The 115,343-nt window shown below is 39.6% G+C and carries 113 protein-coding genes and 2 pseudogenes (2 of these 115 cut by a window edge); 27 read left to right on the top strand and 88 right to left on the bottom strand.

The window, feature by feature from the left end; all coding sequences use genetic code 11:
- Nucleotides 1–1,218 carry the 5' portion of an ATP-dependent RNA helicase DbpA gene (gene dbpA / locus ACQY3F_RS22890; RefSeq protein ID WP_428357464.1) on the bottom strand. 171 nt of this gene lie to the left of the window's left edge, so only the first 1,218 of its 1,389 coding nucleotides appear in the window; the start codon lies at nucleotides 1,216–1,218; its stop codon lies off the left edge, out of view.
- Between the two features lie 486 nt (nucleotides 1,219–1,704).
- Complete coding sequence (locus tag ACQY3F_RS22885; RefSeq protein ID WP_428357462.1) at nucleotides 1,705–4,065, bottom strand: DUF255 domain-containing protein; 2,361 nt, start codon at nucleotides 4,063–4,065, stop codon at nucleotides 1,705–1,707.
- Between the two features lie 319 nt (nucleotides 4,066–4,384).
- Here ACQY3F_RS22885 and ACQY3F_RS22880 point away from each other — a divergent pair, with 319 nt between their 5' ends.
- Complete coding sequence (locus ACQY3F_RS22880; RefSeq protein WP_428357460.1) at nucleotides 4,385–5,401, top strand: RHS repeat protein; 1,017 nt, start codon at nucleotides 4,385–4,387, stop codon at nucleotides 5,399–5,401.
- The gene (locus ACQY3F_RS22875; protein ID WP_428357459.1) at nucleotides 5,388–6,278 is read left to right on the top strand and encodes a transporter; all 891 of its coding nucleotides are present in this window, start codon (nucleotides 5,388–5,390) and stop codon (nucleotides 6,276–6,278) included. Before ACQY3F_RS22880 ends, ACQY3F_RS22875 begins: the two co-directional genes overlap by 14 nt.
- A gap of 242 nt (nucleotides 6,279–6,520) precedes the next feature.
- On the opposite strand, the gene ACQY3F_RS22870 is transcribed toward ACQY3F_RS22875, so the two are convergent.
- Entirely contained in the window at nucleotides 6,521–6,949 is a 429-nt protein-coding gene (locus tag ACQY3F_RS22870; protein WP_428357458.1) for a hypothetical protein, read from the bottom strand.
- Nucleotides 6,950–7,346: 397 nt separating this feature from the next.
- Here ACQY3F_RS22870 and ACQY3F_RS22865 point away from each other — a divergent pair, with 397 nt between their 5' ends.
- Nucleotides 7,347–8,003, top strand: a complete 657-nt coding sequence (locus ACQY3F_RS22865; protein WP_428357456.1) for a ceramidase domain-containing protein — start codon at nucleotides 7,347–7,349, stop codon at nucleotides 8,001–8,003.
- A 274-nt stretch (nucleotides 8,004–8,277) separates the two neighbouring features.
- Here the strand turns inward: ACQY3F_RS22865 and ACQY3F_RS22860 are convergent, their stop codons facing one another.
- Nucleotides 8,278–9,180, bottom strand: a complete 903-nt coding sequence (locus ACQY3F_RS22860) for an AraC family transcriptional regulator (protein ID WP_428357455.1) — start codon at nucleotides 9,178–9,180, stop codon at nucleotides 8,278–8,280.
- Nucleotides 9,181–9,275: 95 nt separating this feature from the next.
- Here ACQY3F_RS22860 and ACQY3F_RS22855 point away from each other — a divergent pair, with 95 nt between their 5' ends.
- Nucleotides 9,276–9,923, top strand: a complete 648-nt coding sequence (locus tag ACQY3F_RS22855) for a cytochrome P460 family protein (protein WP_428357454.1) — start codon at nucleotides 9,276–9,278, stop codon at nucleotides 9,921–9,923.
- A 2-nt stretch (nucleotides 9,924–9,925) separates the two neighbouring features.
- On the top strand, nucleotides 9,926–10,492 hold the full coding sequence (locus tag ACQY3F_RS22850; protein ID WP_428357452.1) for a cytochrome P460 family protein: 567 nt from the start codon (nucleotides 9,926–9,928) through the stop codon (nucleotides 10,490–10,492).
- A 281-nt stretch (nucleotides 10,493–10,773) separates the two neighbouring features.
- Here the strand turns inward: ACQY3F_RS22850 and rhuM are convergent, their stop codons facing one another.
- Complete coding sequence (rhuM, locus tag ACQY3F_RS22845; protein WP_428357451.1) at nucleotides 10,774–11,790, bottom strand: RhuM family protein; 1,017 nt, start codon at nucleotides 11,788–11,790, stop codon at nucleotides 10,774–10,776.
- 123 nt (nucleotides 11,791–11,913) lie between these two features.
- Between rhuM and ACQY3F_RS22840 the strand changes: the two genes are divergently transcribed.
- Nucleotides 11,914–12,696, top strand: a complete 783-nt coding sequence (locus ACQY3F_RS22840) for a ceramidase domain-containing protein (RefSeq protein WP_428357450.1) — start codon at nucleotides 11,914–11,916, stop codon at nucleotides 12,694–12,696.
- Between the two features lie 80 nt (nucleotides 12,697–12,776).
- Here the strand turns inward: ACQY3F_RS22840 and ACQY3F_RS22835 are convergent, their stop codons facing one another.
- From ACQY3F_RS22835 to ACQY3F_RS22825, 3 genes are all read right to left on the bottom strand, one after another.
- Nucleotides 12,777–13,346, bottom strand: coding sequence for a heme-binding beta-barrel domain-containing protein (locus ACQY3F_RS22835; RefSeq protein WP_428357449.1), 570 nt, complete (start codon nucleotides 13,344–13,346; stop codon nucleotides 12,777–12,779).
- Between the two features lie 260 nt (nucleotides 13,347–13,606).
- Nucleotides 13,607–14,968 carry an IS1380 family transposase gene (locus ACQY3F_RS22830; protein ID WP_428352972.1) on the bottom strand — a complete coding sequence of 454 codons (1,362 nt, stop codon included), beginning with the start codon at nucleotides 14,966–14,968 and terminating at the stop codon, nucleotides 13,607–13,609.
- A gap of 301 nt (nucleotides 14,969–15,269) precedes the next feature.
- Nucleotides 15,270–17,018: an ABC transporter ATP-binding protein gene (locus ACQY3F_RS22825; protein WP_428357447.1), complete on the bottom strand. Its 1,749-nt coding sequence runs from the start codon at nucleotides 17,016–17,018 to the stop codon at nucleotides 15,270–15,272.
- A 1,151-nt stretch (nucleotides 17,019–18,169) separates the two neighbouring features.
- Here ACQY3F_RS22825 and ACQY3F_RS22820 point away from each other — a divergent pair.
- The 4 genes from ACQY3F_RS22820 to tnpC (ACQY3F_RS22805) are packed head-to-tail and all read left to right on the top strand — an operon-like array spanning nucleotide 18,170 to nucleotide 20,758.
- Nucleotides 18,170–18,355, top strand: coding sequence for a hypothetical protein (locus tag ACQY3F_RS22820; RefSeq protein WP_428357445.1), 186 nt, complete (start codon nucleotides 18,170–18,172; stop codon nucleotides 18,353–18,355).
- A gap of 42 nt (nucleotides 18,356–18,397) precedes the next feature.
- Nucleotides 18,398–18,715 carry an IS66 family insertion sequence element accessory protein TnpA gene (gene tnpA / locus ACQY3F_RS22815; RefSeq protein WP_428353774.1) on the top strand — a complete coding sequence of 106 codons (318 nt, stop codon included), beginning with the start codon at nucleotides 18,398–18,400 and terminating at the stop codon, nucleotides 18,713–18,715.
- Between the two features lie 8 nt (nucleotides 18,716–18,723).
- Entirely contained in the window at nucleotides 18,724–19,077 is a 354-nt protein-coding gene (gene tnpB, locus ACQY3F_RS22810; RefSeq protein WP_428353775.1) for an IS66 family insertion sequence element accessory protein TnpB, read from the top strand.
- Between the two features lie 46 nt (nucleotides 19,078–19,123).
- Nucleotides 19,124–20,758, top strand: coding sequence for an IS66 family transposase (gene tnpC, locus ACQY3F_RS22805; RefSeq protein ID WP_428357443.1), 1,635 nt, complete (start codon nucleotides 19,124–19,126; stop codon nucleotides 20,756–20,758).
- A gap of 25 nt (nucleotides 20,759–20,783) precedes the next feature.
- On the opposite strand, the gene ACQY3F_RS22800 is transcribed toward tnpC (ACQY3F_RS22805), so the two are convergent.
- From ACQY3F_RS22800 to ACQY3F_RS22775, 6 genes are all read right to left on the bottom strand, one after another.
- Nucleotides 20,784–21,098, bottom strand: a complete 315-nt coding sequence (locus ACQY3F_RS22800; RefSeq protein ID WP_428356111.1) for a dTDP-4-dehydrorhamnose 3,5-epimerase family protein — start codon at nucleotides 21,096–21,098, stop codon at nucleotides 20,784–20,786.
- Complete coding sequence (gene rfbA / locus ACQY3F_RS22795; protein ID WP_428356109.1) at nucleotides 21,095–21,982, bottom strand: glucose-1-phosphate thymidylyltransferase RfbA; 888 nt, start codon at nucleotides 21,980–21,982, stop codon at nucleotides 21,095–21,097. Before rfbA ends, ACQY3F_RS22800 begins: the two co-directional genes overlap by 4 nt.
- A 396-nt stretch (nucleotides 21,983–22,378) precedes the next feature.
- Nucleotides 22,379–22,558 (bottom strand): hypothetical protein, encoded by a 180-nt coding sequence (locus ACQY3F_RS22790; protein WP_428356107.1) that lies wholly within the window; start codon nucleotides 22,556–22,558, stop codon nucleotides 22,379–22,381.
- Between the two features lie 43 nt (nucleotides 22,559–22,601).
- A complete protein-coding gene (locus ACQY3F_RS22785) occupies nucleotides 22,602–22,955 on the bottom strand; it encodes a PIN domain-containing protein (RefSeq protein ID WP_428357727.1) in 354 nt (117 codons plus the stop codon).
- A 475-nt stretch (nucleotides 22,956–23,430) separates the two neighbouring features.
- Nucleotides 23,431–23,592: a hypothetical protein gene (locus ACQY3F_RS22780; protein ID WP_428356105.1), complete on the bottom strand. Its 162-nt coding sequence runs from the start codon at nucleotides 23,590–23,592 to the stop codon at nucleotides 23,431–23,433.
- Nucleotides 23,576–23,737, bottom strand: a complete 162-nt coding sequence (locus tag ACQY3F_RS22775) for a hypothetical protein (protein ID WP_428356103.1) — start codon at nucleotides 23,735–23,737, stop codon at nucleotides 23,576–23,578. The genes ACQY3F_RS22780 and ACQY3F_RS22775 overlap by 17 nt, the downstream gene beginning before the upstream one ends.
- A 616-nt stretch (nucleotides 23,738–24,353) precedes the next feature.
- Between ACQY3F_RS22775 and ACQY3F_RS22770 the strand changes: the two genes are divergently transcribed.
- The gene (locus ACQY3F_RS22770; RefSeq protein ID WP_428356101.1) at nucleotides 24,354–25,100 is read left to right on the top strand and encodes a reverse transcriptase domain-containing protein; all 747 of its coding nucleotides are present in this window, start codon (nucleotides 24,354–24,356) and stop codon (nucleotides 25,098–25,100) included.
- On the opposite strand, the gene tnpC (ACQY3F_RS22765) is transcribed toward ACQY3F_RS22770, so the two are convergent.
- From tnpC (ACQY3F_RS22765) to tnpA (ACQY3F_RS22755), 3 genes are read right to left on the bottom strand one after another with little or no spacing between them, the layout of a single operon-like run.
- Entirely contained in the window at nucleotides 25,083–26,717 is a 1,635-nt protein-coding gene (tnpC, locus tag ACQY3F_RS22765) for an IS66 family transposase (protein WP_428352934.1), read from the bottom strand. The genes ACQY3F_RS22770 and tnpC (ACQY3F_RS22765) overlap by 18 nt on opposite strands.
- 46 nt (nucleotides 26,718–26,763) lie before the next feature.
- On the bottom strand, nucleotides 26,764–27,129 hold the full coding sequence (tnpB, locus tag ACQY3F_RS22760) for an IS66 family insertion sequence element accessory protein TnpB (RefSeq protein ID WP_428353150.1): 366 nt from the start codon (nucleotides 27,127–27,129) through the stop codon (nucleotides 26,764–26,766).
- Nucleotides 27,126–27,443, bottom strand: a complete 318-nt coding sequence (gene tnpA, locus ACQY3F_RS22755; protein ID WP_428352923.1) for an IS66 family insertion sequence element accessory protein TnpA — start codon at nucleotides 27,441–27,443, stop codon at nucleotides 27,126–27,128. Before tnpA (ACQY3F_RS22755) ends, tnpB (ACQY3F_RS22760) begins: the two co-directional genes overlap by 4 nt.
- A gap of 99 nt (nucleotides 27,444–27,542) precedes the next feature.
- Between tnpA (ACQY3F_RS22755) and ACQY3F_RS22750 the strand changes: the two are divergent.
- Nucleotides 27,543–28,397 (top strand): annotated as a pseudogene (locus tag ACQY3F_RS22750) (IS110 family transposase); the annotation flags it as partial.
- A 148-nt stretch (nucleotides 28,398–28,545) separates the two neighbouring features.
- Here ACQY3F_RS22750 and ACQY3F_RS22745 read toward each other — a convergent pair.
- The 10 genes from ACQY3F_RS22745 to ACQY3F_RS22700 all read right to left on the bottom strand — a co-directional run bounded on the left by ACQY3F_RS22745 (nucleotide 28,546) and on the right by ACQY3F_RS22700 (nucleotide 36,382).
- On the bottom strand, nucleotides 28,546–28,899 hold the full coding sequence (locus tag ACQY3F_RS22745; protein WP_428357442.1) for a type II toxin-antitoxin system PemK/MazF family toxin: 354 nt from the start codon (nucleotides 28,897–28,899) through the stop codon (nucleotides 28,546–28,548).
- The gene (locus ACQY3F_RS22740; RefSeq protein ID WP_428357441.1) at nucleotides 28,899–29,162 is read right to left on the bottom strand and encodes an AbrB/MazE/SpoVT family DNA-binding domain-containing protein; all 264 of its coding nucleotides are present in this window, start codon (nucleotides 29,160–29,162) and stop codon (nucleotides 28,899–28,901) included. The genes ACQY3F_RS22745 and ACQY3F_RS22740 overlap by 1 nt, the downstream gene beginning before the upstream one ends.
- Before the next feature lie 355 nt (nucleotides 29,163–29,517).
- Nucleotides 29,518–30,165 (bottom strand): nucleotidyl transferase AbiEii/AbiGii toxin family protein, encoded by a 648-nt coding sequence (locus ACQY3F_RS22735; protein ID WP_428357439.1) that lies wholly within the window; start codon nucleotides 30,163–30,165, stop codon nucleotides 29,518–29,520.
- Nucleotides 30,128–31,225: a transposase gene (locus tag ACQY3F_RS22730; protein WP_428357438.1), complete on the bottom strand. Its 1,098-nt coding sequence runs from the start codon at nucleotides 31,223–31,225 to the stop codon at nucleotides 30,128–30,130. Before ACQY3F_RS22730 ends, ACQY3F_RS22735 begins: the two co-directional genes overlap by 38 nt.
- Before the next feature lie 91 nt (nucleotides 31,226–31,316).
- Nucleotides 31,317–32,276 carry an EpsG family protein gene (locus tag ACQY3F_RS22725; protein ID WP_428357797.1) on the bottom strand — a complete coding sequence of 320 codons (960 nt, stop codon included), beginning with the start codon at nucleotides 32,274–32,276 and terminating at the stop codon, nucleotides 31,317–31,319.
- An 82-nt stretch (nucleotides 32,277–32,358) separates the two neighbouring features.
- Complete coding sequence (locus ACQY3F_RS22720) at nucleotides 32,359–32,565, bottom strand: hypothetical protein (protein WP_428357437.1); 207 nt, start codon at nucleotides 32,563–32,565, stop codon at nucleotides 32,359–32,361.
- Between the two features lie 130 nt (nucleotides 32,566–32,695).
- Nucleotides 32,696–33,802, bottom strand: a complete 1,107-nt coding sequence (locus tag ACQY3F_RS22715; protein WP_428357436.1) for a glycosyltransferase family 4 protein — start codon at nucleotides 33,800–33,802, stop codon at nucleotides 32,696–32,698.
- Nucleotides 33,803–33,810: 8 nt separating this feature from the next.
- Nucleotides 33,811–34,935 carry a glycosyltransferase gene (locus ACQY3F_RS22710; RefSeq protein WP_428357434.1) on the bottom strand — a complete coding sequence of 375 codons (1,125 nt, stop codon included), beginning with the start codon at nucleotides 34,933–34,935 and terminating at the stop codon, nucleotides 33,811–33,813.
- Nucleotides 34,936–35,017: 82 nt separating this feature from the next.
- Complete coding sequence (locus ACQY3F_RS22705; protein ID WP_428357432.1) at nucleotides 35,018–36,112, bottom strand: glycosyltransferase; 1,095 nt, start codon at nucleotides 36,110–36,112, stop codon at nucleotides 35,018–35,020.
- Between the two features lie 36 nt (nucleotides 36,113–36,148).
- Nucleotides 36,149–36,382, bottom strand: a complete 234-nt coding sequence (locus tag ACQY3F_RS22700; protein WP_428357430.1) for a hypothetical protein — start codon at nucleotides 36,380–36,382, stop codon at nucleotides 36,149–36,151.
- Nucleotides 36,383–36,482: 100 nt separating this feature from the next.
- On the opposite strand from ACQY3F_RS22700, the gene ACQY3F_RS22695 reads away from it, so the two are divergent.
- Nucleotides 36,483–38,056 (top strand): IS3 family transposase gene (locus ACQY3F_RS22695; protein ID WP_428357428.1). Its coding sequence is split into 2 segments (ribosomal slippage): nucleotides 36,483–36,957 and nucleotides 36,957–38,056, totalling 1,575 coding nucleotides; the frame shifts between segments, so codons are not numbered across the junction.
- Between the two features lie 153 nt (nucleotides 38,057–38,209).
- On the opposite strand, the gene ACQY3F_RS22690 is transcribed toward ACQY3F_RS22695, so the two are convergent.
- The 12 genes from ACQY3F_RS22690 to ACQY3F_RS22635 all read right to left on the bottom strand — a co-directional run bounded on the left by ACQY3F_RS22690 (nucleotide 38,210) and on the right by ACQY3F_RS22635 (nucleotide 49,809).
- The gene (locus ACQY3F_RS22690; RefSeq protein WP_428357426.1) at nucleotides 38,210–38,944 is read right to left on the bottom strand and encodes a hypothetical protein; all 735 of its coding nucleotides are present in this window, start codon (nucleotides 38,942–38,944) and stop codon (nucleotides 38,210–38,212) included.
- On the bottom strand, nucleotides 38,916–40,415 hold the full coding sequence (locus ACQY3F_RS22685; protein WP_428357424.1) for an MBOAT family O-acyltransferase: 1,500 nt from the start codon (nucleotides 40,413–40,415) through the stop codon (nucleotides 38,916–38,918). Before ACQY3F_RS22685 ends, ACQY3F_RS22690 begins: the two co-directional genes overlap by 29 nt.
- Before the next feature lie 462 nt (nucleotides 40,416–40,877).
- The gene (locus ACQY3F_RS22680) at nucleotides 40,878–43,109 is read right to left on the bottom strand and encodes an IS4 family transposase (protein ID WP_428354849.1); all 2,232 of its coding nucleotides are present in this window, start codon (nucleotides 43,107–43,109) and stop codon (nucleotides 40,878–40,880) included.
- Nucleotides 43,110–43,158: 49 nt separating this feature from the next.
- Entirely contained in the window at nucleotides 43,159–43,950 is a 792-nt protein-coding gene (locus ACQY3F_RS22675) for a glycosyltransferase (protein ID WP_428357423.1), read from the bottom strand.
- Nucleotides 43,950–44,390 (bottom strand): hypothetical protein, encoded by a 441-nt coding sequence (locus ACQY3F_RS22670; protein WP_428357421.1) that lies wholly within the window; start codon nucleotides 44,388–44,390, stop codon nucleotides 43,950–43,952. The genes ACQY3F_RS22675 and ACQY3F_RS22670 overlap by 1 nt, the downstream gene beginning before the upstream one ends.
- A gap of 28 nt (nucleotides 44,391–44,418) precedes the next feature.
- Complete coding sequence (locus tag ACQY3F_RS22665) at nucleotides 44,419–44,982, bottom strand: glycosyltransferase (protein ID WP_428357420.1); 564 nt, start codon at nucleotides 44,980–44,982, stop codon at nucleotides 44,419–44,421.
- A gap of 27 nt (nucleotides 44,983–45,009) precedes the next feature.
- Nucleotides 45,010–46,473, bottom strand: a complete 1,464-nt coding sequence (locus tag ACQY3F_RS22660; RefSeq protein ID WP_428357418.1) for a lipopolysaccharide biosynthesis protein — start codon at nucleotides 46,471–46,473, stop codon at nucleotides 45,010–45,012.
- Nucleotides 46,474–46,483: 10 nt separating this feature from the next.
- Nucleotides 46,484–47,431 (bottom strand): hypothetical protein, encoded by a 948-nt coding sequence (locus tag ACQY3F_RS22655; RefSeq protein WP_428357416.1) that lies wholly within the window; start codon nucleotides 47,429–47,431, stop codon nucleotides 46,484–46,486.
- An 11-nt stretch (nucleotides 47,432–47,442) separates the two neighbouring features.
- Complete coding sequence (locus tag ACQY3F_RS22650) at nucleotides 47,443–47,676, bottom strand: phosphopantetheine-binding protein (RefSeq protein WP_428357415.1); 234 nt, start codon at nucleotides 47,674–47,676, stop codon at nucleotides 47,443–47,445.
- Between the two features lie 8 nt (nucleotides 47,677–47,684).
- Nucleotides 47,685–48,605 carry a ketoacyl-ACP synthase III gene (locus ACQY3F_RS22645; RefSeq protein ID WP_428357413.1) on the bottom strand — a complete coding sequence of 307 codons (921 nt, stop codon included), beginning with the start codon at nucleotides 48,603–48,605 and terminating at the stop codon, nucleotides 47,685–47,687.
- A complete protein-coding gene (locus ACQY3F_RS22640; RefSeq protein WP_428357411.1) occupies nucleotides 48,605–49,219 on the bottom strand; it encodes a hypothetical protein in 615 nt (204 codons plus the stop codon). Before ACQY3F_RS22640 ends, ACQY3F_RS22645 begins: the two co-directional genes overlap by 1 nt.
- Nucleotides 49,216–49,809, bottom strand: coding sequence for a DegT/DnrJ/EryC1/StrS family aminotransferase (locus tag ACQY3F_RS22635; protein WP_428357410.1), 594 nt, complete (start codon nucleotides 49,807–49,809; stop codon nucleotides 49,216–49,218). Before ACQY3F_RS22635 ends, ACQY3F_RS22640 begins: the two co-directional genes overlap by 4 nt.
- A gap of 111 nt (nucleotides 49,810–49,920) precedes the next feature.
- Here ACQY3F_RS22635 and ACQY3F_RS22630 point away from each other — a divergent pair, with 111 nt between their 5' ends.
- Both ACQY3F_RS22630 and ACQY3F_RS22625 read left to right on the top strand, forming a co-directional pair.
- Nucleotides 49,921–50,973 carry a Druantia anti-phage system protein DruA gene (locus ACQY3F_RS22630; protein WP_428353913.1) on the top strand — a complete coding sequence of 351 codons (1,053 nt, stop codon included), beginning with the start codon at nucleotides 49,921–49,923 and terminating at the stop codon, nucleotides 50,971–50,973.
- Complete coding sequence (locus tag ACQY3F_RS22625; RefSeq protein WP_428353157.1) at nucleotides 50,952–51,701, top strand: ISAs1 family transposase; 750 nt, start codon at nucleotides 50,952–50,954, stop codon at nucleotides 51,699–51,701. Before ACQY3F_RS22630 ends, ACQY3F_RS22625 begins: the two co-directional genes overlap by 22 nt.
- Here the strand turns inward: ACQY3F_RS22625 and ACQY3F_RS22620 are convergent.
- The 26 genes from ACQY3F_RS22620 to ACQY3F_RS22495 all read right to left on the bottom strand — a co-directional run bounded on the left by ACQY3F_RS22620 (nucleotide 51,656) and on the right by ACQY3F_RS22495 (nucleotide 71,946).
- Nucleotides 51,656–52,222 carry a DegT/DnrJ/EryC1/StrS family aminotransferase gene (locus tag ACQY3F_RS22620; protein WP_428357408.1) on the bottom strand — a complete coding sequence of 189 codons (567 nt, stop codon included), beginning with the start codon at nucleotides 52,220–52,222 and terminating at the stop codon, nucleotides 51,656–51,658. The genes ACQY3F_RS22625 and ACQY3F_RS22620 overlap by 46 nt on opposite strands.
- A 15-nt stretch (nucleotides 52,223–52,237) precedes the next feature.
- On the bottom strand, nucleotides 52,238–53,242 hold the full coding sequence (locus tag ACQY3F_RS22615; protein ID WP_428353111.1) for an IS630 family transposase: 1,005 nt from the start codon (nucleotides 53,240–53,242) through the stop codon (nucleotides 52,238–52,240).
- 235 nt (nucleotides 53,243–53,477) lie between these two features.
- Nucleotides 53,478–55,016 (bottom strand): aminotransferase class V-fold PLP-dependent enzyme, encoded by a 1,539-nt coding sequence (locus ACQY3F_RS22610; RefSeq protein ID WP_428357406.1) that lies wholly within the window; start codon nucleotides 55,014–55,016, stop codon nucleotides 53,478–53,480.
- Nucleotides 55,016–55,249, bottom strand: coding sequence for a hypothetical protein (locus tag ACQY3F_RS22605; RefSeq protein WP_428357404.1), 234 nt, complete (start codon nucleotides 55,247–55,249; stop codon nucleotides 55,016–55,018). The genes ACQY3F_RS22610 and ACQY3F_RS22605 overlap by 1 nt, the downstream gene beginning before the upstream one ends.
- Before the next feature lie 114 nt (nucleotides 55,250–55,363).
- Nucleotides 55,364–55,564, bottom strand: a complete 201-nt coding sequence (locus ACQY3F_RS22600; protein WP_428357402.1) for a hypothetical protein — start codon at nucleotides 55,562–55,564, stop codon at nucleotides 55,364–55,366.
- Nucleotides 55,565–55,590: 26 nt separating this feature from the next.
- Nucleotides 55,591–55,917: a hypothetical protein gene (locus ACQY3F_RS22595; RefSeq protein ID WP_428357795.1), complete on the bottom strand. Its 327-nt coding sequence runs from the start codon at nucleotides 55,915–55,917 to the stop codon at nucleotides 55,591–55,593.
- An 847-nt stretch (nucleotides 55,918–56,764) separates the two neighbouring features.
- Nucleotides 56,765–57,316, bottom strand: coding sequence for an acyltransferase (locus ACQY3F_RS22590; RefSeq protein WP_428357401.1), 552 nt, complete (start codon nucleotides 57,314–57,316; stop codon nucleotides 56,765–56,767).
- Nucleotides 57,313–57,708: a sugar 3,4-ketoisomerase gene (locus ACQY3F_RS22585; protein ID WP_428357400.1), complete on the bottom strand. Its 396-nt coding sequence runs from the start codon at nucleotides 57,706–57,708 to the stop codon at nucleotides 57,313–57,315. The genes ACQY3F_RS22590 and ACQY3F_RS22585 overlap by 4 nt, the downstream gene beginning before the upstream one ends.
- 357 nt (nucleotides 57,709–58,065) lie before the next feature.
- Complete coding sequence (locus ACQY3F_RS22580; RefSeq protein ID WP_428357398.1) at nucleotides 58,066–58,281, bottom strand: hypothetical protein; 216 nt, start codon at nucleotides 58,279–58,281, stop codon at nucleotides 58,066–58,068.
- Nucleotides 58,274–59,602, bottom strand: coding sequence for an RNA-binding domain-containing protein (locus ACQY3F_RS22575; RefSeq protein ID WP_428357397.1), 1,329 nt, complete (start codon nucleotides 59,600–59,602; stop codon nucleotides 58,274–58,276). Before ACQY3F_RS22575 ends, ACQY3F_RS22580 begins: the two co-directional genes overlap by 8 nt.
- Nucleotides 59,603–59,728: 126 nt before the next feature.
- Nucleotides 59,729–60,145, bottom strand: a complete 417-nt coding sequence (hepT, locus tag ACQY3F_RS22570) for a type VII toxin-antitoxin system HepT family RNase toxin (RefSeq protein WP_428357395.1) — start codon at nucleotides 60,143–60,145, stop codon at nucleotides 59,729–59,731.
- Entirely contained in the window at nucleotides 60,138–60,566 is a 429-nt protein-coding gene (mntA, locus tag ACQY3F_RS22565; protein ID WP_428357393.1) for a type VII toxin-antitoxin system MntA family adenylyltransferase antitoxin, read from the bottom strand. The genes hepT and mntA overlap by 8 nt, the downstream gene beginning before the upstream one ends.
- Nucleotides 60,556–60,792: a hypothetical protein gene (locus tag ACQY3F_RS22560; protein WP_428357392.1), complete on the bottom strand. Its 237-nt coding sequence runs from the start codon at nucleotides 60,790–60,792 to the stop codon at nucleotides 60,556–60,558. Before ACQY3F_RS22560 ends, mntA begins: the two co-directional genes overlap by 11 nt.
- Nucleotides 60,793–61,259: 467 nt before the next feature.
- Nucleotides 61,260–61,760: a hypothetical protein gene (locus ACQY3F_RS22555; protein ID WP_428357391.1), complete on the bottom strand. Its 501-nt coding sequence runs from the start codon at nucleotides 61,758–61,760 to the stop codon at nucleotides 61,260–61,262.
- Complete coding sequence (locus ACQY3F_RS22550; protein ID WP_428357389.1) at nucleotides 61,757–62,056, bottom strand: nucleotidyltransferase domain-containing protein; 300 nt, start codon at nucleotides 62,054–62,056, stop codon at nucleotides 61,757–61,759. The genes ACQY3F_RS22555 and ACQY3F_RS22550 overlap by 4 nt, the downstream gene beginning before the upstream one ends.
- 18 nt (nucleotides 62,057–62,074) lie before the next feature.
- On the bottom strand, nucleotides 62,075–62,350 hold the full coding sequence (locus tag ACQY3F_RS22545; RefSeq protein ID WP_428357387.1) for a hypothetical protein: 276 nt from the start codon (nucleotides 62,348–62,350) through the stop codon (nucleotides 62,075–62,077).
- 169 nt (nucleotides 62,351–62,519) lie between these two features.
- Nucleotides 62,520–62,768, bottom strand: a complete 249-nt coding sequence (locus tag ACQY3F_RS22540; protein WP_428357385.1) for a nucleotidyltransferase domain-containing protein — start codon at nucleotides 62,766–62,768, stop codon at nucleotides 62,520–62,522.
- Nucleotides 62,758–62,994 carry a hypothetical protein gene (locus ACQY3F_RS22535; protein ID WP_428357383.1) on the bottom strand — a complete coding sequence of 79 codons (237 nt, stop codon included), beginning with the start codon at nucleotides 62,992–62,994 and terminating at the stop codon, nucleotides 62,758–62,760. The genes ACQY3F_RS22540 and ACQY3F_RS22535 overlap by 11 nt, the downstream gene beginning before the upstream one ends.
- Nucleotides 62,995–64,251: 1,257 nt before the next feature.
- On the bottom strand, nucleotides 64,252–64,596 hold the full coding sequence (locus ACQY3F_RS22530) for a type II toxin-antitoxin system PemK/MazF family toxin (RefSeq protein ID WP_428357381.1): 345 nt from the start codon (nucleotides 64,594–64,596) through the stop codon (nucleotides 64,252–64,254).
- Nucleotides 64,589–64,831 (bottom strand): hypothetical protein, encoded by a 243-nt coding sequence (locus tag ACQY3F_RS22525; protein ID WP_428357380.1) that lies wholly within the window; start codon nucleotides 64,829–64,831, stop codon nucleotides 64,589–64,591. The genes ACQY3F_RS22530 and ACQY3F_RS22525 overlap by 8 nt, the downstream gene beginning before the upstream one ends.
- 597 nt (nucleotides 64,832–65,428) lie before the next feature.
- The gene (locus ACQY3F_RS22520) at nucleotides 65,429–65,734 is read right to left on the bottom strand and encodes a hypothetical protein (protein WP_428357379.1); all 306 of its coding nucleotides are present in this window, start codon (nucleotides 65,732–65,734) and stop codon (nucleotides 65,429–65,431) included.
- Nucleotides 65,735–65,814: 80 nt separating this feature from the next.
- Nucleotides 65,815–67,575 (bottom strand): Hsp70 family protein, encoded by a 1,761-nt coding sequence (locus ACQY3F_RS22515; RefSeq protein ID WP_428357377.1) that lies wholly within the window; start codon nucleotides 67,573–67,575, stop codon nucleotides 65,815–65,817.
- A 3-nt stretch (nucleotides 67,576–67,578) separates the two neighbouring features.
- Nucleotides 67,579–68,238 carry a nucleotide exchange factor GrpE gene (locus ACQY3F_RS22510; protein WP_428357375.1) on the bottom strand — a complete coding sequence of 220 codons (660 nt, stop codon included), beginning with the start codon at nucleotides 68,236–68,238 and terminating at the stop codon, nucleotides 67,579–67,581.
- Nucleotides 68,235–68,573, bottom strand: a complete 339-nt coding sequence (locus ACQY3F_RS22505) for a J domain-containing protein (RefSeq protein WP_428357373.1) — start codon at nucleotides 68,571–68,573, stop codon at nucleotides 68,235–68,237. The genes ACQY3F_RS22510 and ACQY3F_RS22505 overlap by 4 nt, the downstream gene beginning before the upstream one ends.
- Before the next feature lie 12 nt (nucleotides 68,574–68,585).
- A complete protein-coding gene (locus ACQY3F_RS22500; protein WP_428357372.1) occupies nucleotides 68,586–71,087 on the bottom strand; it encodes a hypothetical protein in 2,502 nt (833 codons plus the stop codon).
- Between the two features lie 433 nt (nucleotides 71,088–71,520).
- On the bottom strand, nucleotides 71,521–71,946 hold the full coding sequence (locus tag ACQY3F_RS22495; RefSeq protein ID WP_428357370.1) for a DUF6524 family protein: 426 nt from the start codon (nucleotides 71,944–71,946) through the stop codon (nucleotides 71,521–71,523).
- A gap of 469 nt (nucleotides 71,947–72,415) precedes the next feature.
- Between ACQY3F_RS22495 and glk the strand changes: the two genes are divergently transcribed.
- Nucleotides 72,416–73,390 carry a glucokinase gene (gene glk / locus ACQY3F_RS22490; RefSeq protein WP_428357368.1) on the top strand — a complete coding sequence of 325 codons (975 nt, stop codon included), beginning with the start codon at nucleotides 72,416–72,418 and terminating at the stop codon, nucleotides 73,388–73,390.
- A gap of 520 nt (nucleotides 73,391–73,910) precedes the next feature.
- Here glk and ACQY3F_RS22485 read toward each other — a convergent pair.
- From ACQY3F_RS22485 to ACQY3F_RS22425, 13 genes are all read right to left on the bottom strand, one after another.
- Nucleotides 73,911–75,344 carry an MFS transporter gene (locus ACQY3F_RS22485; RefSeq protein WP_428357367.1) on the bottom strand — a complete coding sequence of 478 codons (1,434 nt, stop codon included), beginning with the start codon at nucleotides 75,342–75,344 and terminating at the stop codon, nucleotides 73,911–73,913.
- A 389-nt stretch (nucleotides 75,345–75,733) separates the two neighbouring features.
- On the bottom strand, nucleotides 75,734–77,095 hold the full coding sequence (locus ACQY3F_RS22480) for an IS1380 family transposase (protein ID WP_428352972.1): 1,362 nt from the start codon (nucleotides 77,093–77,095) through the stop codon (nucleotides 75,734–75,736).
- A gap of 542 nt (nucleotides 77,096–77,637) precedes the next feature.
- On the bottom strand, nucleotides 77,638–78,834 hold the full coding sequence (locus tag ACQY3F_RS22475; protein ID WP_428352931.1) for an ISAzo13 family transposase: 1,197 nt from the start codon (nucleotides 78,832–78,834) through the stop codon (nucleotides 77,638–77,640).
- A 250-nt stretch (nucleotides 78,835–79,084) separates the two neighbouring features.
- Nucleotides 79,085–82,075 (bottom strand): type III restriction-modification system endonuclease, encoded by a 2,991-nt coding sequence (locus ACQY3F_RS22470; RefSeq protein ID WP_428357366.1) that lies wholly within the window; start codon nucleotides 82,073–82,075, stop codon nucleotides 79,085–79,087.
- 242 nt (nucleotides 82,076–82,317) lie between these two features.
- Nucleotides 82,318–83,891 (bottom strand): IS3 family transposase gene (locus ACQY3F_RS22465; protein ID WP_428354389.1). Its coding sequence is split into 2 segments (ribosomal slippage): nucleotides 82,318–83,417 and nucleotides 83,417–83,891, totalling 1,575 coding nucleotides; the frame shifts between segments, so codons are not numbered across the junction.
- A gap of 1,039 nt (nucleotides 83,892–84,930) precedes the next feature.
- Nucleotides 84,931–85,488 (bottom strand): REP-associated tyrosine transposase, encoded by a 558-nt coding sequence (locus ACQY3F_RS22460; RefSeq protein ID WP_428357793.1) that lies wholly within the window; start codon nucleotides 85,486–85,488, stop codon nucleotides 84,931–84,933.
- Between the two features lie 68 nt (nucleotides 85,489–85,556).
- Nucleotides 85,557–85,712: a type II toxin-antitoxin system VapC family toxin gene (locus ACQY3F_RS22455; protein ID WP_428352970.1), complete on the bottom strand. Its 156-nt coding sequence runs from the start codon at nucleotides 85,710–85,712 to the stop codon at nucleotides 85,557–85,559.
- On the bottom strand, nucleotides 85,709–85,981 hold the full coding sequence (locus ACQY3F_RS22450) for a DUF2281 domain-containing protein (protein ID WP_428357364.1): 273 nt from the start codon (nucleotides 85,979–85,981) through the stop codon (nucleotides 85,709–85,711). Before ACQY3F_RS22450 ends, ACQY3F_RS22455 begins: the two co-directional genes overlap by 4 nt.
- A gap of 90 nt (nucleotides 85,982–86,071) precedes the next feature.
- Nucleotides 86,072–86,833 (bottom strand): Fic family protein, encoded by a 762-nt coding sequence (locus ACQY3F_RS22445; RefSeq protein WP_428357363.1) that lies wholly within the window; start codon nucleotides 86,831–86,833, stop codon nucleotides 86,072–86,074.
- 84 nt (nucleotides 86,834–86,917) lie between these two features.
- Entirely contained in the window at nucleotides 86,918–87,931 is a 1,014-nt protein-coding gene (locus ACQY3F_RS22440) for a DNA methyltransferase (RefSeq protein ID WP_428357361.1), read from the bottom strand.
- Nucleotides 87,898–88,764: a site-specific DNA-methyltransferase gene (locus ACQY3F_RS22435; RefSeq protein ID WP_428357359.1), complete on the bottom strand. Its 867-nt coding sequence runs from the start codon at nucleotides 88,762–88,764 to the stop codon at nucleotides 87,898–87,900. The genes ACQY3F_RS22440 and ACQY3F_RS22435 overlap by 34 nt, the downstream gene beginning before the upstream one ends.
- Before the next feature lies 1 nt (nucleotide 88,765).
- Complete coding sequence (locus tag ACQY3F_RS22430; RefSeq protein ID WP_428357358.1) at nucleotides 88,766–89,521, bottom strand: DUF4391 domain-containing protein; 756 nt, start codon at nucleotides 89,519–89,521, stop codon at nucleotides 88,766–88,768.
- The gene (locus ACQY3F_RS22425) at nucleotides 89,518–92,739 is read right to left on the bottom strand and encodes a helicase-related protein (protein WP_428357356.1); all 3,222 of its coding nucleotides are present in this window, start codon (nucleotides 92,737–92,739) and stop codon (nucleotides 89,518–89,520) included. Before ACQY3F_RS22425 ends, ACQY3F_RS22430 begins: the two co-directional genes overlap by 4 nt.
- A gap of 576 nt (nucleotides 92,740–93,315) precedes the next feature.
- On the opposite strand from ACQY3F_RS22425, the gene grxC reads away from it, so the two are divergent.
- Both grxC and ACQY3F_RS22415 read left to right on the top strand, forming a co-directional pair.
- Entirely contained in the window at nucleotides 93,316–93,573 is a 258-nt protein-coding gene (grxC, locus tag ACQY3F_RS22420) for a glutaredoxin 3 (protein WP_428357354.1), read from the top strand.
- Nucleotides 93,574–93,801: 228 nt separating this feature from the next.
- Nucleotides 93,802–95,208: a hypothetical protein gene (locus tag ACQY3F_RS22415; RefSeq protein ID WP_428357353.1), complete on the top strand. Its 1,407-nt coding sequence runs from the start codon at nucleotides 93,802–93,804 to the stop codon at nucleotides 95,206–95,208.
- 126 nt (nucleotides 95,209–95,334) lie between these two features.
- Here ACQY3F_RS22415 and lysM read toward each other — a convergent pair whose 3' ends face one another.
- From lysM to ACQY3F_RS22400, 3 genes are all read right to left on the bottom strand, one after another.
- Entirely contained in the window at nucleotides 95,335–95,790 is a 456-nt protein-coding gene (gene lysM, locus ACQY3F_RS22410) for a peptidoglycan-binding protein LysM (protein ID WP_428357352.1), read from the bottom strand.
- Nucleotides 95,791–95,916: 126 nt separating this feature from the next.
- Nucleotides 95,917–96,921 (bottom strand): IS630 family transposase, encoded by a 1,005-nt coding sequence (locus ACQY3F_RS22405; protein WP_428353111.1) that lies wholly within the window; start codon nucleotides 96,919–96,921, stop codon nucleotides 95,917–95,919.
- Nucleotides 96,903–97,481 (bottom strand): DUF937 domain-containing protein, encoded by a 579-nt coding sequence (locus tag ACQY3F_RS22400; protein ID WP_428357350.1) that lies wholly within the window; start codon nucleotides 97,479–97,481, stop codon nucleotides 96,903–96,905. Before ACQY3F_RS22400 ends, ACQY3F_RS22405 begins: the two co-directional genes overlap by 19 nt.
- Before the next feature lie 473 nt (nucleotides 97,482–97,954).
- Here ACQY3F_RS22400 and ACQY3F_RS22395 point away from each other — a divergent pair, with 473 nt between their 5' ends.
- Nucleotides 97,955–99,136: an LBF_2804 family protein gene (locus tag ACQY3F_RS22395; RefSeq protein WP_428357348.1), complete on the top strand. Its 1,182-nt coding sequence runs from the start codon at nucleotides 97,955–97,957 to the stop codon at nucleotides 99,134–99,136.
- A 718-nt stretch (nucleotides 99,137–99,854) separates the two neighbouring features.
- Here the strand turns inward: ACQY3F_RS22395 and ACQY3F_RS22390 are convergent.
- From ACQY3F_RS22390 to gshB, 5 genes and pseudogenes are all read right to left on the bottom strand, one after another.
- Nucleotides 99,855–100,784 carry a VOC family protein gene (locus tag ACQY3F_RS22390; RefSeq protein WP_428357347.1) on the bottom strand — a complete coding sequence of 310 codons (930 nt, stop codon included), beginning with the start codon at nucleotides 100,782–100,784 and terminating at the stop codon, nucleotides 99,855–99,857.
- A 584-nt stretch (nucleotides 100,785–101,368) separates the two neighbouring features.
- Nucleotides 101,369–102,730 (bottom strand): IS1380 family transposase, encoded by a 1,362-nt coding sequence (locus ACQY3F_RS22385; RefSeq protein ID WP_428352972.1) that lies wholly within the window; start codon nucleotides 102,728–102,730, stop codon nucleotides 101,369–101,371.
- A 359-nt stretch (nucleotides 102,731–103,089) separates the two neighbouring features.
- Nucleotides 103,090–103,197, bottom strand: a pseudogene (locus ACQY3F_RS22380) (multicopper oxidase domain-containing protein); the annotation flags it as partial.
- A 106-nt stretch (nucleotides 103,198–103,303) separates the two neighbouring features.
- A complete protein-coding gene (locus ACQY3F_RS22375) occupies nucleotides 103,304–104,170 on the bottom strand; it encodes an energy transducer TonB (protein WP_428357346.1) in 867 nt (288 codons plus the stop codon).
- A gap of 4 nt (nucleotides 104,171–104,174) precedes the next feature.
- Nucleotides 104,175–105,128, bottom strand: a complete 954-nt coding sequence (gene gshB, locus ACQY3F_RS22370; RefSeq protein ID WP_428357345.1) for a glutathione synthase — start codon at nucleotides 105,126–105,128, stop codon at nucleotides 104,175–104,177.
- 402 nt (nucleotides 105,129–105,530) lie between these two features.
- Between gshB and rpmB the strand changes: the two genes are divergently transcribed.
- Together rpmB and rpmG are read left to right on the top strand one after the other, a co-directional pair.
- A complete protein-coding gene (gene rpmB, locus ACQY3F_RS22365; protein WP_428357343.1) occupies nucleotides 105,531–105,767 on the top strand; it encodes a 50S ribosomal protein L28 in 237 nt (78 codons plus the stop codon).
- An 11-nt stretch (nucleotides 105,768–105,778) separates the two neighbouring features.
- Nucleotides 105,779–105,934, top strand: coding sequence for a 50S ribosomal protein L33 (rpmG, locus tag ACQY3F_RS22360; protein ID WP_428357342.1), 156 nt, complete (start codon nucleotides 105,779–105,781; stop codon nucleotides 105,932–105,934).
- Nucleotides 105,935–106,021: 87 nt separating this feature from the next.
- Here the strand turns inward: rpmG and ACQY3F_RS22355 are convergent, their stop codons facing one another.
- A complete protein-coding gene (locus ACQY3F_RS22355; protein WP_428357341.1) occupies nucleotides 106,022–107,305 on the bottom strand; it encodes a cyclic nucleotide-binding domain-containing protein in 1,284 nt (427 codons plus the stop codon).
- Nucleotides 107,306–107,538: 233 nt separating this feature from the next.
- On the opposite strand from ACQY3F_RS22355, the gene moaB reads away from it, so the two are divergent.
- The 4 genes from moaB (at nucleotide 107,539) to ACQY3F_RS22335 (ending at nucleotide 111,705) form a co-directional block, all read left to right on the top strand.
- Entirely contained in the window at nucleotides 107,539–108,063 is a 525-nt protein-coding gene (moaB, locus tag ACQY3F_RS22350) for a molybdenum cofactor biosynthesis protein B (RefSeq protein ID WP_428357339.1), read from the top strand.
- Nucleotides 108,063–108,443 (top strand): DUF423 domain-containing protein, encoded by a 381-nt coding sequence (locus ACQY3F_RS22345; RefSeq protein ID WP_428357338.1) that lies wholly within the window; start codon nucleotides 108,063–108,065, stop codon nucleotides 108,441–108,443. Before moaB ends, ACQY3F_RS22345 begins: the two co-directional genes overlap by 1 nt.
- A gap of 89 nt (nucleotides 108,444–108,532) precedes the next feature.
- Nucleotides 108,533–111,190 carry an aminopeptidase N gene (gene pepN / locus ACQY3F_RS22340; protein ID WP_428357337.1) on the top strand — a complete coding sequence of 886 codons (2,658 nt, stop codon included), beginning with the start codon at nucleotides 108,533–108,535 and terminating at the stop codon, nucleotides 111,188–111,190.
- 23 nt (nucleotides 111,191–111,213) lie between these two features.
- Nucleotides 111,214–111,705 carry a PaaI family thioesterase gene (locus ACQY3F_RS22335; protein WP_428357335.1) on the top strand — a complete coding sequence of 164 codons (492 nt, stop codon included), beginning with the start codon at nucleotides 111,214–111,216 and terminating at the stop codon, nucleotides 111,703–111,705.
- Between the two features lie 25 nt (nucleotides 111,706–111,730).
- On the opposite strand, the gene ACQY3F_RS22330 is transcribed toward ACQY3F_RS22335, so the two are convergent.
- On the bottom strand, nucleotides 111,731–112,444 hold the full coding sequence (locus ACQY3F_RS22330) for a YdcF family protein (protein ID WP_428357333.1): 714 nt from the start codon (nucleotides 112,442–112,444) through the stop codon (nucleotides 111,731–111,733).
- 255 nt (nucleotides 112,445–112,699) lie between these two features.
- Between ACQY3F_RS22330 and ACQY3F_RS22325 the strand changes: the two genes are divergently transcribed.
- Complete coding sequence (locus tag ACQY3F_RS22325) at nucleotides 112,700–114,163, top strand: sensor histidine kinase (RefSeq protein WP_428357331.1); 1,464 nt, start codon at nucleotides 112,700–112,702, stop codon at nucleotides 114,161–114,163.
- Nucleotides 114,160–115,343, top strand: the 5' portion of a protein-coding gene (locus ACQY3F_RS22320) for a sigma-54-dependent transcriptional regulator (protein WP_428357330.1). The gene runs 157 nt beyond the window's last position; 1,184 of the gene's 1,341 nt are visible here — the first part of the coding sequence; its start codon is at nucleotides 114,160–114,162; its stop codon lies off the right edge, out of view. The genes ACQY3F_RS22325 and ACQY3F_RS22320 overlap by 4 nt, the downstream gene beginning before the upstream one ends.

Raw genomic sequence — 115,343 nt, 5'->3', positions numbered from 1 at the left:
CGCCCCTAAAATATCACCCGGACGAACTTTGTTTTTTCGCCCGGAATCCAGTTGTATGGTAACCATGGGCGCTTGTAAGGTAAAGCCCCGCGTTGCTTTTAAAGTTTCCAGCGGTACAACGACACAAGGCTTGTGCTGATTTTCTTCAATTCCCTTAACTCGCAAATGCTCCTGTGGAGTAAACAAACTCAATGCAATGCCCGTTTCCCCCGCACGTCCGGTACGACCGATTCGATGTACATAAATATCCGGATCATGCGGCAGTTCAAAGTTAATCACAGCCTGCAAGGATTTAATATCCAGACCACGCGCGGCAACATCAGTGGCAACCAGGACAGCACAACTGCGATTAGCAAAGCGCACTAGTACCTGATCACGCTCGCGTTGCTCAAGATCACCGTGAATGGCCAACGCGTCGATCTGGTGATTATGTAGAAACCGGGCGACTTCATCGCATTGTATTTTGGTATGACAAAACACCACACTGGTCTCGGGTTGATAATGTTCAAATAAACTCAGCAATGCACTCTTACGTTGCGGCTCTTTAACCTGAAAAAAACTTTGCTCTATCACGCTGTCTGCATGCTCAGACTCCACAGAGACAGTGACCGGGTCATTCAGGATAGCCGCACACATCTTTTTAATGGCTGCCGGATAAGTTGCCGAAAACAAGAGTGTCTGACGTTGCTCAGGTGTTTGCTCAATGATTTCATTGATCACATCAATAAAGCCCATGTCCATCATTCTATCGGCCTCATCCAGCACCAAAGCTTGCACTCCTGTTAGCGTTAAAGTCCCGCGACTTAAATGATCCTGAATACGCCCTGGCGTACCCACCACTATATGTGCACCATGTTCTAGCGAAGCTTTTTGAGCTGCAAAGGGCTTACCACCACAGAGTAAAACCAGTTTAATATTCGGCGTGCTTCGCGCCAGCTTACGCAACTCCTTACCTACTTGATCAGCCAGTTCTCGCGTAGGACATAAAACCAGTGCCTGTACACCAAAAAACCGGGGATTAATCTGCGTTAATAAACCAATACCAAAAGTTGCTGTTTTGCCACTGCCGGTTTTTGCCTTGGCTATAAGGTCTCTGCCCTGCAACACATAAGGCAAGCCTTGTGCTTGAATAGCGGTCATTTGTGTATAACCGAGCGAATTCAGATTAGCCACTTGCGCGCTAGAAATGGGAAGAGAAGAAAAGCTGTCGCTGGTCATAGTGGTTACCGTCAATAAATCTTACAATTATACCAGAGCTAAAAAACACTCATTTAAATAGCACACTAATGCTTATTTTCACCATGAAGCGCATGAAGATAATGAAGAAAACAAACCTTGGCTCTTCTACGGTCTTGATACCCCATAATCCTAGAAAATCGGGAAGGTTTTTTTAAGTTTTAATCGCTGCATAAGTTCTAGCACTCCTGTTGGGGCATTAATGCTGTTGACTTAAGAATAGACTCCTTCTCCAGAGGGAGAAGGTTGGGATGAGGGGATTATAAATGCTTGATTTTACCCTCCTCACCCAACCCTCCAGCAAGAGAGGGCTTAAGTGTTGGGGAGTAGGCTTTAGCCTACACGGAGTAATATCAGCGTAGGCTAAAGCCTACTCCCCACATACTGAACTTCATACTGCGAATACTTATGCAACTTTCAATAACTCTTCAAGCCCTTCATTACCTTCATGGTAAAAAAATGATTGCGTCAACTAAGAGGTCTGGGAACGCCTAGCGTTAATGTTTCAGGTGGTAGACAATGCTGATCATTACAAGCCTGCAATTGAACTTGAATATGCACATAAGGCTTATCTATAAATATCTCGGGTAACCCCGCTTGAATTGTTAGCTGGTCTTCATACAGAGCTAATTTTTGCTGTCCAAAGCTTAGTTTTTTCAATATAGCAGGCGGGTAAATCACTTTGCTAAGTTGATTATTGGGTAAACTAATTTTAGTGGGAATAAGATAGTCTTGCAGAGGGTTCTGCGCATTAATATGCCAGCCAGGTTTAAGCTGCATAGTCACTAGCAATTGATTGTCACCGGTACGTTTAGCGCGAACCGTTACCGCACCTTTCGCCGCATATTGTACGCTACCCACCTGGGCATTATTCAATTCAGCCGCCGCACTGAGTAAACGGGTATAACTGGTCGGCTGTTTTTTTATATTCGCAGAAAAAGCAGCAAGCGCTGTCGCTGCCTTATCGGGATACTCAGGCTTTACGGTACGCATAGATAGTTGCGCCAGAACGTGTACTGCCACTGCATTTGCAGAGGGTGAAGCGTTATCCTGAACATCTTTAGGACGTAGCATCATCGCCTGAGTTTCTGCTTCACTATTCATAAAAAAGCCATAGTTCTTATTATCCCAAAACTGCTTGATCATGAGATGAGTTAGGTTTTCAGCCTTATCTAGCCATTGCTGATCGCCCGTCAGGTCATATAATTTAATTAACGCGCTGGCAAAATAGGCATAGTCTTGCTGGTTAGCACTGACAGAAGAGCTACCTTGCCAATGGATACGCCAAAGCTCACCGGAAGCTTGACGATTACTTTGCCATAACCAGTTAGCGGCTTTTTCTGCCGCAATAAGATACTTAGGTTGCTGTAATACTTCAGCAGCCAGAGTCAGGCTTTCGATCATCATGGCATTCCAGGCAGTGACAATTTTATCATCACGTAAAGGCGCAATACGTTGTTGGCGTTTGTGCTTTAATTCCTGCCTGATTTGATCCACTTCTAGAAGTAATATAGGTAAGGAAAGCTTGTTTTTCTCTGCATAACTTTCCAGACTAAGAGGTAAATGTAAAATATTATGCCCCTCAAAATTTCCTTGCTCTGTCACCGCATATAAGTCAATTGCTCTTTGCGCTAGCGCAGGATTCAATGCATTTTTAATTTGTGCCGGTGTCCAGACAAAAAACTCTCCTTCTACACCATTGCTATCTGCATCTGTAGCAGAATAAAAACCACCCTCTTGTGCGCGCATATCCTCGAGAACATAATCTAAAGTTTGCTGAGCTATACGTGCGTATTGCGCTTTGCCAGTGAGCTGAAAAGCAAGCAAATAGGCTTGCGCTAATTGCGCCTGGTTGTATAACATTTTCTCAAAATGCGGAACCTGCCACTGCCGGTCGGTGGCATAACGATGAAATCCGCCACCCACCTGATCATAAATCCCACCCTGCGCCATCGCCTGTAAACTTGCCTCAACAGTTGCCAGGGATTGTTTATTGGCATTGCGCTGATAATCATCCAGCAAATACATTAACAGCGGCTCATTAGGAAATTTCATATTCTGACCGAAACCACCATATTCCCGGTCTTGTACCCTGATTAAATTTTCTGCTGTTTGCTTAAATAAAGCGCTATCCAGGCTCTGACTTTGTTGGTTATTTTCCTGAGTACTGGCAACCGCTTTTGCAACCTCATCAGCACGTTGTAAAACTAAAGTTTGCTGCTTTTGCCAGGCCTCATTAACCTGCAATAATAATTTTTTAAACGCTTCCGGCGGAAAATAACTATCGCCTACAAAAGTTTTACCTTGCGGCGTTAAAAAACTCGACATAGGCCAGCCACCCCGCCCGGTTAATAAAGTCACTGCCTGCATATAGACTGCATCAATATCGGGTCTGCGCTCTCTATCCACTTTAATCGCTATGAAATATTTATTTAATACCGCTGCAATCGCGGGGTTATCAAAGCTTTCTTCCTCCATCACATGGCACCAGTGGCAAGTTGAGTAGCCTATGGATAAAAACACGGGTTTATTTTCGCGCTTGGCTAGAGCAAATGCCTCTTCTCCCCAAGGGTGCCAATGCACCGGATTATGCGCATGCTGAATTAAATAAGGCGAATCCTGAAGAATTAACTGATTAATATAAGCAGGTTGACCATTCTCTAAAAGATTGATTGTACGCGCGTGATAGTCTTTACCTTTGGCAATATAAGCCGCATGTAATTCTGCCTGCATTTGGGGTGGATAGTATTGCATTTCGGCTGCTACTCCTATGCTACACATGATATAAAGTACGCTAACAACAGTGAATTTATGCTTAATGGAAAACATGACTTAACTCCTTTGAATCTCTTATAGCCCGGCATGGAATTCCGGTACGTGTTCCTTCGTATCACCGATTCTTAGGTTTTGAATCAGTTCATCTTAACAGCAATTTACGCTATAATAGTAGGTTGACGTTACCTTTTGTATAGGCATTATTTCAGTACAACCCAACTAGTTATACCCTAAAGCATCACCCTCTACCCAGTGATTTTTTTTGTATTCTAGTTGTAAAAATTGAACTGCTTACACTCTGACAGATACCTTAATTCACCTTTTTTACTCGATTAGTCAAGTAAACATTTCAGATATTCGGAGAATCCTTTTTATGCGTTTTTTAATTTCCTACCCACAAACAAATTGGGATTATGCCAAATTTCGTTTAAATCGCATTATTAAAGGTAAGGATAAATCTAATGATGTGTTTACAGGTTCTCCTGGTGGGAAAATTCAATTACTGGAACAGCTTGAACCCATGGGAAAATTTCGTTTACTCGATGAAATTTACCCGGTTAAACCTTTTGGCATGGAGTACGTAGCGGGAGAAGGCTTATATTTTTTGACCGGTCTACCTTGCTGTATTGATGGCACTCCTGGGGATGAGCATATAATCAGACTTAATGATCAGGGTGAAATAGATCTGGAAATAAAGCACCCTTTGTTTTCCCAACTGCGTTCTCTACGACGTACTAAAGATGGCTTGTTAATTACCTCCAGTGGTATCGATGCCATTCTGGAAGTTGATTTACAGGGTGAAATCATTTGGTCATGGTTTGGCACCGAACAAGGTTATTCAACCAAATATGGCGGTGGCGAGCGAACCATTGATCATGACATTGATCATCGTAACTTATGCTATCCAGGGCGCTTGCAAACAACCCATTTGAATTCAGCCATCGTAGACCCTTACGATGCCAGCAAAATCCTGACTATCCTGTTTTATCAAGGCAAAGTTGCGCGTATCGACCGTGAGACACTAGAACTGGAACTGGTGATTGAAAACCTGAATGGTGCGCATCATATCCGCCCACATTCCAAAGGTTATATTCTGGCAAACTCGCGTAAAGGCGAAGCCCGTGTCTATGACCGTGATTTTCAATTGCTGGAAACAATTGCCGGCACCAATCCACTTTTTCCAGTGAAATGGGTACAGGATACTATTGAACTTCCATCTGGCTCGCATTTAATTGCCGATTGCAATTCATTTAATTTACGTGAACGCGATCAATCTGGCCACGAGAGAAAATTTAACACGCAAATGCCCAACCGTATTTTTCAGATTGAACCGGTCGGTGATGAATTTACTTTTAATACACTGGCGCACAGTCACTATGCACAAGATTAATTCTCCCATGCGTTATATCTTGTTTTTTTGCACGTCCCTAATATCATTTGCTGCTCTGGCGTACGATGCCATTCCCCCCACTTTGGCTCAGTGGCAAAGAGCGGCACAAAATCCGTTAAGCCCCAATTTTAGCTTACCGCTTGAATACAAATTTCATGGTGGTGCGACAGCTGGTGATGTACATGTAGGAAGCTTTGCCCCCATCATGCCAGTTAAATTCGATGGCTGGAATATTATTAACCAGCTGACCTTAAATTTCATGGGAACACCGGGTGACATTACTGGAATTAGAGGAATACCACAACCTTATACAGGTGATGGTCATGGTGGAAGTGATGGATATGCAGCGGGTTTAGCCGACACCTTCTTTACCAGTTATATTTCACCAGCCATTAACGATGAAATTTCCTTAGGTTTAGGCGCAACATTCGTTTTTCCGACCGATGAACCATCGCGTGAACTCGGTAGCGGTAAATTCAGCATGGGACCGGCAGTAATGTTTGTTTACCAGACCCCTGAAAGCTGGACACTCAGCCTGCAGGCCCAACAGATATGGTCAGTTATTGGTAGCGATGGTCGAGATACCGTGAGTCAAATGATTGTCAATCCGACTATTAACTATAACTTACCAGATGGCTGGTATTTGTTATCCGATATGGAAGTTATTGCCAATTGGGAGTTACCCTCCAACCAACGCTGGACTGTGCCAATCGGAGCCGGAATAGGCAAAGTATTTGCTCTGGGCGAAAATGCTATCGATACCCGCATAGAAGGTTATTATAATGTAGCCACTCCAGACTATAATTCATCGAATGGATTCTCAGGGCCCACCTGGTCTATCGGCGCCTCTGTCAGCTTTATTTTTGGTGAACTTTAGTAGCGTTTTTCCAGGCGCTGGTTTTCTGCCAGCGCTTTTTTAATCGCAGACTTAAAACTCCCAATGGTTGATCTATACTGAATCATATTCGATCTGACAAGTTTAAATCTAATCGCAATCAAGTCAAACTTTCAAAGGCAGTCATCAACCCAGTGCAGACATTGAAACATTCAGCTTTTCAATCAGTACTCTGCCCCCTGTGGTTTTTAGGGCTCGCTGGAGATAAAACAGCCCTTATCTTATTATTCGAGCCTTCCCGAAATTTTTTTTTCAATTGATTCAATGGTCTTATCTTCTACTTCAATAGCCTTTTCTAGTTTTTCGGACCCTTTACTACCTTTTCTAAGTTTTGATTCCAAATGAATGAGGAGTTTCTTTTCTTTTTTTGCCAGCCTGACTTGATCAGTAGCAAGAATTTTACACTGCCCTAATATCGCTCGTTGTATTGACTCAGGATTAACACCAGAGGTTTTATCGCACTCTCGACATTTAATTAATTCGAATTGCAGTTTTTTTAGAAAATCGCTTCCATTTCTCACTAATTGAAGGTCACTACAGAAATCATTGTATATATATGCATTCTCTGAATCTAACTTTGACAGGGTCTTGGATAGGTCTGAAATAACTATTGGGATATCAATAGCAGCAAACCTTAGCTTTCCATTTTTCATAGAGTCAACTACTCGTTCACAATGGCTTGTTAGTTCTGTAAGACTAAATTCCGAGTTATAAGTCAATATTTCCCAAAGACTCCGTCTATTAGATTTGATCTTTCTTGAAAACCAAAAGAAACCAAAAGAAAACCAAAAGGGTCAGACTCGATTGAAAGTGAAATTCATTTCTGCCTGCTCCTAACCAAGTCGAGTTTGAGCTACTACACTTTATCTAAATTCGCCTTCACTCGTTCCTTTATCGCTTTAATCGTTTAAGATACAGGCTATGAAAATGTATCCTCTGACTCTAAAAACGCTAGCAAATTTAGCAAATCACCCCAGGCATCAGTGGCTTATCCGCATTTCTCTAGGCTTTATTGTTCTGGTTAGCATTGCTTTACTCATCACCGAACCGGTGCTGCAAAAATCCAGTTATCACCTGCTGGCTGATAAGCTGTCATGGTTATTTATCCCAAACTTTGCAGATGTTATCAGTAATTTACCCTTTGCGATTATCGGCCTGGCTGGACTATTTTATTGCCTAAGAAGGCCTGGAGAAACATCCCTAGCATGGCAAGTTTACTTTATCGGGCTTGTTCTGGTCGCGGCAGGTTCTAGCTATTATCACTGGAATCCCAATAATCAGACCCTGGTCTGGGATCGCCTGCCGATGACCCTTTGTTTTATGAGCCTGTTTGTCGCGCTGCTAATCGAGCATATTTCCTTTCGCTTTGAAAAAATCATATTACTCGCCAGTCTATTACTCGGCATTTCCAGTGTTGTCTATTGGCACTACACGGGAGACCTGCGTTTTTACGGTCTGGTTCAATTCGGAACTTTGGCTGCCATACCGCTTATTCTACTACTTTATAAAAGTCAGTACACACACCGCTATTACCTGATCTATGGCCTGGCTTTTTATGCTCTTGCCAAAATTTTTGAGCTAAATGATAGCCGCATTTTTGCACTGAGCGATGGGCTGATTAGTGGCCACACGGTGAAGCATCTGCTTGCTGCCGCTGCGACTTATTGTGTTTATCTGATGCTAAAAAAACGTAGAGCGGTGCTTTAGTCCGCTGCTTGGTTATGCTGGCGGGCTAAAGCACCGCCCTACAGATATATATTATGTAAAAATCATTGTAACTACTCAGACATGCTGAGTAGTTACAGCAAAATAAACACTGTAGGATGAGCAAAGGGCTCCATCCGTGCCCATCTACAAAACGCTTGTTCTATCATGATATTTTTTATCAAATACCTGCTTCTCTGGTGCCTGGCTAGAAATATACAATCTATTTTTCCACCTCAACGTAAAAAATTACGATATTCTTATATTTTTTCTTAGCTCATTGGGCGTAAAACCGTAGTGGTGTTGAGAACCCTACTTTATCCGCAATTTGATCTACCGTGTCGCTAGAATGTTTAAGCAAATGAAACGCCTTTGCCATACGCCAGTTAGCAATGTAGGTCATAGGAGGAGTACCTACCGTGCTATTAAATTGTCTTGTTAGTGTCGCTCGTGACATTCCTAGGCTCTCTCCAAGCAATTTTAATGACCACTGTTTCTCAGGAAATTGATGAATGAGCTTAAGCGCCTGGTAGACTCTGTGATTATGAAAAGCAGAGAAAAACCCCGTCGCTTCTGTTCCATCTAGTGCATGTTGTCCTAATAGCTTTAAGAAAAGCACTTCCGTTAAGCGATCAACAATAGACGGTTGTCCAATAGATTGTTCACTCATTTCCTTATCAATCAGTGTTATTACCTTCCAGATAGGATCATCCGCTTGAATATTAGAGAAATGTAAAATTGCAGGCAATGCGTCTAAAATAGGATGAAATATTTGATCATCATAATTGACGACACCGCACACTAATTCATGGGTAAATTCTCCCTGTTGAAAAAGTGGAGTACCTAGTTCACAAGCTTCACCAGCCATGCTGGTAGGCGTTAGTTGACGATTAGTTTTATCTGCAATCCAATGCGGACCTCCTTGAGGAAGCATGATCACTTCCATGTGATTAATATGGGTGGCTTCACTGTCTTTGGTGTTGTGGCCAACAAAAAAATCACCTGCTAATGCAATATGAAATCGTGGGTTTTTTGTATTGTCAAAGGACATTCCCCAAGGCGCTGCAAGATTAGAACGAAAAAAGATACTTCCACGAAACCTTAATGTCTCTAAAACATCGCCTAATACATCAAACTTGGTGTTTTCATGTTTGATACGATTGGATACATCTTTGATCATTTCAAATACCCTCTTTAAAGCGTGAGTGACTTATAATATGAGTTAGAGAGTAATGATACTTTCTAACTCTGTTATACAAACAAGGTAGGTTAATCATGATAACCAAGAAAAACAAACTATTTTCTATAAGCACCTCTATGTTAGCAGGTGCAATATTACAGTTTTCACCTTTATCAGTGGTGCATGCAGAAGATGCCTATACTATTAATGAAGGTAAGTTGCAACGACCAACTGGCTACCGTGAATGGGTTTATGTCGGAACGCCGGTCACACCAAATGATATGAATGGTGGAAAAGCGGCATTTCCTGATCATCACAATGTATATATTGACCCTGTAAGCTGGGCACACTGGAAAGAAAAAGGTGAATTTCGTGATGGCACTATTTTAATAAAGGAATTGGTTAGTGTGGGTTCAAAAGCTGCCGTCAGTGGTAACGGCTATTTTCAAGGTCAATTCATTGGTTTAGAAGCAACCATCAAAAGTAAATCAAATTTTCCTGATGAACCGGGTAACTGGGCTTACTTTAGTTTTTCCAGTAAAGATCATAAGACTCTAGCTGAAACAGCAAAGGCTTTCCCTACAGCATCTTGTAACAGTTGTCATAAGGGAGCGGCGGCTGATGATTTTGTCTTTACGCAATATTATCCTGTATTGAACTCGGGCAAAGCAAAGGGTAAAAATGCCACTGGCGGTTATGAATCTAAGTTAAATAATAGCTATATCGAACCAAAAGGTAAATAATTATGGTTTCTACAAAATCTGGCAACATGGGACTAAGTGTTAGTGTTGCACTTGTTATTGCTCTTGGTATTAGCTCTTTTCCGGTCATGGCAGGTGAAACGTTTTCTGCAAATGTTGACGATAAAGGTAACATCAGTCTTCCAAAAGACTTTCGTGCAATAATGGTTCATTTAGGGTCATGGTTTGTTCCTGAAGGCGATGCAAGTGGCTTTCATGATGTTTACACCGAACAAAAAACAGTAGAGGTTTATCGCAAGACGGGTAAATTTCCTGATGGTGCAACGTTGATAAAGGAGTTACGAGCGTCAAAGGCAGGTGATTATACAACGGGGAAAGATGTTCATTATGCGACCAAAGACATCAAGCAATGGTTTGTCATGGTAAAAGATACTGAAAATCGTTTCGCTGACAATAAGTCCTGGGGTGATGGTTGGGGTTGGGCATTGTTTAAGCCTGGCAATATGCACAAAAATGTTTCCTCAGACTATAAAACAGACTGTTTAGGCTGTCATGTGCCAGCCAGGGAAAAGGATTGGATTTACTATCCTACATTGATGTCTAATAAGTAGAGCTATCGAATATTTAGGAAATTTTGAGAAATTATTGAGCGTAGACTATCGCCAGATTTTTTGAGGTTTCCTTTCTAATATTGTTAGACTTGCATAGACATAATCAGCGATATTAAGCAATGCGGCTTTTTGCATCTGACTTGAACATCAAAATAACCAGCTCGTCTGTTGATTTTTGGGTTATAAACACTAGGAAAATCACCATATCCGACTTCCACATAAGAATTGAGCTTCACTCTACCCGCAATTATTAAAACACCACAAACGTTCTACAGTATTACTCATTTATTAGTCGTCTTACCCGTTACAATTCCCTTAATACTCAGCTCAAAATCTCCATCTTGTTTATCTTTTTGTTTTATTCTTATTTGATTAAACTTGTCATATGCTTGTTCAGCAATTTGCTTTGCTATTTGATGAGAAACTTTCCCGGCGTGATGTAAAATTTCGCGGTCATTTAAAGTCAAAAAACTATCAAGTTTCTTTATCCAGTCTATCATTGTCATAGGAATATGCCTCATTGCCTGACCTTCCGCAAATACTAAGTATTGCTCCACCAAGTTGTTCAATGAGGCTAATTCCTTTTCGTTTAAATAGTTTTTAGCAATTGTTACATCATGTTTTCTAGGCGTTGTTCCCCTGAAATTAGTTAACCCCATATTGGGTAAGTTAGAATCCGCTCTATCTTTAATAATTTCTGCTGCTGTTTGGCCTGTAATCGCCCAATGCAATTTATTTTGGACAGTTTTGAAGAAAGTAATACTGGTTTCTAAAGTTGGATCGTAATCAATGCTAGTTGCGTATATTTCAGTTATTTTTTGATAAAAACGTTTTTCAGAAGTACGAATATCTTGAATACGCCTAAGTAGCTCATCAAAATAGTCAAAGGGGGTATCGGGATTTTTCAGACGCTCATCATCTAGCACAAAACCTTTTACAATATATTCACGGATATGTTGAGTCGCCCATTGTCGGAAACGGGTTGCGACATGAGACTGCACTCGATAACCCACTGAAATAATCATATCCAAATTGTAGTACTCAATTCCCCTATTAACATTACGAGTTCCTTCAGTTTGAACTGTTCGGAATTTCCGAACAGTTGCCTCTTTTTCAAGCTCACCTTCTTGGAAAATATGCTTTATATGCTCGCTGATAGTTGATTTTGCTACCTGAAAAAGTTCTGACATCAACTTTTGGGTTAACCAGACTGTTTCGTTTTCTAATCGAACGTCTATTTTTATTTGTCCAGATTCAGTTTGATAAATAAGGATTTGGGAGTTACTTTCTTGTGCCATAATATCTCTTATTTGGTTGTGTCCTGTTTTGCAAATTATCATATAGGGTTTGAGGCTACTACACTTTACCTAAATTCGCCTTCACTCGTTCCTTTACTGCTTTAATCGTTTAAGATACAGGGTATGAAAATGTATCCTCTGACTCTAAAAACGCTAGCAGCTTTAATAAACCACCCCAGACATCAGTGGCTTATCCGCATTTCTCTAAGCTTTATTGCCCTGGTTAGCGTGGCTTTACTAGTCACCGAACCGATGCTGCAAAAATCCAGTTATCACCTGCTGGCCGATAAGCGGTCATGGTTATTTATCCCTAACTTTGCAGATGTAATCAGTAATTTACCCTTTGCGATTATCGGTTGGGTCGGACTGCTATATTGCTTAAGCAACCGCAACGACACATCGCTATCATGGCGTGTATACTTTTTTGGTCTTATTCTAGTGGCGACAGGTTCTAGCTATTATCACTGGAATCCCAATAATCAGACCCTGGTCTGGGATCGCCTGCCGATGACCCTTTGTTTTATGAGCCTTTTTGTGGCGCTGCTAATCGAGCATATTTCCTTTCGCTTTGAAAAAACCATATTACTCGCCAGTCTATTACTTGGCATTTCCAGTGTTGTCTATTGGCACTACACGGGAGATTTGCGTTTTTACGGTCTGGTTCAATTCGGAACCTTGGCTGCCATACCGCTTATTCTACTACTTTATAAAAGTCAGTACACACACCGCCATTACCTGATCTATGGACTGGCTTTTTATGTTCTTGCCAAAATTTTTGAGCTAAATGATAGCCGCATTTTTGCACTGAGCGATGGGCTGATTAGTGGCCACACGGTGAAGCATCTGCTTGCTGCCGCTGCGACTTATTGTGTATATCTGATGTTAAAAGAACGGCGAGCTTGTTAATAACAAAACTAACGTAGGGCGGTGCTTTAGCCCGCCAGCATTGCCCGGATAGCGGGCTAAAGCACCGCCCTACGGCTATGTCATAAAGAGAGCACTAATTCATTCTTGTCGGTGTGCTCGAAGGTTTTTCCATAAATATCAACCATGGTTGTTTGCATATAGGATAATTTACCATTGCCCACTGTAATGCTTTGATTAAACGCTGTGGCACGCGCATTTCCAGCCATAAACGGTGATTGCACAATTCCCCAATCAGCATCATCAGCCTGAGCTGACACCTCTATAACAAGCTCCCCGGCTGGCATTTTACTCCCGGTATATCGCCCCCCTGCTAGCACACATACGCCTCGTGGAATTGATAGCGAGTGCATCATAAGTTGCCTTGCCGCATCCCACATCCAGTACCCCGTTTGATCATGAAATACGCCATCATTCGATTTTCGCTTAACGATCTGACGGTAATAGATTGCTGCTAATACCTGAGATTCAGCATTAGTGACATTGCCACATGCTGAATATTCAATCGTTTCATAATAAGGGTTATTTTCTGTCCCCTCTGGATCAGGTGCTACATCAAGCCCTTTATCACCTTGCCAGATGCCAATTAATCCAGCCAATGGCCCATAATCTGCTTCTGTTGATTCACTCATAGCATCTCCTAATGTTTATGTGCTACCTAAATCCTGCAAGCCCATATTTTGACTCTCATTAACCTGTCTAGCTAAGTGGTTATTAGGTTTTTACTGCCGCTTTGCCAGCCCTCTTTGTCCAACCGATCAAAATATCCAGATTTAAATCATAAATAGAGGAAATTTTTTGTATCGTATGGATATCCCCCGAGCCCAAGGCAATAAACACCCTGCCAACGTGCCATGACCTTTTAATCAAAGTGACTTAACTTCGGTTAATGTTAAGCGAGTAACCCCACCTTAACCCAATCATCCCATTCCTGTGGATAGAGCGGATCTGCAGGTGTTCTGACTCTCAGCTGATTATTGCCTGTGAGTAATTTTCCAGCCACCCGAATCAGATAAGTACGAAGTGTATCCGGCTCCCATTGGCACAACGTTTTGTTGCCACTCAATTGAGCCATCCAGCGCACGGTATTGTAGGCAAGAACGGCGCAATGAAATAATGCGGCATTAGCCAGAAATTGATTCGTTCTGATTTTACCTAAACCCATTTGTGATTTTGCTTCTTCAATCCATGTTTCGCACGTCGCTCGTTCACCATACTTCTTATGTGTTTGCCAAGGCGATAGAGGTTCAGTTGTTACATAACAAAAATAGTCATATTCTGCCGTATCCCAAAGCTCGGACTGAGGTCCTGTCACTTGTTTAGGTTGCTTTATCCTGACCGCGACAAACTGACGAGAGCGAGACCAGCCACCACAACGATATTGAAACTCGCTCTGCTCCCAACCGGGTCGGCCTTGTATGGCTGTCCAGGCCTGTTTGGCCAGCAATGCGTTCAAATTCTTAAGTTTAACCTTTATTAGATACCCATGCCCTCTGGTATCGAGAAATTCAAGCAAATCACCGACAAAATAACCACTGTCACCGCGAAAAATAATGCGCATCCGATTGGGCAAGTGTGCAAGTAACTGTTTGGTAAATTCTACAACACCATTGCTTGTAAAGGCATTGCCTGTCCGGAACCAGGCTTGTAAAATTTCTTTTGTTTCCGCTAGAAAAGCGAGTTGTGGATGGTATGAACGGGCACCTTTCTTTTTGGGGTTGAAGCCTTTGGCACTTCCTTCTTGTCGACCACAAACGGTGTCCACAGTTGAATCGACATCGACCCACTGGACGGATTGTATGCCAGTTTTCGATTTTCCGGAACGAAGCAATCGCCGCCAGTGTTGACCACGCAAAGTATGCGTGAGCGTTTCAAACTGGCTTATCTGCCTATCACTTACTTCTTTAAAGATCCGTAAAATTGTGGTTTCAACAGGAATCTTTATCCAGCCAGCTACTTTGCGCAGTACGCTATCTGCCCATACGGTCGTCACCTTTGCCATTGATGTTGCTCCCCCCATCATGCCAACCAACGTCAATAGAACCACATCAGATAAGTGATGGTCTGCATTTTCACCCCGCCGATGTGGAACGCTTTGTTTTACGGTTTTTTCAAAACCTATCCTGTCTAAATATTTCACGACGGGAATCAGTCCCGCCTGGCTTGTCAATCCATGTGCTGTAGATGTCATTTTTACCGTTCGGGTACGGTTTCTTACGTGAGATGAGGATTTTGATACTTTAGAGGGCTTCATTAAAACAATGAGATAGTGAAATCAGGAAAATGATATTATATCATTGTTTAATAAGGAGTTTTGTGGATTATTATGTATAATGCTTGCAGGATTTAGGTGCTACTAAATAATACAGCGTTCATCCGTACTTTAGTAAGGCACCTAGAAACAAATAATCATCCATCCTTGCTGGTCTTTTTGTCCGTCATCAGCACTGTAGAAATAGTTACGTAGCCAGCTATGCGGCTATTGCTACAGCACCGATGACAAACAAAAATCATGCCCAAATATTGAACGATTATTTTTTTCCAGTTACCTAAGTCTAGCTCAACTCACCCAGAAATTCACCTTGCTGATGTTGCCACATCTGATGATACCGACCTTGCTGGGCCAATAATTGCTGATGAGTCCCCTGTTCTATAATTCGGCCCTGCTCCAGCACAATGATTCGATCCATACGTAAAATTGTAGACAAACGATGCGCAATAATCAGGGCGGTTTTATTTTTCAATAGCTCAAAAATAGCCACCTGAACTTGCTGCTCGGTTAGGGAGTCCAGCGCACTTGTTGCTTCATCCAGCACGACTATCGGCGCATCTTCCAGAAATGCACGAGCAATCGCTACGCGTTGCTTTTCGCCCCCCGATAACTTGACTCCCCGCTCACCTACTTTAGTGTCAAATTGCTGCGGTAATTGCTGAATAAATTCCAGACTTTGTGCCTGTTGCGCAATTTTGTGCAGTTCCGTATCGGCTACTTTAGCTCCCATAGTGATATTATCCCGCACCGAGCGGTGGAATAATTCAGGTTGTTGCGGAATCAGGGAAATTTGCTGACGCAACGAGGCTAAAGTAAAGTCCCGGCTATCAATACCATCAAATAGAATTTGCCCACTTTGCGCCTCAATAAACCTAAACAGCAATCGTGTTAATGAGGTTTTACCGGAACCGGATTGCCCAACCAGCGCTACTTTTTCCCCTGCTTTGATATGCAGCGAAAAGTTCTCAAACAAAGGCCGATGCCCCTGATATGCGAAATCTATATGCTCGAAGTCAATCTGTCCTCTGCAAATTTGTTGTGCTTTTGCCTGCGGACTATCCACCTCCAGTTCAGTATTTTTAAAGACCTCACTCATTTCCATCGCATCAGCCAGAGCAGTAAAGAAATTGCGTAAATTGCGCCCGAATTCCCATAACCTCTGAATCAACATTAACAGGATAGATTGAAATAAAACAAATTCACCTATCTGAAAAGTCTCGGTATGCCATTTATCGATCATTAAATACATCAATAATAATTCAATTGAAAACACCAGCAAGCCTTGTACCGCAAAGGAAATAAACATAAGAATCCAGGCTATTTTCTTACGTTTGTAGACTTCATTGGAAGCTTGATCAACACGTCGCTGCTCGGTATCTTCCAGTACAAAACTTTTGACTATAAAGATATTGCTGATAGCATCTGAATACACAGCCCCGACTTTAGAATCCGCTTTAGCCACGACCTCGTCAAATCTTAATTTCCACCAGGAAAAACCTATATTCCATATTAGATACACCACAACCCAGGCTAGAAAATACAGGGCAAACTGTGGTTGTTGCTGGTAGAAAATCACAAAGGCTATGGAAATAGCCAGAATATTTTGAAATAGTTGAAACAGGCTCCAGTCCATGATAATTTCAAAAGACCGCGAAAATCGATTCGCCTGCTTAATCAAACTACCCGAAAAACTGTTTTCAAAGAAAATATATTGCTGCTTTTTTAGCACATCAAAGCAGCGCTTTTCCAGCAGACTCACCCCACCACCATCTACCGGAATAATACCGATCTCCAGAACCCGCCAGGAAAGCCAGACGCCTGCATAAAATACTGCGATCATCACTAGGTTATCCAGCATCATACTATGGGTTGCTGCAGAATAGTCAGATGCCAGTCCATTGGCTATATTTTTGTACAAAACCGGCACATAAAAATCCAGTATCGTTGCGCTACTGAGCCCCAGAATACACAGTAGGAAATACCATTTTTTCTGCCACACTACCTTGCTGTATTCTCTAAAAATAATATGCATATTTCTTCCTGACTTCTTCCACCTAAAAACATTCCTGATTACCCATTACTATCAGTTATGCTTAGTCATCCTGCATATTTTTAACAGGAATCTAGAGGGTTAATTATACTTCGCACAATCACGATTGCGAATTTCTAGCGGCTGAGTTTTTGCCGATAGCGACGTTACTGAAAACGTTACGTAGCCAGCCATGTGCCAGTTTCAACGCCTTGCTATCGAAAAAAATAAGCTCACTATACAACCGCATCCGTGACCGCGCGAAATATAGCTTACCGATACTTAAAGTTACCTAATTACGCACAACTCTCAGCCATAAGAGAATAAAACATTAAAAACAGTTTATTAAAAAACTCATCATTACCGAAGTCTACCCAGTCAAGCGTGGGCACAAGCTTTATCGGGAATCTATGCTTAACCTACGAGATCCCTGCTAAAAGCATGCAGGAATCACGGCTACGCACTTAAGGCGGGACACCGTAGGCTGGGTTAGATTTTTTTAACGAAGTAAAAAAACGTAACCCAGCAAAGCCCCGGATACGTAAAGTTCTGGGTTACGTTATCTGCGCTTCGCTAGATAAGCTAACCCAGCCTACATTGCTTTGTCCCGTTTTAAAATGGTAGCTGGAATGACGGAGTCTAGCTGAGAGTTATGGATAATCAAGTAAAGTTATATTCAAAATGGCTGAGTGTTATCCGTAATCAGGAAAACATTTATTTATCAAAAACATGCCAGCGTTGATACGTACCTAATACAAATTAAGTTAACATTTCCAAGGATGGGTAGAATGGAGTGCCTGCTTTTTAGGCACGCAATAACTCGTAAGAGCGCGTAGCGAAACCCATCAATATCACGCAAAATGATGGGTTTCGCAATAAATCGCTCTACCCATCCTTGTATATTAAACATATCTCTTAAACACAGGATTATTTAACACAAAACAATTATAGTAATAACTGATTTTCTGGGGAAGCCGGCCCATCCTGAAGCTTCGAGCTTGTATGTAGATTGGCTCCCCACCCTCGTCATCCATGCCGTGGAGTATCTGAGACCTGTAAGCGATGCTTCTGAGTCTGCATTCACAAGGACGGTAGGTGAAGTGTCAGGGCCTCGAAACCAGTGATCATTATAATACTTAAATATGAGAGAAAAAATGAATACTATCGGAATTGATGTGAGTTGTAAGGAATTAGTTGTTGTCGTCATGGTTAATGGCAAGGCACGTAAAGCTAAATCCTTTGATAATACTCCCTTAGGTCATCAATCAATTATTCGGTCTTTAACAAAACTTAAAGGTAAGCGCTCAATAGTCAGCGTACTTCACGGCAACTCAGATTAATGCCAAACTATCCCCATTGTTAAATACCACGGGGAATTTTAAATGGCAGCGTTAGAAAAAATACAGGAAAAGACTTTCTGGCCTATTCACATAGAGCACTGGCAGGCATCAGGCCAATCACAGGCAGCTTATTGTCGGCAACATGATTTATGCCCGCAAAAGTTCGGCTACTGGAAACGTAAATCGACTGTAAAGCCTACTACTTCCCCTACAGGATTTACGCGCATTCGGGTTGACGAGGGTATCTCACCGGATCTAGCTATTGGATTATCCTTACGATTTAATGATGGCACACGTCTGGAAGGTATTACGCAGGACACTATGTCGTGTATTCAACCACTGCTTGAGCTGTTGCGGTGACGGTTGTTATGCGTCCATCCCTGTCTTTAACGGAGGTGTATCTGTATCGGCGTCCCATTGATTTTCGTAAGTCACACCGAGGGCTATCGGCGATTGTTGAATGTGAGTTAGGGCATAATCCTTTTGAGGGGGCTCTCTATGCCTTTACGAATAAACAGCGGAATAAGATTAAATGTCTGTTCTGGGAAGATAATGGTTTTGTCCTTTATTACAAGTCATTGGTAGAAGACAAATTTAAGTGGCCTAAAGGTGATGAAGAGACATTAACCTTAACAGGACAGCCGTTAAACTGGTTGCTGGATGGCTTTGATATTAGCGCGATGAAGGGTCATAAAAAACTTCAATATGAGTCTGTTTTTTAGCTGTTTTTGTGTTCATTATTGCCACTATAAAGGCTATAATAAAGCCATGATTTTAGCCGATATTTCAAATATAAAACAACAAGATAAAGCCGGTTCTTTGCTGTCGGAGAGTGTTGCTTTGTTGCTTGAAAAAGAAGAGGCTATTGATGAACTGACGCGTGTGATTGAAGTTAAGTCTGGGGTGATTTCCGAACAGAAAAAACGCATCCTTATTCTGGAAGAGGTACTACGCTTATCTAAAATAAAACGCTTTGGGTCATCGAGTGAACAATCTCATCAATCCTCTTTGTTTGATGAAGCAGAGAATGAAGCAGATAGCAGCGAGGAATTAGACCAGGAAGCTGATGAAGCACCTGAGGGCGATAAGCAGACAAGTTCTACTGGCACGAAGAAAAAGCCGGGACGCAAACCCTTTTCGGATAAGTTACCCCGCGAGCAAATTTTTATTCATTTAACGGATGAAGAAAAAGAAGGCGCTATTGATACTTTCTTCACGAAAGTGAAAGAAGAGCTGGATATTATTCCTGCTAAAGTACGTGTTCTTGAATACATGCAGGAAAAAGCGGTCTTTGTCGAACAGATTGAAGGCGAAAAGCAACGCCAGGTTAAAGCCGCACAAATGCCCAGACACCCTATTGCCAGAGCAATGGGAAGCATCAGTTTAATGTGCTTTGTTATTATCGCCAAGTATGCTGACGGCTTACCTTTATATCGGCAAGAAGGCATCTTGTCTCGTTATGGGGGTGACATCTCCAGAGCGACATTAGCAAACTGGATGATCGCACTGGCTAAACAACTTCAGCCCCTGATTAATCTGATGCGAGAGCATCAACACACAGGGGCAGTCATACTCGCTGATGAAACGCGGGTTCAGGTATTAAAAGAACCGGGGCGGCCAGCGACCTCAGATAAATATATGTGGGTGACGCTTGGCGGGCCACCGGGTGAAAAAAGCATCCTGTTTGAATACGATCCCTCTCGTAGTGGAGACGTCCCCATGCGCCTGCTTGACGGCTTTAGTGGCTATCTGCAAACCGATGGCTATGCGGGGTACAATGCCGTGTGCCAAAAAAACAGCATCACCCATCTGGGGTGCTGGGATCATGCGCGTCGTTATTTTAAAGATGCCCAGAATGCACAGCCTAAACGCAAAAAGGGACAAAATAACAAACCCTCAAAAGCAGGTAAAGCGCTGAGCCTGATCAATAAACTGTATGTCATTGAGCGAGAAATTAAAGACCTGTCAGTGGATGAAAAATATCAGCAGCGCCAGGAGAAGAGCATTCCTGTATTGAACCAGCTCAAAGCCTATCTGGAAGAAAACCAGCATAAAGTACCTAAAGATAGCCTGACAGGAAAGGCAATGACTTACCTGAGTAACCAGTGGGAAAAACTCAATGTGTATTGCACCCATGGTGAACTCAATATTAGCAACATCCTGGCAGAAAATGCGATTCGCCCGTTTGTGATAGGGCGCAAAGCCTGGTTATTTTCTGATACCCCTGCAGGTGCTCGTGCCAGTGCAATACATTACAGCCTGATAGAAACAGCTAAAGCAAATGGGCTGGAGCCTTATGCATATCTTAAGCAGGTTCTCACTGCTTTACCTTATGCTGATACGGTTGATAAAGTGGAGGCTTTGTTGCCCTGGAATATTAAAAAATCAGATACGCCTGAATAGGGCAAGTACGTGCTTCGTTGAGCGCTTACCTAAGTTCTATACTCACATGCTGACCAAAGGTCGGGCTGCCTGTGCGTATATCCACTGCAATATCCAATACACTACCTTCAATCACTCTGACGAGTTTGCTTTGAGCGTAGGGTGGGCGCTGAAAGTGCAGGCCACGTAATACGCCTTGTACTGATTTAGATTCATTATCTTGAATGAAGTTAACCGGATAGCCTGTGGCTTGTTCAAACAAGTCTTGACGGAAGGTTTCGACAAAATACCCACGATTATTGCCATGTACTTTCGGCTCAATTAAGATGACTTCAGGAATCGCTTGTGGTGTGTACTTCATGCGCTCATCCCTTCTTCTGCACGTTTAAGTAAATATTGTCCGTATTGGTTTTTTAGTAACGGTTGTGCTAACGCTATTAATTGTTCTTTGCTAATATAGCCTTCTTCAAAAGCAATCTCTTCTATACAAGCGACTTTTAAACCTTGCCGTTTTTCGATGGTTTCTATAAATTGTGATGCTTCTAATAAGCTGTCATGTGTGCCGGTATCTAACCAGGCGTAGCCTCTGCCTAATAACTCAACCTTTAATCTACTTTCGTCTAAATATAATTGATTAACGGTGGTGATTTCTAGTTCGCCTCTGTGGGAAGGCTTTATGACTGTTGCTTTATTGATGACATCATTAGGATAAAAATAAAGCCCCGTGACTGCGTAATTACTTTTTGGCTCATTTGGTTTTTCTTCTATGCTGACAACATTGCCGAAATCGTCAAATTCGGTAACACCATAGCGTTCAGGGTCAGCAACGCGATAACCAAAGACAGTGGCTTTATTGTCAATTCGAGCGGTGTCAACGCCTGTAGAAAGTACTTTTTTTAGATCATGGCCGTAAAAAATATTGTCTCCTAAAACAAGACAGACATCGTCATCACCAATAAAGTCTTTGCCCAAAATAAAGGCCTGTGCAAGTCCATCAGGGGAGGGCTGAATGATAAAACTTAGTTTGATGCCTATATCAGTTCCATCGCCTAATAGACGTTGAAAACTGGCTTGGTCATCGGGCGTGGTAATGACTAATATTTCTGTTATCCCCGCCAGCATTAATACGGATAAGGGATAATAAATCATTGGTTTATCATAAACAGGAAGCAATTGTTTAGATACACCTTTGGTTATGGGGTAAAGTCTGGTGCCTGAGCCGCCAGCTAATATAATTCCTTTCACTAGTTATTTCTCCAAAAGTTTTTCCATTCTGTGACTATACAGTAAGCGTTTATTTTCCATTCGTAAGGTTAAAACCTTCGCCTTTCAGGCGAACAGATTTATCTCAAATGTTATCCTTAGGAATCAACAATAATTATACCCGAAACTTTGTGTAGTCCGTATGGAGCATGCGGAATACGGGAAAGTTAGTGCACTGCTATTCCTGTATTACGCAAGCTTCATACAGGCTACATTCTGATAATTTTAAAACAGAATAGGGTGAGCCTAATAACAGGGCTATTCGCCCTGTATCCCGACTTTCAGTCGCCAAGCTTTCAAACCCACCCGTCTTTCAGCGGGTGGTTGTTTAGTGTTGTAATTCAACAGTTTAATGCGTCACAGGTAGCGGAATTAGGGTCAGACTCGATTGTGATTTGCCCCCTCTAACTCAATAGCAACATTCATTTCGCCTAAATTAATGACTACATTAGGCTTAGGTGCAATCCCTTTTAATCGCTTAATTGAGTGTTTTTTTAATGGATCTTCCTCAACACATCCTATATCATTGGAATATGTACTTGTTGCAAATATTTTCATGAGGAAAAATACCTTGCAGTAGGTAGTTGGCAGCATATAGGCATCAATTTATTAACCTCAAACCATCTATATATTTGAAATCTTTTTTATTATATGTCCAAAGTTCAATATCATAAATTAAACATGTTGCTGCAATGATAGAGTCATAAATGGTCATATTATGTGAAAGTGCATAATGATTAATCAATATAACTGACAAATCTAAAATATCTTGTTCGCTATCAATAAGCTTAAACTCAGAAATTATTCTATTAATTTTTTGCAACTCTCTTTTATTTAAAGCACCCACTAAAAACTCTAATTGAACAATTGAGCTAAAGCAATATTCAATTTCATCAGATCTTAAAATAGTATTATTTTTAGAGTAATCAATTAAAATACACGTATCTAAAAAAATAATAAAGTCTTTTTTTCTCTTCTAAGATTGTGAATATATAATGCACTATCCTCTATATGACTATATGGTATAACATCATCAAGATTATCAGATAAATCATCGTCGGCGTAATTTATTTTGTGCAAATGCTTTAATGGGTCTTTTACTTGATAAGCTAATTTTTTTTTACTTGAGTTTATTGCTTTATTAATGGCATTTAGCGCAACCTCTTCTATAGTTTGCTTCTTGGTCTTTACATATTCTAAAAATTTAGCTTAAAATTCTTTATCTTCAATTTTAAAAGTTAACATGGTTAATCCTTTATGATATAGAGCTAGTTAGAAATAAATGGAATGGGGTCAAACTCGATTGAAAACTTAACTTTTCTTTATTCATAATGCCCTCTATATGAAGATATATCAATCTCTTTCTTTCCTTCGTATATCGTGTAGATAAGTCTATCTTTATGATTAATTCTTCTTGAGTATACTTCATACTAAAAATATTTTAACCGTTCTGGCTTTCCTGCCCCTTCTCTGGGAGCAATCATTATTTCTCTAGTTAAATCAAAGGCTTTGACATACGATGTCTTATCATTTTTTCTAAACCAATTTAAATCTTTATTAGCATTATTTAGGATATTAATTTTGTAGGTCACAAAATATATCCTTTATTGAGTGAGATTGGGGTATTTTCCCTTTTTTTCGTGTTTCATGCGAGTCTAATAATGCTTTAAATGATTGCTTATCCGACAGTAACTTCAATGTTTCTTGCATCGCTTCATAATCTTCTTGTGGAATCATTATTACTGCTCCTTGATCTGATACGATATTAACTTCATCATGCGTGCTTAATGAATATTGAATGATGTCTTGTATATTGGTTTGTGCTTGTTTTCATTTTTAATTCAAAAAGATAAGGAAAAAGAAAATTAGTGGGGTGTGCGGCCGAGCAAGGTCGATAATTCCAGCAGGTGAAAGTCCCGCTCTGGCAAGGTAGGTCAACCACCAGATAGTCAACATCGGGCAGGCGGAGGTAACTCCAAACGTCAAGCACGATGGGCGCAAGCCAGCAGGCCGTAAGCGCAAGTTGAAGTGATTTAGCCTCGAAATGGTTTTACGTAAGCAGGACGACAGAGTACCCTTTCTGGAAGTCCCTATTCTATGACGCGCATGACAAGTATCATAGGGCTGCTTCGGGGTTGTAAAGCATGGCATGTTGGACATTGGGAATAATCGGCAACTCGGGAGATCCTGAATCGTCTTTCAAGAAGAGAGTAGGTTGAACAAGTGATAATAAAACAAGAACAGCCGAAGCGGTTCAGGAAGTCGGATGGTGGCATAGTACCGATGAAAGTGTGTAATGCATCTGGAGGGAAGGCCATCACGACAACAACAGCGGAGCAGGGACACATGTATCATGCACAGTAATGTAGAAAGCGTGCCAACAAAACTGCAACGCATAGCCAAGAAAGCCAGCACAGACAAGGACTGTCAATTCACCAGCTTATATCACCTGATGAATAAAGAGTTACTGCTGGAATGTTTTACGGGGCTCAAAGGAAAAGCCGCGTCAGGCATAGATAATATCACCAAAGAGAAATACGCCATTAATCTGGAAGCAAACCTAGATAATCTAGTCGAGCGACTGCATAAAATGGCGTATAAGCCACAGCCTGTCTTAAGGATTTACATTCCCAAAGCAGGCAGTCAACGGAAACGACCACTGGGTATCCCGACGCTAGAAGATAAATTGGTACAGGCTGGCTTAGTCAAAATCCTGCAAGCAATCTATGAGCAAGATTTTCTTAACGATTCTTATGGATTCAGACCGCTACGAAGTTGTCATGATGCGCTACGCGCATTAAGCGAAACAGTAGAAAACCAGCCTGTTCATTATATAGTAGAAGCCGATATAAAAGGTTTCTTCGATAATGTAAACCAAGATCAATTGATACAATTTATCAGTCATCGTATAGCGGACAAACGGATCCTCAGACTCATCCAACGGTTTCTCAAAGCAGGGATACAAGAAGATGGACAACACAAAGCCAGTGAAACAGGCACACCGCAAGGTGGAGTTATTTCGCCACTGCTAGCCAACATTTACCTACACTACAGTAAGCGCTCAACGAAGCACGTACTTGCCCTATTCAGGCGTATCTGATTTTTTAATATTCCAGGGCAACAAAGCCTCCACTTTATCAACCGTATCAGCATAAGGTAAAGCAGTGAGAACCTGCTTAAGATATGCATAAGGCTCCAGCCCATTTGCTTTAGCTGTTTCTATCAGGCTGTAATGTATTGCACTGGCACGAGCACCCGCAGGGGTATCAGAAAATAACCAGGCTTTGCGCCCTATCACAAACGGGCGAATCGCATTTTCTGCCAGGATGTTGCTAATATTGAGTTCACCATGGGTGCAATACACATTGAGTTTTTCCCACTGGTTACTCAGGTAAGTCATTGCCTTTCCTGTCAGGCTATCTTTAGGTACTTTATGCTGGTTTTCTTCCAGATAGGCTTTGAGCTGGTTCAATACAGGAATGCTCTTCTCCTGGCGCTGCTGATATTTTTCATCCACTGACAGGTCTTTAATTTCTCGCTCAATGACATACAGTTTATTGATCAGGCTCAGCGCTTTACCTGCTTTTGAGGGTTTGTTATTTTGTCCCTTTTTGCGTTTAGGCTGTGCATTCTGGGCATCTTTAAAATAACGACGCGCATGATCCCAGCACCCCAGCTGGGTGATGCTGTTTTTTTGGCACACGGCATTGTACCCCGCATAGCCATCGGTTTGCAGATAGCCACTAAAGCCGTCAAGCAGGCGCATGGGGACGTCTCCACTACGAGAGGGATCGTATTCAAACAGGATGCTTTTTTCACCCGGTGGCCCGCCAAGCGTCACCCACATATATTTATCTGAGGTCGCTGGCCGCCCCGGTTCTTTTAATACCTGAACCCGCGTTTCATCAGCGAGTATGACTGCCCCTGTGTGTTGATGCTCTCGCATCAGGTTAATCAGGGGCTGAAGTTGTTTAGCCAGTGCGATCATCCAGTTTGCTAATGTCGCTCTGGAGATGTCACCCCCATAACGAGACAAGATGCCTTCTTGCCGATATAAAGGTAAGCCGTCAGCATACTTGGCGATAATAACAAAGCACATTAAACTGATGCTTCCCATTGCTCTGGCAATAGGGTGTCTGGGCATTTGTGCGGCTTTAACCTGGCGTTGTTTTTCGCCTTCAATCTGTTTGATAAAGACCGCTTTTTCCTGCATGTATTCAAGAACACGTACTTTAGCAGGAATAATATCCAGCTCTTCTTTCACTTTAGTAAAGAAAGTATCAATAGCACCTTCTTTTTCTTCATCGGTTAAATAAATAAAAATTTGCTCGCGAGGTAACTTATCTGAGAAGGGTTTGCGTCCCGGCTTTTTCTTGGTGCCAGTAGAACTTGTTTGTTTTTCGTCCTCAGGTGCTTCATCAGCCTCCAGGTCTAGCTCCTCATCGCTATCCGCTTCATTCTCTGCTTCATCAAACAAAGAGGATTGATGAGATTGTTCACTGGATGATCCAAAGCGTTTTATTTTAGATAAGCGTAGTACCTCTTCCAGAATAAGGATGCGTTTTTTCTGTTCGGAAATCACCCCAGACTTAACTTCAATCACACGCGTCAGTTCATCAATAGCCTGTTTTTTTTCAAGCAACAAAGCAACACTCTCCGACAGCAAAGAACCGGCTTTATCTTGTTGTTTTATATTTGAAATATCGGCTAAAATCATGGCTTTATTATAGCATTTATAGTGGCAATAATGAACACAAAAACAGCTAAAAAACAGACTCATATTGAAGTTTTTTATGACCTTTCATCGCGCTAATATCAAAGCCATCCAGCAGCCAGTTTAACGGCTGGCCTGTTAAGGTTAATGTCTCTTCCTCACCCTTAGGCCACTTAAATGTTTCTTCTACCAATGACTTGTAATAAAGGACAAAACCATTATCTTCCCAAAACAGGCATTTAATCTTATTCCGCCGTTTATTCGTAAAGGCATAGAGAGCCCCCTCAAAAGGATTATGCCCTAACTCACATTCAACAATCGCCGATAAGCCCCGATGTGACTTACGAAAATCAATGGGCTGCCGATACAGATACACTTCTGTCAAAGACAGAGAGGGACGCATAACAACCGTCATCGCAACAGCTCAAGCAGTGGTTGAATACACGGCATAGTATCCTGCGTAATACCTTCCAACCGAATACCATCATTAAATTGCAAAGATAATCCTGGGACTGGCGCAGATGAACGATCCCCGTCAACCCGAATACGTGTAAACCCTGTAGGGGAAGTAGTCGGCTTTACAGTCGATTTACGTTTCCAGTAGCCTAACTTTTGCGGACATAAATCATGCTGTCGACAATAAGCTACCTGTGATTGGCCTGATGCCTGCCAGTGCTCTATGTGAATAGGCCAGAAAGTCTTTGCCTGTATTTTTTCTAACGCTGCCATTTAAAATTCCCCGTGGTATTTAACAATGGGGATAGTTTGGCATTAATCTGAGTTGCCGTGAAGTACGCTGACTATTGAGCGCTTACACTTAAAGGAGAAACAAAGGTTTGCATTGAGGCAACAGGGGTCTATCATTTTGATTTAGCTGTCGCCCTTAGCAGGGCTGATAATATTGAGGTGATGGTTATTAACCCTAAGGCTGCACACAATTTTTTTAAAGTATTAATGACACGCAGCAAAACCGATACGATTGATGCAGGGAATTTAGCTATTTATGCTGAAAGAATGCCTTTTGACGCCTGGGAACGTCCAGCCGATGAATGTATCAGCTTAAAAGCCACTGCGCGCCGTATTGCAGCTCTAAATAAGCAAAAAACACAAACTAAAAACCAGCTTCATGCTTTAGTATCAACCGTGGAAACACCTGCACTGGTCATTGAACAGACGGAAAAGTTGATTGATATATTAGATGCACAAATTAAAACCCTTCGCGACAGTGCTCTTAATATCATTCATCAAAATGAAGAGCTGGAGCAGGCTTATACATTAATCACTGGAATCAAAGGGATTGCACAAGCCTCAGCCGTACAAATACTAAGTGAGCTTATGATCTTACCTAAGGATATGACTGCTCGGCAATGGGTTGCTCATGCGGGGCTGGACCCAAGGATCTTTGATTCAGGGAGTAGCGTGTCTAAGAAGCCACGTATCAGTAAGGTAGGGAATAAATATATTCGCCAGGCCTTGTATATGCCTGCACTGGTTTCGAGCCGCTTCGAGCCAAATATTAAAGGCTATTATCATCACTTAATTGATGATAACGGCTTAAAAAAAGTACAAGCCGTCTGTGCTGTAATGCGTAAATTATTGCACGCCATCCATGGCATGTTACGGACGAATAAAGAATTTGATGGAGCGCGTTTTTATACGCTGCCCATCACTACAGATTCATAAAAAATATGAGTATTTGTAAATTTACGCTTGCGTTTTAATAGAGTATCTACAGTGTTTATTTTGCTGTAACTATTCAGCTTGTCTAAGTAGTTACAAAAACTTTTCATTAAAGGCAATACCTCGGCAGCAATAACCAGACCTATTTCCTTTAATTTTCAATCAGTAAGTCGGCACCAATAAGAGGGATAATTCTAACTAAAACCTGTTCCATTACTGACTCTTCAGCAGAAGTAACCAGTTTGGCTTTTCTATCTTTCCATGATAATGTTTGGATTAAATTAGCTGCTACAACAGAAGGCTTATCTAAATTATTAATTTTAACCTCAGTAATCCCGCCTCGAATACTTGTGCTAATAGGGCAACAAATTAATAGGCCCGTTTTCTGATTATAGCCTTGAGAAGATAAAACTAATACAGGGTGATACTTTCCAGTCTCATTGCCTTTAGTGGGTTCAAAATCTAACCAAACAATATCATTTCGTTGTGGAATAAATCTTGACATTATTCACCAAGCTCAATATTCAAAGCTGATGCGAGATTGTCAGCATGCGCCAAAGAGGGTGTTAGCTCTTTCAAAAGCTCTTGTTCGGTAAAAGGAAGGTTAAATACTTTACGCTTTGGCTTAGCGATTTCTTCAATAATGATCTTTCGATCTTTGACCTCAATTGAAATGGAGCTACCCGTACTGATGTGTGCAGCAGCAAGAATTTTACTTGGTAATCTAACAGCTGCACTATTACCCCATTTCTTAACCATTGTTTCCATGATAGATACTCGCTAATAAATGAAAAACAACTTTATTCTAAATTAAATAGGGTGTCAACTTATGTATATACTTTAAAAATAAAGCGCCGATAGCTCAGATAAAAAAATAATGCTGAAACAATCACTGCGCAATATCTGCCATTAAGAAAACAGGATGTGCTGAGGAACGAAGCACATCATTTACAGTTGATGCGCTTCCTTGCCGTCAGCACATCCTACATCAAATTGCTTAACTTGATCCTAGTTGATACATCTAACGTTAATGTAATATTTGAGATAAACCTGTTTGCCTGAAAGGCGAAGGTTTTAAGCTTACGAATGGAAAATAAAAAATCACATGAATACCTTGTTTAGATTAAAAGTAAATACCTGACCCTTTTTTCTTCAGCTCTTCTTCAAAATAAGCCCTGATTTCATTTTTACTAATATCAACTGCCGGGTCAAGATGCAAAATATTATCATCGTCTATATCATCAATATAAACCAAAGCAACAGCAAATAATTTAAAACTAATCCCTTCTACAATCCCCTGTGAACTCTCAAAAATCTCTTTAAGAGTGAGCGCAGACTTAGCTATAAAATATAAGTCATAATAATCTCTATACTGTGCTCTCAAAAATAGAGTATTTACTTTCATTGCTGCAATCGCCTTAATAGGGGATAAATTAAAGGCTTCAATTTTTTCAGGTTTCAAAAAAGTCCACTTTGCATTAAAAAAGGTCACTTTAACGCCATTGATAAGTACATCAATCTGAACATTAGATTGGTTGATAATTTCTTTATGCTCAAATGCTTTCAAATAAGCAAAAATCTCCTCTTTATTAAAAGAATCGCTATAAGTAAAAAAATCTAAATCTTCACTTTTCCGGTGACACAAATGCAAAGCCAATGCAGAACCACCGACTAAAACATAATTTCTCAAAAAAACCGCACTTTCAATTAATGTAAGCAATAAGTTTTTCGTATCAACCAGCAAGTAATCTAAGTTTTTCAGCCCTGGCACTTTTCATATCCTCGAAATAGTTACTTTCAATATCCATAGATAAAAAAAATCTGCCAATAAACAAATTTAATCGAATAAATCGTTTATCATCAACCATTTTTTCCATCCAGACCTGCTTCATATTTTTTAGGCCAAACAACTTAAAAGAAATAACAAGATCATCAAACTCAGCATATTTCAACAGAGCCTCACACAATGCTTTTTCCCCTAGTTGTTCATAGCTAATCTCTTTAGAATAACTCCAAAATAAACCTTTATCTTGTAATTTTTTGAATAATGAGATTTTAACCCGCTCCTGTTTAACCACCTTAGAAATCAAGACATTCGAAACGCCTAAGTAATTAGCGAGTTCACTCTGCATATAACCATCAGAAATGGCTTTGATGATATTTTTATTTCTGATCTTTATGTCACAATTTAAAAGAACATAGTTACTCAGGGCTTGGTTTTTAAGCCTTATGATACCAGCCTTGCTTTTTTTAAACCTAGCCTGAAAAACATCTGAAATAGACTTTTCATCTTTTTCATTAATTATACTTTCAGTCCCACCTAGCAAACCTGCACTCTTGTCAAGATTAGTGAGCATATTGAGATTCAAGCACTGCACTTTACTTACTTCACCTCGCTTCTTTAAGAAAAAAGAAGAAGCATATTTAAAATCACCAACTTTATGAGTAACTCTCGCTTTTACAGGATTAAGCTCAATATATTTAATTAAACTAAAAAGATAGGACTCATCATAAACAAACCATGATTTAAACCGCCCCTGCCAAAGAGGCCCAACACGTTTGTATTTTTTATTAAAATAAACAGAATATTTTGAATTTATTTGCCTCATTAACAAAGATAAATTTTTACTGCTGATCTCAATTAAAAAATGATAATGATTATCCATTAAACAAAAAGAATGCATGATAAATGAATAAGTTTCAGCACTTTCATCAATGATCTTAATAAAATGATCACGATCATCATCATTTAAAAAAATATCCCGTCTCTCCACACCTCTATTAATAATGTGATAAAAACCTATTTCTTCAACCCTGATTCGCCTAGACATAACACAACAAATTCATACATAATAAAATACAATCATACCTTTTTTAGCTTAAAAGTAAACACCTGACCCTTTTCAATGACCCTTTTCAAAATCACTGAAAAATCACATTATGGTAAGGCACCCAATAGTGAGCATGAGAGGCATAATTTAACCAAACAAAAAGAACAAGCGTATATCCTAATACAATCCCTGTGGTCATCGCCCCGACAGAAAAACTCTTTTTCGCCAAATAAGGTAACCGAGAGAACACAGCGACCTGAATAGGTATCAAATAAAGCGCCATCCGATCCACTGCCGTAGAAGCAAAACCTACCATAAAAAAACAAACAATAGAAGCCAATGCCATCCATAACCAAAGCATAGGGTTAGGAAAGCTTTGTTTCCAACGTTTCCAATAAAGCAATAAAAACAGGCTAGGAACTAAATTCATAAATACGCGAATTTTAGCACCTTGAGATTCCATCTGTACTTCAACATAGTTGTGCCATAAGTTCTCTTGTTCTTCTGCAAGTAGCCCATACCAAGCTCCAACGAACACAAGTATGACTCCCACCACTCTCAACATAATTCCTTTTCCATAAAGAAATATTCCAAAGGGAATCATCAACACAGCCGTTTTATGAAAAAGTGTAGCTATTAAAATGAATACCAGATAATGCTTGAATTGCCCACGTTCAAGATAAGCCAAGGCAAAGAAAAACAAGCCAACAGCCACAGCTTGCCGTGTATAACCCATCCCCACAACAATGATCAAATAAGGAACCGCTACTGCAAATGCAAGCCAGGGATAAATTTGCTGACGGCAGAACACAATCAAACCCGAGGTAAAAATAATGGCACAAACTAGATTTACACCATAAATCCCCCACCCCCAACTAGCCATAAGCCAATTAATATAAGCATATCCTGGGTCACCTATGCCTAAGGCTTTTTGCAATGTTACCGAAGAAATGCTATCGAACCGACGTATATAGCTTGCCCAATCTCCACCGACCTGCTCCCGGAACCCTATCAGTATAATCATGAAAAAACCCAAGATGATCCAAGGCATCAAATTCACGGACCTGCGATAATTTGATGCTGACAAAGCAGGTATTGCCACAACCAAAAACATAAGCCAGTAGGTAACCATACTAAGCCTCTACCTTTTGACTTTTCAGCAAAACATGAAATCCCACAACAGCCAATAGTGACTGCTGCCCGTTTTGATTACCTAAAACAAGTTCTACCCATATTAGCCCTTGATAAATATAATTCCTCAGAAACGAATAAATAGGCTCAAGCATATAATTTACCCAGTCTTGCAATGGACATTGACGATAGTTAGCTCTATTTTTCATATTCACCGCGAAGCAATCAAAATTTAAATATCTATATCGTTTCATTCTCATCTTTAGCAAAATGTAACAAATCTAGTCAATCGAAACAAAATGAAAATATAGATATATGGCTTGATTATTTAACTCCACGTTACAATATAGACTTGTATACATCGGCCAGATCCCCTGCAATTTTCTTAAACCCAAAGTCCTGAACTCTTTTATTACCATACTTTATCAGGCGCTCAATCTCGCAGGATGACGATAACACTTCGTTAATAACACGCGCAATTGATTCTGGCTGATCATGTGAAAAATAAGCACCTTGCCCCTGAGTAATCTCACGAAAGACTGGTATATCACTGAGAACTATCGGACAATCCGCGGCCATTGCTTCGAGAATAGGTATTCCAAACCCTTCATAAGAAGATGGGAAAATAAATAGCTGGCTTAGCTTGTATGCGCACCTCACTTCCAGGTCGCTTAAACCGCTCAATATCTTCACATAGCCAGAAAGATTTAGCTGTTCGATTTTTTCTTTGATCACAAGCCCTTCACCACTATCATTACCAATAATAACAAGATAACAGGAGCGCCCCTGATCACGTAGCAATGAAATTGCATCAATTAAATTCAGATAATTTTTTCTTTTTTCCAAATGTCCTACTGACAATACAAACTCAGCTGGAAGTGAATATTTTAAACGAAATGCCTGCTGATCAGACACAGAGACATGATCGAATTTACTTGCATTCAGTCCGTTGAAAACCACAGAAATTGGAATATCGGGGTAAAATCCCAGAATCTCTTCCTTCATAGACTGAGAAACAGTAATCACATGGTCAGCCGCCCTCAGTGTCTTGCCAATAATCGCTCTATAAGCAACACGTTCCAGGACAGACCCCCAATCAGAATACATTCTTCGTACATCATGAACAGTCAATAAAGTCTTCCCTTTTGGGAGATTTTCTAGTGGTAAATTAAACCCCTCAAGAAGATCTAAACCTTCATTTCTAATGGCCTTCCCCCAGTAACCAAACTTGCTTACTACCTTCCGTATACGTCCTTCACTTGGAATCGGTGTGCAGCGAACCGATACATTTGGGGCTTCATTAAACCAGGTGCCAACTTTACAATCCACTGGCTCATAAACAATAAACTCAGTGTCTGGAATCAACTCGCCATAAATCCCGAAAAACCGCTGATTTGCTCCAGAGGGACGGTCGTTAAAGCAAGTTGCATTAAGGCCAATTTTCATAAAATTTCTCAGGTGTTCGCTTCAGAAGAGTTGATGCCTAAAACTTCAAAGTGTCTGTTAATAACGGCATCTTCAGAAAAAGAGCTAATAGCTTCTTTTAAAAGCGTCTTTGATATCGGTGACTCCAATGCCTTTTCAATACCTGCAGCCATTGCAACTGGATCGTTTACTGGTACCAGATAACCATATTTGTCATCTTGCAAAACTTCTCGAGGTCCCGTCGGACAGTCTGTTGAAACAGGAGTACACCCACACATCATCGCCTCAATTAAAACATTAGGTAAACCCTCAACATACGATGACAATACAAAAACATCAGCTCGGCTAAAATACTTCAGCGGATTTTCTACATAACCAAAAAGTTTTACTACTGAATTTAGTTCTAATTCACCTATTAATGTCTGTAATTCGCCTCTCATAGGTCCATCACCAAAAATAACAAGCCTAGCTACCCTTGATTTCGTTAGCTCTTTAATTGCTAAAATGAGATCTGTAAACCCCTTCCAGGGTGCTAATCTGCCAGCAGCAACAATAACAGGTTCACTCTTATCAATGAACCAATTCCCATCAACAGGTTCTTGCATTTTTTTCTGCGAATGCTGATCAACTACGATGTTATAAACACAAACATGGGGTGATGAGTTGAATACCGTTTTATATTGCTCAACCATATCTTTCGATACACAGGTTAATACATTCGCTCTTGGCATTACCATACGCATGAGTTGCTTTAGAATCCAGCGTTTGCTAAAAAGAATATTTGAATAGGTATCAAATGGCGTTACCCGTGAAGAACAACTTATTTTTGTTTTGGAACCTGAGAAAATGGTCGCGAATAGAGTGATAGTATTTAGATGGTCTTCGGCAGAAAAAACAATATCAGGCTTGTTCTTTTTTAAATAACCGATCAAAGGAAGTAGCATTCCTCTCACTTGTTGCCTGTTCAGGTGGATCAATCGAACATTATTTACGTCTGGGAAATTATACTTAGGAGCTATATACCCAACTATCAGGTCTACATCATGACCTTTATTAGCAAATGCACGAGCAAATCTTATCTGGGCAAGTGGAACTCCAGCAATTGTAAAATTAGGTGTAACAACACAAATTTTCATTTTTTTAAAATTAATCAATTTTTACAGTAGTTACATCCCAAACAGAGATTGGGATTTTAATATTTAAGAGTAAGTATGTTGAACTTAGCTTCCTAAAAGTTTATTCGGAATAATCATTCATGATCATGTCGAGACGCTCCCTAGCCGCAGCGTATGAGTACAGTGATTCGTAGATTAATCGTAGCTCACTGTCAAATAGGTGCTTGACAATTTCATCAGCCTCTTCAATGGCTACAATAAAATCATCTGCCGAAAGGCAAATACGCCCAACTTGGTCTGCAATCTGTTCATATCCCGTAAAAGCTTCTGGTGTACCAATGATTTTTTTTCCAAACATCAATGCTTCAGCTACCTTGGTTTTCATTCCTGAACCATCAAATATAGGAGCCACTACGAAATAAGCATCATGATACCACTGGGCTAGACTATCAACTTCACCTACAACGACAACATTTTCACTCACTTCTAATTCTTTTTTAAATTTCTCAAACCCTCTGCCAACAATATATGTCTTAATACTGATATGTGGAACAACATGTTCTATAAACCAGAATACACCCGCCTGATTTGCATAAAATGTACCACCCACGAATAATGCAAATTTCTCTGTTATTTTTTTTGCTGGGGCACTAGACCCTATTGGTAATTTATCTTCTAGTGCCATTGGAGCGATATCAGTTGCTGACCTTCCATAAACTCGTTGAAGCAAGTGACTATCTCGTTCATTTAAACAAATAATCTTATCGCTATATTTAACCGACTTTCTCTCGGCCAAATAATTAACCACGAGTACAGCAAAAGCACGTAATGTTTTAACTTGTTTTAATGAACCCCAAAAAAACCTAGCCTCAACATTGTGAAAGAAAGTATAAACCTGAATATTTGGATATTTTGTTTTAACTATTTTGACAAACTGACCAAAATTTGAACCGTCAACAAATATTTTCTCAATATTTTCCATCTGGATCACGCGAAGAGCCTCATCAATAGACTCAGTTGAGAGGCCATCGATATACCCTCTGAATGCAAAAAGAATTGCTTTTGTACCTCTTATAGAATTCTTGGGCAATTCGAATACTGTGCATTGAGCACCATATATTTCCTTGAGAATATTATGATTCAATTTGCATAACAGCTCCCTTCCCCCTCCCGGATATTTATCAATTTTATTCGTCAATAGTAAAACATTATTCATTTGCATTCCTTAATGATTTTCTTATTGTTTAGCATCTTAAAGATCATTTTTAATTACCTGCAGCACTTCCTGTCCTAATACTTTAGAACCTTTTTTATTTATATGGTCTTGATTTACAAAAAATGATTCATCCTCTTTAAAATAATGGTGATAATCTAAAACAGTTACATTCTTTGCTTTAGCCAAATTATATACAAAATCATTCACTTTTATATTATTCTCTTCATTGATTTCGGCAAGATACTCTTTTGTTTGTGGGTTAAAGACCAAATAGACCGCAACCCCTTGTTCTTTAGCTTTAGCAATTGCTTTAGTATCCCCCTATGTCAACATACCTGTCGCCTGTAAAATTTTATTTTAGGAGACAGAAATGGCATTATATAATCAGGAATTCAAAGTACAATCTGTAGAAAAAGCATTATCCAGACGATCTGATCAAACGCTTAACACTATTGCCGATGATTTACGTATTGGTTATTCAACACTTCAAAGATGGATCCACTTAGCCAAGAAGAATAAATTAGAGAAACCCGAAACAAGTATGTCAAAAGAAAAAAGCCCTCAGGATTGGGCTAAAGCACAACGTCTTGAGGCCGTAATGGACTGCCACAGCCTGAACGGCGAGCAGCTTAGCTCATATTGCCGAGAAAATGGAATTTACCCGCATCATGTGAAGGAGTGGAAATCAGATTTTTTATCAGAAAAGCAAGCATCTAATTCTGTTTCCAGGCAAGAACAAAAGAAACTTAAACAAGAAAACAAACGCTTACAGAAAGAGCTCAATCGCAAGGATAGAGCGCTCTCTGAAACAGCCGCCTTACTGGTATTATCAAAAAAGTGCCAAGCGATCTGGGGGGAAAAGGAGGTCGCTTGATCTCCTACCCAGATCGCAAGCAATACTGTGCATTCATTGACGAGGCGGTACAAAATGGCGCAAGACAGCATCTGGCTTGTGAGCTTGTTGGCATTGCATCTCGTACTTATCAACGGTGGAACCAGGGGAAGAAATTATCAGAAGACCAAAGAATTTACAATGATTCTCCTGCGCACAACAAGTTATCAGATGTTATTAGGCAAGACATACTAAGGGTTATTAATTTGCCTGAATATAGCACATTAACCCCTTACCAAATAGTGCCTACTTTATTAGACATCGGTGAATATATTGCATCAGAATCAACATTTTACCGAGTAATGAAAGAGTATAATCAACTTAAACACAGAGGTAAAGGGACAGCAGCTCAGCGTAAGAAACCCCGGTCACTAAAAGCGACTGCAGCCAATGAAATCTATTCCTGGGATATTACCTATTTATTAAGCCCGGTAAAGGGGCAATACTACTATTTGTATATGGTGATGGATATTTACAGCCGGAAAACAGTCGGCTGGCAGGTTCATGATTGTGAATCAAGTGCTCATGCCGCTGATTTGATAGAAGATATTGCCTGCCGAGAAAAAATAGATAAAAACCAGTTGGTGATTCATTCTGACAATGGAAGCCCGATGAAAGGTGCAACATTGAGAGCAAAAATGATTGATTTAGACATCAGTCCTTCGTATAGCCGGCCGCGCGTTAGCAACGACAACCCTTATTCGGAGTCCTTATTTAAAACCGTCAAATATCATTATACCTTCCCAGAAGATCCGTTTACATGTTTAAAAGAAGCAAGAGATTGGGTGGAAGGATTTGTGGATTGGTATAACGATGAACACCAACACAGCGCGATTAAATTTGTAACACCTAATCAACGTCATAATGGCTTAGATAGGGCAATACTGGAGAACAGAAAGAAAGTTATTGAACAAGCGAAGGTGCGTCATCCTGAGCGCTGGAATGGGCGTAATACAAGGAATTTAAGTCCCATAAAGACTGTTTTTCTGAACCCTGATAAGGATGATATTAACTCGGAAGAAAACGAATTAAAGTTGAAAAATGTAGCTTAAGCGAACAATAAAGCAAAAGGCGACATGGGCCGCCTATTACCGTTGACGGTCATCGGCTCCTCAGCCTGTACCGTAATGGAATTATATCATTACCGTTGTAAAAATACCTTGGGGGTTTGGGGGCAAAGCCCCCATGTACTTGCACAGCAATTTTTATATCACAATAATGCGACAGGTTGGTTGACATTTAGCGGTATAATAGTCACGAATGGATTGGTCTATCTTTGATGGAGTATCTAGACGATACGAATGAGTCCGTTTTTTTGCACTTTCCATTTTCTCTTTGTCTGTAAGTTTTGTCCAGGGACTTACTTCTTCTTTCTTCTTGCCGCGTCCAACTAAATAACTTTGAAAATATTTCCTATGGATCACCGGTGCCACATCTGCCTGTAATGAAAGCAATAACGTAGATTTATCATCATACGTATCGGGTTTACTGAATTCATCCAGTGATTCATCTACATGTTTCAGCAGATACAAATATTTATCCGATACTGAAGTATGAAGCACAGAGTCATAACCCAAAATGCTTATATGGTCAACTTCCAATAAAAGCACTTTTAGGTTAGGTGCATACTTGAGTAAATGTGAAACTTTTGCATATGCAACCTGTGGGTACCATGTAGATGAGCGAGCATAATTAAAAAAATAATTCTTATCCATTCTGAATGCATCAGCAGTATGTGAAGTTCCTATAGCTGAGACCTTTATGCCCTCTCCTTCCTGTTGGATGAAGTGAAATATCTTCGCAGAAAGATCATTTTTAAGCACCTTGCGTGAAAAGTCTTCAAAATATACCACATGCAAAACGATGATAAGTAATAGTACAAACGTTGCACTGCGCACGAAAAGTTTATTTCTAGAAATTGAAATATAAGAATTCAACATCGTACCTCCAATACACATTTGCCAAAAAGCTATAGAAAAAGATCATGATTATAAATGCCCAGGAGAGTATAGTTGGTTTAAACTCTTTTAGCATCTCATTACTATTTTTCTTGGCCAAAACCATGACAAAAGCAAACAATAGCAATAACACAACAACGATATCACCGAATTTTATACTCACAGTTTCCGTACCTTCAGAATGAATAATCAAATTTAAAAAACTTGAATTAAGATTCCATACATTACCTGCGATGATCTGCTTTATGTACTGTATGAATGGTATGATATTAATCTCAGTCATTCCTTTCAAAACTTTCAAGGCATCATCCCACTCTTTGGCCCTGAAAAACACCCAGGCAACATTTACGAAGTTAAAGGTAACAAACCATGCCAAGACACTGCTCATCTTAAACCCAAGTTGATTCCATATCCTTTGTATCACCAGTGCTACACCATGCAAGAAACCCCAAAATACAAATGTCCATCCAGCTCCATGCCAAATACCACCAATGATGAATGTTGCCATAAGATTGTTATAGGTTCTAAAGTGTCCTTTTCTGTTACCTCCAAGCGGTATGTAAACATAATCTTTCAAAAATCGGCTAAGCGTAATATGCCAACGTCTCCAAAAATCCTGTATGCTTGTTGCTTTATAGGGTGAATTGAAGTTAATAGGTAATTTAATATTAAAGAGAAGTGCGGTACCGATAGCCATATCAGTATATCCACTAAAATCAAAATAGAGTTGAAAAGTGTATGAAAGACTGGTTATCCACGCTTCAACAAAATGTAAAACTTCTGTCTGATCAAAACCATAATTCGCCCATTTTGCAAAGGTATCGGCAATAACTACTTTTTTAAACAGCCCGATGGCAAAGATAAACAGTCCCATAGCAATATGTCTATAATTTTTCACCAGATTCCATCTCGAAGCAAACTGCGGCATCATCTCTTTGTGATGGACGATGGGTCCTGCTATGAGCTGTGGGAAGAAAGTCACAAAAAGTGCATAATTTAAGAAATCATACTCATGTGTCTCTCCCCTGTAGCTATCGACCAGATACGCGATCTGCTGGAAGGTAAAGAAAGAGATAGCCAAAGGCAGTGCCAAATGGAGTAAAGGGACAGAGGGGTCCATTACAAAATTAATATTTTCTATGAAAAAATCTGCGTATTTAAAGTACCCTAGCAGACCAACATTGGCAATGACTCCAAATGTTAATAATAACTTTTTATTAAGTTGTACTTTTTTAAATTTATTGTTTAATGAATTTCCAACTACATAATTAAAAAGCATCGAAGATAAAATGATCGGCAAATACGCTATGTTCCACCAACTGTAAAAAAAAAGTGAAGCAAATACCAAAAAACCTTTTGCGCCTGTAACCAACCTTTTATTTAAAAGAAAGAAGTAGATAAAAAAAGTGATTGGCAGAAAGAAAAATATAAATTGGTAACTATTGAACAGCATCTATCAAACCCTTCCTCTCGAAGGCGTGTAAAGTAAGCTTACAGTGAAAAACAGTTTCATATTTTATCTTTTATTAGTTTTAAGAAGTTATATATTTTTGGTTTCGAAAGGACTGTATGCCATAGAAAAATTTGTGATATAGATAAACTATTTTTTATATCATTATATACATGTATCTTATACTCCAAAGGAACACTTCTGGCTCTCAAAACCCTATAGTTTACGCCAACTAAATATATATTTATCTCTCTTTTGTATCTATTTTCTGTTTCTTCATTTATTTTTTTCATTGAAGAAATATATTTATCTCTCCATACTCTTATTTTTTGAAAATCTTTTTCTCCTGAAGACCAACTTTCAATATGCCCCCTTCTGTATACAATGTCATTCGTTTAAGAAACACTCCTATTCGGTTAAGAATCAGATAAACTTCAACCCAACCCACATTCTTATGTTAAAAAATCAAGCGCTATTTCTCCGCGTATTCCATTGCTGTGCTGACTGTTTCGATTCTCTTGCGTAATGACGCCCCTTCCTTTTCTTGTGATAGTAACGTGAAATTGAACAAACCAACTCAGTCATCACCTGATTGATGTAAATACTGGGTGCATACAAAATCTCCTCAAGATGTCGGGCTACGGTCGTTAATGTATTTTTAAAGTTCACCTGAATGGTTTGCTCTGCCTCTGATTCTTCATCGACAGGAAGATTCAGCAAACTCGCCAGTAAATGCTCAGAGGCCCTCGCGCAGAGTCGACTCATGGTGATCAACACAAAGTGAGCGTACAGTTCTTGTTTGACCGTGCGCTCACTGCGCCCATGAAAATCATCAACCTCAATCAGGTTTTTACTCACTTTATAAAGCTCCTCAATGCCCCAGCGATCATGATAGACCGATTTCAACGCATCAATGGTGTATTGCTTATCCATTAGCGTGGTGCCAATACAGTAACTCGTGCCATCAATGACATATTTGATGAGACGTATCTTTAGCGGTACAAAGATCATCTGAGGAAATTCTTTTTTGATCTCTCTCTGGCGCGCTTTTGTTGGCATCAGGGTAATGATCTCATCCGTTTTATCACTGTCGATAAATTCATCAATCGCTTTTCCTGCGTGTCTCTTCATTCTAAAAACAGGGTGTACGTCCGCTTGAATGTGCTGGAATAAAGAGGCGTAAGAAAAATAACCGCGATCATAGACGCAAACGTCATTTGGCTCTAGTGTTTGTAAATGCGCCAAAGCACACTTGCGTTCATTGCCATGACTGACCAGATCAAAATCATAGGGGATTTTTGATTTAAGTTGATAGCAGCAACTGAGCAGGCCTTGTGGGTAATGGCTGTTTTGTTGTGGTGTGGCATAACCTGCTTTGATTAATTCTCGGGGCAGATTGATCTTGCTACCATCCACTCCAAACAGGCGATGTCCCAACCAGCGTTCTGATGTTTTCTCAGGACAGGCCTGGATAATGCGCTGGTTCAACTCGATAAAAATGGATTCATTCAGTTTTTTACGTGCCTCGGTAAAGGATGAGGCTGAAATGGCTTGTTTTTGGGGCAAGGGAAACTTCATCCGATGGCAATTGTGCCAGAATTCGGTAATGGTGGTGCCATAGCTCTGTGTGTTTTTTGAAAAAACCAGGCGAAAAATAAGAAAAACCAGTAATAATGAGTCTATCACCCGTTTGCGTTTTTGCCAGGTGGCATCGTAGGCAAGAGCCACCTCAGAGATGATATTGACAACCTTGCCCCATAAGTTTAAAAAGTCGTCATCAATGATCGATTTTTTTTGGCTGACAGGTTCATTTTTCAATACGGCTCTAAAGTGTGGATTAAGCGGAAAAACAAACAACTTCTTAATGGTGCCCTCTTTATTATCCGTCGCTTTTTGCCAGTCTTTGCCACTGGTTTCACCGATATGTGACCAATTAGCAGCGAGATAACAGGTGCCGTGGTATTGCGTGGTGTCCACAAAGGTTTCAATCAAGACGGGACGGTAAGCGTGCGTTTTATCCCAATCATCTGCAATTTGACGAGTCACGATAGATAAGGCGTGACTGGCTAAATTTTTGACTTTGACCCAGGGTAAAATCAAAAAACGGGTGTTATTAATGATCAGGTTTAAGCGTTGCTCCCTATCTTTCGTTTGCCAGCCAATCCAGTGATCACGGTCAGCCAGGTGCCAGACAGAGGCTGAAAACTGCAGGCAACCCAGGATTTGTCGTGTCGGTGTATTGGAGATGATAAAGTATTTTAAGGCCGCACCGATAGGATGACGATAACCCAGGTAATGATGCCGATCAACGAGCTCATTCCAAAGCGCGACATCCGCCTTATCTGTGACAACCTCTAATTCTATAGGCCCCAAGGAACTGAGCTCACATTCAATAGGTACACCAGGAACCGATTGTGATGTCCAGATGATCGGTTTTGATTCGCGTTTCTTTTGAACGCGTTTTACCGGTAAGCTGATATAGCCCAATTTTTCCAGCTTAGCTAAGGCGCTTAGGCAGGCATTAATTTTATTGCGTTTTTTTGCCGTGACCCAGTGCAAATGTTCGCATAGCGTTTCGGCAAGTTCGGTCAGGCTTAAGTTGGGGAACGTGTTAACGGTTTGCTGAACGTAGGCGAGTTCTTTTTTAGAAAAATAACGAGCAGAAAGTGTAAGGGGTTGGGTAATAGCTGTTGTCATTATGTTGCCTGCCTGCAAAAATTAAATTATCCATGCTTATGTTGGCAGATTAGATGGATATAGTCAAGGCAAAAAGTAACTGAGGAAAGCGTTGCTTAAGCTTATGAGTATTAATCACTTTATTTTTTTTTGTTATTTTTGTATTTAAGTGAATGACATTGCTTCTGTATATGGCCATACATTTATTTATGAACAAAGCACCACCTTTAATCGAACCAAATATTTGGATAAAATAATCACCAACAGGTGCATTCACAAGAAAGCGATCCGGTATATTATCCACTGCTACTTTTTTTATTATTATAGATGGCGTTGGTATGAAAGGGCCACCACCCAATATTACTTCAGGTACTGTAAAAATATTATGTTTCTCTGAATAGTTCGATAAAATATTTCCTTTTACCCCATCTATTAATTCACTTACAGGATGAAAACTGAGATTACAGTTTGGATACTTTTTCATTTCATTTATTTGTATCTGTAGTTTTTTTGGATCAGTCCAATAATCATCCCCTTCACAAAGAGCAATATATTCTCCTTTTGCTCTTTGCTTATTCTCAATACCATTTATCATCATCCCAACATTTTCATTTCGTAGTCTAGCACTAATGATATTGGGGTACTTTTCCATATATTTACGGATTACCTCTGCTGTATCATCAGGTGAACAATCATCATCTACAACGATTTCAAAAGGAAAGTTAGTTTGCTGCGCAAGAAAGCTATCTAATGCCTCAGATATATACTTTCCGTGATTATAGGTAATAGTGCAGATACTCACAAGAGGTAAAGTCCTATCACCTTTCCAACTTTGCATGATTTCTTCTTCTGTTCTCTCCATTATCTTCTCGTGTTCTTAAAAAACTCTCTTAATTTAATCATTCTTCTTAATGCAGATGGTAAAAACCTAAAATGATATAAAATATTATACTGGAAAGAAATATTTTTATATCTCTTCTGTGCTTGCACAACTATATTCCTAAAATCTTTATCCATATTTTTTTTTAAATATAATATCGATAAAATGAATAAACGTTCTGATATTCTTTGGTTAAGTATATTTCTGTATTTTGGATCAATAATGTTAGCCATATCCTCCAATGATTTAATAAATTTAAGTGTAAAATCTGTTTCTACTTTTATTAATGATTGAAGAGATATCCTGGCATTTTTTATCTTATTCGAAGTATATGACTCAGGATGTCCTCTTCTATATACAGACATCTTTCTGGCAATAAATAAGGCTCCACCATCCACAGAACCAAGAAACTGTATAAACATATCACCTACCGGAGAGGTTTTAAAAAATTCAGGGGGGGGGATCCATTACTTTTCGGCGAATAACTATCGAAGCTGTAGGACAAAACCCACCGCGAATTCTTTCAAACATTTCCATATCAGTGAAAATTTTATTTTTCTCTACATGGTTCCCAATAATTACTCCTGAAGGCTCATTAACCAATACTTCATCGACAGGATGAAAACTCAAATAACACTCCGAGTTTTCTTGCATTAAATCTATTTGTATCTGTAGTTTTTCAGGGTCAGTCCAATAGTCATCGCCTTCACACAGAGCAATATATTTGCCAATTGCTTTTGTTATTAAAGTAGGCATTGGCTTAACACCTTTAGAAAAAGTATTTTCTTTTTCGTATACAGGCTTTATTAGTTGTGGATACTGGTCAGCATACTGTTTTACTATTTCAGCTGTTTTATCTGTAGAACAGTCATCTCGAATCAAAATCTCAAAAGGGAAATCTGTTTCTTGTATCAAAAAACCATCAATCGCTTCAGCTATATAGGGTTCATGATTATAGGTTGTACAACATATGCTTACTACTGGCTGCTCAATACTATCAACCCAGTTCTGCATGATCTCCTGTTCAGTTCTGTGATGCATTTAATTTTTCTTCTTTTTTCTTTTTTTGATTAACGGAATGACTTGTTCGTTAAAATAGGTATATGAACTGGTTTTTATAAAATAGTTAAATAAAACATACATAAAAGTAAATATACTCCCTTTAACAATTAACATTATTATATTTAATTGATCTAAATTTTTAGTAATTAAGAGCGTTAAAATTACTGAAAATAATGTGATTCCCATTTGCATAAGAATTGGTTTCACAAATAAAAAAAATGGTAATTTAATCTCACGAGAGGCAAATAAAATATTTAATGTTACTCCTAATACTGAAGTAACAACCAAACCGTACAAATAAACTTCTATACCCCAAAAATAGAGAACCACAAAGTTTATCGTCACAATGACCTTCTTATAGATCTCTAATCGTAAAAAAGCCTTAGAATTCCCTCTACTGCTAAGTACATTAACCAATAGTGTACTGATAGGTAACCCGAACACACTCAGAACCAGTATTTTAAAAAACTCAACGGACTGCAGCCATTTGGCTGAAAAAAGTAAAACTATCAACTCCTCAGAAATAAGGTACAGACTCCCAAGAAGCAAAAATACAATGAAGCTGATAACACCTAATGCTTTTAAGACGATGCTCTGAAAACGTGGGAGGTCATTTTTAACTTTAGAAAGTACAGGGAACAATACCGACATTAAACTGCCGGACGAATATTGAACAACCATACTGTTAAGCGATTTGGCACGCTGGAAAAACCCTAAGGTAGCGGGCGGAAACAGTTTACCTATAATTAAGAAGTCCAGTCTGATAAAAATAGCGTCCAACATCCTCGATAAAAACATCCGGAATCCAAAGCCCCACAATTGAGTTAGCGCTTTCCATGAAAATGTTAAAGAAGGTTTCCATTTTGCAGTAGTCCAAATAAGTAAATTATACACAATACTCATAGTTAAAGTCTGTGCTACCAGACTCCAGACCCCGGCACCCCGTAATGCCAAATAGATCCCGAGTGCACCACTGCTCAAAGATGAGATCAAGCTTATCTTTGTTAGTAAGGCATAGTTTAGCTCTTTACGCAGTCGCGTGCTTTGTACACTGCAAAATGCATTGATAACAAATAAACATGACATCACTTCTACCAAAGGGAGCAATTGCTCACTTTCATAAAATACACTGATCCATGGCGCAGAAAAGTAGGTCAATAAAGTAAGAAATAGCCCGACTACAATATTGAAATAAAAAACAGAGGAGTAATGAATAGGATGGACTTTACGTCTCTGAATAAGCGCGCCACCTAAACCGACATCGGTAAACACAGTTGCTATCCCGATGATTACCATTACCATTGCTATCAAGCCAAAATCAGAAGGTTCAAGAAGTCTGACTAGAAATATCGAAACGATAAACCCCATACCCCGGGTAACCATCTTGCCAAAAAAATCCCAGATAAAGGCTTTGGTGCCTTTTGCTTTTAAATTATCTGTCATAAATTACAAACTAACGTTTCGGGCCAGTAGAGAGACTGCGCAGATTTTTGGCCGGATTACCAAAAACAGAAATTCCTGAAGGCAGATTCTTTGTCACAACACTTCCCATACCGATAGATACATCTTCACCAATTTTCAAATTGTCTCTCAATCTAACACCTAGCCCTATGGTTGTGCCATCTCCAATAGAACAATTACCGCCTATCATCGATCCAACCGACACCCAGACTTTTTTACCAATTTGTACACCATGTCCGATATTACTCAAATTACCAATGACAACATCATTACTAATGACAGTATTCAAAAGTGTGCCACGGACGATGACTGTACCAGCACCTAACTCTACATTATTACCCATGTTCACCCCTGCCAGATGAGGGAATCTTAATGTCTCACCATTGGAAGTTTTATAAAGCGCAATACCATTACAGCCAATCGTACAATTTTCCCGGATAATACAGTTTTCACCAATAACAGTACCCCTTTTCAGAATACAGCCAGCCGATATAACACTTCCTTTGCCAATACTCACTCCCTCTTCAATGATTACTCTCTCATCAACGCTAGATTCAGGATCTATTGTCGGTACTTGTTTTTTTATCTGCGAGGTAAATGGAGCACATTTTTTTTCTCGGTTTAAAAGGTCGATCAGTTTAATAAACAGCGCTCGCGGATCTTCCGTATAAAGCGCCATAGCATCCGGAAAATTCTGATGCAGCTCTTTTGTTGTTATAGTCAAGGCATCACCCAGGTTCTCCAAAATATCACTTATAGGTTCCCTGTCGACAAAACAAATAGTGGCTGCAACTGCATAACGACCATCAGAAACCCCTTTAAGTAACTTATCAGACGGTAGCTTGGCAGACGGTTCATATATAAACCCGGTTCGCTGGACAATACATTCAATCTCTTCCCAGTTTAGAGATTGTAAAAATGGAATATATTCATTTAGCATCTGAACGAGAACTATTTTTCTAAAAGATACGAGACGATTGTATCGACACTGACTAACTGATCAAGATCGGCATCTGGTATTTTGATACCATATTTTTCTTCCAACAATAAATAGATATTCGCCATGTCAAGAGAATCGACTCCTTGCTCTACCAGAGAGACATCATTTGACATTGTTTCCATATTTTCCAATGTATCGGTCTCTTCGATGATGATGTTTCTGATCTCTTCTGTTGTTACTATCATTTTTTTCCTTAATTGATTTTCTTAATTATAGCCGAGGACCATGAAAGCCCCACTCCGAATGCACTTAAAACGATATTACCCTTTGGCATAACATTCATATTATTAGCTAACATAATGGGGATAGATGATGAGACTGTATTGCCGTACTCAGCCATGTCAAAAGGAACTTTGTCCTCATTCACTTTTAGTCGCTTTCGTATGGTATCCACGATGTATTTACTTCCCTGATGAAGATAGTATTTTTGGATATCCTCGTCTGTCAAATTATTTTTATGAAGCAATGCTTGAATATGTTTCGGTGCTGTTGTGGCTGTAAAACTAAACACAGCCCGTCCATTCATATAAAGTGTATCTTCACAGATAAGCTCTTTATAATCTTTACCATTAGTACCAAAGCTAAAATCTATAGGGATATAAGTAGCATCTTCACTGATCAGTGTTACAGTTGCCGCATCACCAAAGAGCAGTGCAGTATTTTTATCATTCTCATCAACAATATTACTGTATTGATCTGAGGTGAAAAGAAGCCCCTTCTTCATATCATTGTTTTTCATAAATGAGATGATATTTGAGAGGCCATAGACAAAACCCGAACAGCCTAAAGAGATATCAAATGCTGCACAATTCTCAGGTAGGTCAAGTTTGCCGTGTACGATAGCAGACGTATGGGGAATATTGAAATCAGGGTTCTGAGTGACCACAATACAACATTCTATTTCATCAACATTTATATTGGAAATTTTTTTCAGGTTTTCAAATGCTTTTACACACATATCTGAAGATTTGAAACCTTTATCTTTTAGTGCATGATATTTGACACCTATTTTGTTCTCGATAAAGTCATCATCAATCTCAAATTTTTCTTTGAGATCATAATTAGATTTTTTTGTTTCAGGAATATATATAGCGATATTTTCTATACCTAACATCAAGACTCCTTTGGAATAAGTGAGAAATACAAATGCCCAACTGGCTTTTCATCTAAAAAAAGTAGACTTTTAGTTAATTTATTATTGAAGTTCTGTAATAACTCCAGTTTAATTTCTTTGTTTTTAATATTCACAATATCAGCCAGCTCAAAATAATCAAACTTTGTTACGATCCACTTGCCTTTTTCTTTAACTGTTTGATTTAAAAAATACTTATTCATAGAAACAACGATTTCCGTATAACTGTCAGGCAATACATTTTTAAAGGAAATAAGATGGTTTGAAAGCACTGAGTTTTTTTCTACAGTCTCTTCAGAATAATCATTACAACACTCAATTGATTTGTCATTTTCACAAACTACCGCATAATATTTAACATCATCACCTATGAAGTTGATCAATGAATTAATTACAGGATAATCCGATTTAACAACTTTGTCTGTTATATACATTGTTGCATTTTTACGAAGCATTGCATGAGCAGAATACTTAACATCTCTAATTATATTAAATTCATTTGAGATAGATGCAATAACTGCATCAAAAATATCCGGCCCCTGAATATAAGTTCGACTTCCTTTAAAACAGAAGTCTAAATCTACTTTTTTTTTCATAGCGAATCTCTTATTATGGATTGAATAATACTAGTAACTTTCATTTGATCTTCTTCACTTAACTCTGGGTACATAGGTAAACATAGAATTCGTTTAGAGAGATCTCTTGAGTGAGCACAATGTTGTTTCGGTTCAATATAATTCAAGGTATCTAGCGATGGATAAAAATAACGACGGGGAGAGATGTTTTGATGATTCAATGCATGCTGTACTTTTAACCTTTCTTCTTCATCATTTAAAATAATGGGGAAATAGCTATAGTTTTGAGTCGAAAGGCTGTTTTGTTTTTGCAATTGCACCATACCACCTAGCTCTTTTTGGTACCTTTCATAAACGTCTTTTCTTTTTTGAGACACTACTTCCATTTCGTCTAACATGCAAAGCCCCATTGCCGCTTCAAACTCATTCATCTTGGCATTGGTTCCAAGCTCCGGGATAGACTCAGCATTTTCAATACCAAAATTAATAAGATAGCGGGCTTTTTCAACTAAACTGTCGTCATTAATAATCAGTGCTCCGCCTTCTATGGTATGAAACAGTTTTGTCGCATGAAAGCTCAATATTGAGATGTCTCCATAGTTTAATATCACGGCTAATTTGTTCTAGCTATAAAGGGTAAGCATGGTAATGAGTTACACCCCAAGATGGACAAACCCATGAAAAGCATGTATAGTTTCTATCCAGTTTCTTGAGATAAAACGATGCAACTCAACCAAATATCAGTCAGGCCCATTTTAAAGCAAGAAGAACCAAAATATCAGGATTTGATGGAGGCCCAGCATTACTTAGGTGCTATTCCAAAAATTGGTGAAACCCTTTGGTATGTGGCCTATTCTGAAACAGAATGGATTGCACTGATCAGCTTTTCGGCCGCCGCATTAAAGTGTGCGGCTCGTGATAGCTGGATAGGATGGAGTTATCGCCACCAAACGGGCCGCTTAAAACTGATTGCCAACAACAGCCGTTTTTTGATATTACCGACGAGGCATGATAAAAACCTAGGATCACGCCTCCTTTCACTGTGCCTTAAACGCTTATCCAATGATTGGGTTGAAAAGTATGGACACCCTATTTTGTTGGTCGAGACCTTTGTCGATCCAAAGCGATTTCATGGAGGTGTTTATCGAGCCAGTAACTGGCAGGCTATTGGTTACACGAAAGGGTTTCGCAGGGTAACAGACGGTTACTCTGCTCAAACAGAGCACAAAAAGCTGATTTTCGTTAAGCCACTTCATCGTCGAGCACAATCTGTTTTATCTCACACTATATTAAGTCATCATTTTTTATTAGGTGAGGTAAAAATGAAAATAACGCGTCATCAAATGCGTTCATTACCGGATTTCTTCAAGGAAATTAATGATCCCCGTAGAGCCCAAGGGCGACGCCATAGAATACAGACTGTTCTGGGAATAGCCGCTGGAGCTGTGTTATGCGGCATGAGGAGCTATGAATCTATTTTTGACTGGGCTGAAAGCTTATCTCAAAAGTCCAGAGCGCATTTTCGTTGCCGTTATGATAAAGGCCGTTATGTGATTCCAAGCCTAAGCATTTTTAGAAATATCTTAGTAAGAGTAGACCCGAATGAACTTGACGCAGCCTTTAATGCCTGGAACAAAGCCTATGCCCAGGATGACAACTCACTCGCAATAGATGGCAAAGTCATGTGTAATGCGATTGATGAATCAGGGCGCCAAACACAAATAATGAGTGCTGTTGGGCATACCACAGGAATTTGCTACGCCCAAAAAAAGTAGGTACTTTGCCTGTTGGAGATGGGTCGGATGAAGTTAAGCAAACCAATGAAATAACATTTGCTCCGAAATTATTAGATACACTACCGATTGAAAATAAAGATATCACCAGCGATGCTTTGCACACCCAGACTGAATTCGCGCGTTATTTAGTAGAACAACGAAAAGCGCATTATTATTTTAGTGTCAAAGGAAACCAGCCGACACTGCTTGATGATATTACCACCTACTTTTCAAATGATAGCCGTTTGGCAGATTATGAAGACAAAGTGTCTGTCGGGCACGGACGAATTGAGATTCGTAGAATCTGGGTCACATCGGAATTAAGTGAGTATGTATTATTCCCTCATGTTGCCCAGGTTTATCGCATAGAACGAGAAATAACGGACAAGAAAAGTGGGAAAACATCACTTGCGACCGCTTACGGTGTGACCAGCAGAACAAAAAAAGACGCAGATCCGAAAACCATCTTATATAAAGTTCGAGGTCACTGGTCTATTGAAGTCAGTCATTATATTATTGACTGGGTTTTTGATGAAGATCGCTCAACAATTCGTACCGGTTATGGCCCTGAGAACATGACCCGTCTTAGGCGCTTTGCTATCGGATTAATAAAATCAAAAGTTGAGAAAGGGATTTCAAAGAAAATGAGGCAACTCAATAAGAATACCAGAGCTGTTTTAGACTATTTGAAAATTACAAAAAATACCAGGAGGCCTTGTGCCGCATAAGGTTTAGAATATGAACAAATTAACCCTGAGTTTAATATGCTTTCGTCTTTATATTTTACATCAAAAGCGTGAGCCGCATCATAAACCACTTTTAAATTATGTGCCTCAGCTATTTTGGCAATTTTTTCGACATCACAGCCATTACCAAAGACATGTACCGGGACTATGGCTTCTGTGTTTGGCGTAATAAGTTCTTCAATGCAGTCTGGATCGATGTTTAATGTGCGCGCATCAATATCTGCAAATATGGGTTTAATCCCATTGGTTACAAGAGAACTCGTTGTCGCAACAAAAGAAAAAGGAGTGGTGATTGCATATCCTTTAAGATCCAAGGTTCTATAAGCGATTTCAAGGGCGACTGTCCCATTTGCTACCAAGACTATATTTTTGACACCAAGATATTCTGCTAAGCGCTCTTCAAGCTCCCTAACCAATGGCCCATTATTTGTTACCCATCCGCTCTTATAGATTTTATCCACATAAGACTGGTATTTTCGTTTATCTGGTAAGTACCCATGCAAAATTAATTTAACCTTTTATGCAAACTCTACTTTGTAATTCTTTCCAATATTAGACAGCACCTTAAATAATTCTTCCTGAAGAGAGGCATAGGATTCATAAGCTGAAAAAGGAAGCCATTCGTATTTTATTTTACGCCATATAATCTCGATAATATTTAACTCGGGTGAGTATGGCGGTATACGGTAAATGGATAGGTTTTTTTCTTTCCACCTTTCAAGGTTTTCATTAAATTCATTACTCGTATGAGTCGATGCATTATCAATAATAAGAGTTGTTGGTTTTTTAATCTGTTTAGCAAATTCATCAATACAAGCCACAACAACCGAAGTGTTTACACTCCCTTCAAAAACAAAAGAATCAAACCTGCAATCTCTGTTAACAAAACCTAATACATTAAGACGCTTGCTGTTTGAGCTTGGTATTTCAATCGTCTCACCTGACTGTTGCCAAGCATAAGGAACACAGGGTTCTAGTGTAAACCCCGACTCATCAAAGTAGCACAAATCAAGTTCATTCTCTTTATGTTGTTGTATTAATTCTTTTATTTCATCGGTTGCCAAATCAAATTTATCTTGATTACGCTTTATCCTTAAGGATTTTCTAACTCGTTTCCAAACAAGATCAGCTTGTTTACAAATACGTTTTATAGTATCAATGCTAACTGAAATGCCTAGATCTTCTTCAAATTTTGCTAGTACTGATTTTAATGATCTAGGAGATTTTTCAACTCTCTGGACTAAGCTTATTTGTTGTTTTTCAGTTAAAATACCTCGCCGTCCTCTTCCCTGACAGTCAACCAATCCATCGATTCCATTCTTTTCCCAGTTAGAAAACCAAGTGGAAACAGTTTGGCGGCATACGTTATAAATAGAACAAATCATGGGAACAGAATGCTCTTTGAAACTTAATAAAATAGCATGAGCTCGACTTCTACTTAAATGAAGTGGATGGTTTTTATGCATCACATTTAAAGCAGTAATTTCTTCTGGGAGTAGGTGTTTTATATAGAGCACAAACATTTAGAGTCAGCAAAATAATTGTTTATTATGACACCTTTTTTCGTTAAATTAATTTTGCGTAAGTACTTAGGTATGTTTTTGTTACGTTGATCATGCAGAATTTCTTTTATTATTTACAAAAAAATATAGTTCCCACGGTCTCCGTGGGAACTCATATGAGAACGCTCTGCGTTCGGTGACGCAGAGCATCACAGCCTACATTCCCACGCTGGAGCATGGGAACGAGAGAACCATGTTATGCCATATTATTAATTACACCAACAACACGTTTCATTTCTTCATCTGTCATTACGGAACTTATGGGCAAGCTCAGCACTTCCTTATGAAGCATTTCCGTTTCTGGAAAACTTATATTATTCCAGCATTTATAAGCCGCTTGTTTATTTGGGGGAATAGGATAATGAATTAATGTTTGAATACGGTTGTCTATAAGATACTTTTGTAACTGCTCTCTATTCTTTGTACGAATTACAAATAGATGCCAGACATGAGAGTTAGAGTCAGCCACAAATGGTAACCCTATTAACTCAGTGTCTATATTTTTAAGATAGTATTCAGCGATAGCTCTTCTTTTTTGTATTTCATTATTAAGCTGCTTCAGTTTAACCCTTAAAAAAGCGGCTTGCATCTCATCTAAGCGACTATTGATACCTTGATACTGATTTTCATATTTTTTATGACTGCCGTAATTCCCTAACGCTCGAACAACATCTGCTAATTGATCATCATTCGTTGTGATTGCGCCTCCATCACCTAATGCACCTAAATTCTTTCCTGGGTAAAAACTGAATCCACTTGCATCTCCCAAGTTACCCGTTCGTTTACCATGATAAATAGCACCGTGGGCTTGTGCCGAGTCTTCTATCACTTTTAAATTATATTGTTTAGCAATGGCATTTATCTCATTCATTGCTGCAACTTGTCCGTATAAATGTACGGCCATAATTGCTTTAGTTTTATCCGTTATTTTTTCCTCTATTAATGCAGGGTTAATATTATACGTTTGAATATCTGGTTCGACTAACACAGGGGTTAAGTCATTTTCGGAAATCGCTAAAATAGATGCGATGTAGGTATTAGCAGGGACTATAATTTCATCACCTGCCTGCATAAGCCCCATTTCTTTATAGGCTCTTATAATGAGGGTTAATGCATCTAGTCCATTAGCAACGCCTATGCAGTGTTTTGTCCCGCAATAATCAGCAAATTCTTGTTCAAATGCCTGGCATTGTTTTCCTTGTATATACCAGCCGCTGTTAACTACTTGGTCAAAGGCTTGTTCAAATTCTTTCAAGTACTCGCTATTGAGTGATTTAAGATCTAGAAAAGGAATTGTTGTTTCTTTTGATTGTTCTACATATTGAAAAAAATCATCGGGGTGAAGCGTTAATTCAGGGTGCTTTTTTAACATGCCGTTATCTCTTGTCAGTACTATTCCATCAACTGCCTGTGCTGATGCAATAATTTGACTATCTTCAATATCAGTATAGTCAATCGTTAAGTACGCTGGCGTTTTAGCAAGTTTAAAGTTTCCCATCAGGTATTTAATCAATTGAGCTGCTAATAAGCGTCGCTTCGATTGTGAATATCCATATTCTCTCCTTAATTCATCTGCTTTTAAAAAGGCAATATTATCTAAACTTGAGGAAGAAATATAGGTATAACCTCTACCCCGTAAATATTCAAAAGCTTTAATAGAATTTGGAAACGCTACTCTACGTGTTGCACTAAAAAAGTCAAGAATGATATTTACATCCAGTACTACATTCTTCATTAAGGGTTTTCCCAGCTTGCATGTGCCCGTTCTAGTTTATTATCATCATCTATATTAGGATCCTCATGCGTCATAACTAATTCCATCCAGTTATCCTGGAGGTATTTATTTGAAAACTCCGCCTTTATTTCCTGATCTTGCTCAAATTTCACACCATCACTTTTTAAGTTATTCAAAAACAATATGACTTTTGGTGCGACTGATTCATCAGGGATATCAACTGTTAATTTCATTTGTCTCTCCTTTTAAAACGCCATGCATACTTTTATCTTCTTTCTTCATAGCAAATTTATAGAACTGATCACTTTTATAATAACCTTCATCATAACCACACAATCCAGTCATTACTAGCTCACGCCAATGCCTTCAATGTATTTATCCGAAAATTGAGGGTTTTCTTCGACATGCTCTTTTAAAAGCGGGTTAGCCATATCAGGCGCATCTATTACAGCAATTACTTTGATATGTTTTGAATTTAGCTCTTTGTACTTTTCAGGTATTTTTATCATACCATTGCTTATGTCTGCTTCAAACTCTATTGTGTACATGACGACGCCCTTAATTTTTCTTAATTTTAAACAAACTTTTTGTACTTTCGTTTTGTGTTTTGATAAGTACTTTCTTTAAAAATGAAATAATAATTTAATTCATCTTCATTTACTCTCACTGCACCAAAGCGTTCATGGAATACAACAACCTTTTGGTTTTCTTTTCGCACATCAAAGTGCGACTGCTGAAACCCTAATTCACCAAAACCAAATTCATAAATTTGCAATGAAGATTCAATGGCCGTTGACTTTGGAGCACCATTTTTAATCAACCAACTCCCCCAACAAAATGAATCTTTTTTTAAATCATATACTCTAACTAGGCCAAGCATTTCACCTGATTTACTTTCAATAATAAAATAGGTAACCGCTCGCCTCCCCCTTTAGAATATTAAGGTCGAGGAAAACATTTCTAATAAAACCTCCCCTAACCCCTCCTTGCGAAGGAGGAGGGAGGGAGGGAGACTGAATGTTGACTTAAGCCCTCTCTTGCTGGAGGGGGTTGGGTGAGGAGAATAAAATAATGCATTTAGCCCTCCCTCATCCCAACCTTCTCCCTCTGGAGAAGAAGCTTATTCTTAAGTCAACAGCATTGGGGCTGAACGGCTACTAAAATAGCACTCCAGCCCTTGTTTTTCTGTTTCTTTATAATTTTTCCTGATTACGTATGACTCTCAGCCATAGTAAAATAAAACATGAATAATCAGCATGTTAACAAACTCGTCATTCCTGGAGTCTACCCAGTCAAGCGTGGGCACAAGCTTTATCGGGAATCTATGCTTAACTAACTAGATTCCTGCTAGAAGCATGCAGGAATGACGAATTATACTTGAGAGTTGTGGGTAATCAGGTGATTTTTTGTAACTTCTCATTATTCACGGGAAAATACATATAAAAATATCGTCATTCCCGAGGTCTTTTATCGGGAATCTACATTGAGCATAGATTCCTGTTAACAGCATACAGGAATGACGTGCTGAAAAGACTGCCTGTACCCTTTAATAATGAGAAGTTACAATTTTTAACCCATCCTGCTATTTTTGTACATCATTATCTACTTGAGATAAATATTTTTTTATGTTCAAGCATTCTGAGTGGCAAAATAAAAGCGGCATCATCTATTACAGCAGTCCGCATGTTAATATTTTTGCCTTGTATCATTTTCATGCTACTCTCCCTGAAGCATGAAAAAAATTGTCATTAGCGGCTAGGTTCTGTTCTGTTCAAAATATTATCCATCAATTGGTATGTTATTCTACAACTTGAACAGGCGAAGTCTTTTAATTTTTCACCACACTCACAAACATAGCCATGGAATTTTGCCGGATTACCATAAACCAATGCATGTCTTGGTATATCTTTAGTTACAACGCTACCCGCCCCAATCATTGCATTTTCTCCAATGGTAATACCCCCAATGATAGTGCTGTTTGCTCCAATTGAGGCATTTTTCTGTATTACTGTTTTAAGAAAAGCATTTGGGTATCGCTTGGATCTAGGTAAAAAATCATTTGTAAACGTAACATTTGGGCCAATAAAAGTATTATCTTCAAGCTGGATACCATCCCAAATTTGAACACCACTTTTTACTGTAACATTATCACCAATCAGCACATCATTTTCGATTAAACACTGGGCATTAATATTACAATTATTACCAATTTTTGCTTTTTCTAAAACAACACAAAACTGCCAGATATTAGTATTATTCCCAATATCACTCGTATGAACATCCGCTAACTGATGTATCATTCCAACTCCTTCAAAAAAGTTTCGTAGTCTTTAATATAATCATCGTTATCGTAATACTCACTTGCAACTACCATCAGCACACAATCAGGACTAAAATCGTACATTTCTCGCCAGATTAGCCCTTCAATTAATAGTCCTTGATTGGGCGAATCCGGAAGTATTTCATTTTTATTCTTGCCATCATCCAGATGAAACTTACAACTGGCACTCACACAAATTGCTATCTGCTTTAAGTCCTTATGCGCATGAAAGCCTCGGCGTACTCCAGACTTTGTTCCAAAAATATAATAGACCCGTTTAATATCAAAGGGGGTATTGTTATTTTCTTCTAATGCAATTAAAGAGCTACGTTCGTCGCCCATTATTTTAAAATCAATTAATTTACAAATCATAATATTTTTTAAAGTACCATTTCTATGGTTTCATAGAACTACTGCGTTTCATACCATGGACAATATAGCCTTTCTTTAACAGAAACCCGGAAAGATATGTGCTTTCCTGGCCTGTAACGTCTGTAATTAATGCAATGTCTTTCTGTGTCATTTTTGTTTTTATATTTAACTTCTAACTTCACTTGGCTAGTTCCCAAGGTCTCCGTGGAAATTTATACAGGAATGCTCTGCGTTCCGTGACGCTGAGCGTCACAATCTGCATTCCCACGCTGGAGCATGGGAACGAGAAAACCTCTAACTGCTAGAGATAAATAATAACCCCAACCCGATTAATGTGATCATTCAAATTGGTATTTTTTAGCTTCTCATATTGAGATAAATCCACCCTGACTCTAGAGCATTTACCTCATAATTCTTCTCTTCGCTTTTGTGATTTATATTGCCAGGCAGGTTTTGTGTTGCAAAGATGATATTTGCATCTTCAAATTGCTCTGCCAAGACTAGGTCACGCATGATATGACGGGTCCCAATATTCAATGATGAGTCTGCTCGGAAGAGAATGTTTTTAATCATTATTAATAAGCTCCCAATACCCTCGAGTACCACCGACTCTCTTTAAGAGGTTTTTCTCTTTTAGCTTATTGAGATGCTTTTTTATTGCAGATTCATTAATATCTAGTTGTTCTGCCATAGCCCTATAGCTAATTTTTTTATCTCTTTTTATAATCTCCAGAACTTCTTGTTGTCTCGGTGTTAGATTTATTGAGCCACCTATTGAGCCACCCATTGAGCCACCCATTGAGCCACTATTTTCTATCGGTTCATCATTGATAGAGAAGGTTATTCTCAAAAAGTTATTACTAAAATCAAAGCTCTTTTTTGTATAATAAGATAAGATTCTAGGCATACCAGAACCAAGCTGTTCTACCATATCTAAGTCTTTATATATCCTCATTATTTCTCGGTTGACAGGAATGGAGAATCCTTTAAAAAAATCTTCATTATCAATCCCTGTCGATAAGCCGTTTGCTGATGTTATCTCTAGCCGATCATCAAATATCTCAAAAGTCGGGGTTAACTCTCGCGTATAGTCATTATGTACTATGGCGTTAATAACCGCTTCTCTGAGTGCAACAGGATTCCATAATTTTTGGTTAATTCTCTCTTTTGACGTTATCAGTGTTGCTGTTTTATTCTCAAGTTCTAATTTTTCTAACACTTGTTTGGTTGACTTCATCAGGGAGCAGTACCCATACTCGTTATTTTCTACAAGGTTTACTCTTGTTATTCCTTCGTATTTGGCAACTTTTATGGAGGTTCCATTGCTATCTGCCATAAGATAAGCTACATAGTTAAATTCATTATTTGCCGTTAAAAGTTCTAAATTCGATGCAAATTGATCATTGAGCTTCAAGCCTCTTGCTTCATAATAAATTTTAAGTTGCTCAAAGGTCAGATCTTGTCTGTTTGATCTGATTTTACCAATAGAGTTTCTTGTTCGACTTGAAAATAGTTCTTCTATCATCTGCGTTGACATTGGCTCTGATGCAGAACCCAGGCGTACAAAACAGCCACGAGAGGACATTCCCTGTTTTTTAAGATAGTAGGGGGTTTCACTACCACTTGCCAGGGTTATTTTGATAATATGTTTACTCTGTTTTTCTTCTACTTCGATGTCAAATAAGCCCATACAAGATGGCGCTATATTATTTTTTAATCTATCTTTGATTTTAAGCTGTGTAGCATCAGTATCTTTGATACCTACCATTTTACCATTTTTATCAATCCCTAAATAGATAACACCGCCTTGCCTATAGTTTAAAAATGCAACAACCTCTTTTTCTAAGGTTTCAGTCAATATTTCTTTAAACTCTATTCTATCTGTTTCAATCATATAACTTCACAAATCAGGAACAAAGGGGACGCTACCCTTTAATTGTATTGGAATCACGGATAAAAAAGAAGACGTTACTTTTCAACCTTGGGGTTCGTGCCTCACCAAATTCTACGGACTTACAATTCAATTGTTTAATTTAGCACTTATATTTAATGCAAAATCCTGGAGCTTAAGATACATTTTATCAACTACAATAGTTTTTATTATTTTTTCATCTAAATTTAAATAGTCATGCACAATTGCATTTCTCATGCCGATAATCCTTTGCCATTCCTGTGCATCCTCGGTAGGTATTAATTGTAACTCCATTAATTTCTTAAATACGCCATAAGCATCCGTTGGTAATACTTTATTTTGCTGTTTCAACCAGTGCCTGGATACCCCTATACAAGCCTCTACTAAAGTTTGTAGTAATCTTTCCGCCCCTTTCCTTTCTACCCTCGTCCATGAACGTTGCTTTAATATGTCGTGAAGCGTGTCTAAATCTTCCACACTTTCCTGCACATGTTGTTGAATAGCATCGACGTAAATATTAAGCATAATGTTTTCTGTGATAACAGTAATCTATTTCCCATTTTGACATAATTTTCTGTTCTTCGATCATTCTACGGTAGTTATTTTTACTATAAAGCAGGGTATTGTCTAAGACAACAGTGTAAGCTAGCGGTAATGGTGCTTGATTAATATCTATGATTGACAAGGGTATATTAAGCTTTTCATGCCATTCTAATACAAGTATTTCTGGCCTTAATCGACGCTCTATGGGGTCTTCAATATACGTTTTAAATGCTACCGCTAAATCATAGTCGCTCTCATTATTGGCCTTGTTTCTCGCTCGTGAGCCATATAACCAAAGCACTTCTACTTCTGCATTATTTTTTGCTAATTGTATTATATTAATCAAACTTTGCTTTTGACTTGCTTGTATATTCACATCGATAATAAATTTATTATTGTACATGCTTTTCCATTAATGCTTCTGTTAGTATATCATCGTCTGTTTGATTGGTGTTATAGCTGTAATACTTAGGTAGGTGTTTTAATTTAAAGGCTAAATAATCATCACCTAAGGATTGATTGAGTGCTTGCAATTGACTGATAATATTGCTTGTTGCCTGTTTATTTAAAATAGCGGAAATGTTTTGATCAACTTCGACATAAGGCACCTGGAAACACACATCATCCATCCTTGCTGGTCTTTTTATCAATCATTAGCACTGTAGCAATAGTGACGTAGCCAGCTATGCGCCTATTGCTACAGCACTGATGACAAACAAAAACCCTGCCCAAATATTGGACGCTTATTTCTTTCCAGGCACCTAAAAAGACTGTAACTCTATTGCTGCTTGCTCCAGTTCAGGAATTATATAATGTCCGTCTTGTTTCACCACTTGTAGAAACACTAGTTCACCAAAACCAAACTCATAAACTTGCAGTGCGGATTCTATAGCCGTTGATTTTGGTGTATTATCTTTAATTAACCAACTTCCCCAACAAAAGGACTCTTTTTTAAATCATAAGCATGGAAACGAGATAACATCTAATTGCTAACTTCTCTCGATTAACTATAAACTCCTTTCCCACCGTAAGAAGGCTGGATAAAGATTATAAAAATCTAATTTTATTTTATTCTCTTCATTCTGCCCTGAAGGGCTCAGAGCACTTTTGTTTTAGTCATTCTATTTTCTAGGTCTTTAATAATCGATTCCCCGACATCCACAATAAATTCAAGATAGCTATAAGCTGTTTGTAATGCATCCGCTAAAATAGTTAAGTCTTCGATATATTCATGGATCATTTGGTTTCTTAATTGGCGCACTGTTAGCCACTGTTCAACTGAAGGTAATACACCCATTTTTTCAGCTTTATCTAGGTTATCAATTGCTACACTTGTTTTTTCGCCTAATGCATCTAACCATGCGGGTAAAAGCTTGTCGCCAATGGTGTCTTGTAATCGACAGAACCGACTTGTAAACGCCTCAACCTGCTCAGCAAGAACTTCGTCACTTGCTAATCGTTTTGCACGTTCTTCAGTAAAGGCATCATTAAATACCTTATCAGCTGAATAATTCAAGTGATGAATTTCTTTTTTTACCACTCTACTTAAAAATAGTAATCTTTCAAGTTTATCTTCATTATCTACGCTCAGTTTCATAGGGCTATCCCTTTTTTCTTTGCGATCATATGTATTGATAAATCCCTTAAATTTGGGGCTGATAATAATACATCTACATTTCTACCCTGAAATTGTTTTATAAGTTGAGCGCTTATTCTGGCTGATAATTCCGCAGGGTGCCCCACTGGTTCTGGCAAAGTTATGAGCAAATCAATATCCCCTCCTTTTTTTACATCATCAACTCTGGATCCAAACAAAGTTATCTGTGCGTTACCCCCCGCTAATGCCGCGACAACTTGTCGAATAGTTTGTACCTGCCACGCCATTAATCTCATTTTAAACCTCGTTATTACTCAATTGATAACACCTGAATTCAAGTCATAAGTGCATAACCCAATAAATTTCTTAAATACGCCATAAGCATCCGTTGTTAATACTTTATTTTGCTGTTTCAACCAGTGTTTAGATACCCCTATACAAGCCTCTACTAAAGTTTGTAGTAATCTTTCCGCCCCTTTCCTTTCTACCCTCGTCCATGAACGTTGCTTTAATATGTCGTGAAGCGTGTCTAAATCTTCCACACTTTCCTGCACATGTTGTTGAATCGCATCGACGAAAATATTAAGCATAATGTTTTCTGTGATAACTGTAATCTATTTCCATTTTGACATAATTTTCTGTTCTTCGATCATTCTACGGTAGTTATTTTTACTATAAAGCAGGGTATTGTCTAAGACAACAGCATAAGCTAGTGGTAATGGTGCTTGATTAATATCTATAATTGAAGGGTATATTAAGCTAATCATTCCATTCTAATGCGAGTATTTCTGGCCTTAATCGACGCTCTACAGGGGCTTCAATATACGTTTTAAATGCTACTGCCAAATCATAGTCACTCTTAATATTGGCCTTGTTTCTCGCGCGTGAGCCATATAACCAAAGCACTTCTACTTCTGCATTATTTTTTGCTGATTGTATTATATTAATCAAACTTTGCTTTTGACTTGCTTGTATATTCACATCGATAATAAATTTATTATTTTGCATACTTTTCCATTAATGCTTCTGTCAGCATGTCATCGTCTGTTTTAGTTGTTTTGTGGCTGTAATACTTAAGTAGGTATTTTAATTTAAAGGCTAAATAATCATCACCTAAGGATTGATTGAGTGCTTGCAATTGACTGATAATATTGCTTGTTGCCTGTTTATTTAAAATAGCGGAAATGTTTTGATCAACTTCAACATAAGGCACCTGGAAACACACATCATCCATCCTTGCTGGTCTTTTTATCAATCATTAGCACTGTAGCAATAGTTACGTAGCCAGCTATGCGCCTATTGCTACAGCACTGATGACAAACAAAAACCCTGCCCAAATATTGGACGCTTATTTATTTCCAGGTGCCTAAAAAGACTGTAATTCTATTGCTGCTTGCTCCAGTTCAGGAATTATATAATGCCCACCTTGCTTCACCACATGTACTTTCATACCCTAAATTAATTACTTGTTAAAAGCTTTGTGTATGTTTTCTGGCTATGAACTTAAGACTGGACATTATATATTGGTAGGGCGTGGCTTCAGCCCGCTAATGCCAGGTATCTGTTCTAAAGGCGGGCTGAAGCCACGCCCTACAGTTTTCAAAAACCAATGGACTCGATTGATTTCAATATTTAAACATTTACCTGATTACCCATAACTCTCAGCTATAATTCGTCATTCCTGCATGCTTCTAGCAGGAATCTAGTTGGTTAAGCATAGATTCCCAATAAAGCTTGTGCCCACGCTTGACTGGGTAGACTTCGGGGAATGGCCAGTTTGTTAACATACTGATTATTTACGTTTATTTTACTATGGCTGAGAGTCATACGTAATCAGGAATATTTAATGCATATAGGATCAAGGGCTCAGCCAGTAATACCGCTACCTGTCATTTTAGTTATACTAAATCAATTGGTTACGTATTTCATACATGATTAAAAATGGCCGCGACTGTAATAAACAATAGCTTACGGACTTTGTTTATTAAAAATTGGACCACAAAATTAATATACATCTGCTCAAGCCATTGTTTTTAAAGTGACTATGATTTTAGAAAACATGACAAGCATTTAGTCTTTATTGTTGTAATTCAACACTTTAATGCGTTACAGGTAGCGGTATTAGGCTCAGCCAGCTTGATCTTTGTTATAAATAATAACCCCAACTCGACTAATATGATCAATCAAATCGGTATTTTTTAGCTTCTCATATTGAGATAAATTCACCCAGACTCTAGAGCATTTACCTCATAATTCTTCTCTTCGCTTTTGTGATTTATATTGCCAGGCAGGTTTTGTGTTGCAACGATGTTATTTGCATCTTCACATTGCCCTGCCAAGACGAGGTCACGCATGATATGACCGGCTCCAATAGTCGATGATGAGTCTGCTCAGAAGAGAGGAAGTTAATAACTAGAAATACCTATAGCCTCAATTAGAGTTAAGCAAAGTGTGCCAAGTATTTAGATATTAGAGATAATTTTGCTTTAATCTACTCAAAATTCAAAATAGCTTGTATCTGCTGCTCAACATCAAACATCTCCTGAACCGATAGAGATGTCAATTTATCTGCTTGTACTCGATTTATATCTATGGCTCTGATTTGATCACATAACAGTTCTGAATTTTGCATAAGTCTGTCCCGTTTAGCAATACGATATCGTAAAGGGTAAGCATCATCTATAAGTTGCGTTGTAAGAGGGACAATTATTATCGTCGTGTGCCCAATATGATTGAGCATATTGGTCTGTAAAATCAAGACAGGCTTTGTTTTACCAGGCTCATAACCTTTGGAAGGATACAGTTTTGCCAAGTACACACTCCCCCTGTCAAACATCTTTTAACCCGTCGGCTATACTGCTGTCAAACTCTTTGATGATTGTACTGTTGGCATTGCGGACACGTAAGGATGCCTGCTTCATCTGCTCTTTCATTTCTCGTTTTTTCACCGCCCCTTCATATTCTCCCACAGCCCTACGAATCAACTCACTTTTACTAAGATGAAGATGTTTCGCCAGATTAGTCACATTGTCAAAAAAAGTATCATCCGTTTTTAATGTAATCGTTTTCATTACTTACTCCAGCGATTGCTTTAGTATTTTACTTACTTTAGATAAAGCTATCAAGACTGAGTGAAGCATATTTTGAATCAAGTTTGAATCAAGGGGTGCAAGGGATCAGCCAGCTTTATCTTTGTGATAAATAAAGCAATTTTAGGTTATAGGAGACGCATCAATCGCGAAATACAGGACACCTTGACAGATCTCCACGCTCTGCATTTCTAACATTAAGTTCAGACCACCTGAATTCTAAGATAATAACTTGATACCAATGATTCATGAGGTTGGTGCTGAGGTTACGAAGCTCAAAAATCCCAGTGCAATATCATGTTGGGCTTCGCAAGTTCAGCGCCAACCTACGGTTTTACTATCATCTTCATTACCTTGTGAAAACAGGCGAGAAGATGCGCTTCGTTCCTCAGCAGCATCCTACCTATTTTAGTCTCACCTTATTATCTTTGATGAATTGCTATGCTTTTGATTTTATTAGATTGGGATAAGGTGTTCTGAATATGCTTAAGCAGGCGTAAAAAAGCTTTAGATTTTTTTCACAACAACAGCTAAAGCTATTGTACTCCTGGTATTTCAAACAAAGCATTGATGGACATATTAACCAGGCTTTACCAGTAAATAATCTGCAAAAGCATTTAACTGCTGTAACAGTTTACTATAAGGCAATAACATACGAGCAGTATACAAACGATTTTTTGCTTCCAGCACTTGTTTTTCTGCTAGTAAATCCAAAATAGCCCGGCATTGCCGATCAATCATAAACTCACGCAAGGCAAAAGTTAAGTGAGATTTGTGAATATTTACTGAAAGCGTTATAGCTGCAATACTTTGTTCTATCTCTTCATTTATATAGAACTCCAAAGCTTTATGAATCCATTGTTGCGCCGCTAGTTCAGAATTCATTAAGGCACTCAGATCTGCCTTACATCGGGAACAAATGATCCTGTCTTTTAAGCGCGCATTACAACTGGGACAACGTTGCATCAAGATTCCAGGTAATAAATAATATCCTGCAATTGTGTGGAGGGATCATCCAATCCTTGAATATCTTTTGCAGCAATGCAATTGCTTAGCGTTTCAATTAAATCGATCATATCTTCTTTGTCTTCATTAGAGACTTGCTCAAACAAGCCCTCTGCTTTAACAATTAACGCGCGTGCCGTTATTATTTCCGCTGCCTCAGTCTGCACGACTTCTTCAGATGGTTGCTGTTCAATAATACGTGGATCCATTTGTCCTAATAATGAACTGATACGTTGTTTAGCGGTATCTAATGAATCGCCTTCAAATTGAGCTAAGGCATTTTTAATGCTGATGGATTTCTCTAGACCCGTCTCTTTTTCCTGCGCTGATACCTGTAACAAACCATTCAGATCCAGAGCCAGCGTTAATGTAATGACATTTCCTGCGGCAACATCCAGCAAGCCTTCTACCCGAAATTCACCAATTTTGACATTATTTAGCGCATCGGGGTCTTCACCCTGATACAGCGTAATTTCAACCGCATCCTGACCATCATAGCTGGTCGCAAAAGCATCGGATTTGCGATTGGGTAACACGGTATTTTTATGAATAATAGGCACGAACATAAAGGGGTACGGCGCACCATCCAGTGTTCCTATTGCACTGGTACCATAGGTATAAGGTGTAACGTCAACCAATACCTTATCTACCTGCTGCCCAGCAATCATAGCTGCTTGAATAGCGGCCCCCATAGTCACACATAAATCGGGATCGACTTCGCTATGCGGCTCAAAGCCAAACTCATTCAGCAAGCGCTCGCGTATACAAGGTGTGCGTGTTGAGCCACCCACCAGGATAATTTCATCTATATCGGTCGTGGTGAATTTCGCGCCTTTTAATGCAATATGTACAGCATCCAACGTGGCATTAATATAATCATCAATCATCTCTTCATAGGCCATACGGGAAAGCTCATAAGATAAATGTATGGCAACGCCTTCATGCTCCAGTAAGTATTCTTCATCGATCTGCGCATAGGGCTGCTCGGAAAGTAAAAACTTGGCCTGTTCCGCTGCGCGAGTAATACGTGCAAGCGCTTTACTATGGGCGCGCACATCGACTTGATAGCTATCCTGCAAGTGTTCAAGTAAATGTTCTACAATCTGCTGGTCAAAATCATCACCACCCAGTTGATTATCACCATGACTAGACAGCACTTCAACCACACCCAATTCAATATTTACGACCGAAACATCGAAGGTTCCACCTCCCAGATCGTATACTAAGACATGTCTCGATTCAGGTTGCTGAGTATCATAGGCAAGCGCTGCTGCAGTCGGCTCGTTAATCATCCGCACCACCTCTAAGCCGGCAATTTCTCCTGCTTCTCGGGTGGCCTGGCGTTGTGCATCAGAAAAATAAGCGGGTACGGTAATAACCGCTTTACTAACCGTTTGACCTAAATAAGCTTCGGCAATCGCTTTCAGGCGCATAAGAATCATCGCGGATATTTCCTGTGGTGTATAACTTTGATCCGCTAATACCACATGTGTATCTTGCCCCATCAAGCGTTTAATAGATTTAATGGTTCGCTCAGGATAAACCAGATACTGATTACGCGCAGTTTCACCCACGAAAATTTTTCCGTCATCACCCATACCCACAAAAGATGGCAGCATTTTTTGCTCGCCATCGGCAATCACTTTCACCTTACCATTTTCAACAATGGAAACTTCTGAGTTAGTCGTGCCTAAATCTATGCCAATAATAGTGTCGTTCATATATTATCCTGTGGTTCTTTTATTAACTTTGACTTCTGCCAGACGTAGTACCTGATCTTGATACAAAAAGCCCTTGCGTAATTCTTGCAGCACTATGCCATGCTCCCGTTCAAAATTCTCTTCGGTTTCCACTGCCGTCATGGTCAGAGGGTCCAGCTTGCGGCCTAGGCAATCGACCGCCCTCACTTGATACTGATGCAATACTTGTTCAAAGCGCCTAAGCGTCATTTGCTGACCTTGTTTAAACTGCTTGATAAACTGTACGTCTTTTGTTTTAGAATGTTTGAACAAGGCATTCACGGGTCGATAGTTGTTTAAAACATCGACGCCTGTGCTTAATCGATCATATAGATCTACCATTTCCAGCAGCATAGTACGCATTTGTTCAGCTTGTTGCTGAGCCTGTCGATCTTCACTGGCAAGCAATTCGGCAGCGAGAGTTTTATTATCTTGCTGAACTGTGTCTAGTGCAGAACTTAAGGTATCCAGAGTATTTTTAAATTGTCTGGATTCTGCTTTAACTTCTGTTTTTAAGCCAGTCAATTCTGCTAGCAAAGTATGTAGATCAGGTTGCTCTCCGGCAGCAAATGTTTCTGGGCGACTTTGCTGCAGATACTTCTGCAACTCTTCTAGTAATTCAGTTTTTTGTGCTTCTGTTGTCATGTCTTATCTGGGCGGGTAAAAGCATTTATAAGGCTAGCATCTTCTAGATCGATAGTTAATAATTTATGTAAGGATTCGGCATTAAAGTCAGGCGCTTGTTCTGTATGTAATAGCTTATCCAAAACACTATCAAAGTTAGCGGTTGGCAAGGTAAATAAGGCATGACTTACCCTGCTTTTATGATCTTTAATAGCGCTGTATGCATCATGAATTAACTGGAACTGTTGTTGATTATGATCAGGCGGATTGTTCTTAACCTGTTGTAAATAAGCCTGCTTGATTTCGACATCGTTGGCATCAACGGCAACATCGAGTATTTGGTAAGGAGTCTGCATAATATTCAGTGTTTAAAAAGGACAAGGAGCGGCGCTTGCGTTTTCATCTATGCCAAAAACCTCTATGACATCTTCAATATCTGTATCAATTTCTATCGATAATTCATCAGCAGCTCGAAGTATCATTAAAGCAGAAAATACATCTGGATTTACCATCATTGCCATAAACAGAAGTTTATCACCCCCTACCTGTTGCGCTAGTTCCTGAGACAGCTTTTCTGGAGTCATTTTTTTAACTAATGACTCTGACTTGTTATTGAGATCTATCATCACCCGATCCGGGAGATGACCAAATAGTGCATCAAGTGGGTCTTCAAATTCATCACTCATCGCTCCACTGGAATCACCAAATAATCCTTCAAGAAAACCCATATCACGTTCTGGATGTGCCTCAAAATAGCTATCCAGAAGTTTATCAATCAACATCGCGGTTGGGTAATCTTTATTTTCGGTCGCTTGCTCGTGTGCATTCTGCAAACGTTGAACTTCCCAGTAGCTATAGTCTTCGGCCTCACCATTGTTATCTGCATAGACGCGATAATAGGTCCAGATAGGCTTATTCCATTGCGCTTGAGCTACTCGGGCAATATGGCGTAATAGTTCAAAATGATCTAAGCTATCCAACACCTGGCACAGGCTTAGCATTAATTCTTCTGCATAAGCCTGCTCGGAAATTGATTTTTTTAAAGGTGCTTTAATTTTATCCAGCGCCTTATGTACATATTCCCAGTTGTCACTATCTACAGCGTACAACTTCAACTGTTGAATAAGTTCAGTCAATTCCTGCTTGCTTAATAAGTGTTCTTTTATCTCTGGTAACTCGCGTAAAACAGTCGCCACAGGCAAGCCATTCAGCATGGTTTCTACGCCAGCCTGAAAATGAATATTAACGGGGTCGGCATGCAAATCAGCGAGTGCAGTGGTAATTTTTTGCAAACCTTGTTGCTTATCTTCAGCAGCAAAATACAATAACGCATGCATTAATTGCAACTGCCTCTGATAGACTTTACCTGCATTGAGCTGTTCTGCTTTGCTCATTTCTTTTGCCACCAGCGAAAAGTTTTTATCCCGCATTAATCGCCGGGCGTGCGCCAGGTGACTGGAAAATAACGTTTGTTTGGCAAAGGTATTGAGCGGGTCTATGCCTAGTATTTTGTTGGCGTACTGACTGGCTTTTTTATAGGTCTTATTTCGCGTTGCGGCTTTAACTTCCTGGGTTAATACTTCTACATCTTGCGGAAATTTTTCTAGCGTTTTATTTAACCAAAACTTATAGTCTTTTGCAGTCTTCTGCTGGCTATAGTGGTGAATAATTTGCAGATAGGTATTACGATTATCCGGATCGTACTGCACGCTTTGAATTAATAACTCAGTGCGTTTATCAGCCTCGGGTTCTCTTGTTGCCATACGCTGTAATATCAAGGCAATTTGTAAGGCATTTTTGGCGACGTTATTTTCAAGAATAGCGATGCATTGTTTCCAGTAATAATCCGCATCATACAGATTATTATCCTGTTCGCAGAGTAAAGCTTTAACCCGATTCTCTTCAAATTCACTCGGCTCGCCAAAATGTTTGATAAAGTCTTTATTACCCGCAGGATAGCTGGCTAATAAGGTCTGGCAAAAAGGCTGAGCGGTATCAACCCCAATCAAATCTTTATATTGTATTGCCAGATTAAATTCCACCTTGTCAGATAACTGTTCATATTGACGGCTAAAGTGCTGTATAAAATCCAGTTGTTTTTTACTCAGGTCTTTTATCTCAGCAATAAACCGATCTTGCTGATGATTTAGCTTTACCAGTTCATACGCAAGTTCGGCACCCTCTTTAGTGCAAGCATGTAATAGCTTTGCAAATTGCGCATAAGGTGAGTTTGCAGGAATTTTGCTTAAAAGTGTCTGCGCTTGAGTTGATGAACCAGACAATGCGGTGATGGCACCACACAAGGTACGAAAATCTCTAAAGGCAGAGCGGTAGGGTAGCTGCTTTAAAGCTTCATTAAATGTATCAATACGGTTGTCTCGAAAAGCCTGTAATGCCGTCTGGATAATTTTAAAGTGTGCTATTAACGCAGAATCCTGTGCTAATAATTGCTCGAATTCAGGATGCTTTGTCAACATTAGAAAACCCAATACGCTTGCTAGCGCAGGGTATTGCTTATCTAATTGCTGCGCACTTAATTGCTTTAAACTGGCTGCAATTTTCTCCGCACTACTGCATTGTATTTGCCAGACTATATATTGATCCTGTGCTGCATAAGGCGGCTGTGCAAAAGCAATATGATTTTCCCACAAGGCTAGCGCTTCCGGATACATACCTTTTGCTGCAAACCCTATTGCCCGCTGTACATAACAATAAGCAAGATTATCCCGATATACCTGGTTAGCAGTATCCTGTAATAATTTCTTGTACAGTTTTATAGCTTCTTTGTATTGCGCTTTTTTTTGTAGAGATTCCGCTTGTACTACAAGCTCATGATCTAGCAAACCCGGAATAGATGATTGTTTATTCATTGAAACTAACAAATTAGGTAAAAAAGACACCAACAATTATAAAGTATCTAGCATTATAATGATCCAAGAAAAATCAGTTGCTCACGGCCTCTAGCACAAGCTCTTGATTCCACCGCACTACCAAAAAATACCCGCTTAACCTATGGGTGAAGCTAAGATTTTTTGAAAGTGTTATATTAATTCAACATCTTGCACTATAAATTCGCGCTCAACTGATTTTTCTAGGATAAAGATAACAACCAGGTAGTTGATCCAGCAAGAATCACAATATTAAGAGGACAAGCCCTAAAAAGCAATGAAGATGCCTTAGATGCTATCGTATGCCTATATATTGCTGGACTTTACGCAACCCAGCATCAGGGGACGAATATTTGGCGAACTGAGTTCCGGGGTCGTCTGGGTACCCTCAAGGCCTTGCTTATAGCGACTAAGTTCAATCACCTACATCATCTACATCAACCTGCCCGGTTAAGCGTCTACGTATATGTGACCAAGACATCCCTATTGCCAGCAGGGTAGCCAGACTCAGTAACGCTGCCCAGGTAATAGCCGTGGAGGATTCGACTTCAACGATACCATAGCTTGTCATTAACCAGACCAGCGTACCAATAAAAGCAGCCGCCAGAATCAAACCCAGTGCGCCCAAAGACTGTAAAGTTGACCTGATTAAAATAGTCCAGCCTATCAACATAACCACACCGGAAAATGCATGCTCAGCACCGAACCCTGTCCCTTGAGGTATCAGCGAATCTTGAACCCAGTGAAAATAGGAATACCCCGTCGGGTTATAGGTTAATAAGACAAGGGCGATAGTGCCCAGAAGGCGAAGTGTAAAACTTACAAAGTTAAATTTATTCATGATAGTATTCTAAATAAAAAAGTATTTTATTAAATAGGAATTGGGGTTCAGAGACTGTAAAAGTGTTTTTTGTAGGTTGGGTAGAGGTACGAAACCCAACAATCAAGGCCACGAAAGCTAATGATTGCCGGGGTTTTAAAGTCCACTCTAAGGAGCGAGGATTTTATAATGTCCGCAAGTATGACGTAGGATTTTGGCAGACTCGGGTAGTATTGAATTCTCGCTCCTAAGAAACTATGAAAGTATTATACGTAGGTTGGGGTGAAGCATGAACCCCAACAACCGAGGCTAAGTAAGTCATTGATTATTGGGGTTCGCAAGCTCACCCCAACCTACGAAACCTGTCGTTGTAAGTATAATATTGAATACTTTCACAGTCTCCTCATCTGCGCCAGAATCACGCAGGGCTAAAGACCCTGCTTCCAGATTTAGTTCCATATAATCGCAAACAAAACAGCAGGAGTTAATAATGATTTTAGCAGGTGATATAGGTGGAACAAAAACTGTTTTAGGCCTATATACAAAAAATCCTCAGGGTACTTTAGAATGCGTTTGTGAGCAGACCTTTGCCAGTAATGCTTACCCACAGTTTGATGATATCCTGGAACTCTTCCTAAAATCCGATAGCAAAATTGACACTGCCTGTTTCGGTATCGCCGGCCCTATTGTAGACCAGCGTTGCCAAACCACCAACCTGCCCTGGGTCATTGATGCACGAGAACTAGCAACTAAATTGGGTACCCCGAAAATTAAGCTGTTAAATGACCTAGAAGCAATGGCACTCGGCATTTTAAACAGCCCAGCTAACGACCTGGTTGAACTAAACCCTAATGCACAAACCAAAAACGGTAATATTGCCATTATCGCGGCTGGCACAGGCCTGGGTCAGGCGATTCTATACTGGGATGGTACACAGCATCAGCCGATGGCAACAGAAGGGGGCCATACAGATTTTGCCCCGCAAACCCCACAACAGGATCAACTCCTAGGTTATCTGCGCAAACTGTTTAAAGACCATGTAAGCTGGGAACGCGTACTTTGCGGCGATGGCTTTGGCTATCTGTATGATTTTTTGCTTGATATAGGCTTTGGAGCAGCTAACCCGGCGATACCTTCAGCAAGTCATGCCGATGATCGCAATGCAATGATATCTCGCTTAGGTATTAATAATGAAGATCCAGTCTGTATAGAAGTGGTGCGCCTGTTTACCGAACTCTATGCGGCAGAAGCTGGAAACCTGGCGCTTAAATGCTTATCATCCGGAGGAGTGTTTATTGGCGGAGGAATAAGTCCAAAAATTCGCCCTGCGCTGGAAAGTGCCGACTTCTTACGTGCCTTTACTGCCAAAGGCCGCTTTACAAACCTGCTCAGCCAAATGTCCATCAAACTGTCGCTGAATCCTAATACACCATTGATGGGAGCGGCTAATTATTTTTCTGATTAGGCAATTCCTAATCCAGAAAGTAAAGCCCTGCCCTAACGAGTCATTGTAATGCTTACCTGATTACGTACAACTCTCAGCTAGAGTAGAATAAACCTAGAAAATCAGCATGTTAAAAACCTCGTCATTCCCGAAGTTTTTTATCGGGAATCTGTACTAAACCTATGAGATTCCTGCTAAAAGATTGCAGGAATGACGGAGAATGGCTGAGAGTTATGGGTAATCAGGAATGCTTATGATCACTTACAAGGCAACTCGCAATAAATAACCCACCTCGCTGGTCTTTTTGTCCGTCATTAGCACTGTAGAAATAGTTACGTAGCCTGCTATGTGCCTACTGCTACAGCACTAATGACAAACAAAAATTCTGTCCAAATATCAGAACTCCTGATCTCGACATAAAGAAATCAAAAGCTTACCGTTTTCACAGAATAATTAGATGATACTAAAGTGCGTTGGCATCAAGTTATTATCCTAGGGTTCAGGTGGTCTGAATATTGGACGCTTATTTATTTCCAGGTGCCTAAATAAAATCCGCCTTGTCATGCTTTAATAGGCGAAAAATTCCGGGTAAAAGAATCAAGCCTACCAACAAAGTTGCAACACCTAGAACCCCTAACAGTAGATTTGCATGGTTTGCAAACAGCTTCATACCTACGCCGTACGCAATTGCCGAAGCCAGAATAAAAATCCAGTTTAACCAGTTAACTGAAGCAAATACCCTGCCTTTTTCACTGCTGGACGGACGCGCCTGAATAAATGTAAGTAGTGGCACGGAAAAGAAACCGGCTGCCGCCCCCAGCATCAAGAACAAACAGAATGCGACTGCCCGTATCGAAATGGGCGCTAGTGGAAAAATATTTGCTGCCGCTAGTAACTCTGGAGAATTTTTGACTTGATTAAAAGCCAGAATATTCTCAGCAGTAGGACCGTGAACAGGAATCAGGGATAAGCTCAACAAACATATTACCAATACTAATAACGCAGGAACAACTAGCCGGATATTCACTTTACCCCGTGACATGCGTCCAACCAAAACGCTACCTATTGCTATTCCCAAAGATGTCATAGCAACCATCAGACTGGTTTCAAAATTACTCAACCCCAATTGAAAACGACCAAATGCATTGACCGATGTTAAGGTGACTCCCCCCACAAACCAGAACCATGAATACACCAGCATAATGCGCATCATTAAGGGATCGCTACGATAAATACCACTCAGCGTCGGTAACATACTGATAAAAGACTTTGCCGATAGATGACGCTTTCTATCTGCAGGAGGGTTGCGGGCAATACCTAATGAAATAAATGTTCCCAACAACGCAATTCCAACCGTAACCAGACCCGCCAGATACATCCGGCCAACCAGTAAATCCGCTAGTAAGCCCGCAACAGCCACACCAAAAATGATTGCCAGAAAGGTGGTCATCTGCGTCAACCCGGTAGCTGATGCAAGATCATTAGCACGAACCAGTTCCGGCAGACCACCATATTTAGGCGGGCCAAAAAAAGCACTTTGCGCCCCTAAGAGAAATGCAACACCTGCCAGCAAGCAAAGATAAAGCGGGGCATCTTCGGCATCTGAGTTAACCACAGTGATCATTAAAAAAGCACCCACACCCAGCAATGCTATGATCACTTCAGCCACTTTGCATAACACCATTAATCGCCCTTTCCCAAAGCGATCAGATAAGTCACCTGCTAACCCAGAAAAAAGCAAAAAAGGCAATGCGAACAGGAACTGTACCACGGCTTGATACTCTATCCCTGCCAAGGTATATCCAACGCCTAGTAACAACACTAATTGCTTAAAAACATTATCGTTGAATGCCCCTAGAGCCTGGGTACCGAGAAAACAAAGAAATGACTTGTTTTGAAAAGGTAGAGGAAGCAACTCCTTGTTTTCAGGTATTGTCACTGGTGCATCATGTCCTGTTAGCTTTTGCTTAGTCATTTTATTTTGCTTCCTGGCAGAAAAGAAGATAAAGCTATTGCGGCGGGGATTATGTATATAGATATTTTATAACAGTCCCTATAGGGCTTAATCGGCCTTTAATGAGCTATTCCTACCTGCGCTTTAAACTTAATATTCTAAAATTATATTAATACCTAAATCCTGCAAGCCCATATTTTGACTCTCATTAACCTGTCTAGCTAAGTGGTTATTAGGTTTTTACTGCCGCTTTGCCAGCCCTCTTTGTCCAACCGATCAAAATATCCAGATTTAAATCATAAATAGAGGAAATTTTTTGTATCGTATGGATATCCCCCGAGCCCAAGGCAATAAACACCCTGCCAACGTGCCATGACCTTTTAATCAAAGTGACTTAACTTCGGTTAATGTTAAGCGAGTAACCCCACCTTAACCCAATCATCCCATTCCTGTGGATAGAGCGGATCTGCAGGTGTTCTGACTCTCAGCTGATTATTGCCTGTGAGTAATTTTCCAGCCACCCGAATCAGATAAGTACGAAGTGTATCCGGCTCCCATTGGCACAACGTTTTGTTGCCACTCAATTGAGCCATCCAGCGCACGGTATTGTAGGCAAGAACGGCGCAATGAAATAATGCGGCATTAGCCAGAAATTGATTCGTTCTGATTTTACCTAAACCCATTTGTGATTTTGCTTCTTCAATCCATGTTTCGCACGTCGCTCGTTCACCATACTTCTTATGTGTTTGCCAAGGCGATAGAGGTTCAGTTGTTACATAACAAAAATAGTCATATTCTGCCGTATCCCAAAGCTCGGACTGAGGTCCTGTCACTTGTTTAGGTTGCTTTATCCTGACCGCGACAAACTGACGAGAGCGAGACCAGCCACCACAACGATATTGAAACTCGCTCTGCTCCCAACCGGGTCGGCCTTGTATGGCTGTCCAGGCCTGTTTGGCCAGCAATGCGTTCAAATTCTTAAGTTTAACCTTTATTAGATACCCATGCCCTCTGGTATCGAGAAATTCAAGCAAATCACCGACAAAATAACCACTGTCACCGCGAAAAATAATGCGCATCCGATTGGGCAAGTGTGCAAGTAACTGTTTGGTAAATTCTACAACACCATTGCTTGTAAAGGCATTGCCTGTCCGGAACCAGGCTTGTAAAATTTCTTTTGTTTCCGCTAGAAAAGCGAGTTGTGGATGGTATGAACGGGCACCTTTCTTTTTGGGGTTGAAGCCTTTGGCACTTCCTTCTTGTCGACCACAAACGGTGTCCACAGTTGAATCGACATCGACCCACTGGACGGATTGTATGCCAGTTTTCGATTTTCCGGAACGAAGCAATCGCCGCCAGTGTTGACCACGCAAAGTATGCGTGAGCGTTTCAAACTGGCTTATCTGCCTATCACTTACTTCTTTAAAGATCCGTAAAATTGTGGTTTCAACAGGAATCTTTATCCAGCCAGCTACTTTGCGCAGTACGCTATCTGCCCATACGGTCGTCACCTTTGCCATTGATGTTGCTCCCCCCATCATGCCAACCAACGTCAATAGAACCACATCAGATAAGTGATGGTCTGCATTTTCACCCCGCCGATGTGGAACGCTTTGTTTTACGGTTTTTTCAAAACCTATCCTGTCTAAATATTTCACGACGGGAATCAGTCCCGCCTGGCTTGTCAATCCATGTGCTGTAGATGTCATTTTTACCGTTCGGGTACGGTTTCTTACGTGAGATGAGGATTTTGATACTTTAGAGGGCTTCATTAAAACAATGAGATAGTGAAATCAGGAAAATGATATTATATCATTGTTTAATAAGGAGTTTTGTGGATTATTATGTATAATGCTTGCAGGATTTAGGTAATAAGTTTTATATACTACCCTGAAAAAATAATCTGAATTTTTTCATCTATATAGTCCTAGTACACTTCATCTTGTATATTCAGCTACTCATTTAATGATCATCCTAAATATCTTTAGTTGCCCACAGAGTTTATTTTTTTATTGGATATATAATTATCAAGATTAGTTTCCACTAAAAACACCTTATTTTCTCTTTCTCAAAATATCCAATATAACACATCCTCACGGCCTAAATATATATTTTATACATGTATGACATTATTGTATTTTCACTCTTAAATGAGCTTCAGAGGGCTTTAATCGACACTTATTACATTATGTTAGTGCGGTATATCTTACAAACATTAATAGTGTTATTTATACGTAACTTTTAAGTTAAATTGTTACCGAATAAAAGTGCAAATAGTTGTAGCTGACTGATTAAGGGAGATGGAAAGAAATAATCATCCAGAACAACCAGGAGAAATGGTCAAAAACCATTTCTCCAACGATGGCATTCGGTCAACAAACTGATAATACGTCTTCATTGCTTTTTTACCTACCTTTACTCCTGTTTCATATATTTTTTCTGTTAATTTAACAATAGGTGCTTTGCCATTGTAGGTCATACTTTTGGCAAATTTTAAAGTTGTTTCAACTGTATCCATTATGTCGCCACTAATATGATTTTCATAGGCTCCCCATACTCGTTCAATTGGGTTATATTTACTATGATAAGGAGGGTAGTAGGCCAGTTTTATCTTTATGTTGCTTTTTTCAGCAAACTCCACAAGCCTTTTTATAAACTGAGTTCTGGAGCTACTGTTCTCCATACCATTGTCAGCGTTAATTGTCAGAATATCTACTCCATATTTTTCTTGAATTTCTGGCCAAATTTCTTCCAATCGGTCAACGATGAAATCACTGCTGGCATAGCCTGCTGTAAAGAAAAGGAAAAAATCATCATGTTCAGGCAGATAAAAACCAAAAGGAGTTAACTTTTCCTTAACATCTAAATCATGATCCTCTGCTTTTGTTAAAACCCGATTTCGTCCTCCCCGTGAAAAATTTCCTATATTCATTCTTGCTTTGGCATCAATTGATATACGAATCTCTTTTGGGTTGATATCTGCCATTCCATTGACTGAATGAACTTGTTCAAAAATTGCATCCGTTTCCTTGATTTTCTTATGAGGCTTTGTTTTTTGTACCTTTTTTGGATGGTAACTCAGGTCATTTAATTTTGTATTGATAGTTTTTGAGCAAGGTAATGTTTTTTCATCGTAATAATCAATCTCCAGTAAACGTTTTCTAACTTCTTTAGCCGTTAGCCGGGTATATAATCGACAGGAATTAAAAGAGGGATCCGTTTGACACTCCGGTTCAGCAATTTTTTTTATGTCATCAAGTAGATGAGGAAAATGCTCTTCACTTTTATTACGCCCTCTCGCTGAAAAATTATCTTCTATGGGCTGAGTTTCAAGTTCATATTGTCCTTTTCGGATAGTGCCTCTATTCCATCCTAGTTTTTCTTCAGCAATACTTGCACCACCTGAGCCTAGTAGCTCCACCGTTTCAGCCATGAATATACGACGTACCGAGCCTTTTAAACGATGGGCTGTATTTATAATCCAACCTATAATGCTATCTGTTAATATCAACAAGCTTATCTGCCTAGTGTGAGAATAAATTCAGAATTCATTATTATAAATTATTGAGACACAAGCTTACTTCGTTTGGATGATTATTTCTTTCCATCTCCCTAAGTATGTTTTTTTATATTCTGTATTGTCTTACTTGGCAACCAAGTATAGGTTTAGTATTGAAAAAACTTATATCATAGTTTTCAAAACTGTAGATGCCTGTACCGGAGATATAGTATAAATAACCTCCTTAATGGATTGCAATAGCTTAACCCGCCACCTTATCCATAAACGTATCAAAACTATCTGCAACAGTAAAATTAACATCACCTCCAAGCGCTTTAAAATGTGCCTTTCCACAATCTATCTTCGCTTGCTCTTTAGGGCGCAGTAGCTCGTCTAAAATACTGCCTTTTGTTTCCACTACAAAATAAAGCCGCTCTTCATCATTATGATCCACCAGCACAGCCCAATCGGGGTTATAACTGCCTAAAGGGGTGTCAATCTTGAACCAGATCGGTAGCTTTGCATACACCTTAACATTCTGGCTTTTTTCAAACGATTGAGCGAATTTTTGCTCAACATCAGAATCATAGATGACATGCTTATAAACTGACTTATTGGCTTCCAGCATATTCTTATTAAGATAGCCGTTTAACTCCTCATCCTGAAATAGTTCCTGAGCATAATAATGCTCATCCCCTAGCTTTTCATATTTAATGCCATTCACAATAAAGTAACGCATCTGTTTCTTTATGATGGCACTGACTTCATCGACAAACTTCTGTGGATTATTTTTAAAGTCTTGCAGTCTGCCACATTGGGTCAATATGGCGACTAGAGTCCTACGGGTTAAATTAGTCTCATTCTGAAGGTAGCTAATAATATCAGGCAGGCCAAAATCTTTAACATCATAGATATGAGTTGGTTCAGATACTTCATCGCTTGTGATACCATCACGACCGATTTTAGCTTTCCCTTTTCCGTAAATGAATTTTGTTTTGCCAACGATTAAATTTTGCTTAATATCATCAACACACTTTTTGATTAAGGCATTTACATCAAAATCAACATTAAACTTTGTTTTGTACTTAACACGCTCCCAGAGCAGTTTAAAGTCTTCGCCTAAGTAGACGGCTTTATTAAGTGTTACATTTTCCTTATCAGCTGCATTTTTAATATTCAGGCTACCTGCTACTTTCTTTAGGGTACGAGTGATCTGTTCAACTTGCTCATTCAGTTCATCAGGCAGATTGACAGTATTATTTTTAATATCCGTGCGTAAGGAATCCTGAACTTTCCCACGCTTATCAATATAGTCATTTTTGAGTAAATGCTCCCAGAGCTTTTCAGAACTGTCAGCCCCTAAATAAACCGCTTTTCCCTCTTTGGTTTCTACGACAATATTAGCGAAAGAATGTTTTTCAACAACACCAAACTTAATGCCTTCGTCATCTTCAATTTCCTTTTGTAACTGACTGACAAAATCATCATAAGATTCATTAGCCATGACGGTTAAGGTATTTACATCAAAACCATGTACCCGTTCACCTTCCTGGTTAACGGCAATACGTAAACCACGGCCAATTTCCTGACGTTTCTTAATTACTGAATTGGTTTCATTCAGAGTACAGATTTGAAAGACATTAGGGTTATCCCAGCCTTCTTTCAAGGCTGAGTGAGAAAAGATAAATTTTAATTTAGAACTAAAACTTAACAGCTTTTCCTTATCTTTCATAATCAGGCTATAAGTATCCTCATCAACACCTGTAACACCACTGGTATCTTTATAACGCCCCTTGTTTTTACCTGACTTGTCCGCTGAAAAATAACCATCATGCACTGCATCCACTAGGCTAGTGGTATCGACTTCATCAAAAAGTGAATGATACTTAGGCTTTTTAATCAGCTGTTGATATTCCTCTTCAAACATCAAGGCATATTTGCCTTGCTGTGCATTTCCTTCTGCATCATAGTAGCGATAATTAGCGACCCTATCGATAAAAAATAAACTCAGTACCTTAATGCCACGGGGTGTTAGTTTAAGTTCTTTTTCCAGGTGCTCTTCAATGGTTTTTCTAATTTGTAAGCGTTTGAATTCATCAGGGTGAACATCGCCAATAACACCACCTAAACGAATAATCTCAGGCATACTGGTAAAATCAATATATTCATTTTCAGGTTCGCAATAAATATCATTGACCACGTAGCCATCATAAACAGAACGACCACCTGAAAGAGAGAGTAAGTCATCCCCACTACGCACTTTTTTGGTAATGCGCTTAGTCTGCCCCTTTTGCGTGGCATCCAGTTCAATCTTTGCCGTAATTGGACTCTTCTTGTTATCAACACTAATTAATCGAATATACGCTTTATTATGCCCATCCTTGACGTGTATAGAAGCCACTTCAATCTGCTTTACCAGCTTACGCTCATAGGCATCTATTGAATCCAGTTTATACATCAGGTGATGTTTATCTTTATGTGTTGCTGAATAACGAATCGTACACAATGGGTTTAATGAGGCAATAGCCTCTTTTGACTTCGCAGTGGTATCAACACTTTGCGGTTCATCAATAATTAAAATAGGCTGGGTATCACGAATAAACTCAATCGGCTTCATGCCATTCATGCGATCATTAGGCCGATGAATAATATTAGCTTTAGTTTGCTTTGATGGATCTGTAAAACTTTTACGGAATGCATCAATATTAATGACCATGATTTGAATTGAATCATTCGTCGCAAAGCTTCTGACTTTGCTTAAATCCTGAGAGTTATAAACAAAATAATCATAAGGGGTATTATTGTACAAGGACTTAAAGTGCTGCTCAGTCATTTGCAATGACTTATACACTCCTTCTTTAATAGCGATAGAGGGCACGACAATAATAAATTTAGTGAATCCAAAACGTTCGTTTAATTCAAAAATAGAGCGTAAATATACATAGGTTTTCCCTGTACCCGTTTCCATTTCAACGGTGAAATCTTTAGCTTTAGAATCGAGTTGTTCTGATTGCTTTAAGCCTTGTCTTAACTGACAGGCACGAATATTATCTAATAAATCTTCATTTAATAAATTTAGCTTGTTCCCAGTACCTAAATCAGTTTGATTGGCAAATAAATCATCTTGTGCATTATTGGCAACACGAGTCACTGTAAAATTAGTTTGCAGTGTCTCCTGGCCTTCAAAAATATCACTAATGGCTTTTATCGCATCGTGTTGAAAATCAAGCTCAGGATCAAATTGTATTTTCATGCTATTCCATTTTGTAGGGTACGCATTGCGTACCATTTAACTCCATAAGCGCTATATGTCAACCAACCTGTCGCATTTTTGTGATATAAAACTTGCTACGCAAGTTCATGGGGGCTTTGCCCCCAAACCCCCAAGGTATTTAAGCAAGGGTAATGATATAATATTCTTACAGTACAGGCTGAGGAGCCGATGACTGTCAAGGGTAATGGGCGGCTTATGTCGCCGATTGCTTTACTGTTAACTTAAGCGATATTTTTCAACTGTAATTCGTTTTCTGCCGAGCTGATTTCATCCTTATCAGGATTCAGAAAAACAGTTTTTATAGGGTCTAAATTCCTTGTGTTACGCCCATTCCAGCGCTCAGGATGACATTCCTTCGCTTGCTCGATAACACTCTTTCTCTTCTCTAGAATTGCACTATCTAAGCCCTTATGGCGTTGATTAGGTGTTACATATTTAATCGTACTGTGTTGATGCTCATTGTTATACCAATCTACAAACTGTTCCACCCAGTGCCTTGCTTCGTGTAGGTTGACAAAGGGGGCTTCTGGAAAGGTGTAATGGTATTTGACCGTTTTAAATAGAGACTCCGAATAGGGGTTATCATTACTAACACGTGGCCTGCTGTACGATGGACTGATTTCCAGATCTATCATTTTTGCTCTTAACGTTGCACCTTTCATCGGGCTTCCATTGTCGGAATGAATTACCAACTGGTTTTTATCTATTTTTTCTCGGTAGACAATATCTTCTATTAAATCAGCAGCATGAGAACTTGATTCACAATCATGAGCCTGCCAGCCAACTATTTTTCGGCTATAAATATCCATCACCATATACAAATAATAGTACTGTCCCTTTACCGGGCTTAATAAATAGGTAATATCCCATGAATAGATTTCATTGGCTGCAGTCGCTTTTAGTGACCGGGGTTTCTTGCGCTGAGCTGCTGTCCCTTTACCTCTGTGTTTAAGTAGATTATGCGCCTTCATTACTCGGTAAAATGTTGATTCTGATGCAATATAGTGACCTGAATCTAATAAAGTAGGTACTATTTGATAAGGGGTTAACGTGCTATATTCTGGCAGGTTAATGACCTTTAATATTTCTTGCGTAACGGCCTCTGATAGCTTGTTGTGTGCAGGGGTATCATTATAAATTCTTTGGTCTTCTGATAATTTCTCACCCTGATTCCATCGTTGATAAGTACGGGCAGTAATGCCAACAAGCTCGCAAGCCAGCTGTTGTCTTGCTCCATTTTGTACCGCCTCATTAACGAGTGCACAGTATTGTTTGCGATCTGGGTAGGAGATTAATCGACCTCCGTTTCCCCCCAGATCGCTTGGCACTTTTTTGATAACACCAGTAAAGCCGCCGTTTCAGAGAGAGCTCTGTCCTTACGATTGAGCTCTTTCTGTAGTCGTTTATTTTCTTGTTTGAGTTTTTTTTGTTCCTGCCTGGAGGTAGAATTAGATGCTTGATGTTCTGATAAAAAATCTGATTTCCATTCCTGAACATGATGCGGGTAAATTCCATTTTCTCGGCAGTAAGAGCTAAGATGCTCATCGTTCAGGCCGTGACAGTCCATTACAGCCTCAAGACGTTGTGCTTTAGTCCAGCTCTGTGGGCTTTTTTCAGTTGACATATTTGTTTCAGGATTTTCTAGTTTATTTTCCTTGGCTAATCGGATCCATCTTTGAAGTGTTGAATAACCAATATGTAAATTATCGGCAATATCGTGAAGCGTTTGTTCGTCACGTTTGGATAATGCTTTTTCTACAGATTGTACTTTAAATTCTTGGCTATATATGGCCATTTCTGTCTCCTAATATTAATTTTTACAGGCGACAGGTATGTTGACATAGGGGGTAAGGTATGCAATGCATACCCTACTCAAGATTATCTCATTCATTAAAATCAAAATAAGCTTCATATTTTATATCTCCCAATTGAAAATCAAGCTCAGCATCAACTTGTATTTTCATGTCATTCCATTCTGTAGGGTATGCATCGCGTACCGTTTAACTGCATAAGGTATGCAATGCATACCCTACTCAAGATTATCTAATTCATTAAAATCAAAATAAGCTTCATATTTTATATCCCCCAATTGAAAATCAAGCTCAGGATCAACTTGTATTTTCATGTCATTCCATTCTGTAGGGTATGCATCGCGTACCGTTTAACTGCATAAGGTATGCAATGCATACCTTACTCAAGATTATCTAATTCATTAAAATCAAAATAAGCTTCATATTTTATATCCCCCAATTGAAAATAAAGCTCAGGATCAACTTGTATTTTCATGTCATTCCATTCTGTAGGGTATGCATCGCGTACCGTTTAACTGCATAAGGTATGCAATGCATACCCTACTCAAGATTATCTAATTCATTAAAATCAAAATAAGCTTCATATTTTATATCCCCCAATTGAAAATAAAGCTCAGGATCAACTTGTATTTTCATGTCATTCCATTCTGCAGGGTATGCATCGCGTACCGTTTAACTGCATAAGGTATGCAATGCATACCTTACTCAAGATTATCTAATTCATTAAAATCAAAATAAGCTTCATATTTTATATCTCCCAATTGAAAATCAAGCTCAGGATCAACTTGTATTTTCATGTCATTCCATTCTGTAGGGTATGCATCGCGTACCGTTTAACTGCATAAGGTATGCAATGCATACCCTACTCAAGATTATCTAATTCATTAAAATCAAAATAAGCTTCATATTTTATATCCCCCAATTGAAAATCAAGCTCAGGATCAACTTGTATTTTCATGTCATTCCATTCTGTAGGGTATGCATCGCGTACCGTTTAACTGCATAAGGTATGCAATGCATACCTTACTCAAGATTATCTAATTCATTAAAATCAAAATAAGCTTCATATTTTGATCCCCAGTTTTCTTGATAAATACCCTGCTCAACACAGCGGTGAAAACTGGAATAAGGGTAGTCTGATAAATGTCTCACCACCCCATGTTTAATTGGGTTGTAATGTAAATAATCAAAATGCCGATTATAATCATCCTGATTTCGCAATGTATGTTCCCAAAAACGGCGTTGCCACACTCCACGCCGACGATAACGCTGTTTTGACTTGGAAATACCTATTTCAAAGCCACCTTGAGCTAACCATAATTGGGTAAACTGTTTTTTAATGATTCCCCAGCGTTTTGAATAATCAAAATCATCATCAGGCAATGTCCATATCGCGTGGATATGATTAGGCAGCATCACCATTGCATCAATTTTAAATGGATACTCTTTCATACAATGTTGAAAAGCAGAACGCAAACACTCTCTAGCCTTATCATTATTTAAAATATTGATACGTTTTTCCGTTACCACAGTAAAAAAGTACGCCCCGCCTTGCACATAATTCCGACGGTAATCTGACATAAACACCTCGTAGGGTAGGGTACGCAACGCATACCTTCATGTTGATAAAAAGGTACGCGATGCGTACCCTACAACTGATGCTTAATCTGCATTTCCCAAACACTTGCAAGACTTAAAAACACCTCATTATTAATATCCTGGTAAGCCTGGATAATATCAACTGGGATTTTGTCAGGCGCATTTCTCAACCATAAAAAAACATGTGTATCAATTAATAGCTTCATGACTTACCAAGCCAAAACTCATCACCCAAAGGCGCATCAAAATCATCAGCAATATGGATTTTCCCTTTGTATTCGCCAACTGTTCTCTTTCTTACGGTAGCTTGTAGTTGTTGTTTCTGTAAAAAATGAACAAAATCGACAACCTGTTTTTGTAAATCAGGGGCTAATACTTCAACGTCATTAATTAACTGTTGTGTATTCATGATGACAATCTCCTGAGTGTTATTATTAGAGGCATAAACAGCCTGTTGATGTGTTGTTTTAGACATAATACCTTTTTAGCATGAACGCCTATCTCAAGGCTATCAATGGGCAGATAAAACTTACCCTGCTCAGCATGAGTATGGGTAAAATCATATTCATCTTTCATCAGGCGTATCCACAAGTTTTAATAAGCGTTCTAGTGTATTAATGACATAAGCAATAATAAGACGATGAAACTCTGTTTTATCGTGCTCCAAATTACATTTTTCTAAAGTATTATAGTAAGCCAATCGAGCATTAGTTTCACCACTGATATTAGCAATAGGATACCCAGATTGTAATAAAATCAGGTTCATGACTAAGCGTGCTGTGCGTCCATTACCATCAATAAAAGGATGTATTGTGGCTAAGCGTTCATGCAGCTCAGCGGCTAGAATAACAGGATGCAGGATTTCTCTATTCTGTTGATAAAACAGAAAGTAATCTTCCATTAATTTATCAATCTGCCACGGCTGAGGCGGGGTATGTTGACTACCACTAATCATCACAGGCACTTGTCGAAAACGTCCTGCATTGGGTCTATCGATACCTTGTAAAATAAGCGCATGAATTGATAAGAGATTATGCTGATTAAAAGGTTCATCCGATTTAATCAAGTCACGAATAAAGTTGATCGCCTCATAATGATTAATCGCTTCCAGGTGTTCATTCATTGGCTTACCGCCAATGGTCAACCCTTTATGAATCACTAAATCCGTTTCGCGCAGTGTTAAGGTATTTCCTTCGATACGGTTACTATCGTAGGTATATTCAATATTCAGCGCTTCCAGGATTTCGTTTCTTTGCCAGTCTCTATGCTGATCCAGTTTTGCTTTTAAAACATCAACTCGTTGGAGTAAGTGCTTATTATGGGTCATTATTTACCTCATAAACTTTTAACTTTAAATGTGTAGGGTATGCATTGCATACCTCGCCAGCCAGTCAGGTACGCAATGCGTACCCTACAAGCTTTTTACGTCATCAATACCCTGCTTTTTCAGATTCTGAATCGCATTGGTTTTGACCACATCATCTTTAAAGCCGTTGTCTTTAAAGACCACACGCATCACTTCAGGTTGAAGTTCTACTTTTAGCTTTCCGATACCCTCTACCACCTCTAAACTAATATCATCAGCCAGGCACACGACTAAAGCACCCAGGCCAATCGCATAAACGGTTTTACCGTTAATACTTCGTTCTTCAATCGGGACGGTTAAATCGAGTCCATATTTTAATAAGATTTCATACAGTACATCGTCTTCTGAGCGTTCATCTTTGATATTTTCCACATGATCCAGCAAGGTATTTTCCAAATTATCAAAATCAGCATCCCAGGGCTTGATATTACTGGAATCCAATTTAAAGACCTTGAAGCCTATATCGAGATTTTCTATACCTTCTTTATCTGCGTTGTCTTGTAAGATTTTATTACCTGCAAGATAAATACGTTCCTTTGCTATATCAGCCAATGTTGAATTTTTACCTTGTATTTTTTCTGGCAATTGAACACTAATACAGCGCCTAAAGCCTTTAGTTATAAAATTTGATATCATTGTTGCATGAGCTAAAGTTGCACTACCAGCAAAAAAATCCATAACTATTGAATCATTGTCAGCTCCTATTTCTAATAAACGCTTCATTAAATCGAGAGGTTTAGGGGTATCAAAAACTGAATTCTCTGAACCTTCAAACAAATTTTTAATTTCTTTTTTTGCGGCCTGATTGTGTCCAACTTCTTTATAAGTCCATATTGTAAGAGGTGTTACACCATCTTTAACCTCTGACAAGAATTTCTTCTGAGATGGAACATTATTTCCAGATTCACCAAACCAAATTCTATCATCAGCGCATAATTCATAAAAACGTGACTCATTGACCACCCAGCACCTGCTCTCAGGAGGCGTTACAACTCTTCCTGATGGAGTTTTTATTGAATAGTCGTTTATGTTTTTACTGAGAAATCCGCTGGCTTCCAATCGCCTCGTGGGTCATTATCTGGGTTCTTGTATCTAGCTGTAGCCTCCTTATCTCTTGGCAGTAAATTTGGCCGCCATATGACCTTATTTTTAGCGTAGCATAAAATAAAGTCATGATTATCTGAAAGCCACTTTGCATCATTTGCAGGTGAATACTTTTTTTGCCAAATGATGTTATTAACAAAGTTTTCTTCTCCAAAAATTTCATCGCATAATTTCCGCAGATTAGCTTGTTCATTATCATCAATCGAGATAAAGATAGCCCCATCATTTCGCAATAGATTCCTCGCCAGTTTCAAGCGTGGATACATCATATTTAACCAGTTGGTATGATAGCGTCCTGAAGTATCTGTATTAGTTCCAAATTTATGCCCTTCGTCATCTTTCTGCCCTGTATACTGCATATAGGTATCCAGGTTATCACGATAATTATCAGGGTAAATAAACTCTTTCCCCGTGTTATATGGAGGATCGATATAGATCATCTTGACCTGATTATGATAGGACTTTTGCAGTAGCTTTAAGACTTCTAAATTATCGCCCTCGATAAACAGGTTTTGCGTGTTATCCCAGTTTTTACTTTCTACTTTGCAGGGGCGTAATGTCCCAGTAGAAACAGTTTGTGCAATACGCTTGGCCTGGGCTTTACCATGCCAGGTAAAATTATAGCGTTCGTCCTGTGTTTCTAATGTTTCACCTAAGGCTTGCTGTAATTTATCAAAATCTATTTTGCCTTCGCTAAACACATCGGGGAATAGACTTTTTAATTTATCGATATTGTCTTGAACAATATCCAGACTACTACCGTCAGTGTCCTGATTTAATTTTTCCATGTTATGAAATCTTTTGTTTGTGTTGCTCTAATTCTTGAGTCAGTTTTTTTATTTGCATATTAAGGTCTATTTTACGATTAAACTGACTTTCCTTTTTAAGTACTGCTCTAAGTGATGTTATTTTTTGTTGCGTATGCTGAATGCTATTCAGGCATTCAGTACGCTGTTCCTGTGTGGTATCAGTTTTAAGTGTATAGCAACCCCCGATGATTGCACACTGTAGTGCAATAACACGGGCGGTTAAATCTTTATAAAATACGTAAAAGTTTTGATAGGAGAAGTTCTGAATAGTACAGCTCTTGATGAAATCTAGCTCAGATTCACTGGGACTGTTTAAATCTATCCAGTGTGTTTCCTGAAAGTCGGCTACTTTTATTTTATTGTGATCAACACGGTTAATCTGCTTATCGGCTACCGATAAAGCAATATGATCATCATGACTAAAAATAATTAATAATGGGTAAGGAATGGTACGCTGAATAATTTGCGCCAATCGTTTATAGTGTTTTGTTTCTCTTAGCTGCACTTGAAGAATAGCGACTTCTGAATAGTCGTACTCTTCATTAATAAACGCTGGAATATTAATTGTCTCTGGCTTTAAGGTATAGCTCCACTGTATATCATCAATATCCTGGGTAAAGGCTTTTTTATCTGCCGCATTCAGTGCGCCATTATCATAAAATAACTTTTTATAGACTGTGTTTCCTAAATAGCAGGCTTCTGGTATGGCTAAGGTTTGATAGAAGCTGGATATCATACGGCTGCTTTTATAATCATGTAGCTGATCACTTCAAAGTCTTCTATGCCTTTGAAGCTGTCTTTAGTCAGCACTGTACCGCCACGATTAAATAAACTTTCTACTCCTTTTTCTTCGGACTTGCCAATGATGCTATTGATAGCGGTTTCCAGTAGGCTACGGTATAGACTCATGTCTTTACCTTGCTGAGTCGATTGATGAAACTGCGCTACGGCTTTTGAATCAGCGTGGTGCCATGTTAAGCCTTGCTTCTTTAGAATATCGAGTATCTTTTTAACCTGTAGGAAATTATATTTAATGGTGTTATTTTCGGTAACATACACAAGGTAATAAGGGGCTATAGCATAGGATTCATCATGTACTGCTTTACCTGTGATATTCTTTAGGCAAAAGATAACACCTGCTTCACTATCAGGGTCAAGTAAGTCCTTATCAATTTGAGTGACAGTAAACAGTCCTGTCGGGGCTGTTTCCAGATCACTTATTTTTTCACTCATAAAAGTGGATAAATCCATTTTAAAATCATTCAGGGTTAAGTCTGTAATAGAGACACCGCCTGACATATCTTCCATATCAACAGCGGTGTCCTGAAGTTGCTGTAGTTGTTTGCGACGATATTCCAAGTCATTCATGCGCTTTTTATCATCGTATTCAATGACATTTTCTTCACCTGTCGCAGATATATCCAGTAATACCATGCGCCCGCTTACTCGGGCTTCTAAGTTAATATATTCATCGAGTTCCATATTCGGCCAGAAATTGACCAATTGAACGACTTTGTTTTTTGAACCTAAGCGATCTATACGTCCAAAGCGTTGAATAATTCGGACTGGATTCCAATGAATATCATAATTAATCAGGTAGTCACAATCTTGCAGATTTTGCCCTTCAGAAATGCAGTCAGTAGCAATCAGTAAATCAATTTCAGTGGTTGCCGCCGTATCGATTTTATGACGCTCTTTTGATATGGGTGAAAAAGTTGTCAGGATACTATTAAGGTCGGTATTAATATCTTTTAGCGTGGTTTTATTAGTGCCGCTTCCTGTGACCCGCGCTGAATGAATTTTCAGCTCTGAGTGTGCCCACTCGGCCAGGTGTTGATATAAATAATTTGCTGTGTCAGCAAAGGCGCTAAAGACGAGGACTTTTTTATTGCCGTCATTAATAGGGTTCTGGATTTTATGGGTGATGATATTTTTCAAGTACTGTAGCTTGGCATCACGTTGTACTTCGATAAGGCGAGCTTCATTTAACAGGGTGCTTAATCGTTGCTGGTCTTCTTCTAGTTCTTGTTTCCAGCGTATAGCATCTATGTCCTGAATCAGTACTTTTACTTTACGACCTATTAGATAGGCATCAAATTCTTCTGCCTCTATTTCTATATCTTCAATATTGAGTTCATCAATGCTGTTACTTTCATGAGTTTCAATTTTTTGAATTAATAAATTAACGGCTGTTAAAAGTTTTTCCAGCGTTAAGGCAAAGGAGCTGATCGAACTTTCCATACGTTTAAATAAATTAACCCGCATCAGGTGGATAAGACTTTGTTCCCGATCCACTTGTTTAAAGACCGACGATCCATCCCCAACCTTCATATCGTATTTACGATTATATTCTTCCCGCTTTTCCATACGCACATATTTAAGTGGCGCATAGGCACTTAAATGCAGTCGTCGAATAGAACGGTTAATTTCCTTGAGTGGTGGGAATTGGTCATCAACATCAATATCTGCTTTGATATTTAGTGGTTTTAAGCGTTCAGGAAATGCACCAATCTCTTTAATGTCGTAGTATTTTTCTATATGTTTGCGTGAACGGGCAATCGTAAGCAGGTCTAATAATTTAAAATAATCAAAGTTCATTCTTTCCAGCAGAACTTCAGGTTTACGCTCGTCCCCATCAAGTTCTAGCCATTGATTAAATTTGGTCTGAGCTGTTTTAAGTGTTTGCTCAATACTGGCAATACCAGAATCAGAGAAAGCATCGTCAATCCCTTCTGCTATGAATGAGACCTGATTTTTCAGATCATTCATGCGATTATTTACGGGAGTTGCAGAGAGCATCAGGACTTTTGTTTTAACCCCTGATTTGATGATGTCTTCCATTAATTTGGAATACCGACTCATGCCTTCTTTGCGGGTATTGTTATTCCTGAAGTTATGCGACTCATCGATAACGATTAAGTCATAATTGCCCCAGTTGAGTGTTGCTAAATTAATCTCACCTGACTGTCCGCGTGTTCGCGTTAAGTCAGTATGATTTAAAACATCATAATTGAAACGGTCAGCAGATAATATGTTGCGTTTGTCATTGACGGTATAAATTGTCCAGTTTTCCCTTAGCTTTTTTGGACATAATACAAGAACCCTGTCATTGCGTAATTCATAATATTTGATAACGGCTAAGGCTTCAAAGGTCTTACCTAAGCCCACACTATCAGCAATAATGCAGCCATTATATTTTTCTAATTTATCAATGGCTCCTAGTACACCATCGGACTGAAATTTATAGAGCTTGTTCCAGACTAGCGTTTCTTTAAAGCCAGTTTTTGTCTTGATGATTTTTTCTTCATCCAGTTCTTCTATAAAATCTTTAAAGATATTGAATAGCGTTAGAAAATAAATAAAGGCGGGGGGCTGGTCTTCTATTAGTCGGTTCAGTTCATTAAAGAGTGACTCTTTAATATCATTGACAGCATCAGTATTATCCCAGATCCCATTGAACCACTCTAACAGAGCATGAGTACTATCGGCTTCTGTTAGGCACATATTCATATCGTACTTATCAGATTCAGAGAAACCTAGTCCAGAAGTAGTGAAGTTGGAGCTACCCTGGATAGCGATGGATTCACTATTTGTATTTTCAATATGAAATAAATTTTGACTCAGGCTTTGTGGATTATTAACACATTTAATTTCAGCAGTTTTACTTAACCATTCTGTACACTCTTTAGCTATCTGGTGCTGGTTTAGTTTATTCTTAAATCGGCGTTCAAACTGATCGCCGTTTAATCCCTGAAAATGTGCATCGCCCTCTTGTGTTTTATCTATAGTAGAGAAGAGCAATCGAACCTGTTCAACCTGGCTCAATTCTTTTTTTAGGGCATCGAATCCATAAATTGAAAAAAGTGCAGAAATAATAGATAAGTGAGAGTCCTTGGTTAAATGTTCTTTAAGAGTGTCGCCTACTTTTCCGTTCTTTTTGTTGTCCAATAACATTGAATTCAATATCCTGTACGCGATTAATTATTGAGTAATTCTAGCAGAATTAACAAAATACAGCCTTAAAGAACTTAATGTATAGGGGGGCAATATTCAATGCTAAATGACCTAATAGACAAGCCTGTAGTCTCCTATATTCAACTAAGGGATTGTGCTGCCAAGCCAAAAACCCCTTGTCTTCATCCTGATTACAACGTATCACAATCAAAAGCATCCTATTCAGCCTACGTGCTCGCTACGCTCATAGCAGGCTATTTAATTAGACTTTAAATATATACTTAATATATTTTTAATTAAAAGATAATCTAATAAAAAGCAATATAAACCTAGAAAAATCAGTTAAGCGCGAAGTTATAGTGCAAGATTCTGGCTTCACAATACCTTCAATAAAAATCTTAGGTTCACCCGTAGGTTAACCGGGCATTTTTGGAAGTGCTGTGGAATCAAGTGCGTGTGTTGGAAACCGTGAGCAACTGATTTTTCTAGGATGAATAGTTAAACCCAAAGCAAAATACCCTTTACGCTCATTTGAAGTATAATGATTTCATTATTTACACTTACTCAACTATCAAAATGCCTGAAATTATTATTTACACTAGCAACTTCTGCCCATACTGCACGATGGCAAAACGCCTGTTAACTGCAAAAGGTGCTAGTTACAAGGAACTTAATGTAGACACCACTCAAGGCTTGAGAGAAGAAATGATGCAGAAAACCAGACGCAGAACCGTGCCACAAATCTACATTGGTGATCAGCATATAGGCGGCTTTGATGATTTACGTGCTCTGGATTTAAAAAAAGGGCTAGATCCTCTACTTATTGCAAGATAATTCATCCAGGCCAGATTGCTTATAGTCAACCAAATTGAGGAGTTGAGCATCCAGATAAACCTTTGAAAAGGTCATTGTATGTATAGAATACTATTATTGATATTTAGCTTGCTAATTACGCCCCATATTCAAGCGCAAACTGCTGCCCCTGTATTACAGCTAAATAATGAAGGGCTGCAGGTAGATTTACACTGGTTCGAAGTAGATAATACGTCAGGCTATCGGCTATTGTATGCACCTTATCCCTATCTGGGTGAAGCGACTATCAACAGCTTAGATATGAATGCCACAACTGACTTTTCTATAGTTTTATGGCAAGGCGCAAGTTTTTACGTTGCCCTACAAGCCTATGACTCAGAAGGTCAGAACAGTGAACTTTCAAATATAGTTTTTTTGCAAATTCAAGATCGTGGAGCGGACTACCGCCTATACTGGCGCACAGTCAGCAAAGAAATCAGCGATAGCGCTTTCACCAGCAATGCGTTTTTATATGACTTAATGCCCAACTTAGCCGACTGTTTTGCAGGTACGCTGAATGAATCAGCTCAGCAAAGGCTGTTACAGGCATTTAATCAAACTCGTGAGCTACATCAGCTCACATCTATAACTTATAATCACGGCTCTGACTTTCAGGTGCAGCAAGCATCATTAATTCAACGATCAAATAACTTTTTAACCCACACACCTTCGACCAGTTCCACTTGTTATAGCGATGCTGGTTTTAATGGCAGTAACAGCAGTAATTTACATTTAGGTGGCAGCAATAGTGACCCGGCAGATGACCTTATTGGTTTTATCGACGATGCATTTAATGTTTCGGATATAGCAGGTATCGGTCATAGGCGCGCATTACTAAACCCGTTCTTGCAGATTACCAGTTATGGACAGGTTTTGGGAGCATCAGCTGTGAAAGTATTTGATTTTTCTACTGATTCGGAAACAGCAGCCGAGGATATACCAGATTTTGTTGCATTCCCGTATTTACGTTATCCCCATGTATTTTTTTCCGATAAAACAAGTAACAGGAAAACACCGTGGAATTTAAGTATTATCGAAGACAAATCTTCAATATGGGCTAACCAGCATCATTACTTTGCCAATGCAAAGCTTAGCGTCACCCGCAAAGATAACTCTCAGCTTATAAGCGTCGCTGATATACATATCGACACCAGAGGCTCTGGTGTACCCAATAATTTTAGCTGGACCGTAACAAACTGGGAGTATGACACTTGGTATAGCGTGCTGATTAGCAATATAAATTACCGATCTGGTGAAACAGGCCGTATTCAATACGATGTATTTATAGATTATAAAAACATCATCGATATTTTGTTTCCGTTGGAAGCAGGTGACCAGCAGAACGGCACCGTTATTCAGGGTACTTTATTTGATACAAACGATAAGGATAGTTTTCAACTGGACTTAGAGGGTAACGTAACTTTTTCAGGTAAAAGCCAGTTTTCTAATATGGCTTTTTATATCGCTGTTTATGATGCTGATAAACAATTGCTCGAAGCAAAAGATGAGGCTTTTACTCTGGATTTACCTGCCGGAGAATATACGCTGATCATTTCTAATTGCGCCAATCAGTCATGTTATTCACAGGCAAAAAATTACAGTGTCCGATTCAACTAATTTCTGCAGGCATTAAAGCAATCAAAATATTTCTAGACTATAGGGCGCGGCTTTAGTCCGACAATTGCACACAAAAAGCGGGCTAAAGCCGCGCCCTACAGACAGACAGTCAAACTAACTAATTTTCTAATCCAATGGAATTCTGATTTTTTGCCCTGGATAAATTAAATCAGGATCTTTAATCACCTCTTTATTCGCCTCAAAAATACGTGGATATTCCATCGCGTTTTGGTAATATTTTTTAGCAATTTTTGATAACGAATCACCGCTCTCAATCACATAATATTCAACCTTATCAGATTCAAATGCTGTCGCCATATCTACTTCGACATCATTAATCTGAATTTTCGGCACGACCTCGGTCACACCATTGACATTCCCTGCCATCAAAATAGCCTTCTGAGCTGCTTCAGTGCTATCCGTCACTCCTATAATAGTTGCAACGCCATCATTATAAACAACACTTAAGTCTTCAATTCCCGGATTATCGGCATTAATATACTCAGTTATTTCGGCTGCTGCATCAGCATCCTTATTAAAAAGTTTTTTTCCTATATTACTGGCAAAATCAAAAAGTCCCATTTTTCTCTCCCTCTGTTTATAAAAATTTCTTGGCCATATTCAATAAATCATCTGTGATGCTGCCATCGTTATCTGCATCCAGAAACGAGGTTATCATAAGTACCCATGCAAAATTAATTTAACCTTTTATGCAAACTCTACTTTGTAATTCTTTCCAATATTAGACAGCACCTTAAATAATTCTTCCTGAAGAGAGGCATAGGATTCATAAGCTGAAAAAGGAAGCCATTCGTATTTTATTTTACGCCATATAATCTCGATAATATTTAACTCGGGTGAGTATGGCGGTATACGGTAAATGGATAGGTTTTTTTCTTTCCACCTTTCAAGGTTTTCATTAAATTCATTACTCGTATGAGTCGATGCATTATCAATAATAAGAGTTGTTGGTTTTTTAATCTGTTTAGCAAATTCATCAATACAAGCCACAACAACCGAAGTGTTTACACTCCCTTCAAAAACAAAAGAATCAAACCTGCAATCTCTGTTAACAAAACCTAATACATTAAGACGCTTGCTGTTTGAGCTTGGTATTTCAATCGTCTCACCTGACTGTTGCCAAGCATAAGGAACACAGGGTTCTAGTGTAAACCCCGACTCATCAAAGTAGCACAAATCAAGTTCATTCTCTTTATGTTGTTGTATTAATTCTTTTATTTCATCGGTTGCCAAATCAAATTTATCTTGATTACGCTTTATCCTTAAGGATTTTCTAACTCGTTTCCAAACAAGATCAGCTTGTTTACAAATACGTTTTATAGTATCAATGCTAACTGAAATGCCTAGATCTTCTTCAAATTTTGCTAGTACTGATTTTAATGATCTAGGAGATTTTTCAACTCTCTGGACTAAGCTTATTTGTTGTTTTTCAGTTAAAATACCTCGCCGTCCTCTTCCCTGACAGTCAACCAATCCATCGATTCCATTCTTTTCCCAGTTAGAAAACCAAGTGGAAACAGTTTGGCGGCATACGTTATAAATAGAACAAATCATGGGAACAGAATGCTCTTTGAAACTTAATAAAATAGCATGAGCTCGACTTCTACTTAAATGAAGTGGATGGTTTTTATGCATCACATTTAAAGCAGTAATTTCTTCTGGGAGTAGGTGTTTTATATAGAGCACAAACATTTAGAGTCAGCAAAATAATTGTTTATTATGACACCTTTTTTCGTTAAATTAATTTTGCGTAAGTACTTACCTATCACGGGACTAGCATCGGCTCCGGTTAGACTACTCATATCCAGGCTTTGCCCACGTCCTCCTATTGGGCTATCAGTGGTTTCCTTACTCAGTGCTCCCATTGCCATCGTGGCTACCAGAGGTAATAACTGCTTAATAATGCTGCTATCAATTCCCGTCGTTTTCGCTGCCTGCTCCGCCACGCCACGACTGGCATCTCTTCCGCCGAGAACCTTTCCTAGAATGGCATTGCCTTCATCCGTTGCGGCCTGGCCAGCCAGTTCTTCAGGGCTCTCAAGATAACGCTGATAATTACCTTTGCCCAATGCCGTCACTAATTCGCCAAGCCCTTCAGAGCTGCTTGCATTGCCTTTAATACCTTTTGATACGGCAGGTAACAATTGACCCAGCACATTTTGCACATCCTTTTCCCCAATCCCACTGCTACGTGCGAGCTGGGCAATAAGCTGACCATTTTGACCACTTAGAAGCGAGTCTAAAATCCCCATATAATTCTCCTTACAGTTAACACTCAATAGATATATTACCAACTCACTCGGGTGTACTTAAAAGTGCAGTAAATATGAATTGCATTATTGTAGAGCGGACTTCAGTCCGCTATATTTCAGCATGAATTGCGGACTGAAGTCCGCTCTACAACGTTGCTTGTTACTATTACTTCACTTTTAAGTACACCCGCCTCACTCAAGACATCTGACAGACAGAAATAAGCGATGTAAATAAGTACTACTAATAATAGTACATTTGTAGCATTTCATCTAGAAAAGAATAAGCGAGATTAAAATCTATGCGCATTTTTCAACCGGAACGGCTTAAGCCTGATAAGTCATGCGTTAGCGAGATTTTTAGGATTGTTATACCTCTATGGCAGATGTGTTATAGTCAGCATCACTACTTAGAGCCAAAATATCATAAATAATAATAAATTAGACTATCATTGATATTAGAGAGGAACCCAGCAATGCCTGAGAAAAACAATAAGAAAAGTCCCTCTTATGCGAGAGAAGAAACGCCCGGCTTTCTGGAAAAAATAGGTGTTAAATATTACCGCTACCTGGCAAATAAATCGGGTACTGCGGATATGCAAAACATCAGTATCGACGACCTTCCACCCGACATTACCCTACGTACGCTAGCAAGCAATATCACCGGGTTTGCTGCAATCATTGCGTTTGCTATCGGCGCATTAACCACCTTTGTATCTATCTGGGTGGAGTGGACCTATATGGATACTATGCAGCCCACTGCTTATTACCTATTATATGGCAGCACCCTGGTGATTATGCTGGCAATCGAAATGGTCGTGTTATTCTGGCTGGGGCTGAAAACCGTCTACAGCCTTGCCTGTCTTACCGGACATAATCAGACTGCTAAGGGCTCATGCCTGCCGGGTGATGATGCGGTACCCAATATCCTAGCTCGTGCAGCACTAGAAGTACCTGATCCGATTATTCATTACCTGGGCATAGATCCCTTAAAGCACCTATCTAAATCCAAATTATTCCTGGTCGCCTTTTTATATAAAGCTAAAGTTGTACTCAGCGGCCTGGCTGTTAAATTTTTATTAATCCGCCTATTTGGTAAAGGCGAGGCGCGTACGGCATTTAGCTGGGTAGCTATACCAATTACCGGTATCTGGGATGCTTTTACACTGTATAAAGTGGCACGAGAAGCACGACTTAGATTGTTCGGTAACAAACTGGCTGAACATATCGTCAATGATATGCTTACCGACGATCTGATTGCACAACTCAGCCCGAAAGCGCGCGAAGGCTCAGTGCGAGCCGTTGCTACGATGATGGTATTGGCGCAAAACTACCACCCTAATATGCTGGTCTTATTACTCAGGCTATGTGATACCTTTCAAATTGATGATAGTAAGGAATACGATGACTGGGAGGACTTTCTAGTGGTGCTTGACGAGGTCACAACCAAAGAACGTTACTTCTTGCTTGATTTGCTAAGTGTTGCTGCTGCATTTGATGGTCATTTATCGCAGCTGGAACGTCACCATTTACCCGAAGCATTTAAAGAATTAACGAAAGAGTATATGGAGCGTACTGAACAATTGATGAACCTACTCTTAAATGGTCAGCTTCATGCGGCTAAAAAACTATGTGTACTGGATTTTGACCCAGGTTAAATCCTGAAAGCTGGACACTCGGCCTTTAACAACTCTGAAACCTAGAAAAATAAGTTGAGCACGGAACCATAGCGCAAGGCTTGGTTTCACAGGGCTTTAAAAAAATTTTCGCTTCACCATTCGTTAAGCAGACATTTTTTGCGGTGCCGTGGAATCAAGAGCTTGTGCTAGAAGCCGTGAGCAACAGATTTTTCTAGGTTTATAACGTTCAACTACGGTTTTTAGGTTAAAGCAAAGCCAACTTCAGAGCTCCTGATCTCGACATAAAGAAATCAAAAGCTTACCGTTTTCACAAGATAATCAAATGATACTAAAGTGCAAGGTTGGCGCTGAGTATACGAAGCCCAACATGATATTGCACAGTGATTGTTGGGCTTCGCAAGCTCAGCGCCAACCTACATATCAAGCATTGGCATCAAGTTATTATCCTAGAGTTCAGGTGGTCTGAACTTAATAAAAGTTTCAGTAGCGACTTTTTAATTAGCCTTATTTACTGGCAGGGCAGGTCTGGGATCAGGTGGCTCAGTTGGCCCCCCACCGCCAAATCCGGTAGGTCTATTGTAGAGACCACGCCCATAATAATATCCGTAATTAGGGTAATTATAGCCCTGATAAACCGTATATCCTACACTAGTATTGCCGGTGGAACTGCAAGCCGGTAAGACCAACGTTGCTGTTAGCATGACCGCGAGTAGTATCAGTCTGTTTAAAATCCTCATCACTGCCCCTCACTTCCCAGGTCTTTATCACCTGGCTTCCAGCGATGCAGTATTAAGAAGGCACCCACGTTATCAGAAATAACCGCAATATTTGCACCTGTATCCTTTAGAGATTCCCCAGGACGCACCCATATTTTACCGCCTAGACTCGTTACTTTGTCTAATAACAAGGCAGGGTCTTTAACCCGGATAGACGAGACCCAGCGAACTTTAAAATCATCTTCAGGAACGTGTCTGATGCCGGCGCGCCACTTACCTTCATTTTCCAGAATCTGGTAATCTCTTTGGCCAAATATTGAATCGTAGCGCCCCAGGTTCTGATAAAAAATAAAACTATCCTGCGGCTGATTGCTCCATAGCTCATCCCATAGCCAACTACCTTCGACAGGCACACTATCGGCAGGATCGCCGTCCATTGCATGTAATAACAACAAATGCGCACCTAGTGGGTCACTTACTAAAGCCCCACGCCCACGATGTGGCATATCCAGAGGTCCTTTGATTATCTCCCCACCATGGTCTTCCAGGTAGTCACTCGCTTTATCCACATCGGGAACCGACATATAGGCTAGCCACACTGCTTCTGCTTCTTTCCCGGTCTGTGGTTTGACTTCCAGCATTCCGCCTATGCGGTGCCCCTTGTTTAAAATAATCGTATAGCGCCCCTGCTGCAGGAAGGTCCAATCAAACAATCCACTATAAAATTTTCGTGACGCGGCAATATCGGGAGTAATTAAATCATGCCAGACAAACTTACCTTGATGATAAACATTGGTAGGTGCTGCCGTAATGGCAACCAGAGCCTCTGCATTTGCAGCATCTTCTGTGGAACCCGGAGTCGCACAGCCCGACAAAAAGCAGCTTGCCATTAGCAGAGAAGCAACGAGCCGTGCTAAATAATAATCAGACTTGATAGTGCCACTATGCATAATTTATTCCCTGTAACGTAAGTGTTGTTTGCAGTATATAACAAAAGCACCGTGATCCTGGAAAAATTAGTTGCGAGTGGACCTTTTGTAACAAATATTGATATTGTTTTCACTTACCTATCAGCTAACTATACATCACGCGGTCACGGATGCGGTTGTATAGTGAACTGATTTTTGTCGAGGGCAAGACGCTGAAGTTGGCGCATAGCTAACTACGTAAAGGTTTCAGCAGCGTAGCTATTGGCAAAAACTCAGCCGCTAGAAATCCACACCCGTGACTGCGCGAAGTATATGCAGGTTTAATATCAGGACAACTTGCTCACCTATAAATATGCGAGTATAAGTATCACCTAAATCCTGCAAGCCCATATTTTGACTCTCATTAACCTGTCTAGCTAAGTGGTTATTAGGTTTTTACTGCCGCTTTGCCAGCCCTCTTTGTCCAACCGATCAAAATATCCAGATTTAAATCATAAATAGAGGAAATTTTTTGTATCGTATGGATATCCCCCGAGCCCAAGGCAATAAACACCCTGCCAACGTGCCATGACCTTTTAATCAAAGTGACTTAACTTCGGTTAATGTTAAGCGAGTAACCCCACCTTAACCCAATCATCCCATTCCTGTGGATAGAGCGGATCTGCAGGTGTTCTGACTCTCAGCTGATTATTGCCTGTGAGTAATTTTCCAGCCACCCGAATCAGATAAGTACGAAGTGTATCCGGCTCCCATTGGCACAACGTTTTGTTGCCACTCAATTGAGCCATCCAGCGCACGGTATTGTAGGCAAGAACGGCGCAATGAAATAATGCGGCATTAGCCAGAAATTGATTCGTTCTGATTTTACCTAAACCCATTTGTGATTTTGCTTCTTCAATCCATGTTTCGCACGTCGCTCGTTCACCATACTTCTTATGTGTTTGCCAAGGCGATAGAGGTTCAGTTGTTACATAACAAAAATAGTCATATTCTGCCGTATCCCAAAGCTCGGACTGAGGTCCTGTCACTTGTTTAGGTTGCTTTATCCTGACCGCGACAAACTGACGAGAGCGAGACCAGCCACCACAACGATATTGAAACTCGCTCTGCTCCCAACCGGGTCGGCCTTGTATGGCTGTCCAGGCCTGTTTGGCCAGCAATGCGTTCAAATTCTTAAGTTTAACCTTTATTAGATACCCATGCCCTCTGGTATCGAGAAATTCAAGCAAATCACCGACAAAATAACCACTGTCACCGCGAAAAATAATGCGCATCCGATTGGGCAAGTGTGCAAGTAACTGTTTGGTAAATTCTACAACACCATTGCTTGTAAAGGCATTGCCTGTCCGGAACCAGGCTTGTAAAATTTCTTTTGTTTCCGCTAGAAAAGCGAGTTGTGGATGGTATGAACGGGCACCTTTCTTTTTGGGGTTGAAGCCTTTGGCACTTCCTTCTTGTCGACCACAAACGGTGTCCACAGTTGAATCGACATCGACCCACTGGACGGATTGTATGCCAGTTTTCGATTTTCCGGAACGAAGCAATCGCCGCCAGTGTTGACCACGCAAAGTATGCGTGAGCGTTTCAAACTGGCTTATCTGCCTATCACTTACTTCTTTAAAGATCCGTAAAATTGTGGTTTCAACAGGAATCTTTATCCAGCCAGCTACTTTGCGCAGTACGCTATCTGCCCATACGGTCGTCACCTTTGCCATTGATGTTGCTCCCCCCATCATGCCAACCAACGTCAATAGAACCACATCAGATAAGTGATGGTCTGCATTTTCACCCCGCCGATGTGGAACGCTTTGTTTTACGGTTTTTTCAAAACCTATCCTGTCTAAATATTTCACGACGGGAATCAGTCCCGCCTGGCTTGTCAATCCATGTGCTGTAGATGTCATTTTTACCGTTCGGGTACGGTTTCTTACGTGAGATGAGGATTTTGATACTTTAGAGGGCTTCATTAAAACAATGAGATAGTGAAATCAGGAAAATGATATTATATCATTGTTTAATAAGGAGTTTTGTGGATTATTATGTATAATGCTTGCAGGATTTAGGTAATACTTTCAAAAAATGTTAGCCTCACCCATAGGTTAAGCGGACATTTTTTGCAATTGCGGTAGAAACCGTGAGCGGCTGAGTTTTGCCGGTAGCTACGTTGCTGAAATCGTTACGTAGCTAGCTATGCGCCAGTTTCCGCGTCCCCGTATCAAGTACGGGGCAGGCTTTGCTCTCGAAAAAAATCAGCTCACTATATTTTCCGCATCCGTAACCGTGCGAAGTCTAACAACAAAGTTACTTGTAAAATAAAATAGTAAAGCTAGCCTATATAAAATTGCCGCATCATTCCTAAGTCTTCATGTTCCAGATTATGGCAATGATATAAAAATAGGCCTTTGTAATCTTCAAATGGCTTGGCAATGACGATCTATTCACTGGGTATCACTATAATAGCCAGCTACGTAACAGTTTCTACAGCGCAGAAGGCGGATAAAAAGACCAGCCAGTTGCTTAAGTTATTTCGTGCGCGTTCCTTAGCGGTTATGCAGGCCAGACTCATCAGAGAATTTCCACACGCGAGTAATCACCAGAACATCAACTTCTTCAAGCAATGCTTTCGGTAACGGTGGAAAAGGAGCGCTTACCTTGACGATACGCTTGGCTGCCTTGTCGAGCGCAGGATAGCCAGAAGATTTCCTAATACGCATACTATAAATACTGCCGTCTGGTTTAATCCCGACATCCATGGTGAGTGTGCTTGAAAAGCCAGCGCGTTTTGCAATCGCAGGGTAATTTAGATTGCCCATATTTTCTATTTTACGCTGCCAGTCGGTAATATATTGAGCAGCAAGATATTTATGCGCACTGACAGAATTAATAAATTTAATGCGTTTTTGATCACTGCTAGGTTTTTTATAACGTATTTTTTCACCCAGCTGAGTCAATTGCTGGCGCAAGGCATCCATGGATAATTTAGGCCGAGGCTTTGTATTGTTTTTTTTAGGCTCAGGTGCCTGGGAAATTTTTTCTACTGCTTTGTGTTGAGTAATGACGCGTTTATTTGCACTGCTTTGCTGTGTACGCTGCTGTTGGGCTGGCGGCTTTTTTGGCTGACGACCTACTGTCATTGTCTTTTTTGCAGCCGGAGTGGGTTTATCAAGTTTTTTACCCGTGGCTATCTGATTATTCTGCGCCAAAAATTCTGCTTTTTTCGGTGCTTTTAGTGCTTGCTTTGTGACCAATGTAATTTCAAGGGACTTACTGACCCTATCTACCTTAGGCTTGCTAAAAGTGATACCTAATATTAGTAGCGCATGAATGACTGCTGCGAAAAAAAGGGTAACCAGCAGGGTATCATTATTGGATAGCGGTGAAGGGCGTTGAAAAACTTGTTCACTCATACGTCTAGTCTTTCGCGAGTACTGTCTCAATATGATCCATCAGTTTTGCACAGATATTAATGCCAAACTGCTTATCCAGTTCTTGTACACAAGTCGGACTGGTCACATTGATTTCGGTTAAATAATCTCCGATGACATCTATACCCACAAAAACCAGCCCCTTTTCCTTTAATACTGGCCCCACTTGATTTGCAATCCAGATATCACGCTCGCTTAAGGGCTGGCCTTGTGCAAAGCCGCCTGCAGCAAGGTTCCCACGAGTTTCACCTTGTGCGGGAATACGCGCCAATGCGTAGGGAATAGCTTCGCCATTAACGATCAAGATGCGCTTATCGCCCTGTTTGATTTCTGGCAAATATTTTTGCCCCATGACATGGCGCTGACCATATTCGGTAATCGTTTCAATAATTACGCTAATATTCGGATCATTGCTGCGCAAATGAAAAATCGAAGCGCCTCCCATGCCATCCAAAGGCTTTAATATAATATCCTGATGTTCTGCAAGAAACTCGCGAATCAGGTCTGCGTTACGCGTGACCAGCGTATCAGCACAGCACTGCGGGAACCAGGCGGTAAAGAGTTTTTCATTAGCATCGCGCAATGCTTGAGGTTTATTGATAACATAAACACCCTGTTTTTCAGCTAGCTCCAGGATATGGGTAGCATAGATAAATTCCTGATCCACAGGCGGTTCTTTACGCATAATGATGCAGTCTAAAGATTCTAGCGCGATGCTTTGCTGCTCAATAACCTGATACCAGTCCGTTGCGTGACGCTGGACCTTAATATGCCGGATATTCGCATAGGCTTTGCCATTACGTAAAAACAAATCATCCATTTGCATATAATATAACGTCCAGTTGCGTGCCTGCGCTTCCAGTAACATCGCAAAACTGGTGTCTTTATGGATGTTAATATGGTCAATCGAATCCATGACCATGCCCAATTTAATAGTCACAATATTTTTCTCTTGTATATAAAGGGGTTATGCATTTTCAGTAAGGCTTAGGCACCTGGAAACAAATAATCATCCATCCTTGTTCATCTTTTTGTCCGTCATCAGCACTGTAGCAATAGTTATGTAGCCAGCTATGCGCCCTTTGCTACCGCACCGATGACAAACAAAAATCCTGCCCGATTATTAATTTCCAGGTGCCTTATTACAATTCCATTTATAGCTGCTGTCATTAGCTGAGTGCCCGATGAAAATCCAGCGTCATTTTCTTTTTTGAGTATAGCCTGTTTTTTGCTGAATGGGCGTGATTATATCAAGAAAATAAATAAATTCTTGTTTACCTTGTCGATAAATTTTGGTATAAAGTCCGGCTAACTTTGAATAAAGGCACACTTGAGGTAAATCATGTCCAAAATTTGTCAAGTAACAGGTAAACGTCCTGTTAGCGGAAACAATGTATCACACGCTAAAAATAGAACAAAAAGACGCTTTAATCCTAACTTGCATCATCATAAGTTCTGGGTTGAAAGTGAAAATAAATGGGTACGCTTAAGATTATCTGCTAAAGGTATGCGTATCATCGATAAAAAAGGTATTGATGTTGTTTTAGCAGAATTGCGTCAACGCGGCGAAAAAGTTTAAGGAGTCATAACATGCGAGATATAATAAAATTAGTTTCATCAGCGGGTACTGGGCATTTTTATACAACAGATAAAAATAAACGTACTATGCCAGAAAAAATGGAAATCAAAAAATTTGACCCTGTTGTACGTAAGCACGTCATGTACAAAGAATCAAAAATCAAATAATTCCTTGTTTGCCGGATTTAATTATCTGCACGAGGCACAAGGCTTTATTGCAGCGTAAGCTCGACAATCCCTCGGGGTTGTCTATGCTTACTTAGCTAAGCGCAGCTTATCCAGTGCAGCTTTTAATTTCTCTGTTTGTTTATAAAGTAAGCTGTACTGCTTTTTAAATAAGCTTAATTCAGTCATTAAGCGTTCATTTTCTTCCTTTAATACTACGTTTTTCTGTAGCAAGCTGCCTTCCGTTTCAATAACATCAGGCATTTCTTCAGTGACTAGCTCAGGCACATTTTCTTCTTTATTCCAATGGGGTAAGCTTTGTATGCCACCCTGCAGAATAATCGCGTCCATCCGGTTCTTGATTAATTCAAAAGCCGCTGCATCACTTGCTACGCCATCCTCACAAACAACAACAATTTTTCCTTGCTCTTGCATTAACTCATTAATATACATGCGCAAAGTGAAAAAAGGCATGTTACGACTACCCGGTATATGCTGTTTTCTGTATTCCTCGGTAGAGCGTATGTCTATTACCAGAAGCTCGGGGGATTGCTCTCGCTCTTGCTGTAAATCACTATATTCTATGTATTTAAGCACCGGCTCTTTAATGAATTTAATAAAGCGCTCTGCATCTATACGCGAAACCAGCATATCTGTAGTAGCGGTAACCGTCATATTTCTTGGTTCTCCCGTTATTATCGCTTCCTCACCAAATGCCTTTCCTTCGGCAAGCTCCAGATAACTTATTGCTTTGCCTCCCTCAGATGCTTTTCGACTTAAAGTACAGCGACCTTTTTTAATCAGGAAACAATAATCACCCTCATCGCCCTGTTTAAAAATAGCCTCACCCTGGCTAAATTTAACATCTTGCAAGCTCATCAATACCTGCTGCAAATTCACCGCAGGTAAAAGCTGAAACACGGGTGATTGCAGCATAGCAGCAAGCCAATCTATGCTTGCATCAGCTTCGCTATCATCATCGTCATTAACAACTCGGTAGACATTTTCCGCTTCATTATAATCAGTATCCGTTTTATCAAAGGCATTAAGACCCAGGCTAATAAAATTGACATCATCTATTGCACGAGCTGAAACTTTACGGGGAAACTGATGAGCTAATGCAAATTTTGCGGCATCTGTTCCAGCCTTAATTGTTTCCAGTATGAATTCATTCGCTTCTAAGGAAACCGTACCTTGAATAAGATAAATAAATGATTCTGTTGCATCACCTATCTTAAATAGGTGGTCTCCCCGAGATACCCTAGACACATCACAAGTAGTACATAGCTCTCTAAATTGCTGTGCTGGCATCGTTAGCAATGGAAATTGCTTGCGTAAGGCCTTGCCTTCGTTTGATTTAGGATTAACAGCCATAGAAACTTGTTAGAGAATTGTTTTGCAAGAAGTTAATAACAGAGTATTGGAGAACATCAAATTCTTGAATTATTATTTTATACTTTAATTATAATCGAATGCTCTCTTTAGTATTATTTTTATGCAGGCCAATCTGACTATAATTGAAATACTGCTTAATCAAAGCCTGCCATAGACACTTCTTTTATGTAAAATGAGAGGTTATTATCAGCAGACTCTTATAGGTGTAAAGTATGTCCCGGACCGACAGACAATTTCTTCCCCTTAATATAGCAATCTTAACTGTTTCGGATACTCGTACCGAGGCCGATGATATATCCGGAAAGACGCTAGTCGAACGATTAGAAAAATCAGGGCACCAACTCTATGCCAAAGCTATTGTCGCGGATGATATTTATCAGATTCGCGCCACAGTCTCTCAATGGATCGCGGATGATAAAGTGAATGTTATTATCAGCACGGGAGGCACAGGCGTTACCGGCAGAGATGGCACTCCTGAAGCATTTGCGCCACTGCTGGATAAAACTCTGGATGGATTTGGTGAAGTGTTTAGGATGCTATCTTACCAGGATATAAAGACCTCAACCATACAATCCCGGGCTATTGCAGGCGTAGCAAATGCGACTTATATCTTTTGCCTGCCCGGCTCATCCGGTGCCTGTCGTACTGTCTGGGACAGTTTAATTAGTGAACAATTAGACTTTAGAACCAAACCGTGTAATCTTGTACAATTAATGCCCCGTCTATTGGAAAAATAATGCATCCTGTCTTTCTATTATTAAGTGCTATCAGCGCATTGCTTGCTGTTGCCATGGGCGCGTTTGGCGCACATGCTTTAAAAACCGTTTTGTCACCTGAAATGCTCGCAGTATACAAAACTGCAGTGAACTATCAAATGTGGCATGCATTAGGCCTGGGGTTTATCGCCTTATTAAGACAACAAAATCCCGAAGCGCGGCTATTAATTTATGCGGGCTGGTTAATGTTTGCCGGGATCGTCTTATTTTCCGGAAGCTTATATTTACTCAGCTTTTCCGGTGTAAAATGGCTAGGAATGATCACCCCTTTCGGTGGACTCAGCTTTTTAGGTGCCTGGCTATTAGTGGTTATTTTTGCCTTTAAAGCATGCAAGGCTTAGAAACGATAAGCATAATGCCTCGTAATATAGTTCGCAGCAGCACCAAGTATGTAATAATTGCTATGCGCACCTAATTGATAAAGAACATCATGAACAATAGACACACATCAGAAGCAAAGCCTCAAACCATATACCTTAAAGATTATCAAGAACCAAAATATTTAATCGAAACGGTTGATTTAAATTTTATTCTTGAAGCTGAATATACGCGTGTGGTCTCCCGCTTAACGATTACCCACAATCCGGATAATAGTGCTAAGCATGCTGCTCTGGAACTATTAGGTGAAGAGCTAACTTTAATTAGCGTGGCTGTCAATGGCGTGGCTCTGACAGATAGTCAGTACACGCTTACTGATGAATCATTAACGATTATTGATGTCCCACAAAATACAACGTTTACCCTGGCAATAGAAAATACTATTAACCCAAAAGCTAATAGCGCATTAGAGGGCTTATTTGTCTCTAATGATATGTTATGTACCCAATGCGAGGCTCAGGGTTTTCGCAAAATCACCTATTTTCTGGATAGGCCTGATGTGATGGCGCGCTTTACCACGACTTTGATTGCGGATAAAACGCTCTATCCAGTTTTATTGTCCAATGGTAATAAAGTGGCACATGGCGAATTAATTGACAATCGTCACTGGGTTACCTGGGAAGACCCCTTTAAAAAACCTTGCTATTTATTTGCGCTGGTTGCTGGACAACTAGAATGCATTGAAGACCAGTTCACCACCATGAGTGGGCGTAATATTACCCTGCAAATTTTTGTAGAAACGCATGATATGGATAAATGCGCACATGCAATGCAGTCTTTAAAAAATGCCATGCGCTGGGATGAGCAAGTGTACGGGCGTGAATATGATCTAGATTTATACATGATCGTCGCGGTGGGACATTTCAATATGGGAGCCATGGAAAATAAAGGGCTCAACGTATTTAATACCAAATTTGTCCTGGCTCGCCCGGATACCGCTACAGATATGGATTACGAACATATTGAAGGCGTCATCGGACATGAGTATTTTCATAACTGGAGTGGTAACCGCATTACATGCCGTGACTGGTTTCAATTAAGTTTGAAAGAAGGCTTTACGGTATTCCGTGACCAGGAGTTCACAGCGGATCAGACCTCCAGAGCGGTTAAACGTATCGATGATGTGAATGCACTTCGTACCCGCCAATTTGCCGAAGATGCAGGGCCCTTAGCTCACCCGATCCGCCCGGAGGCTTATATAGAAATCAATAATTTCTACACCCTAACGGTGTACGAAAAAGGCGCTGAAGTCGTGCGTATGCTCCGTACTATATTAGGCACAGAGAATTTTCATAAAGGGGCGGATTTATATTTTCAACGGCACGATGGTCAAGCGGTCACTTGTGAGCACTTTGTACAAGCCATGGAAGATGCTAATGCCAGGGATTTGAGTCAGTTCAGGCGCTGGTATGCGCAAGCGGGTACCCCTGAGATTAAAGTTGAGCAAGCCTATGATGCCGATACACAAACATTCAACCTGACTTTGAGTCAGTCTATACCGGGCCAGGAAAACGCTGCAGTATTGCATATCCCGATTAAAGTCGCTCTACTTGCTGCAAATGGCACTGTAATGGATGCTCACTTGTCAGATGTTGCCTCGATGAACAAAGAATTCACCCTTGAGCTTACCCAACAAACCCAGGATTTTGTCTTTGAAAATGTAACGGGTAACCCGGTACTATCAATATTACGTGATTTTTCAGCACCGGTTAAATTGCAAATTTCACGCCCTTTAATTGATCTGGCTTTTTTATTACAACATGATAATGATAGCTTTAACCGCTGGGAAGCAGGACAGCAATTAGTCGCTAGCATCATTTTTGAGTTAATCGAGAATCTTAAGCAAGACAAGAATTTGGCTATTCCTGATATTCTGGTAACTAGCTTTAAAGCCATTTTGGAGCAACCTACAACTGATTTATCCTATTTAGCCTGCCTACTATCTTTACCCGCTGAAACTTATCTGGCGGAACAAATGCTCGTTGTCGATGTCGATGCTATTCACCTTGCACGGCAATTTGTTAAGCGCAGCCTCGCGGAACATTTAAGCGAACAGTTTACGACCCTTTACTTACAGTACAACCAGGGCGAAACAGGAGAGCTGAACTCGGAGGCGATAGGCAAACGTAGAATTAAAAACCTGTGTCTGGATTATTTAACTCAATTAGATTCGGATAATAGTTACCAATTGGCCAATGCTCAATTTGCCAGTGCTAAAACAATGACCGATCAGATTGCCGCCTTAGGCTCAATTGTAAACTCTGAAAACCCACAGAAACAGGCGTATTTAGAACAGTTTTATCAGCAATGGCAAGGTGAAGCTTTGGTTATTGATAAGTGGTTTAGTCTACAGGCTTCAAGCTCACAGCAGGGAACTTTTGATGTCGTCCAGTCCTTATTACACCATGCCGCATTTGATTTAAAAAACCCTAACCGGGTACGTTCTCTGGTAAGCGCATTTAGCCAAGCTAATGCAATTCATTACCATGCTAAAAATGGCCAGGGCTATCAATTTTTAGCCGACCAGGTGATAGCTTTAAATAGTCTTAACCCTCAGGTTGCCTCTCGTATGGTCAGCGCACTAACCCAATGGCGCAAGTTTGATAAACAGCGTCAGGATTTAATGCAACAGCAATTAGAGCGCATTATCAGTAGTGAAAACATCTCCAAAGATGTGTTCGAAATAGCCAGTAAAAGCCTGGCTAAATGATACATTTTTTATAGCGCTGACTTATGAATTTACGCCGCTTAATCTGGAATACCACTTTAATATCCGATAAACAAAGAATCGAGTGGTTTCCAGCGTTTTGGCTAATGCGTATAAAAGTGCTGGATTTATCCCCCGATTGGCGACATATTACAATTCGCCTACCACATAGCTGGATAGCCACAAATATTGGAGGTAGTTTATTTGGCGGGTTTCAGGCCTGTCTTGCCGACCCTATTGCCGCCATGGCCTGTATGAAAATATTTCCTGATTATGCGGTCTGGACGAGGTCTCTCAGCCTGGATTTTAGAGCCCAGGGTTTAACTGACCTGGAATTACGCTTTAGTTTCTCGGCAGAGCAAGAACAGCAAATTCGCACTGATCTGGCCGCAAAAGGCAGAAGTACCCCCGTATTTGAATATGCTTATTATCAGGCTGACGGCTCTTTGTGCACGCTGATACAGACTAAAGTAGCAATCCGCCCAGCGGGTTACAAAAAAGCAGATAAGGCAGCTTGAAGCTAGAAAAATTCGTTGAGCAAGGCTATTCCTGATACCTTATTTTATACCAGGCACGGCCCATTAATTCATGTATCACCAAGGAACTATGTTGCAGTGCTTTTGCGGATGGCAAGAAACTAAAGATGTCTACATCAGCACGCGAGAAAAAACCCGTGGGTGCGGGCAACACTACAAAGCCTTGTAACTCAAACTGTTCCACCGCTCTACGCATATGAAAGGCATGAGTAACCAGGATTATGCGTTGTACACCCTGCCGACTTAAAATTTTTTGCGTATATTGTGCATTTTCAAAGGTATTACGACTTTGAGTCTCTTGCCAGCGGGTTGTTTGATTATATTCATCTCTCAACACTAGCGCCATTAGCTCTGCTTCAGCCGGAAGGTCTTTCTTAAACACCTTGCCACCGCTCACTAATACAGGAAGCTGTGTTTGTTTAGCCAGCAAAGCAGCATAACGCACCCGTGCTAAAGTTCGATCTTTTAGGCTCACTTGCCCCACATATTCGGGCGCCGGACTTCGTAGACCACCGCCTAAAACAACAATAGCTTGTGCCGCGAAAGCTTGCAATGCTTCAACATTAAGAGGCGGATAAATTTCCTGTGTTGCCGCCAGTTTTTTTTCTACAATAGGCAAACTAAGTAATAACAAGCTGGCTAAAGAAAAGCTGATTAATATGACCCCAAGCGAAGGATGCTGCTTAAATAAGCATAAGCCAATAATATTTAATATTATCAAGCTACCCAACGGCAATAATAATGCCTTTATAATATATATAATAAAAATATCCATTGCCGATATATAAATAATTAATTAAACATAGTTAATATGCCTCAAGATTCTAATGTGATCTCACCTTGCCCTTTTTCCAGGGGATATAAGATACCGGTAAGACAGGCATGGTTCTTATTAAAAAGTTTTTATTTCTATCGCCTGGTTTTATCCTTTCTGTTTTTGGCATTGTATTACTCACAGATAGGTCGCTTACTGATTGTGCCGAGTTATAGCCAATTATACTTAGTTAGCAGTTTTACTTATTTATTTGTAAGCCTGGCAGGCTGGTTTTTTATTATTCTGCGCACCCCTAGCTATGCTTCGCAAGCTCAAATGCTGGTATTTACCGATATAGTCTTGATAACCATTATCATGCATGCCTGCGGGGGAATAACCAGTGGTATCGGCGCATTAATGCTCGTCTCTACAGCTGCAGGAGGTTTATTAATCGGCGGTAGATGCGCTATGCTATTCGCTGCTATGGCAAGCTTATTTGTATTTGCAGAGCAATCATACGCCTATAAAGCGGTGGGCTTCAGTTCTGTCTCATATCCCTATGCAGGTGTACTAGGGGCAGGTTTTTTTACCCTCGCTTTACTGTCCTATTTTTTAGCCCAGCGTACCGAGCAAACCGAACGTATTGCAGCGCAACACCAACAAACGATTACTTCACTAGAAGAACTGAATCAATACATTATCCAGAATATGCAATCAGGGATAATCATCACTAACCAGCAACTAGAAATCACACGTTATAATCAAGCATGCCCTAGATTACTGGGTCTAGATAGATTACCAGCAACACTAACTGAAATTTCTCTTCCGCTAGCAAATGCATTTACACACTGGCTAAGACACCCGAATATAAGTTTTATTCGTTTATCTACAAGGGAGTTAATTGATTTACAGGTAAACTTTACCTCTTTACCAACTCGGCATATGCTTTTTTATATGATTACTCTGGAAGATCAGGTGGCTTATAATCAGCGTGTACAGCAGAGTAAGCTTGCTTCTTTGGGGCAGTTAACGGCTAATATTGCACACGAAATTCGTAACCCTCTGGGAGCCATTAGTCATGCAGGGCAACTGTTAGCAGAATGTCCGCACCTCTCCTCTCAGGAAAAGCGCTTAACTGAAATCATTCAAACTCATAGTTTAAGAATGAATAGCATCATTGAGGAAATTTTACAGCTATCACACAAAGATAATTCCAAGGTGGAGCGCATTCACCTTGCTAGCTGGTTAAAAGCCTATTTGCTGAAATTTAAATCAGAACACATCAAGCATAACAAGCATTTTTCTCTCTCTGTTGATGCGGGTGTTCAAGATACATTATTTGATCCCAATCATTTAACGCAAATATTAAATAATCTTTGTGAAAACGCACTAAAATACAGTGATGTGTCTAATCAACCGATACGGCTCAAAGTGAGTACTTATTTTAATCAACCGACTATCAAAGTCATTGATTATGGGCCAGGTGTACCTGAAGCATCAGTGAAGAATTTATTTGAACCTTTTTTCACCAGCTCTAGCACAGGCACCGGTCTGGGTTTATACATTTCTCGTGGACTCGCTGAATTAAACAAGGGCGTTCTAAGCTACCATAGTTTAAAAAATGAGCAGGGTTGTTATTTTAGACTTTGTATGATGAATGCAGAACAGAAAATAATTCAGTTATGAAAAATGCTCTCGCTTTAATTATTGATGATGAAACGGATATCCTTGAGTTGCTGGAAATCACGCTTAACCGCATGGATATTGATACCTGCACAGCAGAAAATATTCATCAGGCACAGACCTTATTAAAAGAAAATACCTTTAATATTTGTATCACCGATATGCGCCTGCCTGATGGCGATGGCCTAGATCTACTACAGGCCATGCAGCAATCTCACCCCGATTTGCCTGTTATCGTTGTCACTGCCCACGGTAATGCCGATATCGCAGTTAAAGCAATGAAGCTGGGGGCCTTTGATTTTTTATCTAAACCCGTTGACATTAAAGGCTTAAGGCAATTAGTCAGTAATGCATTAAAAACCTATTTTTTACCTGAACAAGATAGACGATCCCGAGATACCTTATTAGGTGAATCAGAAATTATGTGCGCTATTCGTGCAAAAATTAACAAAATTGCACGCAGCCAGGCACCCGTTTATATTACCGGCGAGTCTGGTTCAGGTAAGGAACTCGTTGCGCGTTTAATACACAACCAAAGCTCACGGTATGAACAGCCTTTTATCGCTGTAAATTGCGGTGCCATCCCTGATGAACTACTCGAAAGTGAGTTTTTTGGCCATAAAAAAGGCAGTTTTACAGGTGCAATAGCTGATAAAAAGGGGCTATTTGATGCGGCCAAGGGAGGCACCTTGTTTCTCGATGAAGTCGCTGATTTACCTTTGGTTCTGCAAGTCAAGCTACTCCGGGCGATACAGGAAAAGAAAATCCGTCCTATTGGGAGCGCCTATGAAGAAAGTGTCGATGTACGCTTACTGAGTGCAACACACCAGGATTTGGGCCAACTGGTTCAAGAAGGTAAATTCAGGCAAGACTTATTTTACCGTATCAATGTCATCGAGCTAACGGTTCCTACGCTAAGAAGTCGTTATGAGGATATACCGCAATTATGCACTCATTTTTTAAACAAAATCTGCATTAATAATCACCTGCCTAGGGCAAAATTATCTACTGATGCCATTAAAGCACTAAAACGTTATGCTTTCCCAGGCAATGTAAGAGAGCTGGAAAATATTCTCGAAAGAGCCATGGCATTATACGAAGGCGATGAAATTACCGAGCAGGATTTAGACCTGAACACTACTCCGCCACTACCCTATGAGGCAGAGAGTTATAACCCTGCGCA

Origin of the sequence: Methyloprofundus sp., from assembly GCF_965251085.1 — a bacterium.
In the GTDB taxonomy this organism is placed as follows: Bacteria; Pseudomonadota; Gammaproteobacteria; order Methylococcales; family Methylomonadaceae; genus Methyloprofundus.
Note: the sequence above shows the minus strand (reverse complement) of the source record. Positions and strands in the feature narration are given on the sequence as shown.

What these genes read in the sequence shown, in the direction of transcription:
- ACQY3F_RS22885 (WP_428357462.1), bottom strand. Translation starts at nt 4,065, where the DNA reads ATGTTTTCCATTAAGCATAAATTCACTGTTGTTAGCGTACTTTATATC.
- ACQY3F_RS22880 (WP_428357460.1), top strand. Translation starts at nt 4,385, where the DNA reads ATGCGTTTTTTAATTTCCTACCCACAAACAAATTGGGATTATGCCAAA.
- ACQY3F_RS22875 (WP_428357459.1), top strand. Translation starts at nt 5,388, where the DNA reads ATGCACAAGATTAATTCTCCCATGCGTTATATCTTGTTTTTTTGCACG.
- ACQY3F_RS22870 (WP_428357458.1), bottom strand. Translation starts at nt 6,949, where the DNA reads ATGAAAAATGGAAAGCTAAGGTTTGCTGCTATTGATATCCCAATAGTT.
- ACQY3F_RS22860 (WP_428357455.1), bottom strand. Translation starts at nt 9,180, where the DNA reads ATGATCAAAGATGTATCCAATCGTATCAAACATGAAAACACCAAGTTT.
- ACQY3F_RS22855 (WP_428357454.1), top strand. Translation starts at nt 9,276, where the DNA reads ATGATAACCAAGAAAAACAAACTATTTTCTATAAGCACCTCTATGTTA.
- ACQY3F_RS22850 (WP_428357452.1), top strand. Translation starts at nt 9,926, where the DNA reads ATGGTTTCTACAAAATCTGGCAACATGGGACTAAGTGTTAGTGTTGCA.
- rhuM (WP_428357451.1), bottom strand. Translation starts at nt 11,790, where the DNA reads ATGGCACAAGAAAGTAACTCCCAAATCCTTATTTATCAAACTGAATCT.
- ACQY3F_RS22840 (WP_428357450.1), top strand. Translation starts at nt 11,914, where the DNA reads ATGAAAATGTATCCTCTGACTCTAAAAACGCTAGCAGCTTTAATAAAC.
- ACQY3F_RS22835 (WP_428357449.1), bottom strand. Translation starts at nt 13,346, where the DNA reads ATGAGTGAATCAACAGAAGCAGATTATGGGCCATTGGCTGGATTAATT.
- ACQY3F_RS22830 (WP_428352972.1), bottom strand. Translation starts at nt 14,968, where the DNA reads ATGAAGCCCTCTAAAGTATCAAAATCCTCATCTCACGTAAGAAACCGT.
- ACQY3F_RS22825 (WP_428357447.1), bottom strand. Translation starts at nt 17,018, where the DNA reads ATGCATATTATTTTTAGAGAATACAGCAAGGTAGTGTGGCAGAAAAAA.
- ACQY3F_RS22820 (WP_428357445.1), top strand. Translation starts at nt 18,170, where the DNA reads ATGAATACTATCGGAATTGATGTGAGTTGTAAGGAATTAGTTGTTGTC.
- tnpA (WP_428353774.1), top strand. Translation starts at nt 18,398, where the DNA reads ATGGCAGCGTTAGAAAAAATACAGGAAAAGACTTTCTGGCCTATTCAC.
- tnpB (WP_428353775.1), top strand. Translation starts at nt 18,724, where the DNA reads ATGCGTCCATCCCTGTCTTTAACGGAGGTGTATCTGTATCGGCGTCCC.
- tnpC (WP_428357443.1), top strand. Translation starts at nt 19,124, where the DNA reads ATGATTTTAGCCGATATTTCAAATATAAAACAACAAGATAAAGCCGGT.
- ACQY3F_RS22800 (WP_428356111.1), bottom strand. Translation starts at nt 21,098, where the DNA reads ATGAAGTACACACCACAAGCGATTCCTGAAGTCATCTTAATTGAGCCG.
- ACQY3F_RS22790 (WP_428356107.1), bottom strand. Translation starts at nt 22,558, where the DNA reads ATGAAAATATTTGCAACAAGTACATATTCCAATGATATAGGATGTGTT.
- ACQY3F_RS22775 (WP_428356103.1), bottom strand. Translation starts at nt 23,737, where the DNA reads ATGATTCCACAAGAAGATTATGAAGCGATGCAAGAAACATTGAAGTTA.
- ACQY3F_RS22770 (WP_428356101.1), top strand. Translation starts at nt 24,354, where the DNA reads ATGCACAGTAATGTAGAAAGCGTGCCAACAAAACTGCAACGCATAGCC.
- tnpC (WP_428352934.1), bottom strand. Translation starts at nt 26,717, where the DNA reads ATGATTTTAGCCGATATTTCAAATATAAAACAACAAGATAAAGCCGGT.
- tnpB (WP_428353150.1), bottom strand. Translation starts at nt 27,129, where the DNA reads ATGACGGTTGTTATGCGTCCCTCTCTGTCTTTGACAGAAGTGTATCTG.
- tnpA (WP_428352923.1), bottom strand. Translation starts at nt 27,443, where the DNA reads ATGGCAGCGTTAGAAAAAATACAGGCAAAGACTTTCTGGCCTATTCAC.
- ACQY3F_RS22745 (WP_428357442.1), bottom strand. Translation starts at nt 28,899, where the DNA reads ATGTCAAGATTTATTCCACAACGAAATGATATTGTTTGGTTAGATTTT.
- ACQY3F_RS22740 (WP_428357441.1), bottom strand. Translation starts at nt 29,162, where the DNA reads ATGGAAACAATGGTTAAGAAATGGGGTAATAGTGCAGCTGTTAGATTA.
- ACQY3F_RS22730 (WP_428357438.1), bottom strand. Translation starts at nt 31,225, where the DNA reads ATGTCTAGGCGAATCAGGGTTGAAGAAATAGGTTTTTATCACATTATT.
- ACQY3F_RS22725 (WP_428357797.1), bottom strand. Translation starts at nt 32,276, where the DNA reads ATGCCTTGGATCATCTTGGGTTTTTTCATGATTATACTGATAGGGTTC.
- ACQY3F_RS22720 (WP_428357437.1), bottom strand. Translation starts at nt 32,565, where the DNA reads ATGAAAAATAGAGCTAACTATCGTCAATGTCCATTGCAAGACTGGGTA.
- ACQY3F_RS22715 (WP_428357436.1), bottom strand. Translation starts at nt 33,802, where the DNA reads ATGAAAATTGGCCTTAATGCAACTTGCTTTAACGACCGTCCCTCTGGA.
- ACQY3F_RS22705 (WP_428357432.1), bottom strand. Translation starts at nt 36,112, where the DNA reads ATGAATAATGTTTTACTATTGACGAATAAAATTGATAAATATCCGGGA.
- ACQY3F_RS22690 (WP_428357426.1), bottom strand. Translation starts at nt 38,944, where the DNA reads ATGTTGAATTCTTATATTTCAATTTCTAGAAATAAACTTTTCGTGCGC.
- ACQY3F_RS22685 (WP_428357424.1), bottom strand. Translation starts at nt 40,415, where the DNA reads ATGCTGTTCAATAGTTACCAATTTATATTTTTCTTTCTGCCAATCACT.
- ACQY3F_RS22680 (WP_428354849.1), bottom strand. Translation starts at nt 43,109, where the DNA reads ATGACAACAGCTATTACCCAACCCCTTACACTTTCTGCTCGTTATTTT.
- ACQY3F_RS22675 (WP_428357423.1), bottom strand. Translation starts at nt 43,950, where the DNA reads ATGGAGAGAACAGAAGAAGAAATCATGCAAAGTTGGAAAGGTGATAGG.
- ACQY3F_RS22670 (WP_428357421.1), bottom strand. Translation starts at nt 44,390, where the DNA reads ATGTTTATACAGTTTCTTGGTTCTGTGGATGGTGGAGCCTTATTTATT.
- ACQY3F_RS22665 (WP_428357420.1), bottom strand. Translation starts at nt 44,982, where the DNA reads ATGCAGAACTGGGTTGATAGTATTGAGCAGCCAGTAGTAAGCATATGT.
- ACQY3F_RS22660 (WP_428357418.1), bottom strand. Translation starts at nt 46,473, where the DNA reads ATGACAGATAATTTAAAAGCAAAAGGCACCAAAGCCTTTATCTGGGAT.
- ACQY3F_RS22655 (WP_428357416.1), bottom strand. Translation starts at nt 47,431, where the DNA reads ATGCTAAATGAATATATTCCATTTTTACAATCTCTAAACTGGGAAGAG.
- ACQY3F_RS22650 (WP_428357415.1), bottom strand. Translation starts at nt 47,676, where the DNA reads ATGATAGTAACAACAGAAGAGATCAGAAACATCATCATCGAAGAGACC.
- ACQY3F_RS22645 (WP_428357413.1), bottom strand. Translation starts at nt 48,605, where the DNA reads ATGTTAGGTATAGAAAATATCGCTATATATATTCCTGAAACAAAAAAA.
- ACQY3F_RS22640 (WP_428357411.1), bottom strand. Translation starts at nt 49,219, where the DNA reads ATGAAAAAAAAAGTAGATTTAGACTTCTGTTTTAAAGGAAGTCGAACT.
- ACQY3F_RS22630 (WP_428353913.1), top strand. Translation starts at nt 49,921, where the DNA reads ATGCAACTCAACCAAATATCAGTCAGGCCCATTTTAAAGCAAGAAGAA.
- ACQY3F_RS22615 (WP_428353111.1), bottom strand. Translation starts at nt 53,242, where the DNA reads ATGTTTGTGCTCTATATAAAACACCTACTCCCAGAAGAAATTACTGCT.
- ACQY3F_RS22610 (WP_428357406.1), bottom strand. Translation starts at nt 55,016, where the DNA reads ATGAAGAATGTAGTACTGGATGTAAATATCATTCTTGACTTTTTTAGT.
- ACQY3F_RS22605 (WP_428357404.1), bottom strand. Translation starts at nt 55,249, where the DNA reads ATGAAATTAACAGTTGATATCCCTGATGAATCAGTCGCACCAAAAGTC.
- ACQY3F_RS22600 (WP_428357402.1), bottom strand. Translation starts at nt 55,564, where the DNA reads ATGTACACAATAGAGTTTGAAGCAGACATAAGCAATGGTATGATAAAA.
- ACQY3F_RS22590 (WP_428357401.1), bottom strand. Translation starts at nt 57,316, where the DNA reads ATGATACATCAGTTAGCGGATGTTCATACGAGTGATATTGGGAATAAT.
- ACQY3F_RS22585 (WP_428357400.1), bottom strand. Translation starts at nt 57,708, where the DNA reads ATGATTTGTAAATTAATTGATTTTAAAATAATGGGCGACGAACGTAGC.
- ACQY3F_RS22580 (WP_428357398.1), bottom strand. Translation starts at nt 58,281, where the DNA reads ATGATTAAAAACATTCTCTTCCGAGCAGACTCATCATTGAATATTGGG.
- ACQY3F_RS22575 (WP_428357397.1), bottom strand. Translation starts at nt 59,602, where the DNA reads ATGATTGAAACAGATAGAATAGAGTTTAAAGAAATATTGACTGAAACC.
- hepT (WP_428357395.1), bottom strand. Translation starts at nt 60,145, where the DNA reads ATGCTTAATATTTACGTCGATGCTATTCAACAACATGTGCAGGAAAGT.
- mntA (WP_428357393.1), bottom strand. Translation starts at nt 60,566, where the DNA reads ATGTACAATAATAAATTTATTATCGATGTGAATATACAAGCAAGTCAA.
- ACQY3F_RS22560 (WP_428357392.1), bottom strand. Translation starts at nt 60,792, where the DNA reads ATGGATGATGTGTGTTTCCAGGTGCCTTATGTCGAAGTTGATCAAAAC.
- ACQY3F_RS22555 (WP_428357391.1), bottom strand. Translation starts at nt 61,760, where the DNA reads ATGAAACTGAGCGTAGATAATGAAGATAAACTTGAAAGATTACTATTT.
- ACQY3F_RS22550 (WP_428357389.1), bottom strand. Translation starts at nt 62,056, where the DNA reads ATGAGATTAATGGCGTGGCAGGTACAAACTATTCGACAAGTTGTCGCG.
- ACQY3F_RS22545 (WP_428357387.1), bottom strand. Translation starts at nt 62,350, where the DNA reads ATGCTTAATATTTTCGTCGATGCGATTCAACAACATGTGCAGGAAAGT.
- ACQY3F_RS22540 (WP_428357385.1), bottom strand. Translation starts at nt 62,768, where the DNA reads ATGCAAAATAATAAATTTATTATCGATGTGAATATACAAGCAAGTCAA.
- ACQY3F_RS22535 (WP_428357383.1), bottom strand. Translation starts at nt 62,994, where the DNA reads ATGGATGATGTGTGTTTCCAGGTGCCTTATGTTGAAGTTGATCAAAAC.
- ACQY3F_RS22530 (WP_428357381.1), bottom strand. Translation starts at nt 64,596, where the DNA reads ATGTTTGACAGGGGGAGTGTGTACTTGGCAAAACTGTATCCTTCCAAA.
- ACQY3F_RS22525 (WP_428357380.1), bottom strand. Translation starts at nt 64,831, where the DNA reads ATGAAAACGATTACATTAAAAACGGATGATACTTTTTTTGACAATGTG.
- ACQY3F_RS22520 (WP_428357379.1), bottom strand. Translation starts at nt 65,734, where the DNA reads ATGAATTCTGAACTAGCGGCGCAACAATGGATTCATAAAGCTTTGGAG.
- ACQY3F_RS22515 (WP_428357377.1), bottom strand. Translation starts at nt 67,575, where the DNA reads ATGAACGACACTATTATTGGCATAGATTTAGGCACGACTAACTCAGAA.
- ACQY3F_RS22510 (WP_428357375.1), bottom strand. Translation starts at nt 68,238, where the DNA reads ATGACAACAGAAGCACAAAAAACTGAATTACTAGAAGAGTTGCAGAAG.
- ACQY3F_RS22505 (WP_428357373.1), bottom strand. Translation starts at nt 68,573, where the DNA reads ATGCAGACTCCTTACCAAATACTCGATGTTGCCGTTGATGCCAACGAT.
- ACQY3F_RS22500 (WP_428357372.1), bottom strand. Translation starts at nt 71,087, where the DNA reads ATGAATAAACAATCATCTATTCCGGGTTTGCTAGATCATGAGCTTGTA.
- ACQY3F_RS22495 (WP_428357370.1), bottom strand. Translation starts at nt 71,946, where the DNA reads ATGAATAAATTTAACTTTGTAAGTTTTACACTTCGCCTTCTGGGCACT.
- glk (WP_428357368.1), top strand. Translation starts at nt 72,416, where the DNA reads ATGATTTTAGCAGGTGATATAGGTGGAACAAAAACTGTTTTAGGCCTA.
- ACQY3F_RS22485 (WP_428357367.1), bottom strand. Translation starts at nt 75,344, where the DNA reads ATGACTAAGCAAAAGCTAACAGGACATGATGCACCAGTGACAATACCT.
- ACQY3F_RS22480 (WP_428352972.1), bottom strand. Translation starts at nt 77,095, where the DNA reads ATGAAGCCCTCTAAAGTATCAAAATCCTCATCTCACGTAAGAAACCGT.
- ACQY3F_RS22470 (WP_428357366.1), bottom strand. Translation starts at nt 82,075, where the DNA reads ATGAAAATACAATTTGATCCTGAGCTTGATTTTCAACACGATGCGATA.
- ACQY3F_RS22460 (WP_428357793.1), bottom strand. Translation starts at nt 85,488, where the DNA reads ATGTCAGATTACCGTCGGAATTATGTGCAAGGCGGGGCGTACTTTTTT.
- ACQY3F_RS22455 (WP_428352970.1), bottom strand. Translation starts at nt 85,712, where the DNA reads ATGAAGCTATTAATTGATACACATGTTTTTTTATGGTTGAGAAATGCG.
- ACQY3F_RS22450 (WP_428357364.1), bottom strand. Translation starts at nt 85,981, where the DNA reads ATGTCTAAAACAACACATCAACAGGCTGTTTATGCCTCTAATAATAAC.
- ACQY3F_RS22445 (WP_428357363.1), bottom strand. Translation starts at nt 86,833, where the DNA reads ATGACCCATAATAAGCACTTACTCCAACGAGTTGATGTTTTAAAAGCA.
- ACQY3F_RS22435 (WP_428357359.1), bottom strand. Translation starts at nt 88,764, where the DNA reads ATGGAAAAATTAAATCAGGACACTGACGGTAGTAGTCTGGATATTGTT.
- ACQY3F_RS22430 (WP_428357358.1), bottom strand. Translation starts at nt 89,521, where the DNA reads ATGATATCCAGCTTCTATCAAACCTTAGCCATACCAGAAGCCTGCTAT.
- ACQY3F_RS22425 (WP_428357356.1), bottom strand. Translation starts at nt 92,739, where the DNA reads ATGTTATTGGACAACAAAAAGAACGGAAAAGTAGGCGACACTCTTAAA.
- grxC (WP_428357354.1), top strand. Translation starts at nt 93,316, where the DNA reads ATGCCTGAAATTATTATTTACACTAGCAACTTCTGCCCATACTGCACG.
- lysM (WP_428357352.1), bottom strand. Translation starts at nt 95,790, where the DNA reads ATGGGACTTTTTGATTTTGCCAGTAATATAGGAAAAAAACTTTTTAAT.
- ACQY3F_RS22405 (WP_428353111.1), bottom strand. Translation starts at nt 96,921, where the DNA reads ATGTTTGTGCTCTATATAAAACACCTACTCCCAGAAGAAATTACTGCT.
- ACQY3F_RS22400 (WP_428357350.1), bottom strand. Translation starts at nt 97,481, where the DNA reads ATGGGGATTTTAGACTCGCTTCTAAGTGGTCAAAATGGTCAGCTTATT.
- ACQY3F_RS22395 (WP_428357348.1), top strand. Translation starts at nt 97,955, where the DNA reads ATGCCTGAGAAAAACAATAAGAAAAGTCCCTCTTATGCGAGAGAAGAA.
- ACQY3F_RS22390 (WP_428357347.1), bottom strand. Translation starts at nt 100,784, where the DNA reads ATGCATAGTGGCACTATCAAGTCTGATTATTATTTAGCACGGCTCGTT.
- ACQY3F_RS22385 (WP_428352972.1), bottom strand. Translation starts at nt 102,730, where the DNA reads ATGAAGCCCTCTAAAGTATCAAAATCCTCATCTCACGTAAGAAACCGT.
- ACQY3F_RS22375 (WP_428357346.1), bottom strand. Translation starts at nt 104,170, where the DNA reads ATGAGTGAACAAGTTTTTCAACGCCCTTCACCGCTATCCAATAATGAT.
- rpmB (WP_428357343.1), top strand. Translation starts at nt 105,531, where the DNA reads ATGTCCAAAATTTGTCAAGTAACAGGTAAACGTCCTGTTAGCGGAAAC.
- rpmG (WP_428357342.1), top strand. Translation starts at nt 105,779, where the DNA reads ATGCGAGATATAATAAAATTAGTTTCATCAGCGGGTACTGGGCATTTT.
- ACQY3F_RS22355 (WP_428357341.1), bottom strand. Translation starts at nt 107,305, where the DNA reads ATGGCTGTTAATCCTAAATCAAACGAAGGCAAGGCCTTACGCAAGCAA.
- moaB (WP_428357339.1), top strand. Translation starts at nt 107,539, where the DNA reads ATGTCCCGGACCGACAGACAATTTCTTCCCCTTAATATAGCAATCTTA.
- ACQY3F_RS22345 (WP_428357338.1), top strand. Translation starts at nt 108,063, where the DNA reads ATGCATCCTGTCTTTCTATTATTAAGTGCTATCAGCGCATTGCTTGCT.
- pepN (WP_428357337.1), top strand. Translation starts at nt 108,533, where the DNA reads ATGAACAATAGACACACATCAGAAGCAAAGCCTCAAACCATATACCTT.
- ACQY3F_RS22335 (WP_428357335.1), top strand. Translation starts at nt 111,214, where the DNA reads ATGAATTTACGCCGCTTAATCTGGAATACCACTTTAATATCCGATAAA.